At 41.8% G+C, this 115343-nt stretch carries 119 protein-coding genes (1 of these 119 running past the window's edge); 77 read left to right on the top strand and 42 right to left on the bottom strand.

Going from position 1 to position 115343, the window contains the following annotated elements:
• The 6 genes from BKH46_RS01965 to BKH46_RS01940 form a co-directional block, all read right to left on the bottom strand.
• Positions 1-571, bottom strand: the 5' end (the start) of a protein-coding gene (locus tag BKH46_RS01965; protein ID WP_172402534.1) for a glycosyltransferase. Its footprint begins 656 nt before the window's first position; only the first 571 of its 1227 coding nucleotides appear in the window; it begins with the start codon at positions 569-571; its stop codon lies off the left edge, out of view.
• Between the two features lie 11 nt (positions 572-582).
• On the bottom strand, positions 583-1680 hold the full coding sequence (locus tag BKH46_RS01960; RefSeq protein WP_095225153.1) for a glycosyltransferase family 2 protein: 1098 nt from the start codon (positions 1678-1680) through the stop codon (positions 583-585).
• The gene (locus tag BKH46_RS01955) at positions 1629-1847 is read right to left on the bottom strand and encodes a hypothetical protein (RefSeq protein WP_095225152.1); all 219 of its coding nucleotides are present in this window, start codon (positions 1845-1847) and stop codon (positions 1629-1631) included. The genes BKH46_RS01960 and BKH46_RS01955 overlap by 52 nt, the downstream gene beginning before the upstream one ends.
• Entirely contained in the window at positions 1840-2793 is a 954-nt protein-coding gene (locus BKH46_RS01950; RefSeq protein WP_095225151.1) for a glycosyltransferase, read from the bottom strand. The genes BKH46_RS01955 and BKH46_RS01950 overlap by 8 nt, the downstream gene beginning before the upstream one ends.
• A complete protein-coding gene (locus tag BKH46_RS01945) occupies positions 2790-3617 on the bottom strand; it encodes a glycosyltransferase family 2 protein (RefSeq protein WP_095225150.1) in 828 nt (275 codons plus the stop codon). The genes BKH46_RS01950 and BKH46_RS01945 overlap by 4 nt, the downstream gene beginning before the upstream one ends.
• 114 nt (positions 3618-3731) lie before the next feature.
• Positions 3732-4487, bottom strand: coding sequence for an SDR family NAD(P)-dependent oxidoreductase (locus BKH46_RS01940; protein WP_095225149.1), 756 nt, complete (start codon positions 4485-4487; stop codon positions 3732-3734).
• Positions 4488-4542: 55 nt separating this feature from the next.
• Here BKH46_RS01940 and BKH46_RS01935 point away from each other — a divergent pair, with 55 nt between their 5' ends.
• The gene (locus BKH46_RS01935; RefSeq protein WP_095225148.1) at positions 4543-5949 is read left to right on the top strand and encodes an FAD-dependent oxidoreductase; all 1407 of its coding nucleotides are present in this window, start codon (positions 4543-4545) and stop codon (positions 5947-5949) included.
• Between the two features lie 7 nt (positions 5950-5956).
• On the opposite strand, the gene BKH46_RS01930 is transcribed toward BKH46_RS01935, so the two are convergent.
• A complete protein-coding gene (locus tag BKH46_RS01930; protein ID WP_172402533.1) occupies positions 5957-6802 on the bottom strand; it encodes a S1-like domain-containing RNA-binding protein in 846 nt (281 codons plus the stop codon).
• Positions 6803-6884: 82 nt separating this feature from the next.
• Between BKH46_RS01930 and BKH46_RS01925 the strand changes: the two genes are divergently transcribed.
• Both BKH46_RS01925 and BKH46_RS01920 read left to right on the top strand, forming a co-directional pair.
• Positions 6885-8156 carry an EpsG family protein gene (locus BKH46_RS01925; protein ID WP_143428899.1) on the top strand — a complete coding sequence of 424 codons (1272 nt, stop codon included), beginning with the start codon at positions 6885-6887 and terminating at the stop codon, positions 8154-8156.
• 14 nt (positions 8157-8170) lie between these two features.
• A complete protein-coding gene (locus BKH46_RS01920) occupies positions 8171-8947 on the top strand; it encodes a hypothetical protein (RefSeq protein WP_095225145.1) in 777 nt (258 codons plus the stop codon).
• A 119-nt stretch (positions 8948-9066) separates the two neighbouring features.
• On the opposite strand, the gene BKH46_RS01915 is transcribed toward BKH46_RS01920, so the two are convergent.
• Positions 9067-10005 (bottom strand): D-2-hydroxyacid dehydrogenase, encoded by a 939-nt coding sequence (locus tag BKH46_RS01915; RefSeq protein WP_095225144.1) that lies wholly within the window; start codon positions 10003-10005, stop codon positions 9067-9069.
• A 70-nt stretch (positions 10006-10075) separates the two neighbouring features.
• On the opposite strand from BKH46_RS01915, the gene argB reads away from it, so the two are divergent.
• From argB to mnmA, 12 genes are all read left to right on the top strand, one after another.
• The gene (gene argB, locus BKH46_RS01910) at positions 10076-10924 is read left to right on the top strand and encodes an acetylglutamate kinase (protein ID WP_095225143.1); all 849 of its coding nucleotides are present in this window, start codon (positions 10076-10078) and stop codon (positions 10922-10924) included.
• Positions 10925-11392: a hypothetical protein gene (locus tag BKH46_RS01905; protein ID WP_095225142.1), complete on the top strand. Its 468-nt coding sequence runs from the start codon at positions 10925-10927 to the stop codon at positions 11390-11392.
• Positions 11393-11482: 90 nt separating this feature from the next.
• Positions 11483-11908: a 50S ribosomal protein L13 gene (rplM, locus tag BKH46_RS01900; protein ID WP_172402532.1), complete on the top strand. Its 426-nt coding sequence runs from the start codon at positions 11483-11485 to the stop codon at positions 11906-11908.
• Between the two features lie 10 nt (positions 11909-11918).
• Entirely contained in the window at positions 11919-12308 is a 390-nt protein-coding gene (gene rpsI / locus BKH46_RS01895; protein ID WP_095225141.1) for a 30S ribosomal protein S9, read from the top strand.
• A gap of 165 nt (positions 12309-12473) precedes the next feature.
• Entirely contained in the window at positions 12474-13859 is a 1386-nt protein-coding gene (locus BKH46_RS01890; protein WP_095225140.1) for an MATE family efflux transporter, read from the top strand.
• Entirely contained in the window at positions 13841-14491 is a 651-nt protein-coding gene (locus tag BKH46_RS01885) for an HAD family hydrolase (RefSeq protein WP_095225139.1), read from the top strand. Before BKH46_RS01890 ends, BKH46_RS01885 begins: the two co-directional genes overlap by 19 nt.
• Positions 14492-14713: 222 nt before the next feature.
• Positions 14714-15274, top strand: coding sequence for a pyruvate flavodoxin oxidoreductase subunit gamma (locus tag BKH46_RS01880; RefSeq protein WP_095225138.1), 561 nt, complete (start codon positions 14714-14716; stop codon positions 15272-15274).
• A gap of 10 nt (positions 15275-15284) precedes the next feature.
• A complete protein-coding gene (locus tag BKH46_RS01875) occupies positions 15285-15677 on the top strand; it encodes a 4Fe-4S dicluster domain-containing protein (protein WP_095225137.1) in 393 nt (130 codons plus the stop codon).
• Between the two features lie 14 nt (positions 15678-15691).
• The gene (locus tag BKH46_RS01870) at positions 15692-16915 is read left to right on the top strand and encodes a 2-oxoacid:ferredoxin oxidoreductase subunit alpha (RefSeq protein ID WP_095225136.1); all 1224 of its coding nucleotides are present in this window, start codon (positions 15692-15694) and stop codon (positions 16913-16915) included.
• 9 nt (positions 16916-16924) lie between these two features.
• Positions 16925-17869: a thiamine pyrophosphate-dependent enzyme gene (locus BKH46_RS01865; protein ID WP_095225135.1), complete on the top strand. Its 945-nt coding sequence runs from the start codon at positions 16925-16927 to the stop codon at positions 17867-17869.
• Between the two features lie 384 nt (positions 17870-18253).
• Positions 18254-19585: an adenylosuccinate lyase gene (gene purB / locus BKH46_RS01860; protein WP_095225134.1), complete on the top strand. Its 1332-nt coding sequence runs from the start codon at positions 18254-18256 to the stop codon at positions 19583-19585.
• 195 nt (positions 19586-19780) lie between these two features.
• Complete coding sequence (mnmA, locus tag BKH46_RS01855; protein WP_095225133.1) at positions 19781-20809, top strand: tRNA 2-thiouridine(34) synthase MnmA; 1029 nt, start codon at positions 19781-19783, stop codon at positions 20807-20809.
• Positions 20810-20974: 165 nt separating this feature from the next.
• On the opposite strand, the gene BKH46_RS01850 is transcribed toward mnmA, so the two are convergent.
• Together BKH46_RS01850 and BKH46_RS01845 are read right to left on the bottom strand one after the other, a co-directional pair.
• Positions 20975-21910: a transglutaminase domain-containing protein gene (locus tag BKH46_RS01850; protein WP_095225132.1), complete on the bottom strand. Its 936-nt coding sequence runs from the start codon at positions 21908-21910 to the stop codon at positions 20975-20977.
• 311 nt (positions 21911-22221) lie between these two features.
• A complete protein-coding gene (locus tag BKH46_RS01845; RefSeq protein WP_095225131.1) occupies positions 22222-23667 on the bottom strand; it encodes a catalase in 1446 nt (481 codons plus the stop codon).
• Between the two features lie 378 nt (positions 23668-24045).
• On the opposite strand from BKH46_RS01845, the gene BKH46_RS01840 reads away from it, so the two are divergent.
• The 4 genes from BKH46_RS01840 to crcB all read left to right on the top strand — a co-directional run bounded on the left by BKH46_RS01840 (position 24046) and on the right by crcB (position 27418).
• Entirely contained in the window at positions 24046-24789 is a 744-nt protein-coding gene (locus BKH46_RS01840) for a class I SAM-dependent methyltransferase (RefSeq protein WP_172402531.1), read from the top strand.
• Positions 24790-24877: 88 nt separating this feature from the next.
• Positions 24878-26311 carry an acetyl-CoA carboxylase subunit A gene (locus BKH46_RS01835; RefSeq protein ID WP_095225129.1) on the top strand — a complete coding sequence of 478 codons (1434 nt, stop codon included), beginning with the start codon at positions 24878-24880 and terminating at the stop codon, positions 26309-26311.
• 9 nt (positions 26312-26320) lie between these two features.
• On the top strand, positions 26321-27019 hold the full coding sequence (locus tag BKH46_RS01830; protein WP_095225128.1) for a uroporphyrinogen-III synthase: 699 nt from the start codon (positions 26321-26323) through the stop codon (positions 27017-27019).
• A gap of 9 nt (positions 27020-27028) precedes the next feature.
• The gene (crcB, locus tag BKH46_RS01825) at positions 27029-27418 is read left to right on the top strand and encodes a fluoride efflux transporter CrcB (protein WP_095225127.1); all 390 of its coding nucleotides are present in this window, start codon (positions 27029-27031) and stop codon (positions 27416-27418) included.
• On the opposite strand, the gene BKH46_RS01820 is transcribed toward crcB, so the two are convergent.
• Positions 27387-28073, bottom strand: coding sequence for an EI24 domain-containing protein (locus tag BKH46_RS01820; protein WP_253248271.1), 687 nt, complete (start codon positions 28071-28073; stop codon positions 27387-27389). The two genes, crcB and BKH46_RS01820, sit on opposite strands and share 32 nt — an antisense overlap.
• Positions 28074-28250: 177 nt before the next feature.
• On the opposite strand from BKH46_RS01820, the gene BKH46_RS01815 reads away from it, so the two are divergent.
• The 16 genes from BKH46_RS01815 to BKH46_RS01745 all read left to right on the top strand — a co-directional run bounded on the left by BKH46_RS01815 (position 28251) and on the right by BKH46_RS01745 (position 40286).
• On the top strand, positions 28251-29084 hold the full coding sequence (locus BKH46_RS01815) for a peptidylprolyl isomerase (protein ID WP_095225126.1): 834 nt from the start codon (positions 28251-28253) through the stop codon (positions 29082-29084).
• A gap of 9 nt (positions 29085-29093) precedes the next feature.
• Positions 29094-30017, top strand: a complete 924-nt coding sequence (locus BKH46_RS01810) for a class II fructose-bisphosphate aldolase (RefSeq protein WP_095225125.1) — start codon at positions 29094-29096, stop codon at positions 30015-30017.
• Positions 30018-30032: 15 nt separating this feature from the next.
• On the top strand, positions 30033-30596 hold the full coding sequence (gene efp, locus BKH46_RS01805) for an elongation factor P (protein WP_095225124.1): 564 nt from the start codon (positions 30033-30035) through the stop codon (positions 30594-30596).
• Between the two features lie 233 nt (positions 30597-30829).
• Entirely contained in the window at positions 30830-31810 is a 981-nt protein-coding gene (locus tag BKH46_RS01800; protein WP_095225123.1) for a phosphatidylglycerol lysyltransferase domain-containing protein, read from the top strand.
• Positions 31810-32241 (top strand): GNAT family N-acetyltransferase, encoded by a 432-nt coding sequence (locus BKH46_RS01795; protein ID WP_095225122.1) that lies wholly within the window; start codon positions 31810-31812, stop codon positions 32239-32241. Before BKH46_RS01800 ends, BKH46_RS01795 begins: the two co-directional genes overlap by 1 nt.
• A gap of 216 nt (positions 32242-32457) precedes the next feature.
• Complete coding sequence (locus tag BKH46_RS09435; protein WP_172402530.1) at positions 32458-32631, top strand: hypothetical protein; 174 nt, start codon at positions 32458-32460, stop codon at positions 32629-32631.
• A complete protein-coding gene (locus BKH46_RS01790) occupies positions 32628-33539 on the top strand; it encodes a hypothetical protein (RefSeq protein ID WP_095225121.1) in 912 nt (303 codons plus the stop codon). The genes BKH46_RS09435 and BKH46_RS01790 overlap by 4 nt, the downstream gene beginning before the upstream one ends.
• A 3-nt stretch (positions 33540-33542) precedes the next feature.
• Positions 33543-34355 (top strand): hypothetical protein, encoded by an 813-nt coding sequence (locus tag BKH46_RS01785; protein ID WP_095225120.1) that lies wholly within the window; start codon positions 33543-33545, stop codon positions 34353-34355.
• 9 nt (positions 34356-34364) lie between these two features.
• The gene (locus tag BKH46_RS01780; RefSeq protein ID WP_095225119.1) at positions 34365-35099 is read left to right on the top strand and encodes a hypothetical protein; all 735 of its coding nucleotides are present in this window, start codon (positions 34365-34367) and stop codon (positions 35097-35099) included.
• A gap of 105 nt (positions 35100-35204) precedes the next feature.
• Positions 35205-35576, top strand: coding sequence for a hypothetical protein (locus tag BKH46_RS01775; protein WP_095225118.1), 372 nt, complete (start codon positions 35205-35207; stop codon positions 35574-35576).
• A gap of 247 nt (positions 35577-35823) precedes the next feature.
• The gene (locus BKH46_RS01770; protein ID WP_172402529.1) at positions 35824-36330 is read left to right on the top strand and encodes a DUF302 domain-containing protein; all 507 of its coding nucleotides are present in this window, start codon (positions 35824-35826) and stop codon (positions 36328-36330) included.
• A gap of 254 nt (positions 36331-36584) precedes the next feature.
• Entirely contained in the window at positions 36585-37631 is a 1047-nt protein-coding gene (recA, locus tag BKH46_RS01765) for a recombinase RecA (protein WP_095225116.1), read from the top strand.
• A 12-nt stretch (positions 37632-37643) separates the two neighbouring features.
• Positions 37644-38927, top strand: a complete 1284-nt coding sequence (gene eno / locus BKH46_RS01760; RefSeq protein WP_095225115.1) for a phosphopyruvate hydratase — start codon at positions 37644-37646, stop codon at positions 38925-38927.
• Positions 38921-39205, top strand: a complete 285-nt coding sequence (locus tag BKH46_RS01755; protein ID WP_253248270.1) for a septum formation initiator family protein — start codon at positions 38921-38923, stop codon at positions 39203-39205. Before eno ends, BKH46_RS01755 begins: the two co-directional genes overlap by 7 nt.
• Positions 39202-39798, top strand: a complete 597-nt coding sequence (locus tag BKH46_RS01750) for an AMIN domain-containing protein (RefSeq protein ID WP_172402528.1) — start codon at positions 39202-39204, stop codon at positions 39796-39798. The genes BKH46_RS01755 and BKH46_RS01750 overlap by 4 nt, the downstream gene beginning before the upstream one ends.
• The gene (locus tag BKH46_RS01745; RefSeq protein WP_095225113.1) at positions 39798-40286 is read left to right on the top strand and encodes a shikimate kinase; all 489 of its coding nucleotides are present in this window, start codon (positions 39798-39800) and stop codon (positions 40284-40286) included. Before BKH46_RS01750 ends, BKH46_RS01745 begins: the two co-directional genes overlap by 1 nt.
• A gap of 167 nt (positions 40287-40453) precedes the next feature.
• Here the strand turns inward: BKH46_RS01745 and BKH46_RS01740 are convergent, their stop codons facing one another.
• Positions 40454-42313 (bottom strand): AAA domain-containing protein, encoded by a 1860-nt coding sequence (locus BKH46_RS01740; RefSeq protein ID WP_095225112.1) that lies wholly within the window; start codon positions 42311-42313, stop codon positions 40454-40456.
• A gap of 85 nt (positions 42314-42398) precedes the next feature.
• Between BKH46_RS01740 and BKH46_RS01735 the strand changes: the two genes are divergently transcribed.
• Positions 42399-43448: a bifunctional 3,4-dihydroxy-2-butanone 4-phosphate synthase/GTP cyclohydrolase II gene (locus BKH46_RS01735; RefSeq protein WP_095225111.1), complete on the top strand. Its 1050-nt coding sequence runs from the start codon at positions 42399-42401 to the stop codon at positions 43446-43448.
• A gap of 19 nt (positions 43449-43467) precedes the next feature.
• Here BKH46_RS01735 and cmoA read toward each other — a convergent pair whose 3' ends face one another.
• Both cmoA and BKH46_RS01725 read right to left on the bottom strand, forming a co-directional pair.
• The gene (cmoA, locus tag BKH46_RS01730) at positions 43468-44181 is read right to left on the bottom strand and encodes a carboxy-S-adenosyl-L-methionine synthase CmoA (protein ID WP_095225110.1); all 714 of its coding nucleotides are present in this window, start codon (positions 44179-44181) and stop codon (positions 43468-43470) included.
• 18 nt (positions 44182-44199) lie between these two features.
• Positions 44200-44982, bottom strand: coding sequence for a thiazole synthase (locus tag BKH46_RS01725; RefSeq protein WP_095225109.1), 783 nt, complete (start codon positions 44980-44982; stop codon positions 44200-44202).
• A gap of 343 nt (positions 44983-45325) precedes the next feature.
• On the opposite strand from BKH46_RS01725, the gene BKH46_RS01720 reads away from it, so the two are divergent.
• The 9 genes from BKH46_RS01720 (at position 45326) to BKH46_RS01680 (ending at position 55441) form a co-directional block, all read left to right on the top strand.
• Entirely contained in the window at positions 45326-47596 is a 2271-nt protein-coding gene (locus BKH46_RS01720) for a TonB-dependent receptor (RefSeq protein ID WP_172402527.1), read from the top strand.
• 305 nt (positions 47597-47901) lie between these two features.
• A complete protein-coding gene (locus BKH46_RS01715) occupies positions 47902-48894 on the top strand; it encodes an ABC transporter permease (protein WP_095225248.1) in 993 nt (330 codons plus the stop codon).
• On the top strand, positions 48869-50452 hold the full coding sequence (locus tag BKH46_RS01710; RefSeq protein WP_095225107.1) for a dipeptide ABC transporter ATP-binding protein: 1584 nt from the start codon (positions 48869-48871) through the stop codon (positions 50450-50452). Before BKH46_RS01715 ends, BKH46_RS01710 begins: the two co-directional genes overlap by 26 nt.
• A gap of 160 nt (positions 50453-50612) precedes the next feature.
• A complete protein-coding gene (gene rpmE / locus BKH46_RS01705; RefSeq protein ID WP_095225106.1) occupies positions 50613-50816 on the top strand; it encodes a 50S ribosomal protein L31 in 204 nt (67 codons plus the stop codon).
• Between the two features lie 4 nt (positions 50817-50820).
• The gene (rsmI, locus tag BKH46_RS01700; RefSeq protein ID WP_095225105.1) at positions 50821-51678 is read left to right on the top strand and encodes a 16S rRNA (cytidine(1402)-2'-O)-methyltransferase; all 858 of its coding nucleotides are present in this window, start codon (positions 50821-50823) and stop codon (positions 51676-51678) included.
• Positions 51675-52352, top strand: coding sequence for a 23S rRNA (guanosine(2251)-2'-O)-methyltransferase RlmB (gene rlmB / locus BKH46_RS01695; RefSeq protein WP_095225104.1), 678 nt, complete (start codon positions 51675-51677; stop codon positions 52350-52352). The genes rsmI and rlmB overlap by 4 nt, the downstream gene beginning before the upstream one ends.
• Before the next feature lies 1 nt (position 52353).
• A complete protein-coding gene (locus BKH46_RS01690) occupies positions 52354-53406 on the top strand; it encodes a hypothetical protein (protein WP_095225103.1) in 1053 nt (350 codons plus the stop codon).
• 34 nt (positions 53407-53440) lie between these two features.
• The gene (locus tag BKH46_RS01685) at positions 53441-54220 is read left to right on the top strand and encodes a hypothetical protein (protein ID WP_143428897.1); all 780 of its coding nucleotides are present in this window, start codon (positions 53441-53443) and stop codon (positions 54218-54220) included.
• A 12-nt stretch (positions 54221-54232) separates the two neighbouring features.
• On the top strand, positions 54233-55441 hold the full coding sequence (locus BKH46_RS01680; protein WP_095225101.1) for an LL-diaminopimelate aminotransferase: 1209 nt from the start codon (positions 54233-54235) through the stop codon (positions 55439-55441).
• Positions 55442-55443: 2 nt separating this feature from the next.
• Here the strand turns inward: BKH46_RS01680 and BKH46_RS09430 are convergent, their stop codons facing one another.
• The 4 genes from BKH46_RS09430 to BKH46_RS01665 all read right to left on the bottom strand — a co-directional run bounded on the left by BKH46_RS09430 (position 55444) and on the right by BKH46_RS01665 (position 59222).
• Positions 55444-55590, bottom strand: a complete 147-nt coding sequence (locus BKH46_RS09430) for a hypothetical protein (RefSeq protein ID WP_172402526.1) — start codon at positions 55588-55590, stop codon at positions 55444-55446.
• Positions 55591-55685: 95 nt separating this feature from the next.
• Entirely contained in the window at positions 55686-56432 is a 747-nt protein-coding gene (trpA, locus tag BKH46_RS01675; protein WP_095225100.1) for a tryptophan synthase subunit alpha, read from the bottom strand.
• On the bottom strand, positions 56433-57695 hold the full coding sequence (trpB, locus tag BKH46_RS01670; protein WP_095225099.1) for a tryptophan synthase subunit beta: 1263 nt from the start codon (positions 57693-57695) through the stop codon (positions 56433-56435).
• A 24-nt stretch (positions 57696-57719) separates the two neighbouring features.
• Positions 57720-59222, bottom strand: a complete 1503-nt coding sequence (locus BKH46_RS01665; protein ID WP_172402525.1) for a bifunctional indole-3-glycerol phosphate synthase/phosphoribosylanthranilate isomerase — start codon at positions 59220-59222, stop codon at positions 57720-57722.
• Between the two features lie 167 nt (positions 59223-59389).
• Here BKH46_RS01665 and fliQ point away from each other — a divergent pair, with 167 nt between their 5' ends.
• The 4 genes from fliQ to BKH46_RS01645 are packed head-to-tail and all read left to right on the top strand — an operon-like array spanning position 59390 to position 62485.
• Positions 59390-59656, top strand: a complete 267-nt coding sequence (gene fliQ, locus BKH46_RS01660) for a flagellar biosynthesis protein FliQ (RefSeq protein ID WP_095225097.1) — start codon at positions 59390-59392, stop codon at positions 59654-59656.
• Positions 59656-60426 carry a UDP-N-acetylmuramate dehydrogenase gene (locus tag BKH46_RS01655; protein WP_095225247.1) on the top strand — a complete coding sequence of 257 codons (771 nt, stop codon included), beginning with the start codon at positions 59656-59658 and terminating at the stop codon, positions 60424-60426. Before fliQ ends, BKH46_RS01655 begins: the two co-directional genes overlap by 1 nt.
• Before the next feature lie 9 nt (positions 60427-60435).
• Positions 60436-62268: a conjugal transfer protein TraF gene (gene traF / locus BKH46_RS01650; protein ID WP_095225096.1), complete on the top strand. Its 1833-nt coding sequence runs from the start codon at positions 60436-60438 to the stop codon at positions 62266-62268.
• Between the two features lie 10 nt (positions 62269-62278).
• Positions 62279-62485, top strand: a complete 207-nt coding sequence (locus BKH46_RS01645) for a tautomerase family protein (protein ID WP_095225095.1) — start codon at positions 62279-62281, stop codon at positions 62483-62485.
• A 3-nt stretch (positions 62486-62488) separates the two neighbouring features.
• Here the strand turns inward: BKH46_RS01645 and dapB are convergent, their stop codons facing one another.
• The 13 genes from dapB to BKH46_RS01580 form a co-directional block, all read right to left on the bottom strand.
• Positions 62489-63256, bottom strand: a complete 768-nt coding sequence (gene dapB / locus BKH46_RS01640) for a 4-hydroxy-tetrahydrodipicolinate reductase (protein ID WP_095225094.1) — start codon at positions 63254-63256, stop codon at positions 62489-62491.
• A 15-nt stretch (positions 63257-63271) separates the two neighbouring features.
• Positions 63272-64207 carry a thioredoxin-disulfide reductase gene (gene trxB / locus BKH46_RS01635; protein WP_095225093.1) on the bottom strand — a complete coding sequence of 312 codons (936 nt, stop codon included), beginning with the start codon at positions 64205-64207 and terminating at the stop codon, positions 63272-63274.
• A 105-nt stretch (positions 64208-64312) separates the two neighbouring features.
• Complete coding sequence (gene trxA / locus BKH46_RS01630) at positions 64313-64630, bottom strand: thioredoxin (protein WP_095225092.1); 318 nt, start codon at positions 64628-64630, stop codon at positions 64313-64315.
• A gap of 80 nt (positions 64631-64710) precedes the next feature.
• A complete protein-coding gene (locus BKH46_RS01625) occupies positions 64711-65037 on the bottom strand; it encodes a YraN family protein (protein WP_095225091.1) in 327 nt (108 codons plus the stop codon).
• Complete coding sequence (locus BKH46_RS01620; protein WP_095225090.1) at positions 65030-66307, bottom strand: homoserine dehydrogenase; 1278 nt, start codon at positions 66305-66307, stop codon at positions 65030-65032. Before BKH46_RS01620 ends, BKH46_RS01625 begins: the two co-directional genes overlap by 8 nt.
• Positions 66308-66341: 34 nt before the next feature.
• Positions 66342-68171 (bottom strand): excinuclease ABC subunit UvrC, encoded by a 1830-nt coding sequence (gene uvrC, locus BKH46_RS01615; RefSeq protein ID WP_095225089.1) that lies wholly within the window; start codon positions 68169-68171, stop codon positions 66342-66344.
• Positions 68168-68623 carry a hypothetical protein gene (locus tag BKH46_RS01610; RefSeq protein ID WP_095225088.1) on the bottom strand — a complete coding sequence of 152 codons (456 nt, stop codon included), beginning with the start codon at positions 68621-68623 and terminating at the stop codon, positions 68168-68170. Before BKH46_RS01610 ends, uvrC begins: the two co-directional genes overlap by 4 nt.
• Before the next feature lie 116 nt (positions 68624-68739).
• On the bottom strand, positions 68740-69600 hold the full coding sequence (locus BKH46_RS01605) for an LPP20 family lipoprotein (RefSeq protein WP_095225087.1): 861 nt from the start codon (positions 69598-69600) through the stop codon (positions 68740-68742).
• Positions 69601-69640: 40 nt separating this feature from the next.
• A complete protein-coding gene (lpoB, locus tag BKH46_RS01600; protein ID WP_095225086.1) occupies positions 69641-70255 on the bottom strand; it encodes a penicillin-binding protein activator LpoB in 615 nt (204 codons plus the stop codon).
• On the bottom strand, positions 70252-71688 hold the full coding sequence (locus BKH46_RS01595) for a hypothetical protein (RefSeq protein ID WP_095225085.1): 1437 nt from the start codon (positions 71686-71688) through the stop codon (positions 70252-70254). The genes lpoB and BKH46_RS01595 overlap by 4 nt, the downstream gene beginning before the upstream one ends.
• A 42-nt stretch (positions 71689-71730) precedes the next feature.
• A complete protein-coding gene (locus BKH46_RS01590; protein WP_095225084.1) occupies positions 71731-72381 on the bottom strand; it encodes a GntR family transcriptional regulator in 651 nt (216 codons plus the stop codon).
• 49 nt (positions 72382-72430) lie between these two features.
• Positions 72431-74110, bottom strand: a complete 1680-nt coding sequence (locus BKH46_RS01585; protein WP_095225083.1) for a phosphoethanolamine transferase — start codon at positions 74108-74110, stop codon at positions 72431-72433.
• A 192-nt stretch (positions 74111-74302) separates the two neighbouring features.
• Positions 74303-75967 carry a phosphoethanolamine transferase gene (locus BKH46_RS01580; RefSeq protein WP_172402524.1) on the bottom strand — a complete coding sequence of 555 codons (1665 nt, stop codon included), beginning with the start codon at positions 75965-75967 and terminating at the stop codon, positions 74303-74305.
• 245 nt (positions 75968-76212) lie between these two features.
• Between BKH46_RS01580 and BKH46_RS01575 the strand changes: the two genes are divergently transcribed.
• The gene (locus tag BKH46_RS01575) at positions 76213-78159 is read left to right on the top strand and encodes a 6-hydroxymethylpterin diphosphokinase MptE-like protein (protein WP_095225081.1); all 1947 of its coding nucleotides are present in this window, start codon (positions 76213-76215) and stop codon (positions 78157-78159) included.
• Positions 78160-78252: 93 nt separating this feature from the next.
• On the opposite strand, the gene BKH46_RS01570 is transcribed toward BKH46_RS01575, so the two are convergent.
• A complete protein-coding gene (locus BKH46_RS01570; protein WP_095225080.1) occupies positions 78253-79044 on the bottom strand; it encodes an ATP-binding protein in 792 nt (263 codons plus the stop codon).
• A 12-nt stretch (positions 79045-79056) separates the two neighbouring features.
• The gene (locus BKH46_RS01565; RefSeq protein ID WP_095225079.1) at positions 79057-80397 is read right to left on the bottom strand and encodes an MFS transporter; all 1341 of its coding nucleotides are present in this window, start codon (positions 80395-80397) and stop codon (positions 79057-79059) included.
• A 101-nt stretch (positions 80398-80498) separates the two neighbouring features.
• Between BKH46_RS01565 and BKH46_RS01560 the strand changes: the two genes are divergently transcribed.
• The gene (locus BKH46_RS01560; RefSeq protein WP_172402523.1) at positions 80499-81158 is read left to right on the top strand and encodes a non-canonical purine NTP pyrophosphatase; all 660 of its coding nucleotides are present in this window, start codon (positions 80499-80501) and stop codon (positions 81156-81158) included.
• 77 nt (positions 81159-81235) lie between these two features.
• Here BKH46_RS01560 and BKH46_RS01555 read toward each other — a convergent pair whose 3' ends face one another.
• Positions 81236-82648: a methyl-accepting chemotaxis protein gene (locus BKH46_RS01555; RefSeq protein WP_095225077.1), complete on the bottom strand. Its 1413-nt coding sequence runs from the start codon at positions 82646-82648 to the stop codon at positions 81236-81238.
• Positions 82649-82659: 11 nt separating this feature from the next.
• Entirely contained in the window at positions 82660-83199 is a 540-nt protein-coding gene (locus BKH46_RS01550) for a PAS domain-containing protein (RefSeq protein WP_095225076.1), read from the bottom strand.
• Between the two features lie 141 nt (positions 83200-83340).
• Here BKH46_RS01550 and truB point away from each other — a divergent pair, with 141 nt between their 5' ends.
• The 13 genes from truB to BKH46_RS01485 all read left to right on the top strand — a co-directional run bounded on the left by truB (position 83341) and on the right by BKH46_RS01485 (position 92236).
• Complete coding sequence (gene truB / locus BKH46_RS01545; RefSeq protein WP_253248269.1) at positions 83341-84189, top strand: tRNA pseudouridine(55) synthase TruB; 849 nt, start codon at positions 83341-83343, stop codon at positions 84187-84189.
• A complete protein-coding gene (locus BKH46_RS01540; protein WP_095225075.1) occupies positions 84164-84394 on the top strand; it encodes a carbon storage regulator in 231 nt (76 codons plus the stop codon). Before truB ends, BKH46_RS01540 begins: the two co-directional genes overlap by 26 nt.
• 10 nt (positions 84395-84404) lie before the next feature.
• Positions 84405-85193 (top strand): 4-(cytidine 5'-diphospho)-2-C-methyl-D-erythritol kinase, encoded by a 789-nt coding sequence (locus BKH46_RS01535; protein ID WP_095225074.1) that lies wholly within the window; start codon positions 84405-84407, stop codon positions 85191-85193.
• The gene (gene smpB / locus BKH46_RS01530; protein WP_095225073.1) at positions 85187-85651 is read left to right on the top strand and encodes an SsrA-binding protein SmpB; all 465 of its coding nucleotides are present in this window, start codon (positions 85187-85189) and stop codon (positions 85649-85651) included. Before BKH46_RS01535 ends, smpB begins: the two co-directional genes overlap by 7 nt.
• Positions 85648-86109 (top strand): TonB-system energizer ExbB, encoded by a 462-nt coding sequence (gene exbB, locus BKH46_RS01525; RefSeq protein ID WP_095225072.1) that lies wholly within the window; start codon positions 85648-85650, stop codon positions 86107-86109. Before smpB ends, exbB begins: the two co-directional genes overlap by 4 nt.
• A gap of 9 nt (positions 86110-86118) precedes the next feature.
• Positions 86119-86517, top strand: coding sequence for a biopolymer transporter ExbD (locus BKH46_RS01520; RefSeq protein ID WP_095225071.1), 399 nt, complete (start codon positions 86119-86121; stop codon positions 86515-86517).
• A 65-nt stretch (positions 86518-86582) separates the two neighbouring features.
• Positions 86583-86717: a 50S ribosomal protein L34 gene (gene rpmH / locus BKH46_RS01515; protein WP_095225070.1), complete on the top strand. Its 135-nt coding sequence runs from the start codon at positions 86583-86585 to the stop codon at positions 86715-86717.
• Positions 86718-86732: 15 nt separating this feature from the next.
• Entirely contained in the window at positions 86733-87089 is a 357-nt protein-coding gene (gene rnpA / locus BKH46_RS01510; RefSeq protein ID WP_095225069.1) for a ribonuclease P protein component, read from the top strand.
• Positions 87090-87141: 52 nt separating this feature from the next.
• Positions 87142-87492 carry a membrane protein insertion efficiency factor YidD gene (yidD, locus tag BKH46_RS01505; RefSeq protein WP_095225068.1) on the top strand — a complete coding sequence of 117 codons (351 nt, stop codon included), beginning with the start codon at positions 87142-87144 and terminating at the stop codon, positions 87490-87492.
• Positions 87493-87506: 14 nt separating this feature from the next.
• A complete protein-coding gene (gene yidC, locus BKH46_RS01500) occupies positions 87507-89171 on the top strand; it encodes a membrane protein insertase YidC (RefSeq protein ID WP_095225067.1) in 1665 nt (554 codons plus the stop codon).
• Positions 89168-89998 (top strand): Jag N-terminal domain-containing protein, encoded by an 831-nt coding sequence (locus BKH46_RS01495; RefSeq protein ID WP_095225066.1) that lies wholly within the window; start codon positions 89168-89170, stop codon positions 89996-89998. Before yidC ends, BKH46_RS01495 begins: the two co-directional genes overlap by 4 nt.
• A complete protein-coding gene (gene mnmE, locus BKH46_RS01490) occupies positions 89991-91361 on the top strand; it encodes a tRNA uridine-5-carboxymethylaminomethyl(34) synthesis GTPase MnmE (RefSeq protein WP_095225065.1) in 1371 nt (456 codons plus the stop codon). Before BKH46_RS01495 ends, mnmE begins: the two co-directional genes overlap by 8 nt.
• Entirely contained in the window at positions 91358-92236 is an 879-nt protein-coding gene (locus BKH46_RS01485) for a pyridoxal-phosphate dependent enzyme (protein ID WP_143428896.1), read from the top strand. Before mnmE ends, BKH46_RS01485 begins: the two co-directional genes overlap by 4 nt.
• 3 nt (positions 92237-92239) lie before the next feature.
• Here BKH46_RS01485 and BKH46_RS01480 read toward each other — a convergent pair whose 3' ends face one another.
• From BKH46_RS01480 to BKH46_RS01470, 3 genes are read right to left on the bottom strand one after another with little or no spacing between them, the layout of a single operon-like run.
• Positions 92240-92962, bottom strand: a complete 723-nt coding sequence (locus BKH46_RS01480) for a TerC family protein (RefSeq protein ID WP_095225063.1) — start codon at positions 92960-92962, stop codon at positions 92240-92242.
• Positions 92963-93925, bottom strand: coding sequence for a magnesium/cobalt transporter CorA (gene corA, locus BKH46_RS01475; RefSeq protein ID WP_095225062.1), 963 nt, complete (start codon positions 93923-93925; stop codon positions 92963-92965).
• Positions 93926-93954: 29 nt separating this feature from the next.
• Positions 93955-95184 carry a phosphoglycerate kinase gene (locus BKH46_RS01470; protein ID WP_095225061.1) on the bottom strand — a complete coding sequence of 410 codons (1230 nt, stop codon included), beginning with the start codon at positions 95182-95184 and terminating at the stop codon, positions 93955-93957.
• A 56-nt stretch (positions 95185-95240) separates the two neighbouring features.
• On the opposite strand from BKH46_RS01470, the gene BKH46_RS01465 reads away from it, so the two are divergent.
• Positions 95241-95453 (top strand): hypothetical protein, encoded by a 213-nt coding sequence (locus BKH46_RS01465; protein WP_095225060.1) that lies wholly within the window; start codon positions 95241-95243, stop codon positions 95451-95453.
• 111 nt (positions 95454-95564) lie between these two features.
• Here BKH46_RS01465 and BKH46_RS01460 read toward each other — a convergent pair whose 3' ends face one another.
• Both BKH46_RS01460 and BKH46_RS01455 read right to left on the bottom strand, forming a co-directional pair.
• Positions 95565-97163 (bottom strand): bifunctional anthranilate synthase component II/anthranilate phosphoribosyltransferase, encoded by a 1599-nt coding sequence (locus tag BKH46_RS01460; RefSeq protein ID WP_095225059.1) that lies wholly within the window; start codon positions 97161-97163, stop codon positions 95565-95567.
• A 9-nt stretch (positions 97164-97172) separates the two neighbouring features.
• The gene (locus tag BKH46_RS01455) at positions 97173-98615 is read right to left on the bottom strand and encodes a chorismate-binding protein (protein ID WP_095225058.1); all 1443 of its coding nucleotides are present in this window, start codon (positions 98613-98615) and stop codon (positions 97173-97175) included.
• A 205-nt stretch (positions 98616-98820) separates the two neighbouring features.
• On the opposite strand from BKH46_RS01455, the gene BKH46_RS01450 reads away from it, so the two are divergent.
• The 4 genes from BKH46_RS01450 to BKH46_RS01435 all read left to right on the top strand — a co-directional run bounded on the left by BKH46_RS01450 (position 98821) and on the right by BKH46_RS01435 (position 104712).
• Positions 98821-100179, top strand: coding sequence for a TolC family protein (locus tag BKH46_RS01450; RefSeq protein WP_095225057.1), 1359 nt, complete (start codon positions 98821-98823; stop codon positions 100177-100179).
• Positions 100180-100192: 13 nt separating this feature from the next.
• A complete protein-coding gene (locus BKH46_RS01445) occupies positions 100193-100894 on the top strand; it encodes an HlyD family efflux transporter periplasmic adaptor subunit (protein ID WP_095225056.1) in 702 nt (233 codons plus the stop codon).
• A complete protein-coding gene (locus BKH46_RS01440) occupies positions 100894-103965 on the top strand; it encodes an efflux RND transporter permease subunit (RefSeq protein ID WP_095225055.1) in 3072 nt (1023 codons plus the stop codon). The genes BKH46_RS01445 and BKH46_RS01440 overlap by 1 nt, the downstream gene beginning before the upstream one ends.
• 135 nt (positions 103966-104100) lie before the next feature.
• Positions 104101-104712 carry an outer membrane beta-barrel protein gene (locus BKH46_RS01435; RefSeq protein ID WP_095225054.1) on the top strand — a complete coding sequence of 204 codons (612 nt, stop codon included), beginning with the start codon at positions 104101-104103 and terminating at the stop codon, positions 104710-104712.
• On the opposite strand, the gene dapF is transcribed toward BKH46_RS01435, so the two are convergent.
• Positions 104694-105470, bottom strand: coding sequence for a diaminopimelate epimerase (gene dapF / locus BKH46_RS01430; protein ID WP_095225053.1), 777 nt, complete (start codon positions 105468-105470; stop codon positions 104694-104696). The two genes, BKH46_RS01435 and dapF, sit on opposite strands and share 19 nt — an antisense overlap.
• 195 nt (positions 105471-105665) lie before the next feature.
• Between dapF and BKH46_RS01425 the strand changes: the two genes are divergently transcribed.
• Both BKH46_RS01425 and BKH46_RS01420 read left to right on the top strand, forming a co-directional pair.
• Positions 105666-106703, top strand: a complete 1038-nt coding sequence (locus BKH46_RS01425) for an AI-2E family transporter (RefSeq protein WP_095225052.1) — start codon at positions 105666-105668, stop codon at positions 106701-106703.
• A gap of 91 nt (positions 106704-106794) precedes the next feature.
• On the top strand, positions 106795-107787 hold the full coding sequence (locus BKH46_RS01420) for an LLM class flavin-dependent oxidoreductase (protein ID WP_095225051.1): 993 nt from the start codon (positions 106795-106797) through the stop codon (positions 107785-107787).
• A gap of 255 nt (positions 107788-108042) precedes the next feature.
• On the opposite strand, the gene BKH46_RS01415 is transcribed toward BKH46_RS01420, so the two are convergent.
• The gene (locus tag BKH46_RS01415) at positions 108043-109686 is read right to left on the bottom strand and encodes a lactate permease LctP family transporter (RefSeq protein ID WP_095225050.1); all 1644 of its coding nucleotides are present in this window, start codon (positions 109684-109686) and stop codon (positions 108043-108045) included.
• Between the two features lie 229 nt (positions 109687-109915).
• Here BKH46_RS01415 and BKH46_RS01410 point away from each other — a divergent pair, with 229 nt between their 5' ends.
• From BKH46_RS01410 to BKH46_RS01385, 6 genes are all read left to right on the top strand, one after another.
• Entirely contained in the window at positions 109916-110653 is a 738-nt protein-coding gene (locus BKH46_RS01410) for a (Fe-S)-binding protein (protein WP_095225049.1), read from the top strand.
• Complete coding sequence (locus BKH46_RS01405; RefSeq protein WP_095225048.1) at positions 110653-112107, top strand: LutB/LldF family L-lactate oxidation iron-sulfur protein; 1455 nt, start codon at positions 110653-110655, stop codon at positions 112105-112107. The genes BKH46_RS01410 and BKH46_RS01405 overlap by 1 nt, the downstream gene beginning before the upstream one ends.
• On the top strand, positions 112100-112738 hold the full coding sequence (locus tag BKH46_RS01400) for a lactate utilization protein C (protein ID WP_095225047.1): 639 nt from the start codon (positions 112100-112102) through the stop codon (positions 112736-112738). The genes BKH46_RS01405 and BKH46_RS01400 overlap by 8 nt, the downstream gene beginning before the upstream one ends.
• A gap of 6 nt (positions 112739-112744) precedes the next feature.
• A complete protein-coding gene (locus BKH46_RS01395; protein ID WP_172402522.1) occupies positions 112745-113206 on the top strand; it encodes a peroxiredoxin in 462 nt (153 codons plus the stop codon).
• A 160-nt stretch (positions 113207-113366) separates the two neighbouring features.
• Positions 113367-114209, top strand: coding sequence for a biotin synthase (locus tag BKH46_RS01390; protein WP_095225045.1), 843 nt, complete (start codon positions 113367-113369; stop codon positions 114207-114209).
• A 163-nt stretch (positions 114210-114372) separates the two neighbouring features.
• Positions 114373-115191 (top strand): YihY family inner membrane protein, encoded by an 819-nt coding sequence (locus BKH46_RS01385; protein WP_095225044.1) that lies wholly within the window; start codon positions 114373-114375, stop codon positions 115189-115191.
• Positions 115192-115343: the final 152 nt, after the last annotated feature.

Raw genomic sequence — 115343 nt, 5'->3', positions numbered from 1 at the left:
GCAGGGCTTTTAAGACTTCAAGCCTGAAATTATACATACCAAAAGCTGTGTTGGAAACAAAGGCCAATGAGGGGGATTTGATAGGGGTTTGCGCGATTGCTACGTGGTAGATATTGATTGTGTGTTTGATGTCAAAATTTTTGACATATTGGAGGGCGTTTTGCCCCATTTGCTCTCTTTTTAAGGGCGAGAGGTTTAAAAAATATTCGATAGCCCTTTGGAGGGAGTGGGGATCTTTGGGTTGGCATAAGATACCATTATTTCCGATTGAAAGGTCTTGATAGTCTTTGTGGGCTTGGGGGTTGTCAATGAGATCTTTGCAGCCGATGGCGTTTGTTGTGATGATGGGCTTACCCATTGCCATGGCTTCTAGCAGCACTCTAGGAGCGCCCTCACGATAGCTAGGCAAGATGACACAAGCAGCACTCATGAGGCAATCTCTAATATCGCTTTTGCTACCTAAATAGGTGATGAGCCCCTCGGCTTCCCATTGTTGTATTTGCGAAAGGCTGATGGCTGCAGGGTTGCTTGCATCGGCTTTGCCAAGGAGCTGGAATTGTATGTTTTTCACTCTCAAATTGCCTAAATTTTTATTTTCCCCAAGCTGGCGATAAAGATAAAAATTCTAGCATAAGTTTGCCATTTATGATAATGCTTCAAAGAGCTAAAGCAAGCTTTCAAATAAGCAGGGATATATGTGGTTGTGTCATCATATCGGTGTTCGAGTTCGATGGCTGCATTGAGTATATTGCAGATTTTGTCATGGGCTTGGTGGAAATAGGGGTGGGAGCTTAGGTCTTTGTCTTCTTGGAGCGTTTGGAGATAATAGATGATTTTTTGGAGGTGGGCGATTTTAGTCGCGCGGGTTTTGGGATCGGACCTGCGGGTGATGGAGCTAGTATTTTCGCAGTAATAATACAGCTTGTCTGTGATCCCTGTGCTTGAGTGTGCGAGAGTGGCGATGACAAAGCTATGGAGGGCATCTTCGGCCATAATGAGTTTTTGAGTAATGTGTGCAAACTTATCATTGGCTTTTTGCAAAAAGTCTTTTTTATAGAGCTTAGCCCAGATATGCCAAGGGGGAGTGGAGGGGGCAAGAAAGGATTTTTTGAGTATTTGTGCGCCAAATGTGTCTTGTGTGATGGGTTTGGGGGCAAGTCTATTGCAGCTAGGAGGGAAAAAACTCGTGCCAAAATAAATGATATCAGGACTTACGCCTTGATGGTCTTTAGCAAAACAAGAGAGCTTTTCAGAGAGGAGCATAGCTGTATTAGGGTGGAGATAATCATCAGCATCAAGGAAGCAAATATAGGGACTATGGGCGTGTTTGATTCCTTGAATACGGGCGTGAAATGTGCCGATATTTTGGGGGTTGTGGATAATGCGGATACGGGGATCGTTGCGTGCATAGGTCTGTGCGATCGCAATACTATTATCTTGCCCCTTATCATCGATAATGAGGATTTCTATTGCAGTAAAACTTTGGGAAATGCAAGATTCTAGGCATTTTTTGATGGAGGATTGGGCGTTGAAAACAGGGATAACGATAGAGATTTTTGGTGTTTGGGGTGTGGCAGATGGAGTGGATAGAGTGGATACACAAGGGGAAAAAGGAGGTGGGGTTGGGCTTAGAACGTGTTTAAAATCTCCTCTTGGATCTGCCTTGTGATTATATCCCATTTTAATTCTTTGGCCCGCAAGGTGAGGTTATAGCTGAGGTGATTGAAGAGCGCTTGATTGGCGATGAGCTCTTTGAGTGCAGAAGCGATGGACGTGGCATTTGGTGGGGTGATGAGTGCGCCTGATGTGGCGTGCGGGAGGAATAGAGAGGTTTTTGCATCAAGCACATTGATATCTGCCCCCCCCCCCTCTAAAGCTTATAAACTGCTCTTTGAGCCCACCTACATCAGTGCAAATAGTGGGGATTGCATTGGCAATACCTATCGAAGCGACCCCACTTTGTGAAGCTTCTAAATAAGGCATGACTAAAATATGGGAGCGATTGAAAATCTCTGCGATACTCTCTTGGGACAAAAAGGTATCGTGGATTTCTAGCTTGTCTAAAAAGGCTTGCGGATAGCTTAGATCGTATGTGTAGGAGCTTTTGCCTGCGATAATGAGCTTCTCAAAGCTCTCAAGAGGCAAGGAGGCTAGCGCATTTAAGAGGAGATGGATACCTTTATAGGGGTTGATACGACCAAAAAATAAAATCGTAGGCTTTGTGGTGTAGGTCTTGGGCGTGGTGTGTAGATGTTTGAGCGCAAAAATCCCATGGGGGATAACAGCTGTGTGCTTGTGGGCTAAAAGCTTAGGAGAGAGGGAATTTTTGACAAAATGTGTGAGGAAAATGATGGTATCTGCGCGTTTGATGGAAGCATTGATGAGGGATTGCTCAAAGGGCATGCCATCATTGGTGTGGATAATACCATCGTGTTCAATGAGGATAACAGGCTTGCCTATGAGCTTGAATACACAGATAAAAGCAAGATTCCAAAAATGGAAATAAGGCAAAAATAATGCGCTGTATTTGTGGGAGTCTATGCATAGCTTGAGGGCAAGAAAGGGCAGGCGAAAAAGTGTGTTGCAAGCAAAGCTTAGCCGTGTGCGCCGATAGGTTTTGATAGATTTTGCACCTTTTGAGGGGGGCTCTTGTATGTAGGTGGTTTCATAGAGTGTGTAGGGCAGATTGAGATGTGCTAGGATATGCTGTGCATACTGCACACAACCCCCTTTACGGCCTAAGGACATGACAAGCAAGGGCTTGATTTGTGCGTGTGTGGGCTTTTGTGTCATTGGTATTTAGCTCCCCATTTACTACGTGCTAGGTTTTTGTATTTGGCAGGAATTAGCTTGCGGAGCAGAGTGCGGGGGATCACATAAAAGACATATTTGCTAGCAAGAAACAAAGGATAGAGCTTGTTGTATTGATACCCAATCTGGCAGTCTTCAGCAAACATTTGCCACGAGAGTGTGCTAGAAACTCCATTGAGATCAAAGGTGCAGATGATGGCATTGACTTTTTGGAATCGATAGCCTAGGTGGTAGATTTTGGTAAAAAAGTCCGTATCCCCAGCGATTTTAAATGCCGTGTTATAGGGGTAGGTCTTGAGGAGCTTGGTAGCAATGAAGCTAGATTGGTGCGTGAAGTGGTGGTGGTATTTGTGGTGGGTGTTTTGACTTGTGAGGATTTTGCTGTGTTGGGTATCAAAGACAATCTGTGTGTCCCCATACAAGACAGAGATTTCAGTGGGAGTGGTGGGGTATTGGGCGAATACTTCTTGGATACTTGTGGGGCTATAGAAGCGATCCCCGCTATTCATGAAGTTACACCAAGACCCATTAGCTAGGGCGACACCTTTATTCATCGCATCATAAATCCCTTTGTCTTTTTCGCTGATAAATTTTGTGATTGTATGCAAGGCTTTAGGGGGCGAGGTATCAATATAGCTTTGGATAATCCCTTGTGTGCCATCTGTGCTGCCACCATCAATGATGATATATTCGATATGAGGATAAGTCTGAGAGAGCACAGATTCAATGGTTTGTGCTATATGGGGGGCGTCATTATAAACAATGGTGATGACAGAAACTAATGGGTGGGCACTTGGTGGTATCATATTTTTTCTTTTGACTTGCTCTTTTGGCTTGATAATGGGTATTTGTGTGGAATTTTATCATAATCTCAAAAAATCTTATGAACTTTTAAGTATCAAGCAACTATCAAGTAGCCATCAAGCCTTTGGAGTTTTAGCGACATTGAGTGCAGCAGGGGCTTGTGTGGTTGGCATCATCTCAAGCCGATTGATATTGATATGACTGGGGAGATGGGCGATCCAATAGACAGCTTCTGCGATATCTTCAGGATAGAGAGGGTGTGTGTTTTCATAGACCTTTTGGGCTTTTATTTCATCACCCTTAAAGCGCACAAGTGAGAATTCACTCCCCCCGCAAAGCCCTGGTTCGATATTACTGACTCGGATATTTTTGTCATACAAATCAGCGCGTAGATTCAGGCTAAATTGCTTGATGAAAGCCTTGGTTGCTCCATAGACATTACCCCCTGGATAGGGATAAGTCCCTGCAATCGAACCAATGTTGATGATATGCCCTCTTTTGCGCTCTACCATCTGAGGGAGGAGGAGGTGCGTGAGCTTGATGAGGGCAGTGATATTTGTAGCGACCATTGCTTCCCAATCTTCTATATTTGCCTTTTCAGCACTTTCTAGCCCTAGGGCTAGCCCTGCGTTATTGACAAGCACATCAATGGTTCTGAAATTTTTGGGTAGATGATTCAAGCCCTCTGCAATCAGTGCTGTGTCATTGATATCTCCGATGATAAGGGCTATTGCTTCTCCGAGTTCGCTTTTGAGCTGCTCCAAACGCTCTTTGCGCCTTGCTATGGCAATGACATAATGCCCTTCTTTGACAAATCGCTTGGCTATAGCCCTACCAAATCCCGAAGACGCCCCACTGATACAGACTACCATTTGTTATCCTTTGAAAACTATAGTTGTAATTATTATATTACATAAGGAAAACAAGATGCAAATGTTTGATATTGTTGTGATTGGGTTTGGAAAAGCAGGCAAGACTCTAGCACTCAAAAGTGCGTCTATGGGGAAAAAAGTAGCACTGATTGAGCAGTCTAAGGATATGTATGGTGGGACTTGTATCAATATCGGCTGTATCCCGACAAAAGCACTAATCACGCAAGCCCATCAAGCCCAAGCTTGCGCAAGCCCTAAAGATACTAGCTATCAGCAAAGTATGGCTAAAAAGACTGCATTGGTGGAGTTTTTGCGTGCTAAAAACTATGAAATGTTAGCCCAAAATGAAAATATCACGATTTTTGATGGCAAGGCGTCGTTTTTAGACCAGAGGACAATTCAGATTGTAGGAGAAAAAACGCAATGCATACAAGGCAAAAAGATCTGTATCAACACAGGGGCACAAAGCGCTATGCTCTCCATACCGATAGAATCTCAGAGGGTCTATACGAGCACAACTTTGCTCTCTCTTACCACACGCCCTAAAGAGCTTGTCATCATTGGGGCAGGCTATATTGGCTTGGAGTTTGCGTGTATGTATGCAAACTTTGGGACAAAGGTGTCGATACTTGTGCGTGGGGATACTTGGATGCCAAAAGAAGATAGGGATATTGCAGAATTTGTCTTAGAATCTATGAAAAAATTGGGTATTGAGATCATTATGGGTGCGTGTGTGCAAGCGATACAAGATAAGGCTGATGATAGAGATGATAGAGATGATAAAAATAATGGCAGAGATGGTGGCACAAGCTATCGTGCTTGCGTTAGCTATGAGAGTGCAGGGGTCAAAAAAGAAATCTTTGCAGATGCTGTGTTGGTAGCTATTGGACGCAAGCCTTATACAGAAGGTCTGAACTTGCAAAAAGCAGGCGTGGGGGTTGATGGAAATGGAGCTGTGATTGTAGATAGATTTTTGCGTACACAAACAGAGGGCATTTATGCGCTAGGAGATGTCAAAGGTGCGCCATTTTTCACTTATGTGTCTTTAGATGATTTTAGAATTGTTTTTGATGGGTTTTATGGCAAAGGGGCGCGGAGTGTAGAAAATCGGAGTGTTGTCCCTGAAGTCTTGTTTTTATCTACTCCATTAGCCCACACAGGCTTGAGGGAAAAAGAAGCCATCAAACAGGGCTATGCTATCAAAATCGGCAAGCTCGCTACTGCAGCAATCCCTAGGGCTAGGATTTTAGGCGATACTACAGGTATGCTCAAGCTCATTGTGGATGCAAAGACAGATGTGATTTTGGGTGCAAGCCTTTTTTGTGTCGATGCTCCTGAGATTATTAATATTTTTTCTCTTGCTATCAATGCTAAACTCCCTTATCAAAGTCTTCAAAATATGATATTCACACACCCTTCAATGAGCGAAGCTATCAATGATTTATGCGGGACACTCTCTTGAATTTATCTCAAAGAGTGTGCGTTTTGAGGTTGGGATGGATGGATTTTTTTTGTGGGTCTTGATGGTGGGGGAGGATTTTGATTTTGCCCTCTTTGAGTAGGGCGTTGATGAGTGTTTTGAAGCTTTTTTTACTCATTTGACAGATGGTATAGATCTCTTGGGGTGCAGAAGAAAAGTCAAGCTCTAAGGGGGAGTGCTCTGTGATGAGCTGATAGAGGCGGTCTTTTTCTTGGACTTGATTTTCCCAAGATTTTAAAGAGAGGTCTAGCTTCCCATCAGAACGGACTTTTTGGATATAAGCAGTTGTGGGGACATTGAGAGGGGGGGGAGAGAAAATCTGGTTTTGATAGAGAAGACCATAATATTTTTTCTCTACGACACAGCCTATGCCTAGGGGCGTGTTTTCAAAAGGAAAGATAGTCACTGCTTTGTGCTTTAGAGTTTTTTTAAAGGGCAAAAGATGTTCTTTGATACCGAGTTTGGCTATGAGCCTATTTTGCTTATCTGTGGTGAGATAGATGGCTACTGATTGCCCGATTTTAAAGCGTTTGGGGTTTTTTGAGGGCATAAAAATATCTTTGTCAATGCCTAAATCCATAAAACAGCCATTATCTTGGATACTCACTACTTGAAGTGCTAGGATTTCTCCTTTTGTGCCTAAAGGTTTTTGTGTCGTTGCAACAGGGCGATCTAGGGAGTCTGTATAGACAAAAACCTCTATAGAATCTCCCACTTTAAAAGACTCTAGGACAAATTTATTGGGTAGTAAGATTTCTTCACCCTCTGATTGCAGATAAGCACCAAAGGGCGAAAAACGCGAGATTTTAAGGGTTTGTATCGTGCCTATTTGCATCATATCTCCATTGTGTTTGTGTGTTGTATGGGTAAAAAAGTGTATCATTATAGCAAGTATATCAATAAAGGGTTTAAAGTCTTTGCAGCACTCTTGTAATCAGAATTTTTCCTTCAATCAGGATTCCTCGTGCCTATCTCCTCGCTCCAATCCTTGTTTGACCCATCATCTCAAACGCCCATATTCTCGTGCCCATCGGAGTATCCTCTATTGTCTTGCTTTTTGTCCGTGGTTTATTTTGCCCTTTTCGCCTCTGATTGCATATTTTGTAGCGATGGTTTTTTTGCTGCTTTGTGCTGATTGTAACGACAAGCTCATGTTGAGTCTTTTGGGCTTGAATATCGCTGTATCAGGCAGCCTTATTTGGGCTTCTCGTGTTTATTTTGATAGCGATAGTGATGACTTTTTGCGTTATTATGATACTTATGAGTGCCTTATCAAAGGGCATTTTGACGCTCTTTTTACTTATGGTGGGGGGTTTGAGATTGGTTTGCCTTTGTTTTATGTGTTGCTTGATTGTGTATGGGGTGCGCTTAGACCTAGTGAAATTTTATTTTTTACGATTTTATTCCCTAGTGTGTTGGTGTTTGTTTGGGTGGTGCGGTATATGGGCGATTGGAGGGCGCAAGATCGGGCTTTGTGCTTGTTTTTTGTGTTTTTGTTTTTTAATTTCTATGCTCCCAGTCAGTGGAGTCGCCAGAGCTTTGCTTGTGCGTTTATTTTGTTTGCCCTCAAAGAGGAGAAGTTTTTTTGGAAATATTTATTTGTAGTTTGTGCGAGCCTTTTCCATCTCACTTCAATTCCGATATTTTTTATCCTAGAATCTCTCAAAAAATATCCCAAAATCACGCTAGCTTTTGTGGTTTTGGGTTCATTGAGTTTTGTGTTTGCTTTTGAATTTATCTTGATGGCTTATAAAGTCGGGTTTATCCCTCATCTGGGTATCTTGAATAAGTTGAATTACTACACACTCTATCAAGAACGGGGGATTTTTATGGATTTAGATTTTTCGTTCTTGTTTTTGCTTTTTTGTATGGGCGTGCTGTTTTGTTTCCCAACGCCCAAAGATTTTATCAAAAGAGAGCAGACCTATTTTTTTCTTGTTTTTGTTTGGCTTTATGTCGTGTTTTTGCCTTTTTCTTATGCGTCCAATCGCTTGACCTTGGTGTTTAATTCGTTTTTGTTGGGGTATATGTTTTTTGTCGCAATACGCAATTTTTCGATTGTGGCTTATGGAGTGGGCTTTTTGATTTTGCTAGCAAAGTTTGCTTATTATTTTTTTAGCCCATATTCAGGGTTATGGTATTCTTATCCTTTGATGGGAAAATTTTTGTATTATTTTGATTTGCATTGACTGAAAGGAGTTTGATGAAAGACACAGCACCTAAAGAGCTTGATTCTAGGGAGTTTTTGTATTTATTTGTGAGGCATTATAAGGTCATGTTAATTGTATTTATTATCCTGATGGGGCTAGGCATTGCTTTTATCCAATATCAAGACACACAAAATCAAAAATCCCACACCCAAAAGACCAAGCAAGCTGACCATTATCTCTTCTCGATCCAATCAAAAAGCTTGATGATCCCCTTAGGGGATACCAGAGCTCTCCTCTCCAATCGTGTCATCACGCAAAATCTCAACCTCCTCAAGCAAAATATCAAGCAAACTCAAGTCGATTCCCAAGCAATCCAATCGATTCAAAATATGGAAGTCACAATCCCGCCTTCTCCACAAACTCCAGATATTTTTTGGATCAATATCGAAGCAAAAGACAAAGCCCTTGCTCAAAAATATGCCGATATGATCACTTGGTATATCCAAAACTCTCCCCAATCAGCGAGTATCAAGGCATATCTGAAGGGAATTTATGATGCCTATAATCAAAAAACACCATCAAACAAACAAGCAGATTTTGCACTCTTAGAATCCCAAATCCAAGAGATTCTCAAAAATGGCGTCGTGATTGCAAGCGAACTTTCCAAAAAACAAGATGGCGATATTGAAGATATGGTGGTATGGACAAATGTGTCTTCACAGCTCACGCAGACAAAAATGTGGATTTTTTTGGTGATCTCTGCTGTAATGATTGCTATATTTGCTGCTTTTGTGGCTGACTTTTTTAGCCATTATTCCCGCAAACATTAATTTCCCATCAATCCTCTTATGGATTGATTCTATGCACAATACGCATTTGCCTTGATTTTTTGTGTTTTTGAGCTCTTGCCCCCCCTATTTTTTGGAAAAATGGGGGTGTTGGAAGAGGTTTAGGGATTTGTGTCTTCAATGAAGCTTTTGATATTGGCTATCACCATTTCGAGCAGTTTTTTGCGTGCGTTGCCATAAGCCCAAGCAATGTGTGGGGTCAAGATGATTTTGTCATGAATTTTAGGATTCAAAAAGGGGTGCCCAGCTTGCATTGGCTCGATTTCTAGCACATCAGTGCCAAAGAAAATATTTTTAGTTTCTAAAATCTTAGCCATATCTGCTTCATTGACAATCCCTCCACGCCCTACATTGATGAGTATCGTTCCATCTTTTAGACTCTGGAGTTCTTTGTGCGTGATGAGATTTTTGGTTTGGTCATTGAGGGGTGCGTGGATAGAGATGATATCGCTTTGTGTGAGGAGGTCATGGAGGGTTTTTTGGGGGTAGTGGGGGTGGATATTTTTACCACTTGTGGAAGTGTAGCTGATATTTGCTCCAAAGCCACAAGCTAGCTTTGCTACTCTCTCTCCGATCGCTCCAAGTCCGATAATCCCCCATTGTTTGCCATCTAGCTCGCAAAGCCCTCCATTGAGATGCATAAAAGTATCGCTTTGACACCACTGCGCATTTTTGCAATAGTAGTCATAATAATGGATTTTTGAAAGCAAGTTTAAGGCCAAAGTGAGGGTATGCTGGGCTACGCTTTGTGTTGAGTATCCTGCGACATTTTTTACCACAATCCCTAGTTCTTTAGCAGCTTGCATATCGATGATATTTGTCCCTGTGGCAGTCACACAGATGAGCTTGAGAGCCTTGAGCGCTTTGAGTGTGGGCGCATCTAAGATGACTTTATTGGTGAGGATAATCGCAGCGTCTTTGCATCGTGAGAGTATTTGCTCTTTTGTTGTTGTAGGATAAGTGATCAACTCACCTAAGCTCTCTATAGGGCTTAAATCAGCATCTCCGAGTGTTTTTGCATCTAAGAAAACTATTTTCATTGGGTGTCCTTAAATTTTTGACTAGTTTTTAATATAATAGCATACTTTAATTTTATCAAAAAGAGGCCCCATGGAATCAAGGATAAAAATTGCTGATATTTTGCTCGATTCATTGCCTTTTATCAAAGTGTTCCGCAATCAGATTGTTGTGATCAAATATGGTGGGTCAGCACAGGTCAATCCAAAGCTCAAAGAGCAGTTTGCCAAAGATGTTGTGATGATGTATATGCTAGGTATCAAGCCTATTATTGTCCATGGTGGGGGCAAGGATATCACGACTATGCTAGGGCGTTTGGGGATAGAGAGCGAATTTATCGAGGGCTATCGGGTGAGCACACAAGAGAGTATGCCTATCATCGAGATGGTCTTAAGCGGGAATATCAACAAAGAGCTCAGTGCGTTCTTGAACCATCAAGGTATCAAGGCTGTAGGCTTGAGTGGCAAAGATGGAGGGCTGTTTGAAGCCAGACCAAAAGATGGGGGCAAGCTGGGCTATACAGGCGAGATCACACAAGTAGATACGACACTGCTTGCAACGCTTTTAGAAAAGGGCTTTGTCCCCGTGATTGCTCCGATTGCAGGGGGTGAGGGGATCGGACATTTGGGCTATAATATCAACGCAGATATTGTCGCTTGTGAGATCGCTAAATCTTTGCAGGCTTTTAGAGTGGTCTTTCTCACAGACACTAAGGGCGTGCTGGATGCGCAAGGTCAGCTCATTCCCACACTCACCAAAGAGCAAATCCATACACTCAAAGCCAATGGAGTGATCATAGGGGGTATGCTCCCCAAGCTAGAGGCGAGCTTGCAGTGTATTGAAAATGGCGTGCAAAAAGTCCATATCATCGATGGACGGATTGAACATTCATTGCTTTTAGAGCTATTCACGAGCACAGGTATCGGGACGGAAATCATCTAAATGGCTGAGTTTTTATACCACAAATTCACACCAATCCAAAAGCTTTTGATTCTATGGCAAACCCGTTCTTTGGGGTCAAAAATCGATACCTTGATGTTGCTTTTTCCTGTGTTAGTGTATTTGGGGCGCCCTGATTTAGACGCGCAGCTCAAACGCGCTAAAGCCCTCATTGATAAGATGATAAAACCCAATAATTTAGCACTCAAAATTTTCAGTCGCGTGATGATGCGTGTGGGAGAGTATGCCAAAGATGAAAAAACCTATATGCAAGATAGAGATAGGGCTTTTGATGCTGTGGTGGGCGATATCCAGCTCTATGCTATCGTGCTCGATATGCTCGGAGATAAGGGGTATGAAACACAAAGGGATATTTTGCGCTCAGTGATCCAAAAGGCCTATGATGAAGCATACCATATCAGCAAAGAAAATAAACGGATTTTGGAGTATCAAGAGCAAGCTTTTAGATAAGAAATAGCTTAAGTTAAGCAAAATGTAAGTTTTATTCTATCATAATACGCGACGCAAAAAATTGTTAGAAATTATTTTAAAGGTAATGCAATGGATATTACAAAGACTGCTAAAGTCAATGAAATCAAACGCGATTGGGTTGTTTTGGATGCTAAAGACAAAGTATTTGGGCGCTTGATCACAGAGGTGGCGACACTTTTAAGAGGCAAGCACAAGCCTTGTTATACGCCAAATGTAGATTGTGGGGATTTTGTCGTGATTGTCAATGCCCCATTGGTGCAGTTTTCTGGTATGAAACTTGAAGACAAAGAGTATTTCACCCACTCAGGCTATTTTGGCAGCACCAAGAGCAAGACGCTCAAAGAAATGCTAGAAAAAAACCCTGAAAAGCTTTTTTATCTTGCTGTCCGTGGTATGCTCCCAAAAACTAAGCTCGGTCGAGCAATGATCAAAAAACTCAAAGTTTATAAAAGCAGCGAACACCCACATACTGCTCAAATCACAAAAAGTAAATAAAGGAATTTAGATGGCAAAAATTTATGCGACAGGGAAAAGAAAGACAGCGATAGCAAAAGTTTGGCTTGCAAGTGGTAGTGGCAAAATATCTGTGAATAATCAGAGTTTAGGGGAGTGGCTAGGTGGCCATGAAGCAATCAAAATGAAAGTCATGCAGCCTTTGATCCTCACTAAGCAAGACAAATCTGTAGATATTTGTGCTGTGACTTTAGGCGGGGGTTATTCTGCTCAGGCTGAAGCCTTAAGACACGGAATATCTAAGGCATTGAACGCTTATGATGTGTCTTTTCGAGCGATCTTGAAACCAAAAGGCCTGCTCACTAGGGACTCTAGGACGGTCGAAAGAAAGAAATATGGAAAGAAAAAGGCTCGAAGAAGCCCACAATTCTCAAAAAGATAATCTCCCCATACGCAGAGTTTTTCACACTTTGCGTGTCTGTTTGCGACTCCGATTTTTGGATATTTGGTTTTTTAATCTACATTTAATCTTTAGCATTTCTCTCTTGATGGATCTTACACTCTGTTATAGATTTGATGGCAGCAACAAGGCTGTTTAGGTGGTTTTATGTTTGATATTGATTTGAAAAATGATTCGATAAAAAAGCTATTTTTTTATTATTTTATCCCCTCTTTGTGTGCGATGATAGCACTCTCGACTTACTCGACTGTTGATGGGATTTTTGTGGGCAAAAAGCTAGGAGAAGAGGCCTTGGGGGCTATCAGTATTTGTTGGCCGGTGTTTCCTGTGCTGATTGCTTATGAGCTGTTATTTTCTTTGGGAGCTGCTTCTATAGTTTCTTATTTTTTAGGCAAAAATGAAGTGCATCGTGCGCGTTTGATTTTTAGCTCTGTGTTTTATTTTGTCATCATCAGCACTTTGATAATCGGAGTGTTTTTGTATATATTTGTTGATGAAATTGCCTTGCTGCTTGGGAGTAGCGAAGCATTGAAGCCTTTGGTGGTGGATTATTTGAGGGTGATTTTTTTTGGGTCAGTATTCATGGTGCTGCACCCATTGTGTGATGTCTTTGCCATCAATGACAAACGCCCCATTTTAGCGATGGGCGCGATGATTGTAGGTTCATTGGCAAATATTATTTTGAATTATTTGTTTTTGTTTGTCTTTGAGATGGGGATCCACGGGAGTGCTTTAGCCACGATTACAGGGCATGCGATAGGGTTTTTGGTGCTTTTGCAGCATTTTTTATTCAAACGAGGGAAGCTCTATTTTGTCAAAAGGTTTAGTCTGAGTGCTATCATCTCTTCGGCAAAAAGTGGTATCCCTCAATCTGTGTCTGAACTCAGTGCAGCTATTGTGATGTTGCTATTTAATACTATCATCATGGGTATTGCTGGGGAGAGGGGCGTATCGATGTATGGCATTATTATGTATAGTGGTATCATCTTTTTTACGGTCTTGCTCTCTATCGCCCAAGGGATCCAGCCTATTGCGAGCTTTAGCTATGGAGCAGGGAGCAAAGAGAGGGTGCGGGGGATTTTTCTTTTTAGTATCAGCGTGTCTGTGCTTGTTGGCGTGGGGATTTATTTGATTTTTTATGGTTTTGATGCGTATTTGGTGCGTTTATTTTTAAAATCAGATATTGCCAGCAGAGATCCCTACTTGCTAGGGGATACGGTGGAGGCGATGAATATCTATTATTTGGGTTATATCTTTTTGGGAGTGAATATCACTTGTGCTATATTTTTCCAATCTGTCCAAAGAACTAGGAGCTCTTTTATCATTACAATTTGTTATACATTGATATTTTTGGTGTTTTTGCTCCCCATTTTGAGTAAGGAATACGGACTCACTGGTGTGTGGCTGGCTTATCCTATATCGCAGTTTTTAGCCTTTTTGGTCGTGGTGGTTGTCGTGGCTTATGAAGTCAAATCGGGGATTTTTTCCAAACATTTCAGTAAGAAAGGCGTATCGTGGCAAAAGAAAAAATAATTTTATTTGACCTCGATGGCACTTTGATTGACTCATTAGAAGCGATTTATGAGAGCTTTTGTGTGGCTTGTGTGGGTAATGGTTTTCAAGTGCCAGATTTTGGTTGTGTCGCAGAGTTAGTGGGAGAAACTCTGGAGGATATGTTTTTGCATTTGGGTGTTTCAAAACAGGAAGTGCCTCAGTGTATAAGTGCTTACAGAAGCCATTACCAAGAGATTTACCTGCAAAAGACAAAAATGTTACCTAATGCAACACAATCGATTTTAGAAGCCAAGCAATTTGCACAACTTGGGGTGGTTACGACCAAAACAGCTAAGTTTTCTGAAAAACTCTTAGAATATTTTGGTGTGTTGGAGTATTTCCAAACAATCATAGGTATCGAAAATGTAGAATTCCCCAAGCCCCATAAAGAGCCTATTCTCAAGGCTATTGCCTCAATCAACCCCTCTATGCTGCCTCAAAATGTCTTTATGATTGGAGACACTATTTTAGATATCCAATCTGCCATCAATGCCCATATCAACCCCATAGGTGTTAAGACGGGTTATAAGAAGCTTGAGGGGGATTGTATGGACGGGGTGCGTGTTTTTGATGATTCTCTTGAGGCCATAAGAACAATCAAAAACCTTTAATTGTTACATTTATACACATATTTAAATATTATTTGAACTCCGTTTTTGGGGATATTTTGTCTATTGGGTTAAATCGAGTAAAATTCCATAGTAAAAAGTTTAGAAATGTATCGTTTATCAATGCATGAGATGTTGGCATTAGGTTTTGGGCTTTTGTTATCTTTGATTTGTGATGAGCGACTTTCTAAGGCGACAAACTAAACAACCAAAAGGAGAAAAGATATGCTACAAATCAGATGGCATTCACGGGCTGGCCAAGGAGCTATAACGGGTGCAAAAGGGTTGGCAGATGTCGTTGCAGGCACGGGCAAGGAAGTCCAAGCTTTTGCTCTATATGGTTCAGCAAAGCGTGGAGCAGCGATGACTGCTTATAACCGCATAGACTCTGAACCGATCTTAAATCACGAGAAATTTATGAGCCCTGATTATGTGCTAGTGATCGATCCGGGCTTGACTTTTATCACAAATATTTGTGCAGATGAAAAGCCCACCACTGCCTATATCATCACCACGCATTTGAGCAAAGAAGAGCTTTTGGATAAAAAGCCTGAACTCAAGGGCAAAAAAGTCTATACACTCGATTGTATCAAAATATCTATCGACACCTTAGGCAAGCCAATCCCCAATGCACCAATGTTGGGTGCTTTTATCAAAATTTCAGGTATCTTGGAACTAGAGTTTTTCAAAGAGGCGTTTAAAAAGGTCTTGGGTAAAAAACTCTCCCCTAAAATCATTGAAGCAAATATGCAAGCCATTGAGCGTGCGTATAATGAAGTCAAATAAGGAGCTAGCGATGAAGGGTTGGAATGAATTTGAAATCGGAGCGATTTTGTTTCCATTTGCAGAAAAAGGGCAAGAAGCATTAGAATCCCATAATGATGAACGCAATTACACACCTGAAAGCTCTTATCAAGCCAGTGTAGCCCATTGGCGAGTTGAAAAACCTGTGCATAATAGCGAGGTTTGTATCAATTGTTTCAATTGCTGGGTGTATTGCCCTGATGCAGCCATCATTGCTAGAAATGAAAAACTCAGTGGCGTGGATTATGTGCATTGCAAGGGCTGTGGGGTGTGTGTGGAGGTTTGCCCTACAAACCCTAAATCTCTATTGATGTTTAGTGATCACGAAGACAACCAAACTGCCTTGGCTCAATGGCCCAAAAAAGAAGAGAAAAAGAACAACTAACTAAAGGAGATATTATGGCAAGCAGTGTTGAATTGCAAGAAATTGAGGTATGGGACGGGAATATGGCTGCTTCCCACGCCTTGCGCCAAGCCCAGATTGATGTTGTGGCCGCTTATCCCATTACGCCCTCTACGCCCATTGTGCAGAATTATGGTAGTTTTGTGAGTAATGGCTATGTAGATGGGGAGTTTGTGATGGTAGAATCAGAGCACGCTGCAATGAGTGCGTGTGTCGGGGCTGCTGCTGCGGGAGGTCGGGTAGCCACAGCGACAAGCTCGCAAGGCTTTGCCTTGATGGTGGAGGTTTTATACCAAGCATCGGGCATGCGTCTGCCTATAGTGCTCAATCTAGTCAATAGAGCCCTTGCTTCACCACTCAATATCCACGGCGATCATTCTGATATGTATCTTGGGAGAGATGCTGGCTGGATCAATCTATGCACCTGTAACCCACAAGAAGCCTATGATTTTAATTTGATGGCATTTAAAATCGCAGAAAATATGCAAGTCAGAATCCCCACTATCGTCAATCAAGATGGCTTTTTGAGCTCGCATACTGCCCAAAATGTGCGTCCTTTGAGCGATGAGGTCGCTTATCAATTTATCGGAGATTATCAGAGCAAAAACCCGCTACTAGATTTCACAAAGCCCGCAACTTATGGGGCACAGGCCGAGGAGGATTGGCATTTTGAGCATAAAGCCCAACTCCATAGTGCTATGATGCACGCTACCCCTGTGATTGAAGAAGTTTTTGAAGCATTTGCCCAGCTCACAAAGAGGCGATACCATATCGTAGAAACCTATGGGATTGATGATGCAGAAGTGGCGATATTTGCACTAGGGACAACCGTGGAATCAGCAAGAGTGGCAGCTAAAAAGGCCAGAGAGCAAGGTATCAAAGCAGGTGTGGTTACAATACGCGTTTTCAGACCTTTCCCATATTTAGAACTCGGAGAAGCCCTCAAAAATCTCAAAGCGATTGCAATCATGGACAAAAGCTTGCCAGCTGGGGCAATGGGAGCACTATTCAATGAAGTGGCCGCAGCCCTCTATCAGGCTAAAGATTCCAAACACCCTGTGCTATCTAATTATATCTATGGCTTGGGTGAGCGCGATTTGACGCAAGTGGATCTCTCTTGTATCTTTGCTGAACTGCACGCAAATGCACAAGCAGGCAAACTGACCCACCCCACTCAACAATTCATAGGGCTCAGAGGCCCTAAGATGAGCTTTTGCTAAGGAGAAAAAATGGTAAAAGAAGTTAAAAATCTGAAACAATTCAGTAAGTCTGCAGAAAAATTTGAGGGCGCACATCTTTTATGCCCTGGGTGTGCTCATGGAATGATTGTGCGGGAGGTTTTGAACGCTGTGGAGGGGCCTATCGTGCTAGGGAACTCTACGGGCTGCTTGGAGGTTTCTACAGCTGTGTATCCCTACACTTCTTGGGATGTGCCTTGGATACATATTGGATTTGAAAATGGTTCGACTGCTGTAGCAGGCGCTGAAGCGATGTATAAAGCCTTGGCTAAAAAGGGCAAATACACAGGTCAAAGACCTAAATTTGTTGCCTTTGGTGGTGATGGCGCTACTTATGATATAGGGTTTCAGTGGATCAGTGGGTGCTTTGAGAGGGGGCATGATATGACTTATATTTGCCTAGATAATGAAGTCTATGCCAATACTGGAGGCCAGCGCAGTGGCTCTACGCCCATTGGTGCGAGCACTTCTACCACGCCTGCAGGCAGAGTGAGCTATGGCAAAAAAGAAAAGAAAAAAGATATTTTGTTTGTGATGGCAGCCCATGGTGCTCCTTATGTCGCGCAAGTTGCACCTAATAAATGGAAAGATATGAATAAAAAAATCAAGCAAGCCATTGACACGCAAGGTCCGACCTTTATCAATGCGATGAGTGCTTGCACGACTGAATGGCGTTTTGATTCTAATCAGACCGTTGAAGTGAGTGATTTGGCTGTGGATAGCTTGGTATTTCCGTTGTTTGAGATTATTGATGGCAGGGAAGTGCGTATCACCTATCGCCCCAAAAACATTATCCCCGTCAGAGATTATCTGGGCGCACAAGGGCGATTCAAGCACCTTTTTAAGCCTGAAAATGAACATATCATCGAGCAATTCCAAAAAGATGTGGATAATCGGTGGGAATATCTCCAGCGCAGAGAAGAAGCCAAGGTCTGAGATAAGGGCTTGCTATTTGGCAAGTGATGGCTATCATCTATCGTGTTTATCTGTCTTGTATCAAATATTTTGAGGGGATAATCTCCTATCCCCCCTCCCCTCTTTTTTTTTGGTTTGTATAAAATATGTCAAGTGGGGCTTAAATATCAAGCACACACAAGGCTAAAATCTAGTTTCACACTTTAAATTTTAGTTTTTAAGCCCTAACTCTTAGCTCTAATTTTTAAGCCCTGATTCTTAATTTTGCTTGGGTTTGAACTCCTCTCTTTTATTTTTATCAATGATTGGCTTTAGGTGCGAGTGTATGGAGAAATTTTAAGGCTTTTATGCTATTTTTTGACTCTATTTTTTATAATACTTAAAATCTTTTAAGGAGTGGTCTTTATGGTTGAACGTTATGCGCGAGAGCAAATGAAAAAGTTATGGAGTATGGATGCGAAATATACAGCTTGGCTTCAAGTAGAAAAGGCTGTTGTCAAGGCTTGGAATCAGCTTGGTTTGATACCTGATGCTGCTTGCCAAAAGATTTGTGAAAATGCGCGTTTTGATATCAAAAGGATCGAAGAGATAGAAAAAATCAGCAAGCACGATTTGATTGCTTTTACCACTTCAGTGAGCGAGAGCTTGGGCGATGAGTCGCGATTTGTGCATTATGGTATCACATCAAGTGATTGTATCGATACAGCGACTGCTTTGCAGATGAAAGATAGCTTGGAGTTGGTGATTGAAGATGTTTTGGGATTGCGTGCAGTAATCAAAAAACGGGCTTTGGAGCATAAAGATACTTTGATGGTCGGACGCAGTCACGGGATACACGGAGAGCCTATTACTTTTGGTCTGGTCTTAGCGATTTGGTATGATGAACTCAATAGGCATTTAGCAGCACTCAAGGCAACTTTAGGGGTGGTTGCTGTGGGGGCTATTAGTGGTGCGATGGGGAATATGGCACACACGCCTATGGAGCTTGAAGAATTGGTCTGCCAAGAGCTAGGGCTCACGCCTGCGCCTATCAGCAATCAAATTATCCAACGCGATCGATACGCAAGATTGATGAGTGATTTAGCACTGCTAGCTAGTAGCTGTGAGAAAATAGCTGTAGCCCTCAGGCACTACCAGCGCACAGAGGTTTATGAAACTGAAGAATATTTTGCTCCCGGTCAAAAGGGCAGCTCAGCAATGCCACACAAACGCAATCCTGTGCTGAGTGAAAATATCACAGGGCTTTGTAGAATGATCCGCAGCTATGCAATCCCAGCGATGGAAAATGTCGCACTTTGGCACGAACGCGATATTTCTCATAGTTCTGTAGAGAGATTTATCTTGCCTGATGCGCTGATTACTAGCGATTTTATGCTCGATCGACTCAAGGGTTTGATTGAAAATCTTGTGGTATATCCTGAAAATATGATGAAAAATCTCAATCTCACAGGTGGGCTGGTGTTTTCTCAGAGGGTGCTCTTAGAACTGCCTAAAAAGGGAGTGAGTCGTGAAGATAGCTATAAAATTGTTCAAAGAAATGCGATGAAGGTTTGGGAAGATCTCCAGAAAGGCAAGAGCGCTTTAAATGCGCAAGGAGAAAGTCTGTATTTGCAGTATTTGCTAGCTGATACAGAGCTTTGTGCGATTATGGACGCACAGAGTATTAAAGATTGCTTTGATTATAGCTACTATACCAAAAATGTTGATAAGATTTTTCAAAGGGTTTTTGGGCACTAAGAGGGGTCAAATCAGATCTTGGGTAAGTGCTAGCAAAGGATAAAATAGCAAAAATAAGTATAAATATAATGTATATAAATCTTTTCGTTCTATAATTCCTAAGACACAAATGGTATCAAAAATATTTGGGTCAGATCGTATTAATGATGGATAGAAAAGCATATAAATTATAAAGATTTGATATAAGGAAATAAGATGAAGGTAGCACTTTTGATGAGCGGGGGGGTGGATAGCTCGTATTCAGCATACTTATTAAAATCCCAAGGACACGAAGTTTTGGGGATATATCTCAAGCTCCACGACAGAGAAGAAAAACACCAAATGTTTTTGCGTAATTGCCAAAAGGTTTCTAGCAATCTGGATTTTGCCTTTGAAGTCATCGATGCAAAAGAACAATTCAAAAAGGCTGTTTATGATGAATTTATCGCATCTTATGAGCGAGGAGAAACGCCCAACCCCTGTGCTTCATGTAATCCATTGATGAAATTTGGACTTGCGCTAGATTTTGCCCTAGGGCTTGGTTGTGAAAAGATTGCCACAGGGCATTATGCGCGTATCGAAGAGATTGATGGGGTCAAGAGAATCAGAGAAGCAAAGGATAAGACCAAAGACCAGAGCTATTTTTTGTATGCGATTTCTCAAGAGGCTATCGATCGCTTGATTTTCCCGTTGGGCGATATGCTCAAAGAAGAGGTGAAGCCTAGGGCGTTTGAAGTCATGCCTTGGTTGGGGAGTCTGGAAACTTATAAAGAATCTCAAGAAATTTGCTTTGTTGAAACAGATTATATCGACATCTTAAAAAAGCATTTGCAAGTAGAAAAAGAGGGGGTAGTCAAGGACAAGGCAGGCAATATAGTCGGCAAGCATAAGGGCTATATGCAATACACGATCGGTAAGCGCAAGGGCTTTAGTGTCAAAGGTGCACATGAACCTCATTTTGTCTTAGGTATCAACGCCCCTAAAAATGAAATTATCGTAGGCAAAAAAGAAGATCTTGCTACCAATCGGGTTGAGGCTATCAATAAATCTTTGCTGCAGAGTTTTAATGGCGGGGAATATAAGGTCAAAATCCGTTATCGCTCCAGCCCCTCAGAAGCAAAAATTATCATTGATGGCGAAAAGATTATCGCTGAACTCAAAGAGCCTGTATATGGCGTGGCTAAGGGTCAGGCTTTGGTCGTGTATCAAGATGATAAGGTTTTAGGCGGGGGTGTGATTATCTAGCTGCTTGCATAGGGGGGGTAATCAGCCTAAAAGTTAGGCTCAAAAGTTGGGTTTGGGGCAAATTCAAGCCAATTTCAAGCCAAATTCAAGCTAAGCCCAAGATAAATTCAAGATAGGCAAGTATCAAAAAGCCCCACTCTTTGGGTAAGAGCAGGGCGTGGGCTTTTAGGCAAGTTGTTTATAAGAGATGTGTTTCATGAAGTGTCTGCCCTCATAATAGCTCAATTTATCGCCATCTACAAGCGCAAAAGCATTGTCAAAAGAACTCAAAACCGATTTTTCAATTTGCACATCGCGGCCATAGTTAAGCAAGACAAAGTTCCCTAGCCATTTTTGCTGGCCATTGAGAGTGGGGTTAGCGATGGGAGTGATGGTGTCATAAGGTGTCCAGCCTTTGTTTTTGAGATAGACTTCAGATTTACTCACAAAAGCAGTTTTCCCTCCTTGGAGTCCTAGACCAAAGGCCTCTCTAGCAGGCAGATTGCACGCCCTGCATAAGGATACAAATAAAGTATTTGCACTGATATTTTCACCACTAAAAGCAATTTTTCCATCTTTGCTTTGTATTTTTCTGATACCTTCTTTGTTTTGGGCGTTTTCATAATCGAGATTGTTATAGATCCACGCATAGATATTGTGGGCTGTCTGTGTGTCATTGTTTGCCTTTAGGTGCTTAGCAAGGTCTTGGATCACCCCATCTGTGCGAATATATCGTGTGGGTTGTAGATATGCTTTGAGGTCTTGGCTGGCTAAGAGATTTTTGGAGTTTCTAGGAGTGAGGGAAACATCGACTGAGATAGAAATGTGTTTTGGCTTGGGTGTTTGATAGTAAGAGGCATAGATGAGGGGTGTGCTATCTTGACTATAGGTTTTATAAGTGTGGTAATTGCCTTGTATTCTGATATTGGTAGGCTGCTGAAAGTCTGAAGCTATAGGCATTGGAATCCAAATCTTGACTTCTTTGGCTGAATCAAAATGGATCTGATAAGAAAGATCCAAAGAAACTTTTTTGGCTTGAGAGTTGCCTGCATAGAGTATGCTTGAACCCATCAAAATACCTGTCCCCAAAATGCTTGTTTTGATAAAATCTCTTCGTTCCATTATTATCCTTTTAATAAAAAATATTTATAAATATAATATATCAAATAAAATAATCAATTAATAAAAATTATTTTTTGTTAAAAGGAGGTGTTGTGAGTCGATGGGGGAGCATATCAAATGAGATAAAGATCAAATGGGATAAAGATTTGAAAAAAGTGGGATCTAAGGTCAAACATCAATCAAACATCATTTAATTTTGAGTCAAAAGAGATTGCATACAAATCAATTGAGCGATGATGGGGTGAAAATCACAGCCAGACACTCGTATCCAACGAGTATCTGGTGTGTATTGAAAGCATAGGGGGAAAATCTTAGAGCACAAGTTCTGCAACGCGTTTGCCCCACGCAGGATCAGCCTTAGTGAAATGCTCAATCTGACGTTTTTTGATATCTGTAGGCACGCCCTCCATTGCTGCTTTGATGTTTTGGCAGAGTCTTTCTTTTTCTGCTGGGGTCATCAAGCGATACAAGTCGCCAGGCTGTGTGTAATAATCTTTGTCATCATCTCTGAAATTATAGTCATAGGCTGCTGTTTCTTTTTCAAGCTTACTCAAATCAAGTTTAGGCTCTTTGGCATTGGGGTCTTCTTTGTATCCAGGGAAAGAGCTTGGAGTGTAGTTGATCATCGAGCCATAGACACCTGTTTGCATGAAACCATCTCTTTGGGTTGTATGGAACGGGCATTTAGGCATATTGACAGGCAGTTGTGTGTGGTTGACGCCCAAGCGATACCTTTGTGTATCTCCATAAGAGAAAAGCCTACCTTGAAGCACTTTATCAGGGCTGTATCCAATCCCTGGCACGATATTTGCGGGGTTGAACGCAGCTTGCTCGACTTCTGCAAAGTAGTTTTCAGGGTTTTTATTGAGCTCGACAATACCCACTTCAATCAAAGGATAGTCTTTTTGACTCCAAGTCTTTGTGAGATCAAAGGGGTGGAAGCGATAGGTTTTTGCATCAGCTTCAGGCATAATTTGCACGCACATACGCCATTTAGGGAAGTTGCCTTTTTCGATATTTTCAAACAAATCTCTTTGGTGGGATTCGCGATCATTAGCGATGATAGCAGCAGCTTCTTCGTTGGTAAGGTTTTCGATACCTTGCATTGTTTTGAGATGGAACTTGACCCAGAATCGCTCATTTTTAGCATTGATAAAACTGAAAGTATGGCTTCCAAATCCGTGCATATGGCGATAACTCTTAGGGATACCTCGATCGCTCATTGTGATAGTGACTTGATGGAGGGATTCAGGATTAAGACTCCAATAATCCCACGCTGCTGTAGCACTCCTTAGATTGGTCTTTGGATCGCGCTTTTGAGTATGGATAAAGTCAGGGAATTTGAGGGCATCCCGCACGAAAAATACAGGTGTATTGTTGCCTACAAGATCCCAGTTCCCCTCTTCTGTGTAATATTTCATCGCAAAGCCCCTAGGATCTCTCTCAGCATCAGCAGCGCCTCTTTCACCTGCGACGGTTGAGAATCTGAAGAAACAAGGGGTTTTTTTGCCCACTTTGTTGAAAAGCTTTGCTTTGGTGTATTTGGTGATGTCATTTGTCACAGTAAATGTTCCATAAGCCCCACTTCCTTTGGCGTGGACGACTCTTTCAGGGATACGTTCTCTGTCAAAATGTGCTAATTTCTCCAAAAACCAAGTGCTCTGAAGGAGCATAGGTCCCCTTGGACCTGCGGTGAAAGAATCTTGATCATTCCCGATAGGCGTTCCGGTTGCATTTGTAAGTGTTACATTTTTCATTGTATGTCCTTTTTGAATTTATATACACCAAGCAGTATAGTAAATGATTATAAACAAATAATAAAAATTATCAATTAAAATTTTGTTAAATTTATAAGGTGTCGCCCCATACAAAGCTAGATTCTCGCTCCAAGCTCGGTATTTTAGGATATACACAGCACATATAGACCAAAAATAGGGGCATGCAGTGTGTGTATAGAAATGACACTTTTGGTATCAATGTGTTTTGAATTCTGATAAATATCGGAGTGGTTGGGGGGTTTAGGTTGCTTTAAGTTGCTATCCCATACAATGTGCTGCGTTGTTGCTTTTATCAAAGCACAAGGATACAAAGAGCCTAAAATATGGGGCTTTGAGGGCGTGGCTAAAGGAGAGAAAATGCCAAATATTTGGGATCAAAAATCAAAAAATTTCCCCGGCTTTTGCCTTGAAGACACTGAAAGTATGCAGATATTGGATTATTTCAAGGAGCAAGGGATCTGCTGGAGAGGGAAAAATGTCTTAGATATTGGCTGTGGGAGCGGGCGCTATGCACTCAGATTTGCCCAAGAGGCCAAAAAAGTCTATGCCACGGATATTTCAGCAGGTATGATTGAGCGACTTTTGAGAGATGTCGATAGCTATGGTTATAGAAATATCATCGCTAGTTGTGAGCCTTGGGAGGAGTATGACCCCAAAAGCCCTATTGATATAGCCTTTGCTTCGATGACTCCAGCGTTATCGAATTTCAAAGCTTTTCAAAAGGCTTTCACACTTGCCAAAGAAGCCCTAGCATATGTGGGTTGGGGGCGCAAAAGAGAATCAGCTTTTTTGCAAAAAGTATTCAAAGCCCACCATATACAATTAGAGCTCCCCACAGGCGCACCAGATGTGATGCAGTTTTTAGCCCAAATGGGTAAGCACCCCAAAGTGAGCTATATCCAAAAGACAAAAATCTATCGCAATAGCTTAGATAATGCCATCAATGACATAGCTTGGCATATTAGTATCCATCAAGCAGTGCCCAATAAAGAGCTGATACATACCCTCATCAAAGAAGAAATCGCACGCACAAATCAAACTGATGATACATTTTCTTATAGCACGCAGATGGAAATTGGTCTGATTGCCCTCATCAAATAATCCCACTGCTATCAATAGCAAACTTTATCATTGAACGGGAGTGATAAGTTGTATAATAGCGATATATCGTATTCTCAAAGGGGGCTTGATGTTTACTAAAATCTTAATTGCCAATCGTGGAGAAATCGCTGTGCGTATTATCCGTGCGTGCAATGACTTGTGTGTCAAGAGCGTGGGGATCTATGCAGAGGCTGACAAGGATTGCTTGCATATCAAAATGGCCCAAGAAGCCTATAGCGTGGGCAAAGACCCAATCAAGGGTTATTTAGACCCTGAATTGATTATCAAAATTGCCAAAGAAAGTGGCGCACAAGCTATCCACCCTGGTTATGGGTTTTTGAGTGAAAATGCTGATTTTGCCAGAAAGGTCGCACAAGCCGGACTTGTTTTCATCGGCCCCTCAGCTGCAGTGATTGCAAAAATGGGAGATAAAAACCAAGCAAGAGATCTGATGCAAGCCAATGGTATCCCTATCGTGCCCGGCACTCAAGTCCTCAACCAAGCCACACACGCACAAATTAAAGATTTTGCCAATCAAATCGGCTATCCTGTCATACTCAAAGCCAGCGGGGGAGGGGGCGGGCGAGGGATACGCACTATCTATACAGAGAGCGAGCTTATTGATGGTTTTGAAGCTTGCAAACGCGAGGCCAAGGCGTTTTTCAACAATGATGATGTGTTTATGGAAAAATATATCCAAAATCCCAGACATATTGAATTCCAGATACTTGCAGACAATTATGGAAATGTGATCCATTTGCTCGAACGGGATTGCTCGATCCAGCGCCGCCATCAAAAGCTCATAGAAATTGCCCCAAGTCCTTTGCTAGGCGATGATTTGCGTTGCAGAATGGGTGCTGCTGCAGTGAGGGCAGCTAAAGTATCGGGCTATTCAAACGCAGGGACCGTGGAGTTTTTGCTCGATGAGGACAATCGATTTTATTTTATGGAGATGAATACGCGTATCCAAGTTGAACACGGTATCACAGAAGAAATCACAGGGCTAGATCTCATCGCTAGGCAAATTCGTATCGCTAGTGGGGAGCTTCTTGAGCTTTCACAAAGCGATATCAAACACCAAGGCTTTGCGATAGAAGCTAGAATCAATGCTGAAGACCCTTATAAAGATTTCACGCCAAATGGAGGGAAAATCACAGGCTATTACCCTGCGTTAGGGCCTTTTGTGCGTGTGGATAGCTGTATTTATAAAGATTACACACTCCCGCCCTTTTATGATTCTATGATAGCTAAAGTCATTGTGCGGGCAAGTAGCTATAATCTTGCTGTCAATAAAATGGTGCGTGCATTGGAGGAATTTAAGGTAGAGGGCATTGCAACAACCGTAGCGTTTTTGCTAGCAATCTGTAAAGAAAAGAATTTCAAACGCGGGGATTTTGATACTTCTTATCTGCAGACCCATAGCCCCCATCTGCTCCCACAAGAAGTGCCTGATGAGGTCTTTGAAGCTGTTGCTATGGCTTTGTGTGCTCGATATGGACAGGAGCAAAGAGAGAATCATTGAGGATAGAAAATGAGAGAAATTGTTTTAATCAATTCAAAACAAAACCCTAAAGTCAAAACTTTAATCGTGAATAAAATCGAGCTTTTGCCCATCAAAAAGGCTATTTTAGAGCTGCATATAGACCTCAATCAGATAAGAAAAAGTGTCGATGCTCTGATATTTACCTCAAAATATGCTTGCAAATCCTTGCTGACAAATATGCAAAAGCACCCTGAATTAGAGGCTTTCAGGCATATCCCTGCCTTTGTCATCGGAGAAAACACAGCCCAAAGCCTCAAAGAAGCACATTTCACGATAGAATACATAGGTTTAGACTCGCACGGAGCGGGATTTTCAAGCGAGATTATCCCTCTGCTTAAAAACAGAAAGCCCCTCTATTTTCGGGCAAAAAAGATAGTTTCTGGACTAGATACCAAGCTCTTAGAGGCCAAAATCAAACTCAAGCAAATTATTGCCTATGAAAACAAAACCAATACCATTGACAAAGCTTGCAAACCTCTACCCAAATCGATTTTGATTTTTACTGCACCAAGCCATTATCTGGCCTTCAAGCAGAATTTTGGTTGGGACGCTAGCTATAGTGCTGTAGCCATTGGTATGACAACTTTTGGTGTGTTTGATAGCGAAGTGGAGGGCTTTGTCAGTCCTGATCAAAACATAGACAGCTGTATAGAATTTGCCAAAGAATTGGCACTAAAACTCCCATAAAGGCATACAATGGATTTTATTTGGGTTGGAATCGGTGGGGCGATCGGCAGTGTGCTGCGCTTTGGCTTAGGCAAGCTTTTGCCTTTGAAACTATGGGTATGGAGCTTTCCTTTAGGGACTTGGAGTGTGAATCTTATCGGAAGTTTTTTGATCGGATTTGTGAGTCTTTTGCTTGCACACAAGCTATTGGGGAACGATTTTAGAGTGTTTTTTGTCATAGGGGTTTTGGGCGGCTTTACGACTTTTTCATCTTTTGGACTCGATACTTTTACTCTGCTGCTTCAAAAAGAATATTTCAAGGCAATATTTTATATCCTCAGCACCAATCTTTTAGGTCTTGTGCTTGTAGGAGTGGGCTGGGGAGTGGCTAAGGTTGTTTTGAAGCCCTATTTTGCTTGATTTCAAGGAAATACCTTGCGATAATGAGAGTCTGGAGCAAGGTCGCAAAGAGATTAAAAACAGGTATCAATGCAAACAAATAAGCAATGATACTGATTTGATAATGGCTGATTTTATGCGTTTTAAGGGTGTGATGGTAGTCAGATACTTCAAAGATAGAGCTACCCACATCAAAAAACATTGTGTTTTTGAAGAAAAAGAAATGCGGGATTAAAATCGCAAACACGCCTATAAGGGGGATAAAATAGAGTGGTATCAAGATGAGCGTGGAGAGGATAAAATACACTAAATACTTGATGTAATGCCCGATCACTTCTCCTATCCCCCCAAAAGAGGAGATTTGGAGGTTGGGGTAATATTTTTTATGGAGGTATTTGATAGCAAGTGGGGTATAAAAGATTGCGATAAATACATTGCCGATGAGGGCTAAAATGATGACAAAAAAGCCCAATAAAATATAAAGCAAAGCCGCAATCAACGCACTCCCAATGCCCGCTAGAATCCCTTGAGAAGCTAAGATTTTCTGCCAGCTAAGAGGCAAGAGATGTTCTAGGACCCCAAGTAAATCACTGCTAAAATAAAACAACACCACCCCCCAAAACAGCACGCCAATGAGTATGGGTAAGATATTGAGTGCGAGCATTTGAGGACTCAAAAAGTCCCCCAGCTTTTCTTGATGATACCTATCATTATTCTATTCTTTTTGATAATCTAGTGCTTTTCGGCGATGAGAATTTATCTTTTATTGACTTTATTTAAGTTTAAAAGGTAAGATTTCAAAATGTGTCGCTGCTTAGAGGCGATAAATTTAAAATAATTGGAGATTGATAGAATGAAAAAGAATATTGTGAGTATTATCCTTGCAGGTGCGTTGTTTGTTGGATTTGCAGGAGCAAAAACTCTTGCAACAGTCGATGGCGTAGCGATCACAGAAAAAGACTTTGATGTCATCAAGCAAAGAGTGCCTAACTTTAACTTCGATAGCCTCAAAGATGACCAAAAAAAGGCTCTTTTAGATCAAGCTATCAATAATATCCTCATCGAAAAACAAGCCAAGAAAGACAAAATTGAAGATTCTGAGGAGTTCAAAAACGCTCTGACAGCTTTCAAAAAGCAACTTTTAGTTGAAGTTTGGGCTAAGAAACAAGCTGAAGCTATCAATAAAACTAAAATCCCAGAAGCTAAACTCAAAAAATATTATGATGACAACAAGCAGCAATTTGTCCAGCAAGAAGCCCACGCTCGTCATATACTTGTCAAAACTGAAGATGAAGCTAAAAAAATAATCTCAGAACTCAACAAAACCCCCAAAGCAAAAGTTGAATCCAAATTCATTGAGCTTGCCAATAAAGATTCGATTGATCCCAATACAAAAAATACTCAAAATGGTGGGGATTTAGGAACTTTCCAAAAAAACCAAATGGTACCAGAGTTTGCTAAAGCTGCCCTTGAACTCAAGCCAGGGACTTATACCAAAACACCTGTAAAAACAGAGTTTGGCTATCACATTATCTATCTTATCAGCAAAAAAGACCCCAAAACTTATAGCTTTGATGAAGCCAAACAAACAATCGAAGCAATGCTTAAAGAGCGAAAATTCCAAGAAGAGATGAAAGATAAAATCGATAATTTGAGGAAAAAAGCTAAGATTGATATTTCTAAGTAAAGGGTTTTTATGTTGGTCGTTGGCAATGAGATTTTGCAGCAAGCACACAAAGAGGGCTATGGAGTCGGGGCGTTCAATTTTGTGAATTTTGAAATGCTCAATGCAATTTTTATGGCCGCCCATCAAGCCTCTTCCCCACTGATTATCCAAGCAAGTGAGGGGGCTATCAAGTATATGGGTATTGATATGGTCGTGAATATGGCACAAACGATGGCAGCGCGTTATCCCCATATCCCTGTAGCACTCCATCTCGACCACGGCACGACCTTTGAAAGCTGTCAGAGAGCTATTGCAGCAGGTTTTACTTCTGTGATGATCGATGCCTCCCACCACCCCTTTGAAGAAAACCTAGCCCTCACCACTCAAGTAGTCAAGGAAGCACACAAGCACGGCGTGAGCGTAGAAGCCGAGCTAGGTAGGTTGATGGGGATTGAAGATAATATCTCTGTTGATGAAAAGGACGCTGTGTTAGTCAATCCCAAAGAAGCAGAGATTTTTGTTCGTGAATCTAAAGTGGATTATCTAGCCCCAGCTATTGGCACAAGTCACGGGGCTTTTAAATTCAAAGGAGAGCCCAAGCTTGATTTTGAGCGTTTGCAAGAAGTCAAGAGATTGACAGATATTCCTTTGGTGCTCCACGGTGCGAGTGCGATCCCTGATGGCGTGCGGGAAGCGTTTTTGCAGACAGGGGGTGATCTCAAAGGGAGCAAGGGCGTGCCTTTTGAGTTTTTGCAAGAAGCAGTCCGTGGGGGTATCAATAAAGTCAATACGGATACAGATTTGCGTATTGCTTTTATGGCTGAAGTCAGGCGCATAGCTAATACAGAGAATACACAATTTGACCTCAGGAAGTTTTTTACCCCAGCGATGGAAGCTATCCAAAAGGTCATTGTAGAGCGTATGCATTTACTAGGCAGTGCGAATAAAATATAAACAAGAGGAGCGTGTATGGCAATTGGAATGGGTGAATTGAAAAAAGGTTTGAAAATTGAAATGGAGGGCGTGCCTTATCGGATTGTCGAATACCAACATGTCAAACCCGGCAAGGGAGCGGCCTTTGTGCGTGCTAAAATCAAATCCTTTTTAGATGGCAGAGTGATCGAAAAGACTTTCCACGCAGGGGATAAATGCGAAGAACCCAATTTAGTTGAAAAGTCAATGCAATATCTCTATCACGATGGCGATACCTATCAGTTTATGGATACAGAAACTTATGAGCAGATAGCACTCAATGATTCTCAAGTCGGCGAAGTGTCTAAGTGGATGCTAGATGGTATGGGCGTGCAAGTTTTATTCCACAATGATAAGGCGATTTCTGTAGATGTGCCCCAAATTGTAGAGCTCAAGATCACACAAACAGCCCCCAATTTCAAGGGCGACACTTCCAGTGCGAGCAAGAAACCTGCTACTTTAGAGACAGGTGCTATCGTGCAGATTCCTTTTCATGTCCTAGAGGGCGAGGTCATTAGAGTCAATACTGAAACAGCAGAATATGTAGAAAAGGTCAAGTAAGCCTGCCTTTTCTCTTCTGTTGTGCCTTTTATGATTCTTCTATTTGTTTTACTTCTTTTGTATCACTTTAAATTCTCTCAAATCTTTTCACACATAGCTATATTCTTTTATTTTTAAGGTATTTTTAAAATCCCCCCTAAGGTCTTAAACGCGGGGGAAAAATCATCAAAAATTGTGGATAAATCTTAAGATTTGTAGGTATAATTCCCGCCAAATTTTATAAAGGCTAAAAAGTGGCAACCATCAATATTTTAGAGTATAAACTCAAGCCTTTTGTCATCGAGACAAAAGAAATTATGGAAAGTTATTTGCGTAAGACACAAGTAGAAGTCAGCGACTATTCGTTTGCAGCTAATTATATTTGGCTCTCAAGGACGAGTGGTTTTTATGAGATTATCGATGATACATTTTGTCTGTTTGTGATGACAGGGGGGGAGCTCTCAATGCTTTTACCCCCATTGGGCAAGCCCAGCCAATGTTATAGCGCGATCCCTAAATGCTTTGATATCATGAACGAAAACAATTCATCTAATTATTATTCAAAAATAGAATATGTGTGTGATGAATTTTTGGAGGGTTTTATCACTTCAAGCAATGAGGGCGAGGTGATTTTCTCATCTTTGGAAAATTATGTTATCGAAAAAAAGCTTGTTGATTATATCTACAAAACCAATGATCTCATCGAACTCAAAGGCAATGCTTACCACGCCAAACGCAACGAAATCAATAAATTCAAAAAAGCATATCCTGATTTCAGTATACAGACCCTAGACCCCGAGAATCACGCAATCCCTATCAATCATCTGTTTAATAAATGGGTGAGTGATCGTATGAAATATATGCCCAAAGAAGAGATCGATGTTTTTATGGATGGTATCTATCAAGAGCGGCTTGCTGTCAAACGCGTGTTGCAAGATTATTGTGCGTTGGGCTTGGTGGGGCTGGTGATTTATATTGGCGATGAACTCAAAGGCTTTACTGTCGGTGAGCAAGTCAGAGAAGACACAGCAAGTGTGTTGATAGAAAAGACAGATTTTGAAGTGCTCGGCTGTGCGCAGTTTATTTTCAGAGAATTTTGTAAGGTCTTAAAAGAACGTTACAACACTGAATATATCAATGTTGGCGATGATATGGGCTTTGAAAATCTCAAAAAAGTAAAAATGTCCTATCGCCCCGAGAAGCTAGTCCCCAAATACACAATCTATCAAAAATAATGCTCCAACCAACTACTATAGATGATATCAAGACACTTTGTGCGATAGAAAATAGTCTATTCACCCCCCAAGAGGGGCGTTTCTCAAGACGCATTTTCCTTTACCATCTCCGCTTTTCTAATAGACTTTTTACATTTTTTTACAAAGGCCAGATAGCGGGCTATTTGCTCTTGTTAGAACATACAAATTCCTTGCGTATCTATTCTTTAGGCGTTGCTTTAGCCTTTCAAGGGCAGGGATTGGGCAAGTCTTTATGCCTTGAAGCAATCAAGCAAGCAAAAGAGCGTCAAAAATCTCGCATCTATCTAGAAGTCCGCTGCAGCAATCATAGGGCTATTGCTCTGTATGAAAAGCTAGGCTTTGTCCCCAAAAAAGTCTTACCATCTTATTATGCTTGCGAAGATGGGCTGAAGATGGAAAAAACTCTTTAAAACCCACAATTTCTATTCTCTTATTTCAGACTGATTTTGCACCAATGCTGCAAGGCTTTGGGATTGATGTCCCCAAAGATACTTTGAGATTATCTAATGAAAAAATATTTTAAATAAATCGAGTAAAAGCTATTTTTATCCAATGATAGATATTGCTGCAATCTTGAGATAAAATAAATTGCAATATAAAATTGCAATATAAACAGGAGTAATGAAATGATTGAAAGAGAAATAGAAAGAAAAATAGAAGATGTCGTCCGCAAAGAATCAGACAAGATTACAAGGGCAATCAATGAAAATGACAAAAAACTCCGCAGAGATATGGAAGCTTTGATAAAAAAGAGTAAAGATGAGCTCATGAGAGAGATTGAGAGAAAGATAAAAAAATGACTGAAAGATATACACTCAAAGAGGGGATTATAAAGGTTTTGGAGCAAGCTTCAGAGCCATTATCTCGAGGGAGAGTTCATAACAAACTTCAGGAACTAGGATCGCACAACTTGACTGATTGCCAAAAATCAAAGGTTTGGGATAAAACAGGTGAGATTCTTAAAAGTGATACAGAAACTTTTATCCTTTATGGGGTGGGAGTCAAAAAATATTGGCTTAAAAGCAGAGGAGAGTATCAAAAAGCCCCTGATAAAGATATTTCCAATACTGCAACAGATGGATTCCACGAGAGAGCGCTCCACCCCCTTTTGGTGAAATTTATCAACGAAGACCCTTATTTCAAAGCCTATTGCAAGACAATCTTTCACGAAGAAAGCAAAAATGGCAAAAAAGGCGAAAATCAATGGCTTTATCCTGATGTGATTGCTGTGCAGTTTGCAAAGGATAAATACAAAAATATTGACCCTGATTTGATGCCATTTTTTGATATCCCCCGCTGCAGTATTTTTTCTTTTGAAATCAAAAAAGAGCTGAATACTTGCAACTTTACAGCCTGTCTTTCTCAAGCACTTAATAATTCTTTATGGGCAAATGAGGGCTATCTGGTCGCTTTAAAAATTGAGCCAGAGTTGCTAGAACAAATCAAAACCCGAAGAGATATTCCTATTGGCATTATCGAGCTCAAGGCAAGCGATATTTCAAAAAGCATTACCCATCAATACAGCCAAAGGCGCGCATTAGATATTCGCTATATCGATACATTGTTCGGTCAGCACGATAAATTTAAGAAATTTTTCAAAGATGTGCAAGACACTATCAAGGGCGGAAAGGTCGATCCTGATGATTATGATACAGTTTTCAAAGATGGCGAAGTGAAAAAGTATATCAGAAATCATAAAATAGGTTGAGAGATGAAAAAGGTGAAAAAATGGTTGATTTTATGGGTTTTTCTAAGTGGTGTTGTTTTTGGAGAAGATTTTCCAAAACTTGATATTGAAAGGATGTATAAGGAATTAAAACATATTGAACCTTATAAAACCAAAGCAGACACCATAGCTGAAATATGGGAAGAAGACAGTTATACAAAGAAATCTTTGAGAAAAGACAAGGGGTTGGGATTTTTTATTGGTTTGCAATACTTGATTGGGTCTCAAGATGATTATACTACTGATACGGGAATGATTGGTGATTTATATGGTCAATTCGGGCGCCTTTTTGAAAATAAAAGAATTTTTCAGTCCGTCAATGTAAAGGCGGGCTATATGATTCCATTGTTTTACCCTGAGAAGCGGAAACCAATTGATGAATCTTTTGATGATGATTATTCGGCCGATGACCATTTGGATACATCGCTTCTATATGCGTCTCCATCGGTAAGTTTGGGCTATGATTTTAAAAATATCAACCTTACTTTGGGAAGTGATTTAGGCTACTTGTCTCCAAAGAACTGGTCGTTTTTTGTAGGAGTTTATTATGTTTATCAGTCAAACTATACGAATTTAAAGCCTGATTATATATTCTTCAGTGGGGGCAAACGGCAAACTAAACAGGTGCCTACAACTTTTACCAATAACGCAGTTGCCTTTGATGCTGGGATTGGGCGTTTATTTTCTAAGCATATGCGCTTTGAGATTAGGTATCGACTTCAAGCCAATTTGACTAAAGAACATTATTTTAATTCGTATTTGAATGCTTTGATATTGGGTCTGAATTATAATTTTTAAGGATAAAAAATGAAATTTATTTTAGTGTTTGTCTTTTGGGGTCTTTTTCTTTTTAGTGCCCCGTCTTTGGAAAAATGTCAAAGCAATTTTGATGAGTGTTTGGTCGGAATGCAATATTATACTGACGCTTATGATCCAGACAAAGCAAGAGAATTTAAAAATATCATTGATAAAAAGTATCTTGAAGCTTCAGATCATATTGAGTCTGCAAAACAAAGTGTTTTCGAATATTATTTGAGCAAAATTCCTATTCCCAATATTTCTGAAACACCTCTTAAAAAACCCAAAATTCCTTATGAGATTGTCAAATGTTTTGGTAAGAATAAAAAAGAAATCATTCATTCAGAGTCTGAATTAAAGATATTTCAAGTTCTTAAAGATGGATTTTTGGTTTATTCTCCACGCTGTATAGATGTTCAACAAGTGATTTTTATTGAGAAGTCAGGTTTTGGAAATGACTATGCCGATGGGGATTATCTTGATTCTGAATATTACATATATGACGGGACATATTCATACACGACAAAAGACTTTATTGATAAAACGGTAAGAAAGTATAAAAATGCGACAAATATGAAAGAAATCAAACCATTATTAGATTTTGAACAAGAAAAGGTAAAGATATATGAAAAAAGAAAACAAGATGAACTAATGAGACAGACACTGATTGAAAAAGCAGAACAGAAAGCACAGGAGCAAACCCAAAAATATTTTGAGAAATATGACAAGGGTCTTGAAAAATAAAATCAGTAGTCGGTGTTTTGGGTTGCAACCTAAGTGCTCATCTTGTGACCAATCAGGCATTCGGCTTTTAAAATATTTGAAAATCAAAATACGAAAGGATAAGTAGTGGAAGCATTAGTAGCTTTTCCTATGGTCTTTAGTTACATCTTTGAAGAAGTTGTTCCAAACGCCTTTGCATTTCTTCCCCTTGTAATCTTGTTTTTATTAATACTATTCTGTCTCGTTTTTTTCGGTCAAATGAGATCTTCTGCTTGTGAGAAATGCAAAATGACTTGGGCGTTTAGTCGGCAAAATATACAAGAATTATCTCGAGTGCGTTGTGAGACCAAAAAACGGGTAGGCAGCGACAGCAAAAAAATTAAAGTCAGAGATTTCTATAAAGTGCAACGAAGTGTGGATTATGTCTGTAAAAATTGTGGCATTACAATCACTAACATCGAAAAATATGAAGAAACTATCCATGAATACACTTTTTAGATACTTGTTGATAGGTCGCTTCAATTTTTGCAATAAGCAAACTAACCAAGAAACGAAGAAATAAAAATTATCTAGCAATGTAGAATAATTGACTATAAATAAATGATTAAAATAGATACTCAAAAATTAAAAGACTTGGTGGGCAAAAAATGATAAAAAATGAGTGCAAGATATATGCTTTGAATCATTTCTCTTTTGTTTGTTAGGCAAAATCAACTATAATGATGGCATTTCCAAGGAGTAAATGATGAAAAAGATTTTAGCAAGCATTATTTTATTAGCAAGTTTTAGTATCGCCCATCAAATCCAAGAGGTATATCAAATGAAAAACTTCACCCCTAATCCTGCGAGTATCTCTAAATACGATCCCAAATATTTGAACCTCAAAGTCAGCAATTATGACTTTGCTACCACGCTCAATCGTGCTAAAGACCTCATCTCACAGCAGAAATTAAAACTTTTTGCTATTTTAGACCATTCCCAAGCAGCCACAGAATTTGACCAGAGCTTGCCTCCTACGAGTGTGGTGGTCTTTGGTAACCCAGCTGTTGGCACTGCCAAGATGGCACAATACCCCAATTTAGCTATCGAACTGCCTATGAAGGTCTTGATTTATGAAAGGGATAATAAAGTTTTTGTGGGCTTTGTCAATCCAAGCTTTTTTGCTAAAGCTATAGGACTTGATGCTAAAGACCCCTTTATCCAGAACACTCAAAAGGCTTATGAAAATTTCACAAACCATATCGTCCATTGAGCCAAGCCTATCATCTTTTGCCCTCTGTGCTCTTGAGTGATAAGACCAAAGAGAGCAGAGGAGTGGTGGAAAGGGATTTGAGGGCTTGATGTGATTTGGGCTGTGTGGGGAGCGTGTGTTTTATCGCGTTTTATTGTATTTTACTTATGTTTTGTTATATTTTTGGACTGCGTGTAAGCTCATTTTAGTCAAGACTTCGGTAAAATGCGTATCATTTGAGGATAAAAGCAAAAGAATACAACGAAAGGAACATAATGGCAATTGATGAAAAAAAGCAAAAGGCTATTGATCTTGCGCTCAAGCAGATCGACAAGGCTTTTGGTAAAGGTGCGCTCGTGCGATTGGGCGATAAGCAGATAGAAAAAATCGACTCTATTTCGACAGGCTCACTGGGTTTGGATATGGCATTGGGTATTGGTGGTATCCCTAAGGGCAGGATTATTGAAATCTATGGCCCTGAATCAAGTGGTAAGACCACTTTGAGCTTGCATATTGTCGCAGAGTGCCAAAGGAGCGGTGGGATTTGTGCTTTTATCGATGCAGAGCACGCATTAGATGTGTATTATGCTAAGCGTTTGGGTGTGGATACTGAAAACCTCCTTGTATCTCAGCCTGACACAGGGGAGCAAGCACTTGAGATACTTGAAACTCTCACACGGAGTGGTGCTGTGGATTTGATTGTCATTGACTCTGTAGCAGCCCTCACGCCTAAGGCTGAGATAGAGGGCGATATGGGGGATCAGCACGTGGGCTTGCAAGCAAGATTGATGAGCCATGCCCTCCGTAAAATCACAGGGGTTTTGCATAAGATGAACGCGACATTGATTTTCATCAATCAAATTCGCATGAAAATCGGCACAATGGGCTATGGGAGCCCAGAAACAACCACAGGGGGCAACGCACTGAAATTTTATGCGAGTGTTCGGATCGATATCCGACGCATTGCTACCTTGAAGCAAAATGAACAACAAATTGGCAATCGTGCAAAAGTCAAAGTTGTCAAAAACAAAGTCGCCCCGCCTTTTAGGGAAGCAGAGTTTGATATTATGTTTGGTGAGGGTATCAGTCAAGAGGGTGAGATCATCGATTATGGTATCAAGCTTGATATTATTGATAAAAGTGGTGCGTGGCTGAGCTATGGGGACAAAAAGCTAGGGCAGGGGCGCGAAAACGCTAAAGTCTTACTCAAAGAAGATAAAGCCCTAGCCCAAGAAATCACAAATAAAATCAAAGAACAAATTGGTGCGACAGAAGAGATTTTACCTCTGCCTGATGAGCCACTTGATGAGATGAGCGAATAAGGAGCGTATGCGATGATTTATATAGAAAATATCTATTCTCAAGAGGTGCTCGATAGCAGGGGCAATCCCACGATAAAGGCAAATGTCATACTCAGCGATGGGACAAGGGCATCAGCGATAGTCCCTAGTGGGGCTAGCACAGGCAAACGGGAAGCTCTTGAATTGCGTGATGGGGACAAGGGGCGATTTTTAGGCAAGGGGGTCTTGAAGGCTTGCGAAAATATCGATACAACCATAGCAGATGCCCTCATTGGGGCGACTCCCTTTGATCAGAGCCATATTGATGCCTTGCTCAAAAGTCTTGATGGCACAGACAACTACTCCAACCTCGGGGCAAATGCGACTTTGGGCGTTTCAATGGCAATCGCTCGCGCAGCAGCTGATTCATTAGATATACCACTCTATCGCTATCTTGGTGGGGCTAATGCACTCATACTCCCCACTCCAATGCTCAATATCATCAATGGTGGCTCGCACGCTGATAACACCGTGGATTTTCAAGAATATATGATTGTGCCATTGGGTTTTGATACTTTTAAAGACGCTCTAAGGGCTAGCACAGAGATCTACCACCATTTAAGAGATATACTCAAAAGCTCAGGGCATATTACAAGTATCGGCGATGAAGGGGGCTTTGCGCCCAATCTAAAGAGCAACGTTGAACCCATTGAGATGATTTTAAGAGCGATCGAAAAGGCAGGCTATAAACCTCAAAGCCAGATTGCCTTAGCACTTGATGTGGCTAGTAGCGAGCTTTCAGAGGCAAATGGTATCTATCATTTGGCTTCAGAGAACAGGAAGCTTGATGCAGCTGAATTGGTGGGGTATTATGAGATGTTGGTGGCAAAATATCCCATTGTTTCTATCGAAGATGGCTTGAGTGAAGATGATTGGGAGGGGTGGAAGCTCCTCACAGAGCGCCTTGGCGATAAAGTCCAGCTTGTGGGTGATGATTTGTTTGTAACCAACAAGGCCATCTTAAAGCACGGCATTGACCAAAATATCGCTAATGCTATCCTCATCAAGCCCAATCAAATTGGCACCGTGAGTGAAACCATGCAGACAGTGCGCCTAGCTCAAAGACATAACTATCGATGTGTGATGAGCCATCGGAGCGGGGAGAGTGAAGACGCTTTCATCGCTGATTTTGGTGTCGCGCTCAATACTGCACAGATCAAGACAGGTTCGACAGCTAGAAGCGAACGCATTGCTAAATACAACCGCTTGCTCCAAATAGAGAGCGAAGTAGCCCACACAGAATACATAGGCAAGGAGCTTTTCAAATCTCAATGCTAGAAGATATGCACGATCATACCACCAAGCCCTCTTTTTATGGGGTTATCAGGCGATGGATACGCGTGATTTATGTCCATCGTGTGATGGTGGTGAGCTTTTTGGTGTTGATGTGTATCGGGGCTTATATGGGATATTTGCTCTTTGGAGTGAATTCTTTGGAAGTGCTCATTGATGTCAAGAATAAACGCACTGCTTTAGAAGCAAGCGTCCAAACACTGCAGTATGAAAACGCTAAGTTGCAAAAACAGCTTTTTGAGCTGAAAGGATTAGAACCTTGAAAAAATTATGTATATTTTTGTTTTTGTTGGGTGTTTTGTTTGCTAGGGATAATCCCTTTGAGCCATTGCTGACCCCCAAAGACACTACGCACAATAGCCAAGATAGGGACTCTAGCACATATTTTGAAAGCTTTGATTTCAAGCTCCCCACCACAGCGCGCATACTCAAAAGTGTTGCGATCACTTATGAAAATATCGATGGCTCCACAGACACTAAAGTCCTTGATATCAATCAAAGCATTGATTGGCACTATCCATTAAATCTAAGCCAGATCAATGCCCTTGTCACTGAAAAGACCCATTATTATTCGATCCCACCTTTTGAGTTCTTCACCAAGCAAAACAAGCTCTATCTACACGCCCCTTATGCGATCCAAAGGAGTTTTGTCCTCCCCTCGCCTTATCGCATTGTCATTGACTTTGACAGACAAGAGCCCACGATCCATCAAAGCATTTCTATCAACAAAAAATACTTCACCAAAATCACTGCAGGCACACACGATAAATTCTATCGCATTGTTTTGGAGCTTGATGGGCAGTATCAATACCAGATACAAAAAGATGGCAATTCTTATATCATAAGTCTTGAGTGATGCAAAATATCGTTCTCATAGGCTTTATGGGTAGTGGCAAGACCACCATAGGGGCGTATTTAGCAAAATGTATGGGGCATTATTTTATTGATACAGATGTTTTGATTGCTATGCAGAGTGCTTTGAGTGTGAAAGAGATTTTTGAGTGCTATGGGGAGGAGTATTTCCGCAAGCAAGAAGCGTGTTTTATCCAATGGGCGAGCTCTCATCTCTCTCACGCAGTTATTGCTACAGGTGGTGGAATGCCTATTTTTAATTCCATCAAAGCCCTTGGCAAGGTGTTTTATCTCAAGTTAGATTTTCAGACCATACAAACGCGTCTTTCTTTAAAAGAGCGCACCTCTCGCCCCCTCTTTGCCCACCCTCAAAAGGCCTATGAACTCTACCAATCCCGCATAGCAGCCTATGCACAATGTGCTGATTATACCATCGAAGCTGATAGGAGCATTGAAGAGATTGCCACAGAGATTTTAAAACACTCAAGCTAAGACAGGGCTATCTACTATCTTTTATTTCCTAGCTTTTTATTTGCTATCTTTTTATTTTTTATCCCCCCTCCATTTTTATTTCCCAGCTTCAGTCTTTAAAGTGGGGCAAGGGGATAATAGGGGGGCAAATAAGGGGATAGATTAAAGGCAGATAAGGGCAAGTATCGTTATATGGGCACTATTTTGCTGCCCTCAAAAGGTCTGCAAGCTTCTAATATGCTTGTGATAAACTGCCCCTTTTGGGCTTGCCAATACTGATAATCACATACAATAATGAGTCTTTTGCGTATGCGGCTTACAGCGACATTGAGTGCGTGCAGCGCGCGTATATTCCTTGAGTTGGTTAGATGATAGTGCAAGCACACAGGTGAGAATATCACCGTATCGCACTCTTGCCCTTGGGAGCTATGGATTGTCCAGACTCGGTCTTTGTGTATCCCTAGCTTGATGAGCTCTAAGCGCTGTTTGACAAATGGCGTGATCACTGCGTATTGACTATCCCAGAGCATTTGTGAAACTTTTTGCACGCCCTTTGCTTCTTGTGTATTGACTAGCCCTCTCACCTCGCCATTTTTGATATCAAAATAATACAGCTCTGTCTGTGCCCCCAGCCCGCTCAGGCCATTGCGATAGATATGTTTGTCAAGTATTTGAGCGAGATTATCTCCATAGCGATGGGTTTGTGTGAGCTTGATGATTGGTGCGAGTTTAGCAGGCGCATAGACGTCTTTTTGGTAGATGGGCTCGCTCAGTGCTAGACTTGGGCTCTCCAAGAGTTCTTGTATATGCAGAGCACTCAAAGCCCAGAGATTTGCATAGCCATTTTCGCCCTTTGATATTTCATCTTGACCCATCTCACAGATAGGCGCTAATTGCTTGTGATCGCCCAAGAAGCTCACTCCCACTCCCGTAGCCCATAGCGCACAAGCCTTGATGAGTGGAGTGAAAGCGCATTCATCTAAGAATATATGCGCTATCTCTACGCCCAGCCCTTGATATTTGCGGATAAAGCCGTCCATTGTCATACCTAGCACCAACGCCTCTTTGAAACGTTCTGCTTGCCCTAGAGTGTTTTCTTTTTCTTCTTTTTTGAGTATATGGGGTTCACAGACTTCAGGATAGCTCTCTAAAAAGCTGCTTGTAGGCATACCCAAGCGCAAGATTTTCTCCCGTCCAAGCCCTAAGGCGTCAAATTGCCCGATGAGTGTTTTGAGGACTTGTTCGAGGGCGTTATTAGTCGGGGCAATCACGCACGCACGTTGTTTGGATACAACCAAGGCCAGCAAGCACTCAAACAGCACCACTTGCGTTTTCCCACTCCCTGCAGGCCCCCAGATATAGCAGAAGCGATGTGTGAATACACTTTTTATCGCTTGTTTCTGCTCTGCGTTGATATGGGCTCTTTGCTCTAGGTGCGAAGTTACTATAGGCAGAACCTTTGCCATATTTGCACGGCTCTTGCCTCCTAGCTTGCTGCAAGCACTCGAGGGGTCATCACCATCGTTATTGCTTGTAGTTGGCTGTATATCACAGATCTGTAAATCCTCTAATCCCTTACCATCAAAGCCCTTGAAATATTCCTCGACTTGTGTGATTAAAAATTTTAAATCACTATAGAGCGTGATATCTTTTGCTTGTGCTGCAACGAGTTTGGTATATAGCTTTCCACTGATACCCAAAGACAGCACGCCCCTTTTTTCATCAAGGCTTTTTTGCTCCAGCTCCCCCTCTCCTATGGGGTATTTTTCATCTTTGATGACAAGTATCAAACTCTCTGTATTATAGATCCGACTCCCTAGGTTGATGATGAGTTCTTCTGGGGTCAATTGCAAGCTTAGGATTTTGATTGTTTCTAATCCCAACTCATTTTGAGCTAAATACTGATAATACACCTTACAAGAGCGTATCAGAGCCTCTTGAAGCCCTACTTTTTTTGGGGCAATCACCTTGAGCCTTTGAGTGATTTTTCTGCCATTTGGCGACCTTTTGGTATAGTTTTGTTGTTGCATTTTAGCTATTTTTGGCATTATTTCCAAAATCTAGCACAAAAGGCTTTCTATAATCTTTGGGATTGATGTTATAATTGGGCTATACATTGATTTAAGGAATTTTATGCATTTGCAGCGCGTAAGAGAAGCCATTAAGGCTATAAAAAATGGCGAAATGATTATTATTATGGATGATGAAGATAGGGAAAATGAGGGCGATTTGGTGATGGCGGGGATTTTTTCAACGCCTGAGAAAATCAACTTCATGGCTCAAGAAGCTAGAGGGCTGATTTGTGTATCCATCACAAAAGAAATTGCTCAAAAATTTGACCTCCCCCCGATGGTGAGTAACAACAACTCCAACCACGAAACAGCATTTACCGTATCTATCGACGCCAAAGAAGCCAAGACAGGTATTTCTGCCTTTGAGCGCCACCGCACGATTGAATTGATGTGTGATACAAATACCACGCCCCAAGACTTTGTGCGCCCAGGGCATATATTCCCTCTGATAGCAAAAGATGGTGGCGTGCTTGTGCGCACAGGGCATACAGAAGCGAGTGTAGATATTTGCAAGCTCGCAGGTCTTAAGCCTGTGAGCGTGATTTGTGAAATCATGAAAGCAGATGGTTCGATGGCAAGGCGTGGGGATAAATTCTTGATTGAGTTTGCTCAAAAACACCATCTCAAGATTCTCTATGTTTCTGATCTCATCTCGTATCGACTCCAAAATGAAACGCTCCTTGAAATCTTGAGTGAAACTCCTAGCGAGTTTTTAGCCACCTCGTGTGTCAAAATCACTTTTGCAGATCACCTCCAAAGAGAGCATTTTGCCTTTGGTTTTGGCCGCTCAACCACTCCATTGATCCGTTTCCATACCATCAAGAGTGATTATCAGCTCCTCAGCGAGCAGCAAAACTATGAATTTTTAATGCGCTCTATTGCTAAAATCAAGCAAGAGGGTGGATATTTGATATTTATCAATGACCACTCTAGCAACCACGCAAATAGCCCCTCTAGCAGTGGCGAACTCATCAAAAGCTTTGGTATTGGCGCACAAATCCTCAAGCTTCTCCAAGTTAAAGATTTTAGGCTCATCACTTCAAGCAATGTCCGTGAATACAACGCACTCAGTGGCTTTGGGCTTCAAATGATAGAGAGCATACAAGTTTAGCCCTTTTAGCCCCTTGTGCTTAGCTTTTTCTGGCAATCAATGTGCCAAAATTCACCCATTTAAACAGCACCTCCACACTATCAAACCCCGCATTATGGAGCATTTGAAAGTTTTCTTGCAGACTATAGGGGATTAGCACATTTTCTAGTGCTTCACGCTTAGAAGTGATTTCATTTTGCGTGTAGCCTTGAGTTTGTTTATAGCGATGGTAGCGTTCGATCATTTGTTTATCTAGCCTTTTATCCGCGCTTGTCATCTTCTCGCTCATGAGAAATATACCGCCTGATTTTAGGGCTTGATAGATTTTATCAAGGAGTATAGCCCTTTGGATAGGGCGGACAAACTGCATTGTGTAGTGGGCTACAATCACGCACGCCCCACTCAAATCAATCTCTAAAAAATCCCCACAGATAAATGCAATCTTTTTGCCATAAGCGCTTGCCTTCAAGCTCGCTCGCTCAATCATTGCCTCTGAGTTATCCACACCCACCAACTCCACTTGCGTGCAGTCTATCTGTGAGGCCAACTCTAGCAAGAAATTCCCCGTTGAACAGCCCAAATCATAGACCTTCCCGCCTAGTGCGAGTGCTTGGAGGGCAAAGTCTACACAAAGTTGGAGTGTTTCTGTGTAGTGGGGGATCGATCGTATTGCCATATCATCAAAAACACTCGCCACCCCCTCATCAAACTCAAATTGCTTTCCTAATGGGGTCAAAAATATCTCATCTTTCATTAGAGTTAGCCGATCCCCTTAAAGCTTAGCCATACCAAATACTGGCGAGCTCGCACTCGCAAAGCTTTTCTTTTCCATTCTGCCAGCTAAAAAGCTCTGTCTGCCTGCTATCACAGCGTGTTTCATCGCCTCAGCCATCATCACAGGGTCTTTGGCCGCTGCAATCGCTGTATTACTCAAGAGTGCATCAGCCCCCAATTCCATAGCAATCGCCCCATCTGAAGCACAGCCCACGCCCGCATCAACGATAACAGGCACACGCACAGCATCTTTGATAAAAGCGATATTATAACGATTTTGTATGCCTAGCCCACTGCCAATAGGCGCTGCTAGGGGCATGACAGCCGCAGCCCCTGCATCTTCGAGTCTTTTAGCTATGATGGGATCATCATTAGAATATGCTAGCACGCAAAAGCCCTCTTTAGCCAAGACTTCTGTGGCCTTGATTGTTTCTATCACATCAGGATAGAGCGTCTTTTGCGTATCGCCGATAATCTCAAGCTTGATAAAATCAATCCCCACAGCCTCTCGCACAAGCGAAAAAAGCGTGATTGCCTCTTGCGCATTGACGCAGCCTGCTGAATTGGGTAAAAATTCAATCGAAGTATCTTTGAAATAATCGAGGAGATTTTCTTCATTGGGGTTTGTGATATTGACGCGCCTGACAGCAACCGTAATCATCTGAGCCCCCGAAGCTAGCGCTGCTTGCTTGGTTGTAGCGAAGTCTTTATATTTCCCACTGCCTATAATGAGCCGAGAACTGAAGGTCTTTGAGCCAATTTGCAATAAATCTTTTTGCATATTTTTTACCTTATTTTTATAAAATTGAGTCTGATTATAACAAAACTTTCATACCAATCCCCCTTGACTGATTCATTTCAAGGTATTTTTGCTCTTTTCTGATCCCTCCTCCTTTTTTGGGCTTTTTGAGCTCTTGAGCTGATGGATTCCTTTAATAGCTTGATTTGATAGTAATCTTTTACTTAGAGCACAAAATCATATGATTCTAGCCCCACTAAGATAAACTATAAAATCAATTTGGCTTGATTTTTAGAAAAAATAAAAAATAAATCGCATTTTATAAAGAATTAATAATAATTATTATAACCTTACTTGTAATAAAAATTATCAATGAAAGGTTATGATGAAAAAAATCAAACAATATATTTGCTTGAGTTCAGTGCTTTTATGTCCTTTGCTTGTCTGGGGGAATGATACCCCACCTCAAGAAGAAAAGACCTATGAACTGCAAAAATCCGTTGTTTCAGCCTCGGGCTTTGCCCAAGATATCAAAGATGCGCCCGCATCGATTTCTGTCATCTCTGAAAAGAGCCTCCAAGAGGTTGATTATCACGATTTGGCTGAGGCGATCTTTAATGTGCCCGGTGTTGATATCGGGACAACACAGGGCAAAACAGGCGGGTATGAAATCTCTATTCGGGGACTTTCAGCGTCTTATACACTCTATCTTGTCGATGGCTTGCGTCAAAATGTCGCCGGCGATGTTGGCACGCGCAATTGGGGCTGGTCGCACGCACTCAATGTATTCATGCCCACGCGATTAGCGATCGAACGCATTGAAGTGATCCGAGGGCCAATGAGCACACTTTATGGGAGTGATGCGCTAGGTGGGGTGGTCAATATCATTGTCAAAAAGCCTAATATGCGCAAATGGGATAATGCGATCGAATTCCAGACCACGGTCAATGAACGCAGTCAATTTGGTAATTACTATGGCGTGAATTTCTATACTTCAGGTCCTATCATCAAAGACAAACTAGCTTTGGAGCTGCGCGGGAACTATACTTATCGCAATGCTTCTGATATTAGATTTAGCTATACAGATACAAGCGGAGTCAAAAAGACTGCTGAACCTGGCTTTGTGGGGAACCCCACAGAGGGGAATATCTATAACATAGGCTTGCGGCTTGCTTATGCGATGGATATGGCCAATTATTTTTACTTTGATGTCGCAAATGGTTATCAGAATTATGACAATAGTAAAGAGCAGTTGGGTAATTTCACCTCCTCACCCAAGCAATATGTCATTTATCGCACCAACTATGTCCTCGCCCATTTGGGGACTTATGACTGGGGGCAGACCAAAACAACCTTGCAATACAACAACACAACAAACCTTGGGCGTGTCGTGCCCTATCAGCGATCGCTCACAGATACCTCGCACGAAAATCGAGATATCAAGGGCAATGATATGATTTTACAAAGTCAAGCTGCTATCCCTGTATATACAAGCAAATATTTTGCTGATACAATCACTTTTGGGGCGCAGTATTGGCTGCAGACTTTCCACGATGCCCCCTATGGGACTAATCCCTATCCTTGGAGTCATGATTCAACTAAAGCAGGCTGTAATAAAGACCATACATTAGTCAATACCAACTATATCCCTTATGCTAATTCCAAAGGTATCAATAGCCTCAAAAATCAAGCGGCCATTTATGTAGAAAATGAAAGCACGATTGTAGATGATGTGATTGTGACTTTAGGGGCGAGATATACCTATGACCAGCAGTTTGGTAACAACCTATCTCCCAAGGCGTATTTGGTCTATAATGCCCTAGAGTGGCTGCAGTTCCGTGGTGGCGTGGCTACGGGGTATCGCCAGCCATATTTGAGCGAAACAGTTACGGGGGCTTTTGGCTTTGGAGCACAAGGGGGTGCGCCTTTTTTGGGGAATCCTGATTTGAAGCCTGAAACTTCTGTGAGCTATGAGGGGGGCGTGATGTTGGATTTTTCATATTTGAGCTTGGGGGCGACTTATTTTCGTAATGACTATCAAGGCAAAATCGATCGCAAAAATCTTGCCTTTGGAGCGCCAAACTGCCAGAACCCCTATGTAGTCGGTCATGACAAAACGAGCAATGGCTGTAGTGTTTATGTCAATGTCGGTAAAGCTTATACACAAGGTGCAGAAGTGGTATTTGCCCTCAAGCCCATCTATGGCTTTAGTCTAAATGCTAACTACACTTATACCCATAGCGAACAACTCACCAATGAAAGCAAAAACAAAGGCAACCCCGTAGGAAACACCCCTGCCCATCAAGTCAATCTCGGTGTCAATTATGATTTATTGGGTAAGGCTGATATTTATCTGCAAGGTGTTTATAAATCAGAGAGATGGCGTAATGCGGGCAAAAATCAAAAAGAAATCGCTAAGGTCTTAGGGGAGTATCTATCGCAATGGTATAAGCCATATTATGTGTTTAATTTGGGAGTGAATTATCGTATCAATAAAAATTTTCGTGTGAGTTTGGGGATTCAAAATATTTTGAATACAAATTTTATTGATTATTATGCCTATGGCAAAAAGGGCGATTCAGACAATCTTGTCAATCTTTGGAACTCTAGCTATGAGGGCAGAAAATATTTCATCACATTGGGTGCAAGGTTTTAAGAGATGTGCTTAAAAATATAAGCTATCCCCATTAGCTCTCTATATTTTGCCCTCTCATCTTTTCTCATCTTTTGCCCTAACTTTTTTACCTCTAGCTTTTTGCCCCCCCCCCTTTTTTCTAGGGGGGGTGTATCTTTGTTTGCAGTGGGTGTAATTTAGACTTTTGGGGTAAAATCCTCAAGAAAAACAAGGAGTCGATATTGCAATCCCCCTCCAAGCCACACTCCACGCCCTCTACACACAAACTCCCCATACCCAAACCTCCCATACACAAGCCTCCCACCTCAAAACCATCTTTGGCTACGATGAGATGGAGGGCGTTTTGTGCCAATAAGAGGGCGTTTTATTCGCTATGGATTTTTACCTTGCTTTTTGTGCTGTCTTTGGGGGCTGAGTTTATCGCTAATGACAAGCCATTATTTATCTATAAAGATCACAAGGCTTATTTTCCTATATTTGTAAGCTACCCTGAAACGACCTTTGGAGGGGATTTTGCCACAGAAGCAAACTACAATGATCCTTATGTCAAGGGGCTTTTGAAAAACGCCTTTGTGGTTCCTGCTTTGATCCCTTATAGCTATGATACGATCATTATGGACCTATCATCCCCAGCGCCCACTAGCCCAGACAAAAGGCATTGGCTAGGCACAGACGACCAAGCCAGAGATGTGAGTGCGCGCTTGATTTATGGGTATCGGATATCGATACTTTTTGGTCTATTTTTGAGCGCTTTTAGCGTGGTGATTGGAGTGAGTGCAGGGGCTTTGCAGGGGTATTATGGAGGGTTGGCTGATCTTTTGGGACAGCGCTTGATAGAGATTTGGAGTGGGATACCGATACTTTTTTTGTTGATTGTGATTTCGAGTTTTCTCACGCCTAGTTTTTGGTGGATATTGACTTTAGTGCTGCTTTTTAGTTGGATGGGGCTAGCAGGGGTGGTGCGCACGGAGTTTTTGCGGGGGAGGAATATGGATTATGTCAAAGCCTCGCGCGCACTTGGAGCAGGGGATTTGCGGGTTATATTTTGTCATATTTTGCCTAATGCCCTTGTAGCCACGATCACTTATATACCTTTTATAATGGCAGGGAGTATCGGGACATTGGTGAGTTTGGATTTCTTGGGGTTTGGTATGCCTGTAGGCAGTGCTTCTTTGGGCGAGCTTTTGAATCAAGGCAAAAACAATCTTTCTAGCCCCCATCTAGCGATTGTGGGCTTTTTGGCTGTGAGTTTGCTGCTTGCAGTGTTGGTATTTATCGGAGAGGGGGTGCGCGATGCCTTTGATGTCCAGACCCGATAAATCGCCCCTTTTACGCATTGAATCTTTGCATTGTGGCTTTGAGGGGGGCTTTGGTGTCAAGAATATCACATTTGATATTGCTTCAGGTGAGCGAGTTGGGCTAGTGGGGGAGTCAGGAAGTGGCAAAAGTTTCATTGCGCAGATGATTTTAAGGCTTTTGCCCTCTGTGCGTATTGATGGAGGGAAGATTTGGTTTATGGGAGAGGATTTACTCACTCTTGGGGCTAAAAAAATCCAAAATATCCGTGGAAAAGATATCAGCTATATCGCCCAAGAGCCCCTATCAAGCCTCAACCCCCTCCAGCAAGTAGGCAAGCAGGTTTTAGAGTCATTGATTTTACATCGCACCAAAGATAGCAAGAAGGCAATGTATCAAAAACTCGATGCAGTCTTTACTCAAGTGGGCTTGCCTATAGCTCTCCAAAAATCCTATCCTTTTGAGCTCAGTGGTGGCCAGCGCCAACGCGTGGCTATCGCTATGGGTATCATCAATCGCCCCAAGCTTTTGATTTGCGATGAGCCTACAACAGCCTTAGACGCGAGTATTCAAAAGCAGATTTTAGAGTTGCTCTATACTTTGAGTGAGCAAAATCAAATGGCTATCTTGCTGATTAGCCATGATCTAGGAGCAGTGAGAGGCTTTGCCCATAAGGTTTGTGTGCTTAAATCTGGCTTAGTGTGTGAGAGTGGTGAGGTTTCTAGGGTCTTGAGCCGGCCTAAAAATAGCTATACCAAGATACTTTTAGAAGCTTTACACTTGCCTAAAAAGACCATAATGCCAACGCCCCAAAAACTCCTTGCAGTGAGAGATTTTGGTATTATCTATCAGCACAAAAAGTCCTTATTCAAGACAGAACAAAAGCTCGCTTTGAGTGGGGTGGATTTTGTTTTACATACTCAAGAAACTTTAGGGATTATCGGGGAATCAGGGAGTGGCAAAAGCAGCCTTGCAATGGGGATTTTGCGACTCATAGCTTCTCAAGGGAGTATGGAGCTTTTGGGTCAATGTGTGGATACTTGGAGTGAGAGGGAGTTCAGGCCTTATCGCAAAGATCTTCAAATTGTCTTCCAAGACCCCTATGCCTCGCTCAACCCTAGAATGCGTGTGCGGGATATTATCTTTGAAGCCCTAAGACTTTTAGCCCATTTTCAAAAGCACTCCAAGCAAGACGCCCAGATTGAAGCAATTTTAGATTCTGTGCGGCTTGAGAGGGCTCTTGTTGATGCGTATCCTTTTGAGCTCAGTGGTGGCCAGCGCCAACGCGTGGCTATCGCTAGGGCTATTGCACTCAAGCCCAAAATCATCATTTTAGATGAACCCACTTCAGCTTTGGATAAAAGTATGCAAAAGACTATCATTGAACTGCTATTGAGCCTTCAAGAGCAGTTGGGCTTGAGCTATTTGTTTATTAGTCATGACCTTGATGTGATTGAGGCTGTGTGTGATCGTGTGCTAGTGCTTTGCGCAGGCAAGGTGGTCGAGCAAGGCAGAGTGGGCGATGTGTTTACTTCACCTCAAAATCCCTATACGCAAAAGCTCCTAGACGCCAGACTTTAATGAAAGAGTCGAGTAAATTTGCTCTTATCTTGGCTGTTTTAATAAAAACTAAGCAATTTTTAGCTAAAATCGCAAGTTTAATTTATGCGCTTGCAATATTACAAAATTACAAATGGCGTGGGCGTTCAAAATATAGGAATCAAACCAAAAGGAATCAAAAATGAAAAAAGGTATCCACCCACAATATATCCCTTGCAAGGTAACTTGCGTGACTAGCGGGAAAGAAATCGAGGTTTTAAGCACAAAAAGTGAGCTCAGGATTGATATATCTAGCTTTTGCCACCCATTTTATACCGGTAGTGATAAAATCGCTGATGCTGCAGGTAGAGTAGAGAAATTTAAGCAAAAATACAACCTCAAATAATGCCGTGCTGACTTTGCTGCCCACTCCTATGGGGAATCTTGATGACATCACTCTCCGAAGTCTTAGAGCCTTGGAGCAAGCAGATGTTTTATTATGCGAAGATGTCAGAGTGAGCAAAAAACTCCTTGCTTTGCTCGCTAAAAACCCCATGATCCACCAGCATTTCCCCAAGATTTCTCAGACAAAAGAAATGGTATCTTTCCATTCACACAATCAAGCAAAATATATTTCTAATCTTTCTGCAGAGCTATTTGAACGCAATGTTGTTTATATGAGCGACGCGGGAATGCCTTGTGTGAGCGATCCGGGGGCTGCTTTGGTCGCTTATGCGATCCAAAACAATATCGCTTATGATATTTTGCCCGGTGGGAGTGCGTGCGTGGGGGCGTATTGTGCGAGCGGGTTTGAATCAGATGGATTTTTGTTTGCAGGGTTTTTGCCCCATAAGCAAAAAGAAAAAATCACGCGTCTTTCTAATCTCCTCACAAGCGCTGCCTTTTTGGATCAAAAAATCCCTATTATCGTGTATGAAAGCCCCCATCGCATTATAGATACCTTAGAAAATATTGCCAAGCTAGCAGGTGATATGCAGATTTTTGCTATCAAAGAAATGACTAAAATGCACCAAAAATATTTTATCGGCAGTGCCAAAGAAGTCTATACACAGATCCAATCAAGCAACACAAACGGAGAGTGGGTATTAGTGCTTTTAGGCACCCAAAAGCCTGAACGCACACTCTCAGCCACCCAAATCACACAGATGGATCTCCCGCCCAAAATCAAAGCCAAGCTCCTCTCCAAACTCCAAGATATTCCCACTAAAAATCTCTATGAGCAAATCTCTAAAAAAGAGCTTTTATGATAGTCTATGGGAAGCAAGTTGTGCTACATCTTTTAGCCAGACACCCCCAATATCTCCAAACTATCTATTTGGCTAAAGAAATTGACCCTAAAGTATTTGCCAGTATCGCTAGGAGTCGTGTGCAGATTTTACGCACAGATACCAAAAAGGCACAAGCCATGGCAAGAGGAGGGAACCATCAAGGCTTTTTAGCCCAAATCACTCCCCCACTCCCTTTGAGTATCAACGATATCAAAAAACACCATAAAATCTTAGTGCTTTGTGGGATCACAGATGTGGGGAATATTGGTGCGATTTTTAGGAGTGCGTATTGTTTGGGTGTGGAAGCTATTGTGTTGGCAATGAGTGAAAATCCCCCTCTTGAGGGGATTGTGCGTGCGAGTGTGGGGGCTGTGTTTGATATGCCATTTTGTGTTGGTAAAAATATCTTAGATATAATCAACGAATTGAAAAATGAGGGAATTTTCTGCTATGGTGCTGATAGCTCGGGTGGAGATGTCTGCGGGATAGGACAAAAGGATAAATGGGCTTTGTTTTTGGGTAATGAGGGCTTGGGCTTGAGTAAGAAAATCTTATCAAGACTTGATACAATAGTCGCTATCAAAATGAAAAAAGATTTCAATTCTTTAAATGTGAGCGTGGCAGCAGGTATTTTAATCAACAGGATGTGTTAATATGGAATCAGCATTAGAGATACTCAAAAAAATTGGTGTCAAAGAGATCAGCAAAGCCACCAAGATTTCTGCAGTCAAGATCGAAGATATTCTTGAAAAAAGATTTTCAAACCTCCAGAGAGTCCGTGTGGTCGGATTTTTGAGTATCATTGAGAGGGAGTATAAGGTTGATTTGAGTGGGTGGCTTGAAGAATATGATAAAGAAACCCTAAGCCAAGTTCACCCACTAGCTACCCCCAATCTTGCTAGTGAATACCCGATCAATAATCTTGATTTAGACACGCAAGGGCACAGGGATACATTTGCAGCGCTGAGGAAAAAGCAATCCATATCCAAAAAACGTTTTTATGTTTCTGTGGTGGTGGTATTAGTGCTTTTGGGCGTGTATTTTATCTATAAAAGTATTTTTGTCAGCACGCAGTCCCCTAGTGCTCCAAGCCCTCAAGAAGCCCTTGATAATCCCACTCAAATCTCGCCCTCTACGCCCCCAGATTCTCAAAACTCTCAAAGCCCTCAAAGCCCGCAAGATTCTAAAAATCCGCAAGCCCCAGAGCCCCAAGCTCCCAAAGCACCCACTACGCAGACAGAGGTCACACAAAAGCCCCAAGAACCTCAAGCCTCAGAGTCTATTGCTTCTAGCTTGCCTAAAGAATCGCCCACTCATATCAAAAATACACAAAATCAATACAATGCAGAAGAAATCCGAGTGATCCCCCATCAGAGCCTTTGGATTGAAATCATTGACCTTGATGATAAGAGCAAAATCCAGACTATTGTCGATTCAGAATATTCTATCGAAGCAAAAGACCATCGTTTGTTGATTTCTTTTGGACACGGCGAGCTCTCATTGCAGACTGATGGGGGGATCAAAGAATACCACAAGTCCTATCCCATGCGATTTCTCTATACGCCCAAAGATGGCTTGAAACAAATCCGATATGCCCAATACCTCAAGCTCAGCGGTCAAGACAACGAGCCAAGCCCCACTCAAGAGGGCACTCAAAATCCCCCTTTAGACAACGATTCTAACAGCAGTCAAGATAATGATCTTTAGAATAATCATTTTTTCTTGCCTTTTTTGGATCGCTTTGTTTGCAGATGCATTAGATGAAAAGATACAAAATCTCATCGGTATCAATGCTTATCAGCTCAATAAAAATTTTATCGAACGCATTTTCAAAGACAAGGAGAGTTTTTATACAGATGGCAGGATTGATATCCAAAAGCTTGTCACCACGCTCAAAGACAATGGATTACTCACGCTCAAGTTTGATGAACCCAGCGAACTAGCTATCACTTTTGTATCCCAGACCACGCCGATTTTTCTGACGCGCAGTATCAATAGTGCACTCTCTTCAATGGGGTATTCTTATTTTGTCGTTTCGCGTGCGCAATATGCTGACAATATCGCAAAGATTACTTTTAGCTTTGCAACAGAACACGCCCTAGACCCTGGTATTATTATCAGCGAACTAGCCAAACGCGGGTATTTATTCACTGATATCAAGAGAAATTCTTTGTTTGATTGGGAATATGATATCGAACTCACAGAGCCCAAACTCGCTAATGCCAGAGAGATCGCCCCATCTACAGAGCCCATAGAAGTCACAGAGGTGAGTGGTGAGTATTGGTTTGGCATTACAGGGAGTGGGAATATCACCATCACGGCCAAAACACCTTATTGGCGCCCTAGAATCGTGCTGTATGACAAAAATCTCCAGATCATCAATCTCATCTCTCAAAACACACCAAGCAGCAAAATTACTTTCAGTATTTTAAATGGGATACGATTTATTATGGTGAGTGATATTAGGAATCCTGCTATAATAAAAAATGGTATCCAAGTAGAGTTTCAAGAATTTGAATAATAAGGTTGTGTGATGTTTGATGAGATTGAATTTGAAAAAATCAAGCGTTTGCCCAAGTATGTTTTTGCCCTTATCAATGAAATCAAGCTAGATATGAGGCAACGCAATGAAGATGTGATTGATTTGAGTATGGGGAATCCTGATGGTCCCACTCCCGAGCATATCATCAAAAAGCTTTGTGAAAGTGTGCAAAAGCCAAAAAATCACGGCTATTCTGCGAGCAAGGGGATTTACAAGCTGCGCTTAGGGATTTGCCATTGGTATCAGAGAAAATACAATGTCAGCTTAGACCCCAATACAGAAGTGTGCGTGAGTATGGGGAGTAAGGAGGGTTATGTCCATCTAGTGCAAGCTATCACAAACCCTGGGGATAATGCAGTTGTCCCTGAGCCAGCTTATCCTATCCATTATTATGCTTTTATCCTCAATGGTGCTAATGTTTCTCGCTTTGGTATCCGATGGAATCAGCATTTAGAGCTTGATGAAGACCATTTTTTTCAAAATCTCTCGCGCATACTCAAAGAGGCAATGCCTAAGCCAAAATTTGTGGTTGTCAATTTCCCCCATAACCCCACAACCACGATTGTTTATAAAAGCTTTTATGAGCGATTGGTAGCCCTAGCAAGACAAGAGAGATTTTATATCATCAGTGATATTGCTTATGCAGATTTGTGTTTTGATGGCTATAAGGCTCCAAGTATCCTAGAGATCGAGGGGGCAAAAGATGTTGCTGTCGAAACCTACACACTCTCTAAGAGCTATAATATGGCAGGCTGGCGGATAGGCTTTGTCGTGGGGAATCAAAAAATGATCGCAGCCCTCCAGAAGATCAAAAGTTGGATTGATTATGGGATCTATACTCCAATGCAAATAGCTGCAACTATCGCGCTTGATGGCCCTCAAGAGTGTGTTGAGGCTATCAGGGACAAATATGAAAAGCGTATGGAAGTCTTGATAAAAAGTTTCAAAGCTGCTGGTTGGGAAATGCAAAAGCCTCAAGCAAGTATGTTTATCTGGGCGAAAATCCCCCCTTGCGTGGAGCATTTGGGGAGTTTGGAATTTTCTAAACGATTGCTAGAAGAAGCCAAAATTGCCCTAAGCCCTGGGGTAGGCTTTGGCGAGCACGGTGAGGGGTATGTGCGGATTGCTTTGATTGAAAACGAAAAACGTATCCGTCAAGCGGCCAGAAATCTGAAGGCATTTTTAAAAAACTTTTCTTAAAATCATGAGCCTTTGATTTTGAGTATCAGGGCTTGCAAGGATTGGGGCAATCGGTGTTTGTGTGTATCAATCTTACTTGCAATCTTGTTTGTCGTTTGATTTTGCCTAGAAATCAAGCTTGTGTTGGGCGATAAAAGCAAAAGGGGCAAAAGACATCAAAGAGCAAAAAAGACATCAAAAGGGCGATAAAGGGCAAATCTCAAGCCTACAATCACTAGTGAGTCAAGCTCATAGGGGTATCAAACTAAGCAAAAAGCTCTAGGACGCAATTTTTGAGTGATTGACGCAATGAGGTATGAGGAGGGGTGGCTGTGATTGTTTCTACAAAATAGCTCCCGATCACTAAAATATCTGCCTTGTCTTTTAGGGCTTGTATTTGTGCGTGAGAACGGATACCAAAGCCTAGGGCGAGCTTTTTTTGCGTATGGTGTCTGACAAAATCAATCCACTCAAACAAGGGAGCTTGAATTTGCGTTTCACTCCCTGTTGTGCCACTTCTAGCGACAACATAGAGCAGATCACTTGGGGTGCTTGAGAGCTTTTTGATACGCTCAGCTTGCATATGGGGGGTGATGAGCTCGATGATATAGAGCCCATAAGATTTTGCAAACGCACGCAACCCCTCATCACTCTCAAAAGGCAAATCCGGAACAATCAGCCCATAAACGCCGCACGCCTTGGCTTTTTGGATAAATTTTTCTACTCCATAGGTAAAGATAATGTTTGCATAGGTGACAATGATGATTTTCGTATCTGTTTTTGCAGCAAGTGTGGCAGTGATTTCAAAGCCATCAGTTGGTATGAAGCCATTTTGCAAGGCAATATTACAGGCATTTTCGATAATCGGACCATCGGCATTGGGGTCAGAAAACGGGAATTGTACTTCCAAAAAGCTGGCCCCTCCATCACAGATCCCAAGCCCTGCTTCTATGCTCGATATTTTGCTGGGATAGCCTGCGATAATATGCCCCATGAGTGGTATTTTTTTCATTTAGACTCCTTTGATGCGCTCAATTTCTTCTTCTAAGAAAAGCCTCCACTCTGTGGGTTTGAGCGCCTTTGCTGTGATGAAAATATCTTTGTCCCCGCGCCCTGAAACATTGGCAATGATTTTTTTATTTTTGACTTTTTCACAGATTTTGATGACCCCAGCAAGAGCGTGAGAAGACTCCAAAGCAGGGATAATCCCCTCGTTTTTAGCAAAAAATTGCAAGGCATAGAGGGCTTCTTTGTCTTGAGCGCTTAAAAATTGGATACGCCCTATCGTGCCTAAAAATGCGAGTTGAGGGCCTATGCCTGCGTAATCAAGCCCTGCGCTGATGGAGTGCGTGGGGGATAGCTGCCCGTGGGTATCTTGCAAAAAAATGCTTTTATAACCTTGGGCAATGCCTACACTTGAGGTGCTTTTTTTATCCATTCTCGCAGCATTTTCTCCCATTGCCTCTCCAATCCCGCCTGCTTCAACACCAATGAGTTTGACACTCTCTTCTTGGATAAAATCCCTAAAAAATCCTATGGCATTGCTCCCTCCACCCACGCAAGCGACAAGATAATCAGGAAGCCCTTGAAAATATTCTTTGCACTGCCTTTTAACCTCCCTGCCAATCACGCTTTGGAGATCTCTGACTAAGTCAGGATAAGGATAAGGACCCAACGCACTCCCTAGGACATAAAAGGTATCTTGACTGCGTTTGCTCCATACGCGCAAGGTTTCATTGACAGCGTCTTTGAGTGTCTGAGAGCCTGAGGATACGCTGATGAGCTTGGCTCCAAAAAGCTCTATGTTGAATACATTGGGGCGTTGGCGATTGGCATCGATAGCGCCCATATAGATTTCACACGCTAGACCGAGCTTTGCGCAACAAGCTGCTACGGCTAGTCCGTGCTGTCCTGCGCCTGTTTCTGCGATGATATGCTTTTTACCCATTTTTTTAGCTAGCAAGACTTGACCTAGGGCGTTATTGATCTTGTGTGCGCCTGTGTTTGCTAGGCCTTCAAATTTCAGATAAATCTCATTGCCTAAGATTTTTGAAACATTTTGGGCGTATATGAGGGGCGTGGGGCGAGAGATGAAGTGTTTGGATAGCTCTTGAAGCTCTTTTTGATAGGGCTTGGAGGGGAAAATATGTTTATAGGCCTCTTCTAGCTCTAAGAGTGCAGGGCGCAGAATTTCAGGTATGTATTGACCTCCAAAATAGCCCGTTGTCCTATCACCAAAAAATTGATGGTGGGATTTGAGTGGTATTTTTTTCATAATGATCTCCTTGAGATAAGCCCTTTAGCGAGGGGTTTTGATTGTTTTGATGATTGTTTGGAGTTTGATTTTATCCTTTTTGCCGACACTGAGCTCTATTTTTGAATTGATATCAAGCATTTTAGGCTTGAGCCCAAGGAGTGTATCAAGATTATCTAGCCCCACACCTCCTGCGATAAAAAGATCCTTCCCCATTGCCTTGAGCTCAAGGAGAGCAGATATTGCAATACTTTTGCCACTCCCTCCTTGTGCGCTTGATTTAGAGTCTAAGAGCACAAAAGGAGAGGGGCTATGGGTGGGGTAGTCTTTGGGCGAGTCAAAATTCACACAAGCATAGAAATTAAAATCAGCCTCTTTGAGGTCATAAGATGCGTAAAAATTCGGAGTAGTGGGGTTATAAGAGTGGAGCTGGATACAATCAATCATGCCCTCTTTGAAAAGCTCTCTTGCTAAGATAAATTCATCTTTTGATTCTGTGATCACGCCTACTTTGAGGATATGGGGGTAGATTCTTGTAATTGCTTTGCTCATCAGCTTGACATTTGAAGTTGCACAATACCTAGGGCTCTGCTTTGTGAGGATAAAGCCCAGCATATCTGCCCCTGCTTCTGCGGCATTGAACGCGTCATCAAGATCGGTGATACCACATATTTTTACCAAGGGGACAGGGCTTGTGTAGATAGAGTCAAAGACTTTTTGGTAGAAGGGATTTTGGAGTTGCTTGCCCTTGGTATAGGCTTTGATGAGATGTGCGAGATTGTCTTTTGTATCTTGGGATTTGACTAAATAGCTCCCACATAGCATTCCATCAAAGCCAAATGTCCCTGCAAGATAGCCATCAAAGCTCGATTGGATCCCTGATTCAAAGATTGTTTTGACAGAAGCAGGGATTTTGCTTTTTAGATACAAGGCCTTATTTTTATCGATCGTAAAATCGTGTAAATTTCTAGAATTTATCCCTAAAATTTCGGGGTTAAAAGCAAGGGCAAATTGAATTTCTTGCTCATTATGGATTTCAATGAGGGGCGTGAGTGCGTATTTTTTGCACTCTGATAAGATAGCAGCAAAATCAGCTTCTTTTTTTCTATCACCCAAAAACATAGCCACAATCAATAGCACAAGATCAGCCCCTGCTCGGTAAGAAATCTCGATTTCTTCGGGGTGCTGGATAAAGTCTTTGCGCAAAACACTGATGTTTGGAAAAGTATTTTTGATAGCCATCAAATCTGAAAGACTGCCCTTGAAATGGTCTTCTTCAGTGAGAACTGAAATCACATTTGCCCCTTGCGCGATGTATTTTCTAGCTAGCTCGCAGACATCAGGGATTGTATCAATCAGCCCTGCTGAGGGTGAGGCGCGTTTGACTTCAGCAATCATTAAAGGCGAGTGTGGGGCGTGATGGGGGGGAATCAGGGGTGTTTGTCTTTGGGTAGGCAGGGGGTGATTGAAGCTAAAGCCTAGTTTGGCAATTTTTTCATTTCTTTTTTGGGCTATTGTTTCAAGCACCTCTGCTGTTGTTCTTCCCATCATATTCCTTAATTCTAAAGATGTGCTAAATACTTGCTCTGGGCTCTTTTAGATAGAGATATAGAGCCCAAGTTTGCTCCTATAAAATGATACACATAAAAGCTTAAAATAAAAGTTTTTTGCCTTAAAATGCGATATAATCCGAGTAATTTTTAGGAGGCAAGCTGATGGAATCGCAGTTGATGGGATTGGCGATAGAAACTTATAAAATCACTTTGATTATTTCTTTACCGATACTTTTAGCTGGACTGATTGTGGGGCTTTTGGTGAGTATTTTTCAGGCCACAACCCAAATCAATGAAATGACTCTATCGTTTGTCCCTAAGATTTTGGCTGTGATTGGTGTGGTTATCTTGACAATGCCTTGGATGCTCAATATGCTTTTGGACTACACAACAATGCTCATCAATCTCATACCAAAGTTTGTGCTGTGATCCAAACAATTGATTTTGCTAAATATTCAAGTATTAGAGTCGGTGCAGAGGTGCCTGTGAGAGTGATTAGTGATGTAAGCAGTGCTTTGGGGATACAAGTCATTGGCCATGCGAATAATCTTTTGGTCGCTCCGACTGCTCGCAATATTGGTGTTTTGGATACAAAATATGATTATATCCAAGATTTAGGAGAGCTCATCGAAGTGGGGGGACAAGTGAGCGCTCAAAAGCTTTATCGGTATTTTAGAGATACCAATCTTTGGGGGTTGGAGTTTTTGCGTGCTTTGCCTGGGAGCTTGGGAGGGCTTGTGAAAATGAACGCGGGTATGAAGGAATATGAGATAAAAAATGTCTTAGATTCTGTGTGCGTTGATGGCGTGTGGGAGAGGGCAGAGGACTTGGGTATGGGGTATCGCAGTAGTGCGATCAAAGGGGTGATTTTTGCTGCACGATTCAAAAAGATTGTAGGTTTTAGATATAATCTATTAGAAATTTTTGACTCCATGCGCTCAAGCCACCCTAAAAGACCAAGTTGCGGGAGTTGCTTCAAAAATCCTATAGGGGATTTTGCAGGGAGGTTACTTGAGGGCGTGGGGTTAAGGGGCTATCGCATAGGAGGGATAGGATTTGCCCAAGAGCACGCAAATTTTTTGGTTAATCTAGGTAAAGGGAGCTTTGAAGACGCCATATCTTTGATAAATCTAGGCAAACAACGCGTGTTAGAGGCTTATGGAGTCGCTCTTGAAGAAGAAGTTATCATCATCGCATAAGGAATCGCTATGAAAAGAATCTCTCAAGCTGTCTTGATCGGATCGCTACTCAGCAGTGGTCTTGAAGCCTTAGAGTTTGGTGGAATGGGGAATATTTCAGCAAGTATGGGTGGTGCAGGCGTGGCCTTGAGGAATTCTCAATGGGCGCTATACTACAACCCAGCGTTGTTGGGTATGGATAAAAAATCAAGAGTTGCTTATAGTTTTGGGGCTAGTATCAGAGAAAAAAATCTTTTGTCCCTAGCAAGCGTGGATTATAATAATTTGCAAAATATGCCCCATAAAATTTCTACATCTTTTACAGATAAGGGTAGTTTTTCGGGGCTCTCGATCACGGGAGCGTCCATAGTGGGAACATCAATAGTGGGAACATCGATCACGGGGGCGTCGATGGTAGGGGCAGTCGCTGCGAGCAGCCTTGATATGAGCGGGGTGTTTGGTGATGTGCTTAAAAATATCCATTTTGGGAGTGTTTCTGGTCTGAATACCACGACAGATATCCAAAACTATATGAAGGAAGTGCTTGTTGCTAGTGGTGGGACTTTAGAGCAGGTCAATGCTGTGGAGAGTGCTTCAAGCCTTGAGGAGGCAAGCAAGGCTTTCAAAGGGGCATTGATAACAGGTGATAGCCTAAATGCTCAAGGGCAAAAGGCCTTTGAAAATATCAAAACTAGCACACTAGAAGCTGTGGATAAGACAGGCGGAGATGTGGGGATATTCAAAAATATTATTCAAAATTTAGAGCCCAGCCAGCTCAGTGGGATTGCTGATTTGTTGGTAAAGACGAGTGATTCTTCTTTTGGATTGGGAGATTTTTTGAAATTGATTGGTGGGGTCAGTCTTTCTAAGGGCGATGACCCTCAAATCAATCGCTTCATACAAGATGTCTATACTATCCAAAACACAATGCAGACAAATAATCTGGATATAAACACGCAAAATGGATTGGTGTTTCAGATTGGCGGGAATGGTCCTGATGGGCGTGGGGCGATAGCGTTTGGTGTGTTTGGTAGTGCGTTTGCTTCAGCGAGCGCGACCTTTGATCGCACGCACAACCAAATTATTTTTGATGCTGATGGCAATTATGTGGGCGTGAGTATCAGTGATAACTCCATCACACTGAGTGGCTCTGATAAAGACAGCTATGAAAATCTCTCGATATTTAGTGATAGTGCTAAACATCAAATACACGGGACAGGTATCGTGATCGGTGAAGTGCCTGTGGGCTATGGGCAGGCGTTTTCGACCCCTATAGGGAATTTCAGTATCGGATTGGGTGCTAAATATATCTTTGCTATGGGCTATAAGGTCGATAAATCGGGCTCTTTCAATGAAATTTCTAATGCTTTTGGGGGTATGGATCTCCAAAACACCCCCAAACAGCAGACTTTTGGCATTGATTTTGGTTTTTTGTATAATTATCAAGGCTTCTCTCTTGGAATCGTAGGCAAGGACATCAATGAACCCATCTTAAAGGTCAATGATAACCAAAAGATTACTCTCAACTCTCAAATACGTGCGGGGCTTTCTTATGAATGGAAGGTGCTTTCTTTTGCGCTAGATGCTGATCTCAAGCCCAATCACACGCTCTCATATCTCTCCCCGCAAAATCAAATGATTGGTGGGGGCGTGATGGTTGATTTGAAATATTTTGATATACGACTTGGTTCGATGTATGATCTTAAAAGTCTTGTTGGGGAGGGGGTTATATTCACAGGTGGGATCAATATTTTAGGCTTTTTGGATATTGCTGTCCAATCAAATACAAAATTAGTCGCTATGGGCGATTATAAAGTCCCAAGTTATCTGAGTGTCAAACTCGGTGGGGGATTTAGCTGGTAAAGGAGTGTCAATGCCATATGTAGATGTGAAAGTTGGGGGCAAGCTGACTGCAGAGCAGAAACGAGAGATTGCTAAAGATATTTCAGATTCTCTCTGGAGAGTGGCTTCTAAGCCTCAAGCGAGTGTTTATATTAGTTTTACGGAGTTTGAGAGGGATAGCTTTGCAAAGGGTGAAAATCTTTTGAGTGATTTGGATAAAAAAGCCCAAGAAAAATAGACTTTAGAGATCTTTAAACATATCATTGATACTATAAAGCCCATTTTTTTGTCCCATGAGCCATCGAGCAGCTTCTAGGGCACCTTTGGCAAAGGTAAGGCGTGAGGTTGCGTTGTGTGTGAATTCTAGGTATTCACCATCGAGATAAAATCCGATCGTGTGTCTGCCTGCGACATCTCCCCCACGAAGACTCATGATAGCGATTTCATCGTGTGTCCTTTGTCCGATATTTCCATCTCTGCTTGATACTCTCACTTGATTGAGATCGAGTCCTCTAGCCTCTGCACAAGTCTTGCCTAAAGAGAGCGCTGTCCCACTGGGGGCGTCCTTTTTGTATCGGTGGTGGATTTCTGATATTTCAATATCAGCATCTTTGAGTCCTTTTGCGACCAAAGAGATGACTTTATCTAGCATGGCCACGCCTTTAGACATATTGGTTGCATACAAGATAGGGGCTTTTTCTGATAGTTTTTTTAAGAGCTCAAAAGTCGCCCCATCTAATCCTGTCGTTCCACAAACAAGGGCAACGGGCGTTTTCATAGCAGCTTTTAAGAGGGTATGGGTCGCTTGGGGGAGAGAAAAGTCGATGACAAGCTCGCAATTTTGCAAGAAACTTTGCAAATCATTAGTAACACAAGTCCCATCAGGGGGCAAAAAGTCAAGCTCCTTGCGGACAAAGATACTCCCGAGTGTGTATTCTTGACTTTTGGATATTTCTTCAATCACCAGCCTACCGATACGGCCACTAGCTCCAAAAACTCCTATTTTCAAATCCGATCCCTCCAATCAATGTGAGTCTAAATAAGCAATCGCTTCTAAAGCCGCACTCGCACCATCACCTGCAGCACAAACGACTTGCTTGGGGGCTTTGATACGAATATCGCCCGCAGCAAAAAATCCCTCTACATTGGTTTTCATCGAGAGATCTACAATCACAGAGCCAAACTCATCGCACGCACACAGCATACTACCATCATTTTGCTTGATAATGCCATTATTGACATCATAGCCCACAAAGATAAAAATCCCTGGCACAACTAGCTCTCTTTTTTGGTCAGTTTGCGTGTTTTTGACCGCAAGGGAAGTGACCCCGCTTTGATCCCCTTTGATTTCTTCGATCACATAGGGGGTAAGGAATTCGATTTTTTCGTTTTCTTTGGCGTGTTTGAGCGTGATGGGTGCGGCTCTGAATTCATTTCTCCTATGGATCAGATAGACTTTTTTACACATTTTTGTCAGATAAATCGCCTCTTCAATCGCAGTATCCCCGCCTCCAAGCACAGCGACTTCTTTATTTTTATAGAAAAAGCCATCGCAAGTAGCGCAAGTGCTCACGCCTTTTCCCCAAAATTCGCTCTCGCCTTTGATGCCTGTCCTTTTGGGGCGGCCACCTGTAGCTAAGATAACGCTTCTAGCTTGCATTGCTTTGCCATCGTTGGTATGGATCGTGAAGATTTTTCCTTCTTTAGTGACTTGACTCACTTCGCTCATCTCGTGCTTGAGCCCAAAGCGAAAACACTGCTCTTGCCAAGGCTGCATAAAATCTAGCCCACTCAAGACTTCTTTGACCCCAGGGTAGTTTTCGATTTCACTACTCCCTGTTATCTGCCCACCGGGCATTCCTTTTTCAAACAATACAACATCTTTAATACCACCTCTTGTTGCATAAAGTCCTGCTGATAGCCCGGCTGGCCCACCACCAATAATTGCTAAATCGATCATAATAGCCTCCAATAATTTTTTTTATTTGATAAATATGATAATATGAGTTGATAAATAGAGAGTATATCAAGCCCCGAGCGATTGTGGCTAGGGGCAAGAGGGGCATTAAGAGATGGAATCGATTTTTTCTTTGAGTGCTTGCTTAGAGGTCGCACCGACGACTTGATCGACAACCTCGCCATTTTTCATGAATAAAATAGTGGGGATACTGCGGATACCAAATTGAGCAGAGAGTTCATCTTGCTCATCGGTATTGACCTTACAAATAGCGACCTTGCCCTCATAATCTTGAGCGAGTTCATCGATCACAGGCGCTAGCATTCTGCAAGGCCCACACCAAGGCGCCCAAAAATCAACAACAGCAACACCTTGCTTGGTAGTCGCATCAAAATTTTCTTTAGTGAGTTCGATATATTTACCCATAGCATAATTCTCCTGATTAAAATGTAGGGGGATTATACAATAAAATTTATAAACTTCAATCCAATGGCTTGAATAATGTTTTAGTAGGTGATGTTTTCTATCAGCTCGATTTGGTTATCTTTGATGATGAGCGCATCGATACAGTATGTGGTCATGGGGTCGTATCGGAGCAGATAAAAATCGATAGTTTTTATGATTTTAGCTATTTTGCTAGGCGTGATGGCATAGATGGGCTCAAAGCCCTTGCCACTTTTGACTTCTATGAAATGTAAGATTTTATTTTTGAGTGCGATGATATCAATCTCGCCATATTTGCAGAAAAAATTTCTTTCAATGATTTCAAAATGCTGGGCTTGCAAGTAGGCACAAGCCTTGCTCTCGGCTTCAAAACCCTTTTGCCTACTCATCTTCAATCCGAATCAGATAAGGTTCGGACAAAATAGAATCAAGCTTTTTGAGGTCATCGATAGCGTTTTTGATGGCGTATTCAGTCGTTGTGTGGGTAGAAAAAAGTATCTTAGCAGTGTTTTTTTGCTTGATTTCTTTTTGCAAAAATGTGCTGATTGAAATGGCGTTTTGCGTGAGTATGGAGGCAATTTGGGCTAAAACTCCTGATTTGTCATCGACAGCAAGTCGGATATAGTAGCGACTACAGATATTTGCTTTGGGCTTGAGATTGATTTGGGGTGAGCGCTCAAAGCCCAACATCAAGGAGCTTTTGCCCCGAGCTATCTCTATGAGATCACTGATGACAGCGCTTGCAGTGGCTTCCCCGCCAGCCCCTGCTCCATAATAAAGCGTTTCCCCGACCCGATCACCAATCACGCTGATACCGTTCATCACGCCCTCGATTTTAGCTATCATCTTGTCTTTGGCGATCATGGTGGGATGGACTCGCAGTTCGATTTCATTATTTTGCTTTTTGGCAATACCTAGAAGTTTGATGGCATATCCAAATTCATTGGCAAATTCAATATCATCAGTGCTGATCGATTCAATGCCCTCAATGAGAATATCTTGAGGTTTTGCATCGATACCATAGGCCAAAGAAGCTAGAATCAAAAGCTTATGCCCTGCATCTCCTCCATTGATATCCAAGCTAGGATCGGCCTCTGCATAGCCTAGTTGCTGTGCTTTTAGCAGGGCAGTGTGGAAGTCTTGATTGTTTTGGATCATTTGTGTGAGGATATAGTTGCTTGTGCCATTGAGAATACCTTTAAGACCAAGGATATGATTAGCGCTCAAGCCATCTTTGAGCGCTTTGATGATAGGAATCCCCCCACACACACTTGCTTCAAAACCTATCGGTGTAGCGCCTGCAATTTCTTGGAGTTCATAGCGATGGTAGGCTAGCATTGCTTTGTTGGCTGTGACTAGGGATTTTTTGTGCTCTAGGGTCTTTTTTGCTACGATATAAGCTGTATCGACCCCACCCATGAGCTCGACTACGACATCAATTTGTGGATCATAGATAATATCATCAATATCTGTGCTTAGGGGGATATTGACCCCTCTGGGCTTGTTGGGGTTCTTGACTACGCCTTTTTTGACTACAAGATTGACCCCTGCTCTTGCGCGGATAATTTCTCTATTTTCTTCTAGGATTTTGACCACGCTCTCACCGACCGTCCCTACGCCAATGATACCGATATTGAGATTTTTGATCTTATGGGTCATATGCAAGCCTTTGGGAAAAATTGAGTTTGTTATTTTAGCCAGAAGTGCTTAAATGCGCCTTGATTTGGGCAGCTCTTTTGCCTAGAATCTGCGTGAGCTCTTCAGATGAAGCATTTTGTATGGCTTCAAAACTTCCAAAATAATCCAAAAGTTTCTTGACACTGGCCTTGCCAATGCCTTTTTGTTCGAGCAGAGAAACTTTTTGCATTTCTTTTTGCTTTTTTTGCCTGTGATAGGTGATGGCATAGCGATGGACTTCATCGCGGAGTTTTTGGAGGAATTGCAGTCTTTTGTCGGTGGGCTTGAGTGCGATGGAGGTTTTGGGTGTGTATAAAATATCTTTTGCGCTGCCTTTGGCGCGGTGGGCTTTTGCGTCGATTTTTTCTTTGGCAATGCCGATAACTTCGACCTCAGCACCTTGACTTTCTAGGATTTCTTGGGCGAGTTTGACCTGCGCTTTTCCACCATCGATGACCCAAAGATGTGGCGGCGGGGCTATGCTAAAATCTTGGGCTCTGCGTGTGAGCATTTCACGCATTTGAGAATATTCATCACTCCCGCTGAGGGCATAGTGCCGATAGGCGTCTTTGATGAAATGCATATTTTCATACACAACCATTCCTCCGACATTATTTGTCCCACTATGGTGGCTGGTATCAAAAACTTCAATGCGAAAGGGGATAGAATTAAGCTCTAGCAAGTCTTTGAGCGCAGCAAGCAAGACATCTTCAGCATAGCTGCGATTGCTTTGGAGTCTGAGTATTTCATTGGCATTTTTGATAGCAAGTCCGATGAGGTCTTTTTTGTCCCCTTTGAGGGGGATAGAGATTTGGATTTTTTTGTGGCAATTTTTATAGAGATAAGTTTCTAGCTCTGAGATATGTTCTGTATCTAGAGATGGGAGGAGTATCTGATCGGGAGGGAGGGGGATTTCTTCTTTGTAGTAATTGATGATGGCTTGTTTGTAGATGGAGTTTTCATCAAAGTCATATTCTGATTTGATATGTTCAAAACTCGAAGATATGATTTTACCCCCACGCATAAAAAGTCGGATCAAAATAGCATTTTTGCCTTCAAAAGAAAGGGCAAAAATATCAAAATCATAGAGCTTGGTTGAATCGATCACAGAGAAATTTTTGATAGCAGTGAGTTTGTTGATCCGATCTCGATAGGTGGCAGCTTCTTCAAAACGCATCATTTCAGAGAGGGCGTGCATTTTGGAGTTTAGGAGGGCGATGAGCTTGTTTTTGTTTTGGATCAGCTTGAAGGCTTCTTGGATAGTGGTATGGTATTGGGCTTGGGTGATCTTGCCCTCACAAGGGGCAGGGCAGCGATGGATCTGATAAAATAAGCAGGCTTTTTTCCCTTGGAGGCAGCTTTTTTTTTGCACCAAAGGGAGGAGTTCATAAAGGCTCTCTAATATCTCTCTAGCCCCATTGGGATAAGGACCAAAATATTTGATGGACTTTTTTTTGATGATTTTTCTTGTGATGGCTGGTGTGGGGAAATCTTCGGACATATCGATATAGATATAAGGATAGGTTTTATCATCACGCAATAAAATATTGTATTTGGGCTTGAGCTGCTTGATGAGAGAGTTTTCAAGGATAAGGGCTTCTTGCTCGTTGGAGAGGAGTATGGTTTGGATCAGGGCAATTTGGGAAACCATGATTTGGATACGTTGACTTATGGCGGGGTTGGGGATAATTGTTTGGTCGGTGATTTTGAAATAGCTTTTGATACGATTTTTGAGATTTTTGGCCTTTCCGATGTAGAGGAGCTTGTTTTTTGCATCATAATATTGATAGACACCACTGCTAGTAGGGAGGTTGGAGAGTCTTTCAAGGAGATAGGTGCTATTCATTGCTCTTGGAGGGTTTTGATGATGATGGCGCGAATGGATTCAAAGCGGTGTTTTAGGCTATCTGTTTTGGCAAGGTTTTTGAACTCTCCTTTTGCGTGTTCAGTGTAGCTGGAGTCATCTATGGGTCGGTTGGAGTCATTGAAATGGGCGAGGATATTTCTTGGGACAAAAGCACGGATTTGTATCTCATGGTCTATTTGGGGGAATAGGTCTGCATAGGTCTTTAAACTTTGCTTTATGAGTGTATGATTATAATGATTGAATTCATTGGCGTAGCTAGGGTGGCTGAAGGCAAAGAGCAGTTGGTTGTTTTTGCAAGTGATGTATAAGAGGGCTTTGCGCATTTCAAGGGGCAGAAAAAGCTTGAGTCTATCGAGCCTATCAAGTGTTTTGAGTTTCTTGAAATAGGGTTTATTTTTGATAATGGAGATGATATCTTGAGAACTTTTCATATCGTGATATTAGCATATTTGTTGTTTAATTTATCTGGGTGTGGCTATAAAGCAGCCCCTTTTTATAAAAGCGCTACAGCACAGGGCGCGGGGGTTTGTAGCACTTGTATGCTTGGCTAGGGGTCTTGGGAGTAGGCTAAGAGCTGCTTATAGAGCTGGGCTTTGAGGCGAGTGAGCGTGTCGGCTTTGTTGTTTAAGGAGGCAGTGATTTGTGCGTGGAAGATGGCATTGCCTAAGCAATCATACATCGTGACTTGCAAGGAAATCTCGGTATTTTCTTTGTGCGTGCGTGTGGTGATGTGGTTTTTGATGATGGGGGCGTCTTGTGATGGGGTGTTTTGGATAAATTTTGCATATTCTGCGCGCAAGATATTGATAGTTTCTGTATCGCCATTGCCCGAAAAAACTAGCCTTGCCTTGGGTAGGGGGGTGTTTTTGATGAGGAGATTTTCATAGGGTGAGAGATGGGGTAGTGGGATGTTGGGAGTGAGCGTGTCGATGGTGTGTTTGAGTGCTTGGAGTTCTTTGAGATCTCTTTGTAAGGTGGCTTTTTCTTTGATAGAGAGGAAGGGGCAGTGCGTGTCTTTGAGCGGGCTTAAATGGGTATAAAGGGTGTGGTATTTGCTCTGAAGACTCTGTGAGAGAGGGGCTTTAGCGATTTTTACTTGGGTGTAATAAAGAGAATTTTTGTAATCACTATGGGTGAGTGTGATATTTTGAAGCTCTGTAGTGTCTAAAGAGAGCCAGATATTTTGAGAGAGTTCAGAGCTTTGGGTCTTGTCGGTTTGGGTTTGGGTGAGCGTGGTGTCAGAATAGATGGTGACTTGGATACTAGAGGCTAGGTCATTGATGGCGTTTTGTTTGGAAATTTCTAGTGTCCCTCCGATACCATTACCATACAAAGAGGTCGTGTCTTTGGGGATAGAGAGAAACCACTCAGGGGGCGCAGAGGGCGTGAGCATACACCCAGAGAGCATACAACACCACAAAACTAAGAGTATTTTAGCACTCAAAGCATTACCAAGCTACAGATTTGTTGCTACCAAGTTTGATGATATTGATGGCATCGTCCCAGACAACAAGCCCTGTTTTGATATCTGTAAGAGTCAAAAGGAAGAAATAATCCACGCGCTGCTTGGAGCCTATTTTTGTGTTGCGTTGGACGATTTTGCCTGATAAGGAAAGTTCAGGGGCTACCAAGTTTCCCTTTTCTTGCACGCTATATTGATTGAATTCGGCATCATTTCGAGCTTCTCGAGCTTCTTTGATCATTTTATCTGTGCTCCCACCACTCCCAGCCATCGCCATCGTAAGGACAAATTTCCCACTATTGCGCATATCTCTTGTGATTTTTCTTGTGAGCTCTTCGGTGCTAAAATTTTGCATTGTATCGTTGATGACATCAGAGATAGCTAGGACTTTGGGGTTTTTTTGTGTGGCAAGATTTTTGACATAGTTGCTTTGTAGAAGAGATTGGATACTTTTATTAGCGGCATTTTCGATATCGTGGTAGTCTAGTCCAATGCTTGTATAGTCTTTAGATGTGCTAGGATCGATATATTTGACCTCAGAGCTACAAGCAGCTAAGAGCAACACGCCCATAAAAGTGAAGCTTAAAATTTTAGAATTCATAGTTTTTCTCCAATAAGTAATTTAGGTATTATATTATTTTTTGTCGTTCTTACATAGAGGACATTGTTGGTGTTTTTGCAGATTTTGAAGCCATCTTTTGTGGCTATAGGTTGTGAGGGGTCTTGGGGAGATGATAGGGGGGTGGTGTCTTGTGGGCATGTGATGAGTTCAAAGGAAAAAATATCCCTGCCATCGCCCCTTAAGGTGATGTTTTTTGTATCATTGCTGATTTTGGCTAGCCAAGCTTTGTGCGGGAATACGCTAGTGATCCGTGTGTCTGCAGAAGTGGTGATAGCAGAAAAGACAACTCCAAGCAACCCCCCGATATTCCCTGCAGTCTGATAGAGTAGGCTTTGCATATAAGCTTTATAGCTTGCTGAGAGTATGGCTCTTGTGAGGATATAGGGGAGCTGTTTGGAGAATTCATTGGCGATGACTCCATCAAATACAGATATTTCTTCAAAATTTTGAGTGCTTTTGCCCTCTAGCTGGAAGTTTGTATAAAAGCTTTTGCCATCTTTGAGCTGGGGGAGGGCGAGCATAAAAAAGTAACTCTCTCCATTGAGTAAAATCAAGGGGAGTTGCAGGGTCAATTCTTCTTTGAGGGGGGATTGACCATCTTCGATGATGATCCAAGTGTGGGGTTTGTTTTTGTTTGGATTGCCTTGAAAAGAGAGTATGTCTGTGCCGATAATGCTTGAGTGGTTGATTCCATAAGATTCTTTGAGTAAGTCAATCCCTTTAGGGTCGCCTTGGAGGGAGAAAAACAATCCAGAAACATAGGACACTAAGGGATTGATGAAGTCTGTGTAGGACTGGAAATTCTTGAGATTGGAGTATTGTTTATCGAGGATGTTATTGATCTTTTTTTCTGAAGCATTGGTGTCTGTGTTGTTTGAGAGCATTTCTTGCTTATCTTTGTTGGCATTGAGGTCTGCTTGGATAGCTTTTTGGATTTCTTTTTGATAATACTCTTTAGCACGCCTTTGTCTGTCATTGGCCCGATTGAACTCCACCCTAGCCCTTGATAAATCATCACAGAGCAAGGCGTCAAGGGCTTTGTAATAGTTGATAAGAATACCTTCATAGATATTGCCGTGGTAGCTTTTGATATTGTCATTAAACAAGGTCGCGCCTGTGTTGTCTAGGGAGCTAGCAAAGATACCTTGCGCTTGGTTTTTGTCTAAAGTATTTTCTGCGCTATCAAGAGTCTGGAGGGATTGCTGATAATCCCCGCTCATAAAACCACTCACGCCGTTTTGAATCCCCCATAACAAGCTATTGTTGGCAAATTTTTGGGAAAATTTATAGGCTTTGGCGGGGTCTTGGTTGTAATAGAGTGTATCAAAGTGTTGGAGGTCTTTTTGATAGTTCGCACAGCCTGAAATCAGCAAAAAAACCAACAAACATAAAAGAGAGGGTAAAAATTTCATTTTTCTTCTTTGTTGTGATGTGTCATTTAAACTCAAAGCAGCTTAAAGTCTAATTTTCCCGAACAAAAACCTATCGAGTCGGATTTGATAGGCTTGTCTGATATGGGCTTTGGCCGCTTCTTGGGCTTGGTGGCAATCTCTGTTTTTGAGTGCTTGGAGGATTGTAAGGTGTTCTTGATAGGATTGTTGGCCTCTCTTGGGGTCTTTTAATGTCGTGCTCCCTAGCAAAAGCAAGGAATTTTCAAGCTCTTGGACAGATTTGAGGAGAAATTTGTTATGGGAGCATTGATAGAGCGTGGTGTGAAAAATTCGATTATTCTGGATAATGTCTTCGAGGGTCTTTGCTTGGGCGTGGTGTTGGACGATTTTTTCTAAGATACTGATTTCTACATCTGAGGCGTGTTGCGCTGCTAATTTCGCGGCTGCTCCCTCTAGGACTTCACGCATTTCATAGATTTGGGCGATCATATTTTGATCAAGCTCAGTGATGATAAGCCCGCGTTTTTGGTCGTTGGTGATCATTCCCTCGTTGAGTAGCAAGCTGATGGCTTCTCTGATGGGCGTGCGGCTAAAGCCCGTGGTCTTGACAAGGTCATTTTCTTTGATACGATCTCCAGGGGCTAGGGTGGCGTTTTTGATGGCGTTGATGATGGATTGATAGACTTGTTCGCCAGAATTCATTTTTTTTGGCATAAGACCCCTTGAGTGATGGCTTGACTTTGATGGGTATTATACAAGAATATTACTTGTGCCCTGTGTTTGGATACTTCAGTGCATCATAATCCCTCTCTTTGCAATAAATGCGTTTGCGATGGGTATCAAAATGGGGACTAAAAATATTTTTAGAGCTGATATTATCTTGAGTTGTGATACCAATGAGTGGAAGAAGGGATTGGATAAAATCATCAGTCATAAAAGGTTTATTCAAAGCTGATTGTATGGCTTGAACCTTTTGTGGGTGGAGTTTTTTAAATGTATCACTCACAAAAATCATGAACGGAATATCAACCCCATAATTACTGCAACGATGTCCAATGCTCCCATCGGTTTCAAAAATATCTTGTGCGTGATCACTGAGATAAAAAACAATGCTATCACTATCATTGAATAGATGAAAAATCTCATCAAGCACAGCGTCTGTATAAGTAATCGAATTGATGTAATCAGCGACTTTTTGGAGGTCACTATTTTTGGTGGTGTGGAGGTTTTGTGTGGGGATATTATCGGCATAGAATTTCTTGAAGCCAAGGGGGTATCTGCTTTTATAGTCAAAATGCGAGCCCTCTAGGTGGAATACAATTAGATTTTTCTTGCCTAAATTTTTCTTGTGTTTTTCAAATAAATCGAGCAATTTCCCATCATACATATCTGTTGTGCTGTTTTTGAGCTGTGTCCAATAGGCCAGATCTGCCCTTGCAGCAAGGGCGCTGTGTTTATTGCCCCATACGCTGATTTTTTCTTGATTGGAAAACCAAAGAGTTTTATAGCCTGCCATTTTCATAGTATCAATGAGATTCATTTGCTGATACCACGGAATTTGTCTGTTTTCATAATCGCTAAAATTCAGTAATGTCGTAAAGACAGATTCTGTGCGGGCTTCTGGGGCGATGACATCTCTGAAGACAAAGAGATTGCCATTTTTCTGGGCTTGGTCTAGGTGGGGGGTGGTAGAGAGTGGATAGCCATAGATATGCATAAAGTTTTTAGACGCACTCTCGCCAATGACAATGATAATGTTGGGAATATCGGCGTGATTTTGGGTGATATAGGCGTGGGAGTTTTTGAGGTTGCTTTCTATGTTTTTTCTGTAATCTTCGTATTCTTTTAGGGCTGTTTTTGTGTGCTGCATACTTGTGAGTGCGGTGTAGATGGTGTTGGGGATATTGATAAGTGAAGCGAGCTTTTCTAATGTGTGGAAGCTATCATCTCTGAAATAATCTTTAATACCAAGTGTCGCAAAAACAATGCACGCAAGGGCTAGGAAAATCCCTGCAAATTTTTTATTGATTGTTAGAATAAAGTCTTTTTTGATGGTAAAAAATAGCACGCAAAGCAGCACATAAACGATGAATAAAACGATATTATCCTCCATTGTCATATAAAAAGTCATAAAATTTTTACTTTCTTGGAGTTGGGTGGCTAGAAGTGCGTCCAATACGCCTGTTTCAATCTGTGTGTTGAAATTGAATATACAAAACAATTCTATCAAGCCAAGGAGCATACAAATGATGGTGATGGCAGTTTTGATGATGGATTGGACTTTTGTGGATCGGATAAAATCAAGCAAAAAATAAACTGCCAAAATAAATATGAAGCTATAAAGCCCAGCGCGTGTGTAGTTGCTTATCTTGCTAAAGGGTGCAAAGAGAGGCACTAATATGTTGATGAGGATAAAAATATAAAATCTTTTGTCTAAATTCATTACAATCCTTAAAAAATCAAATTAAAATAAAAATCAAAAAGTTATATTTTATAATAAATTATATATATTTGAGTGCAAAGATTATCCCTTAATGCTAAAATATTTTAATAAATATTGTAATCAATATAATTAATATATCTTTTTGAGCTTTATGGATAAAATTTTTAAATAAACTAGGCAAGGGGCGAGGGGTTATGGATACTTCAGTGCATCATAATCCCTCTCCTTGCAATAAATGCGTTTGCGGTGGGTATCAAAATGGGGACTAAAAATATTTTTAGAGCTGATATTATCTTGAGTTGTGATACCAATGAGTGGAAGAAAGGATTGGATAAAATCATCAGTCATGAAAGGCTTATTCAAAGCTGATTGTATGGCTTGAACCTTTTGTGGGTGGAGTTTTTTAAATGTATCACTCACAAAAATCATAAACGGAATATCAACCCCATAATTGCTGCAACGATGTCCAATACTCCCATCGGTTTCAAAAATATCTTGTGCGTGATCACTGAGATAAAAAACAATGCTATCACTATCATTGAATAGATGAAAAATCTCATCAAGCACAGCGTCTGTATAAGTAATCGAATTGATGTAATCAGCGACTTTTTGGCGACTATCTTTGAAGGAAGTATGCAAGCCTTGGGTATTGATGTCTTGAGGGGTGAATTTTTGATAATCAGAGGGGAATCTGTCTTTGTAATCGGGGTGTGAGCCTTGCAAGTGGAATATAATCAGATTTTTCTTGCCTAAATCTTGCTTGTGCTTTTGAAATAAATCTACTAGCTCTCCATCAGGCATAGCAGACACAACGGCCTTGATTTGTGTCCAAAACGCTCCATCAGCGCGTGTAGAGAGGGCAGAGGGGACATTACCATACACGCTGATTTTTTCTTGATTGGAAAACCAAAAGGTCTTATAACCTGCCATTTTCATAGTATCGATGAGATTCATTTGCCGATACCACGGAATTTGCCTATTCTCATAATCGCTGAAATTTAGCAGCGTTTGGAAAACAGCACTGGTGCTTGATTCTGGGGCGATGACATCTCTGAAGACAAAGAGATTGCCATTTTTCTGGGCTTGGTCTAGGTGGGGAGTGGTAGAGAGTGGATAGCCATAGATATGCATGAAGTTTTTAGACGCGCTCTCGCCAATGACAATGATAATGTTGGGAATATCGGCGTGATTTTGGGTGATATAATCAGCGCTTTTGAGATGATTTGCCATATAAGCTCTGTAGTTTTCATATTCTTTTAAATAGCCCCTTGTGTGGGAGATTCCTGCTCCGATTGAATAGAAAAAGTTGAGCATATTCACAGCTTGTAATGAGCGTTTGAGTGTGTGGAATTTGTTGTCTTGGATATGGTCTTTGATGGTAAATACCACTAAGGCTAGGACACATAGGGCTAAAAATATCTGCCCCCATCGCTTGCTGATAGGATAGACCCAGTCTTTTTTGATAGCAAAAAACAATATACAAAACACAGCATAAGCAATGAGTAAGATGATATTTGGGGGCATTGTGAAATAGAATTTTAAGAAGCTATAAGTTTCTATTTTTTGCGTGCTTAAAATCACATCGATAAAAGCGGGATTGAAAGGGATTTTGAAATTCAAAAAACAAAAAAACTCTACAAAGCCCACGATGATAGTGATCCAAACAATGACATTTTTAGCGATATGGGATATTTTCTTTGGGATACCCAGTCCATCTAAGATATAATAGATCCCTGTGATAAAGATAAAACCACAAGCAATCGCTGCAATAATATGGAAAAGTTTTGAGGTGGGGTCAAAAATTTGCGTTACAATATTGATAATCATAAAAAAATAAAACCTTTTGTCTATAGCCATCAAAACTCCTGTAATTTTCAGATACATAATTATATATTCAAAATGATAGATTTTGTTGCTATTTGAATTATTTTTCTAACAAATCAAAATTTATTTTTTATTTTTGATATCGAGTGGACGTGGAGTTGTGGTTGGGTGATTGTGGGGTATAGTTGAATTTTGACTTTTTTGCTTGATTTGGGTAAAGTCAGCCCCATAAACAAAGATAGCAAAAAAGTAAAAATCAGTAGTGTTTGGGGGTCAAGATGACATTTTTAGAGATTTTAAAAAGCAATAACCACGCAACAATTGAACTTGAAATTTCAAAGCGATTTGCCAAAAATATGGAATATTTCCACCAGACCTCACCCCGCCTTTTTGACGCACTCAAAGAGCCTCCCAGCCAATACAACCTGCTTTTTGATACCCAAGGACTCAATATCATCAATATCAAAAACCAGCAGCTCACTTTCCCTTGCACGCACGAGGGACATCAGATGGTAGCTATTTGTGAAGACATCGCCCAATCCCCGATTTCTAATCCCCGATGGAAAATCCATACCAATCATATTTATTTAGACAAGATGGACACAGCCAAGCTCCCTATCACGGGGGCTGCTTGCAATCAATTTATCGACTTGCTCTATCAGCACGGGGGGATCAAAGAATATTATTTGAGCCGTTCATTTCTGCCATCAACGACTATTTTTGGGTTGTTGGGTGGGTTGTTTTTGGAGTTTATCCGTGAGCGCGGTGTGTTTTTCCACTCATTGCTGCTTTTTGAAGAAGATATTGATATGTTTCGTATCAGCTGCTATTTTGTCGATTATGAAGAGCTTTTTGCGAGCACTTCCCCTAAAAGTTGCTATATTTTTGTTAAAGATTTGGTGGATAGGTTTTTTATACGCAACTTTTTTGCACAAAAAAAGATCACAAATAATTTTTTGCGCCTTGAGCTTAAATTATATGCAGGGAAGAAAATCGATAGAGCGCAACAAGTCATTGCAGAAGAGTATGCGAGCAATTCTAGGGGGTGGGGGAGCTTTGAAGATGAGATGATCGGGGTAAAAAATACCTTCAAAAATATCCTTTCTACCCCTATCAAATACCCCATACTCAACCTCCCTAAAAGAGTCAATGTGCCCATTTGTGTCATCGGCAATGGGGCGAGCTTAGATGGTTTATTGCCCTTTATCAAAAGCAATCAAGATAAAATGATTCTTTTTAGCTGCGGGACGGCTTTAGGGCCCTTGAGGGCTTATGGTATTCGTCCTGATTTTCAGATAGAGATTGAGCGCATTGATTATCTTGTTGATGTGCTCAAAAATGCTCCTTTGGGCGATGTAACGCTGATTGGGGGTAATATGATCCACCCTGAGGCCCTATCTTTAGCCAAAGAGGCATATGTTTTTATGCGCGGGGGGTCGGCGAGCAGTTATTTGTATAGTCCCAAAAGTGTGATTGAATACAGCGCGCCTTTTGTGGGTAATGCAGGTTTTGCGTTGGCTTGCCAGCTAGGGAGCGAGGTGTTGATATGCGGCTTGGATTGTGGTTATATTGAGGGGTTGGGTAAGCACGCAAGTGAGTCATTTTATGGCAAAGAGAGCTTTAAATTGCCCTCAGATGCGGTGTTGGTGCGGGGTAATTTTGATAAAGTTGTCTATAGTGATTCTATCTTTTTGCTCTCAAGCCAACAAATCACGCAAGCCATCAAGACTTTTGAACCTAAAATGGTGCTAAATCTGAGTGAGGGGGCGTATATACAAGGGGCTAGACCTACGCACACTGCGGAGTTTGAATTTGTTAAAATCAATAAAAAAAAGGCCATCAAGCAAATCAAGAGTTATTTCACCAAAAACCCTAAAGAAATTTTTAAAGACACAAGCCCTGATTTATATACAAGCGAACTCTCTGCGTTTAAAGATGAGCTGATAGGGCTTTTCATGACAACAATCAAGACAAAAAAAGAGCTTTTTGCCTTGATTGATAAGGTCAATACACTCTGTGCTAAAAAGAGCTTTGCTCTGCCATTTGTGGGGATTTTATTGGAGGGGTCTTTGGCGCATATTTCCCAGAGCCTTATGATTGCGTCTTTGCATTTGCCTAATGACACAATCGGGGCGTTTTATAAAGACGCAAAGCTTGTGGTTTGGGAGGCTTTGGATAAGATGATGTTTCAATATCGTTTGCAGGCCTTGTTAGAGCCAGCTTGAAATATCAGCTGTCTATAGGGCTTGGAGGGGTCTGCTTGGAGAGGTTTGTTTGGAGGGGTTTGATGGGGCTAATGGGGGTGGTAAAATCTAGCTTTAGTGTTCAAAGTATTGTTTATCGCTGAAAGTCTGTGCGTGCAAGTTGCAAAAGGCGTTTTTGAGAGATTTGAAAAACTCAGGATTGGTCGCTTCCATTTGTGTGAGAAGATTTTTTGTCGCTCCTCTAGCGATAGGGGGTTTGTCTGAATCGGGCTGTTTGGCAGGGCAGTTGCAATCAGGTGCTGTCAGTATGTTTTGTGATGTAACAAAATCAATGCTCTGTCGTTCGCGTATGTGTATGAGGGGTCTGATGACTTCTATGCCGTTTTCGGCTCGATAAATAGGGGGCATGCTCCTCAAAGCACCATTATAAGTAAGGTTCATAAAAAAGCTCTCAGCAGCATCATCGAGATGATGGGCGATAGCGACTTTGTTATAGCCCATTTCAAGTGCCTTGCTATAGAGAGATCCACGGCGCATACGAGAGCAAAAACTGCAATAAGAACTCCCCTCGCGCCGTTTTTCTTTGATTGTATCTGCGATAGAGGTATAGCAGATTTCATGGGGGATACCTTGGAGTGTGCATAATTCAGAGAGCCACTCAAAGTTTTCGCCCAGACCATAATGGATCGTGACTGCTTTGAATTCAAAATGAAAAGGGGCGTGCCGATACATTCTCTCTAGCACACAAGCCAAAAGGATCGAGTCTTTCCCTCCGCTCAAGCCCAACAATACCTTATCGCCCTCTTGGATCAGACCATATTCTGCGTTGGTTCTGCCGACGATATTGAGGATTTTTTTGCTGATTTCATATTTTTTGGGTTTGGTGTTTGCAGTTGTTTGCTCCATTGGGGTGTGTCCTTATTTTTTAAATGGTTGGCATAGTTGTAAGATTTGGTTTTCTGTGTATTTTTGGGCATCGTATTTTACAATGATTATTTTTTCACTCTCATTGATATACCACTCAATGATTCCCTCAAGCCCACTGATAGCTTTGAATTTGTCTGGATAGTAGTCTTGAGTGGGGAGGTAGATGTTTTTTTGTTTGGCAGGGTTGTGTAAAAATAAAAGTGTGATGATCCAAAAGACACACAAACACACGACCACCAAGGCAAGTATCTCTATCCCCCATAGATGATACAATACGCCCCCTGCTGTCCCTCCGATAAAAGAGCCGATATAGCCATAAGTAGTGAAAATCCCTAGAGCAGCCCCTCTTTGATGGGCTTTAGCGTATTTGCTCGCTAGGGATTGCATGATGGGTTCTAAGGTCGCAAAACCGATAAAAAATATCATAATCCCTGTGATAAAAAGCCAGATTTTAGGCTCAGAGGGGTGGGTATCTGAAAAGGCAATGCAGGCATAAGCGATTAAGAACAATAGCACACCATAAGACATCACAAATTTAGCTTTTCCGTATTTTTCAGCAATGATACTTGCAGGCGCCATCGCTAGGATTCCTAATATTGCCCCTGGGGTGTAGATTTTCCATAATCCCTCTTCTGTGAAGCCAAAGTCTTGGACGATGACTAGGGGAATGATGACAAAGATGAGGGTCATTAGCATTTTTTCTAGCAAAGAGCTGCAGTTGATGATCCAGAGGTTTTTGTCTTTTAAAGCGCCTTTCCATTGGGGTTTGCCCTCAAATGAATAGGTGATTTTAGGTGTGTTGGGGACTTTTGTATAGAGCAAGACCATCGAACATAGTGTCAAAAACGCTGTGATACCAAAAAGCCAATTTGCTCCAAAGCTCGCTCCGATGATAGGACCAATTAGCATTGCAAGAGTAAAGCTTGCAAAAATCCCTCCACCCATAATCGCCATTGCCTTTGTGCGCTGCTCTTCTTTAACCAAGTCGCTAATTTGCGCACTCACCACCCCGCCTACAGCGCCTGCTCCTTGAATCAGCCTGCCGATGACAAGCAGCTCGATATTGTGCGCAAAAGCACAGATGACAGAGCCTATCATAAAAACAAAAAGCCCGAGCATTACGATGGTTTTACGATTGTATAAATCACTAGCAATGCCAATGGGGGTCTGGAAGATGACTTGCGTGAGATAAGCACCCCCTACAGCAAGTCCTAGCATGAGCGGAGAGGCATTGAAGCTAGTGGCATACAATGAGATGACAGGCAAAACGATGAAGAGTCCTAAAAATCTGAGTGCAGCAATCCCTGTAAGAGGGAGGGTAGTTTTTATCATTATCAAACCTTTTTAAAATAGAATATAGATTGTTTTGCTATGATTATAGCTAAAAAAGATTGATAGATTTTGAGAAAAGACCCTATAAAAAAGGCAAGAATTTGCAAGAAAAGATAAAAATATGGATTGGGAGTTCTAATGCAGGCAAGACCCAAGAAATCCAACAGATTTTTAGTGGGTTTGATACCATTGCTAACTTTGAGGGCTTTAGGGGGCTTGAAGTGGAGGAAAATGGAGAAAGCTTTGAGGAAAATGCACTGATAAAGGCCAGGGCATTTTATCGCGCTTTAGGCGAGGGGAGGGGCGATGGGTTTGTGCTAGCTGATGATAGTGGGCTGTGTGTTGGAGCGCTAGCAGGGAGGCCGGGTATTTATAGCGCACGGTATGCGTATCTAAGCCCTGCAAATATTTCTAAAGATAGCCCAAAGCCCATACAAAATGCTAGCGATAAAGAAAATATCGCTTGTGTCATCAAAGAATTGCATCAAAAATCCATCCACTCTTCAGCAGCGACTTTTGTGGCTGCGATTGCTCTTGTGGGGTGTGTCAAAGGAAAATATATAGAAAAACTCACACGGGGCGAGCTAGAGGGCTTGGTGGTGGATACTCCAAGGGGGCAAAATGGCTTTGGCTATGATGGGATATTTGTCCCTTTGGGTTTTGAGCGCACATTAGGGGAGATGGAGGCTTTTGAAAAAAATCAAATTTCTCACAGACGCAAGGCCTTGCAAGAAGCCAAGCTATTTTTGCAATCTCTTTAAGGCTATGCTAGCTAGTGTTTGGGGGTTTTGTAATCTTGTCTTTATCTCTATTTTTATAATTCTATTTTTGTTTATTTTTATGTCGATGCGTGATGGACTTCTAATCGAGCAAACAGCTGCTTGCTTAAGGCTTCGAGTGCTTGGATATTTGCAATGATGGTTGTGGCAATATCGGTTGTGATCATCTCTGCAGTGGCGTTGAGTGCGTCTTGAGAGTGTTTGGAGATTTGTTCTTCAAAGCGCTCTAATTCTTCTTGCGTGCATAGTTTTGTTAGGATTTCTTTGCTTTCTTGGTTGTCTAATAGCGGGGAGATGGGGTTTTTGTCTGGGATTTCTTTTGAGGCTTGGTGGTTGAGATGGAGATAGATGTCTGATTTGTATGCGATATGGTCAAGCTTTGTGATAGAGAGCGTGAGGTATTGGGAGAGGTGTATGAAGACTTCAGAGAGCTGGTTGCTATTTTGCTCCATATCTTCAAACACAGCATTGAATTGGGTGACCTTATCTTGAGAGGTGCTAGCGATTTTATAGATTGCTTCAGAGCTTGTTTGGATACTATCGACTTCTTGCTGCATGGTTTGGATAGCGATGGAAATTTCGTTGGTGGCTTTATGGGTCTTTTCAGCGAGCTTTCTGATTTCATTAGCAACGACTGCAAAGCCTTTGCCGTGCTCTCCTGCTCTTGCAGCTTCTATGCTGGCATTGAGGGCTAGGAGATTGGTTTGTGTGGCAATATCAATAATGAGTTCGATAACATTGCCGATGTCTTGGGATTTTTGGGCAAAGCCACTGATTGCTGCATTGCTTTGGTGCATTAAGTCTATGAGATTGTTGATAGATTCTGTCACAGAAATCACTTCATTTTTGCTCGTGTTTGAGAGGGCTTTGATGGTTTGGATTTGCTTATCGATACTATGCATGAGCTCAATATCTGCCCCGAGTTCGTTAGAGATTTTTGAGAGATGGTTGTTCTGGTTTTCTAAGTTAGTATCCATCAAGGATTTAGAGAGGGCGTTTTTGGTATTTTGCTGGTAGTTTTTCTTGATATTTTCTAAGATTTGATTGATATTATGGATATTTTGATAAAAAGTCCCTTTGAGCCCTAGGGCAATCCCCTCACGCCAGAATTCATTTTTGCCCGATGCTTCAATAGTGGCCTTGATTTCACGCAAAAATGCTTCTAAATGATCGAGTGTGTCATTGAGATTATGGGCGATTGTAGTGAGATTTTGACTCCCTTGTATGCGCGTGATCCGTCCTTCAAAGTTCCCTTGTATGAGCTGGGAGGATAGGTGTGCAATCTTTTGTATGATAGCTGTGTCTTTTTTGTTTTTGATGATTTGGAGTGCTTGTGAGAGGATAATGATGATAAAAATACCGCCAATCCATATCCCACTCCATATCCCATTTGCTGCTGGGCAGAAAAAAATACTGCCAATCAATCCCATGAGGGAGAGGGCGATGGTGATAGCAGAGAGTTTTGTTTGCATAAAAATCCTTTTTAATCTGCTTGAATTGGCTCAGATTGCATTGGCTCAAGACCCCCACAAGCCATTTGCATTTCAAGAATTATCTGATTGTAGGGCTTTGCTGCTTTTTGAGTGAGTTGTTGGAGCCATTGCATGCCACCTGTGATATTTTCAGTCTTTTCAATGCCCTTTAGCTGGGTATAGATTGCAGCTATATCTGTGAGCGCAGTGGGATTTGGCTTGCGCCGCACAGAGTAATACCCGATAATATTGCCTTGTGTGTCAAAGCTAGGAGTGATATTGGCAAAAACCCAATAAAATTCCCCGTATTTGTTTTTGTTTTTGACAAAGGCAAAAATCTCTTGGCCTTTTTGGATATAGTCCCATAGGAGCTTGAATACACTTTTTGGCATATCAGGGTGTCTGATGATATTATGGGGCTTGCCAAGGAGCTCGCTTTCTTGGTATTTGGAATATTGCAGAAAATCTTTATTGCAATAGGTGATATGGCCTTTGAGGTCAGTTTTTGAGGTGATGAGGGTATCAGGGGCTAAGATTAATTCTTGATCCATCAATAGCTTCTCCTTTTTGTTTCTTATTATGCCCTATTATTTTGCAAAGGGAAACAAGAAAATCAAGAGAATTGTGAGTAAGAATTATAGATAGTGGATTCAATTTAAAGCTTGAATAATGGAAATGAAAGGAGTCAATATTTGGACGCATTGATGGGAGCATACAAACCAGCACAAATTTCTTGCAATCGTTTTTTGTGCCATCTCAAAAGGCTCTATGGAGTCAAAAAGGCCGGCTATTCAGGCACATTAGATCCCTTTGCTAGAGGTAATGTGATTGTGGGGTTTGGGAGCTATACAAGACTTTTCCCCTTCATCACCAAAACACCCAAGGTCTATGAGGCGACTTTGTGGTTGGGGGCAGAGAGCTTGAGCTTGGATACAGAAAATATTGTTTCTGTGTCTGTGCTAAATGCGTTTTCTCAAAGTCAGATTCTTGAAGTTTTAGCTTCTTTGCGTGGCGAGATCACTTACACCCCGCCAATTTATAGTGCTAAAAAAATACAAGGCAAAAGAGCTTATGCATTAGCTAGGGCAGGGGCAGAGGTCAAGCTCAAACAAGTTAAAATGCAAGTGTTTGATTTGGAGCTTTTGTGTTATAACCACCCTTACATTAGCTTCCGTATTTGCGTGTCTGAGGGGGCGTATGTGCGGAGTGTGGGAGCGATGATCGCAGAGAGATTGGGGGCTTGTGGTGTGTTGAGCTCTTTGGAGCGCTTGAGCGAGGGTAGGGTGAGTTCTAAGAGTGGGGAACATCGATTCATTGACCCCTTAGAGGTCTTGGACTATCCTATTCTCACAGATACTACAGCTTTGATACGAGAAAATCTTTGGTTGGGGAGAAAATTTGTGATAGAAAATCAAAAAGCAGGTGTGTATATAGCCAATTTTGAGGATTTTTTTTCTATAATTGAGATTTTAGAAGAGGGAAGCGTGAAGTATTTATTAAACAGGATGCATAAAAATGTTAATTTTATCAAGAAAAGCTGATGAGGGCATTGTGATCGGAGAAAATATCCATATTAAGGTCATTTCTATCGACAGGGGGAGCGTGAAATTGGGCTTTGATGCGCCACCCCATACATTGATTTTAAGATCTGAACTCAAAGAGGCCATCACTTCTGAAAACAAAAAGGCTTCCAACGACATTGCTAAAGATGCCCTAACATCTATAGGCAAGGCAATCAAACACTAAAGAGGCAGCATTGATATTTGAAGTATTCCCAAAATTAAATATTTTTTTAAAAATTGTAGGCTTTCGTGGGTCTTATCACAAGATATTTTCGCGTTTTGTGCTTGCGCAAGGGGAGGTCAAAGATTATATTGCAATCAAAAGTGGGAGTGGATTTTCTCTAAAAGGGGATTTTGGCTGCGAGCAAGCTCAAAACTTGATTTACAGGGCTATTTTAGCACTCAAGGGGTTTTTAGACGCTAGAGGGAAAGATACGCATTTATTGGATACTCTGCATATTGAAGTCCAAAAGGGCATTCCCAAAGGTGCTGGGCTTGGTGGGGGGAGTGCTGATGCGGGGGTGTGTCTTCAGAAAATCAATGAAATGTTTGCTCTGGGGCTCTCTGCTGATGCATTGCGCCTGATTGGCTCTAAGGTTGGGGCAGATGTGGCGTTTTTTACCAGTGGGTTTGAGAGCGCAAATGTATTTGGTATTGGCGAGATTTTAGAGAAATTCGATGAAAAGAGCGCTGCATTTGAGATTTTTGTCCCGGATATTTTTTGTGATACACGCGTTGTGTATGCACAATATGATATGATGTTTGGCAAAAAGCCCTTGCCTTCTGCTGACTTTTTGCAGCAAAAAAACAAGCCCAGTATAGAATTTTTATCGGCTTATCAAAGAGAGGAGCTCAATGATTTGTTTTGCGCAGCTCTAATGGCATATCCTGCACTCAAAGAAATCCATCAAGACCTAGGCTCAGAGTGGTTTTTCAGCGGGAGTGGGAGTAGTTTTTTTCGCTTAAAGGAGCAGGGTTGTTAGCTATTGCTCAAAACAAAAAGGCTTGGTTTGATTATGAGGTGTTAGAAACACTTGAAGCAGGGATTGTCTTGCTAGGCTCAGAAGTCAAGGCCTTGCGCAAGGCTCGCGTGAATCTCAAGGATAATTTTGTCAAAATCATACGCAATGAAGCGTTTTTGTTTGGCGTGCATATTTCTTATTTGGATACGACCCACCCACATTACAGACCTGATGAAAGACGCGAGCGCAAGCTACTTTTACATCGCAAGCAGATCGATAGACTCTTTGGAAAAGTGGGAATGGAGGGGCTGAGTATTGTGGCTTTGAAGCTGTATTTTAACCAAAAAAATAAAGCAAAGGTGCAAATAGCCCTTGTGAAAGGCAAAAATCTACACGATAAACGCGAGAGTATCAAAAAACGGATACTTGATAGGGAAGCACAAGCAAGTGTAAAAAATTTTTATAAGGGTGAGCGATGAAGGAATGGCTAGATTATGGGATTTTGATTTTTCTGGGATTTTTGTCTATTGTGGTGGTGGCTATTGGTATTGAGAGAGTATGGTTTTATGCGGTGGTGCGAGTAGATGATTATGCAGATAAAAGGGAGTTAGAGCTTGATTTACACAAGCGATTGACACTGATTGCTACGATTGGGTCTAATGCCCCTTATGTGGGGCTTTTAGGCACCGTGGCAGGGATCATGATTACTTTTATAGACATTGGCTCTCACTCTTTTGTCGATACCAAAGCCATTATGGTAGGGCTGGCCTTAGCGCTCAAGGCTACGGGTATGGGGCTGATTGTGGCTATACCTTCGATTGTTATTTATAATATGTTAGTCAGAAAAAGTGAGATCATCATCACTAAATGGGATATTTATCACAACCCACCCACTCAAGTCAAAGACGCGCCCAAACGCCTAGACAAGAATTCCTAAAGGCATATAATGAAAAAAATGGATTCAATGAATCTCGTTCCTTTTATTGATATTGTGTTGGTGCTTTTAGTGATTGTGCTGACTACAGCGTCTTTTGTTTCGACTTCCAAGCTCCCTATCAATATCCCAAAAGTCGATCAAAACTCCTCACGCACCCAAGAAGAGCTTGATAAAAAACAAGTCAATATCGCCATCACCAATGGAGGTAAATATTATTTAGACAACAAGGCTGTGAGTTTTGATGCATTAAAAAATGCCATCACCTCCTTTCCCAAAGACACGCCCATTATCTTGCAAGGCGATAAAGATAGCAATTTAGATAGCTTCATCAAGGTAGTTGATTTGCTCCAAACACACAACCTCAAAGAGCTCTATATCCTTGTTGAAGATAAGGACAAAACCCAATAATTTCAAAGTATATTTAAGTAAAAATCACTATAATATAAGCTTGATTTTAACCAAAAGGCATAGCAATGAAACGAACATACCAACCACACAACACACCAAAGAAAAGAACGCACGGATTTCGCACGCGTATGAAAACTAAAAATGGTAGAAAAATTATCAATGCCAGAAGGGGCAGGGGCAGAAGAAGACTCGCAGTCTGATGGGGTCTAGGCTGCGTGGATTCTCTCAAAAGTAAAAAAGAATTTGATATTGTCTATAAACGGGGCTCCAAGAGATACACCAAGCATTTCACTCTCTATCTCCTCAGGCTTGATGACAAGGGCTTATTATCAGCACGCAAGACTCTTATGAGTGATGATTTTTTGCTAGGTCTGAGCGTTTCTAGGAAAATTGGCAAGGCTGTTAAGCGGAATTTTATTAAGAGAAGAATAAGATTTATGTGTAACAAACATCTTGAAAAACTGAAAGATTACGCGTTGATTTTTGTCGCTAAAGAGGGGGTGGCAAATATCTCTTATGCGGGGTTGGAGCTGGATTTTTTGAGATGTTTGAGGGGGTATTTGAGATTTTGAATTCTTTTGATATTTTGAGAAATATTTGGCGTAGTGCTCTTGGAAATTTTAAATGAGAAGAAATTTTTTTTATTTTTGGGTCTGTTTGGGTGCTCAAAAGCTCGTGATTTTGTATCAGAAATTGATTTCTCCTTTTCTCCCAAGTAGCTGTAGGTATTATCCAAGCTGTTCAGAATACGCACTTTGGAGTCTGCAGTTCAATCAGCCTTTGAGGGCTTTTTATCAGATTTTTTCAAGAATCTTGCGGTGCAATCAGTTTTTCAAGGGGGGGATTGATTACCCCATAGGTCATAGAGTGTTAGAAAAAAACTTTTCTACACCTAAAAAAATCACATTTTGGCTGATTCCATTGGCAGCTTGCCAGTGTCCAAAGACAAAATTTTATATCATCAAATCATTATAGGATAGGTAATTTTAGTGAAAGACAACAATTCAAATCTCAGGATTATTTTAGCTGTGGCCATTTCGTTTTTGTTTATCGTCGTGTATAGCTATTGGCAAAAGCCTGCCACAGCCCCTTTGAGCCCAGAAACTAGCGCGCAATCCCAAAGCACACAAAACGCCCCCGCCCCCTCACTCACCCCCAAATCCACTGCCCCCATATCTACTGATAGTGCCTCTAGTGGAGTGATAGCTACGATTACTTCTAAAGATTTTCAGATAGATATTGATTCGCTTGGCAGAATCGCTCAAGTCTATCTCAAAGACAAGAAATTCACTGCTCCTAGCCAAGAGGGATTTTTTGCCCATATCAAAAGACTTTTTGGCTTTGCTTCCACCCCGCAAGTCCCCCTCAGCAAGCTCCCACTTCTAGGGGCTGATACGCTCAAGCCCTTAGAAGTGCGCTTTGGAGATGTCGCTATCAATAATGAAGCTTTTAGTGTGCCTTATGAAGCTTCAACAAATCAAATTGAACTGGATACAACGCCCCAGACTTTAGTCCTCACCCAAAAGCTCAAAGCCCTCACTATCAAAAAAATCATCACTTTTTACCCCAATCTCAAATATGATATTAAAATCGAGCTCGATCACAGCAACCTCCCTTATGTCATCACAAGTGGTCAAAGGCCTGTCGCTGATGCTGATGGGTATGCCTTTCATGGTGTTTTGCTAGAAACAAGTGAAGACAAGATAGAAAAATTTGAAGACAAAGATGTCAAGAAGCTTGAACAATTCAATGGCACAAAGTTCATTGCCAGTGCAGATCGTTATTATACTTCATTGTTTTTCACACGCGCTCCTAGCGGCTTTGATGCTATCGTTGATGCAGAGGCAGGGAGCAAGAATCCTTTGCCTTTTGTGTCTTTAAAGGGAAATGCGAGCATTGAGGGCTACATAGGTCCTAAAGATTACATAGCCTTAAAACAGATTTATCCGATCCTTACTGATGTTGTCGAGTATGGTATGATTACATTTTTTGCCAAGCCTGTGTTTTTGCTTCTGAATTTTTTGCACACTTACATAGGGAATTGGGGTTGGTCGATTATCCTTTTGACTTTGATTGTGCGTATTATCTTGTATCCTTTGAGTTATAAGGGTATGGTGAGTATGCAACGACTCAAAGAGCTCGCTCCGAAGATGAAGGAAATCCAAGAAAAATACAAAGGCGACCCCCAAAAACTCCAATCAAGTATGATGCAGCTTTATAAAAAGCACGGGGCCAATCCCATGGGTGGGTGCTTGCCTTTGATACTCCAGATACCTGTGTTTTTTGCCATTTATCGCGTGCTGTATAATGCTGTTGAGCTCAAAAGTGCTGGCTGGATTTTGTGGATCCATGATTTATCGGTGATGGATCCATATTTTGTATTGCCTCTTTTGATGGGGATTTCGATGTATATCCATCAAGTTCTCACGCCCAATACCATTGCTGACCCAATGCAAGCGAGGATTTTCAAGCTCTTGCCTGTGGTATTTACACTCTTTTTGATTACTTTCCCTGCTGGATTAGTGCTTTATTGGACTGTGAATAATATATTTTCAATTATCCAACAGCTCTTGATCAATAAAATGCTTGAAAGAAAAAAGGCACTTGAGATCCAAGAACACCACGAACACCACCATCATAGTGAGAAAAAATGAAAAAGATCCGTGCAAGAACCTTGCAAGAAGCTATCACACAAGCATCTATAGAGCTAGGTTGCTCTGTTACAGAGCTTGATTATGAAGTGATACAAATCCCATCTAAGGGCTTTTTGGGTATGGGTAAAAGGGACGCTATCATCATCGCAGCACCCCTCAAGACCTCCACTCCCCTCACCCCAATCACCCCGATCCCCTCACCCTCTCAACCCTCCTCTGCTCCCACGCCCACGCCCCATCTCAAGCAGCCCATATCTATAACTCCAAAGCCCAGCTCCAATCAGCCAAGCCCAGAGGCCAAAAACTCTAGCGAGGTCAAAAACTCCAGCATTGAAGAAGCATTTTTTAAAGATACGACTGATACACAAAGTATCACACAAGAAATCCAAGCCGAGCTCAAAAGACTTTTTACCTTTATGCCCTATAAAATCGATCGCATTGAAGTCGCACTCTATGACGCTCAGACACTTTCTATCACGCTCAATGGCGAGGATTCAGCGTTGATGATTGGCGAGAAGGGCTATCGGTATAAAGCGCTCTCTTATTTACTTTTCAATTGGATACACCCCAAATATGGCTACAATATTCGCTTAGAAATCGCACAATTTTTGAAAAATCAAGAAGAAGCGATGGATATTTATCTCCAAAATATCATCACAACCGTATATGAGCTTGGCAAAGCCCAGACTAAGCCACTTGATGGCGTGCTCGCTTATATTGCCTTAAAAAAACTCCGTGAAACTTTTCCCAACAAATATGTTTCTTTTCGCACCAATTCTTTAGATGAGCGTTATATTATCGTCAATGACTTTATCCGCAATGAATAATCACGATACAATCGTAGCTATCTCTACCCCCCAAGGAATCGGGGCTATGGCGATTATCAGAATGAGCGGGTCAAGGGCTTTAGAGATTGTTTGTGCTTTGAGTCAAAAAAGCAGTTTTTCCCCTCGTTATGCGACTTTATCGGCTATCTATGATGGAGTGGGCGATTTGGTCGATGAGGTGATTGTGATTTATTTCAAAGCCCCACATAGCTATACGCGAGAAGATGTGTGCGAGATCCAATGTCATGGCGGGCTTGTGAGTGCGCAGATGATTTTGCAGCTTTGTTTGCAAGCAGGTGCACGCCTTGCGTATGCGGGTGAGTTCAGCAAAAGAGCTTTTTTGAGTGGTCGGATAGATTTTTCACAAGTCAATGCCATAGCACGATTGATCCAATCTAAAAGCGAGCACATGACTAAAGTTTTAGCTCGCCAGCTCAAAGGCGAGTTGGGAGAGTTTGTAGAAGAAGTGCGGGAGGGGCTTTTGGGCTTGCTTGCGCATAGTGAAGTGATGATTGATTATAGCGAGGAAGATATTCCTACTGATATAGCTGCAAATATCACTTTGCAGCTTGATGGACTTAAAAATCGCTTGCAACGCGTGTATGACTTTTCAAGTATGCGCCAAGGCTTGGTGGAGGGGTATCGGCTTTGTATCATCGGTAAGCCCAATGTCGGTAAAAGCTCTGTTTTGAACGCTATTTTGCTCTATGACCGCGCTATCATCAGTCCGATTGCTGGGACAACAAGGGATACAATCGAGGAGAGTATCCAAGTGAGTGGGCATTGTATCAGGCTCATTGATACAGCAGGTATCAGAGAAACGCAAGATACTATCGAGTCTTTGGGGATACAAAAGAGTCTTCAAGCTGCTAAGGAAAGCGATATTATTTTGGCTGTTTTTGATACTTCTAGGGAGTTTGAAGCTGAAGATAAAGAAATTTTAGCGCTGCTTGAAGCGAGCAAAAATCAGCATTGTATTATTGTGTTGAATAAAAATGACTTGCCACAAAAGATGGATACAAAAGCCTTTAGCCACTCTTGTAACTTCCCATATCAAGCCATTTCTATCAATGCCAAAGATACCCAAGATTGTGCCTATCAAATCAAGGAGATTTTGAGTGCTATCTTGCAAGAAGACCAAGCAGGGAGTGAGGTGCTTTTGACTTCTTTGGGTCAAATGCAAGCACTCAAAGCCACGATTGAGAGTCTTCAAGAAGCTTTGAGAGTGTGGGAAACTTTGGAGCTTGAGCTGTTTTCTTATCATATCACAGATGCAATCCAAGCCATTTCGAGTATCACCCACCCATATGAGATCTCTGAAATGTTTGATAAAATGTTTGGAGAGTTTTGCTTGGGAAAATGAGAGAAGATATATCGCTGCGATTTCCCTCGCCCCTAGAATCCTATGTTTGGCGGGGTAAAAAGGTCTATATCAAGCGCGATGATTTGCTCCACCCTCTTTTTAATGGCAATAAAGCACGCAAATTTGAATCCCTCTTATACCAGCCCTTAGAGGGCAGGACATTAGTGAGCTATGGGGGCAATCAATCCAATGCGATGTTTGCACTCTCTTATATCGCTAAGCACAAACGTTGTCAGTTTGTGTATTTTACGCCACCATTGAGTGGGTATCTGCAAGCAAATATACAGGGCAATCTCTTGTATGCTTTGCAAAATGGGGTTCGTTTGGAGTTTGTCCATGGCAATTTAGAAGCTCTCAAACACCAAGCACTTGATTTTTGCACAGCCCAAGGTGGGGTGTTTATCCCCCAAGGTGGGTCTCATGCAATCGCTCATATGGGTATTGAAAGGCTTGCGTGTGAACTGCAGAGAGATGTGGTGGGGCTAAAAGATTTGGCTATTTTGTATGTGTCTGGAAGTGGTGTGAGTGCAGGGATTTTGGCGCATTTTTTCCCGTGTGTTGTTAGCGTGGGAGCAGCAGGGGGTGCTTTGTATTTGGCTCAAATGCTCCAAGAAGCGCAAGCAGGCACTCTGGAAGCAATCCTTGCTCCTAGAGCAAAAATCCCCTTTGGTAAGCCCAATGCAGAGCTTTATGCGATTTATTCAGAGTGGTTGGAATTAGGCGTGGAGTTTGATTTGATTTATGATTGTTTGGGGTGGTTGTGCTTGTATGAGCATATGGAGAGATTTGCCCATAGAGATATTGTGTTTATCCACTCAGGGGGCTTGCTGGGTAATCACACCCAGAAGCAACGATATTTGCGATTGCAATCTTAGGCTTTAAGAGGATTGTTTATTTTTCTTGCTCGCATAGATATTGATACACTCCACCCCCAAAGAAAAGCCCATAGCAAAATAAATATAGCCCTTAGGGATATGGAAGTCTAATCCATCAGCAACAAGGGCGATCCCCACCATCAGCAAAAACGACAATGCCAAGGTCTTGATTGTGGGATTTGCCTCGACAAAAATAGAAATGCTCTTAGAAGCTGCCATCATCACCAAAACAGCCAAAATAATAGCAATCACCATTACAGGCAGATGATCAGCCATACCCACAGCTGTGATGACAGAATCTAGTGAAAAAATAATATCTAAAATCGCAATTTGAAGCAGTATAGAAAAAAAGCCTGAAGCTCCCTTTGTGTGGGATATATGCGATTCTTTGGGATTGAGCTGGGCGTGGATTTCGTGTGTGCTTTTATAGATCAAAAACAGCCCGCCTAAAATCAAAATCAAATCCCTGCCAGAGATGGCGTTTCCTTTGATTTCAAAAAGTGGGCTTGTGAGTTTCATGATCCAAAAAAGCGAAGCAAGCAAGGCAATACGCGTCAGCATTGCTAGGCTTAAGCCCAGCACTCTAGCCTTATCTCTTTGACGCTCGGGTAGTTTGCCTACTAAAATTGCAATGAATATGATATTATCAATCCCTAAGACAATCTCAAGGAGTGTGAGTGTTGCTAAAGCGATCCATGCGCTAGGGTCTGTGAGCCACTCTAACATTTATAGCCACCCTTTTTTCTTGAAATAAATCACAGGCAAGATGGTAGAAATAATCATCACGACAATTGCAAGTGGATAGCCAAACTCCCAATCAAGCTCAGGCATATATTTGAAGTTCATGCCATAAATTGTGCCAATGAGTGTGGGGGGCATCATTGCCATTGTGGCTACGGTGAAGACCTTGATGATTTTGTTTTGTTCGACATTGATTTGACTTGTGAAAAGGCTTTGGATATTGTCTAAAACATTCATATTAACGGTGGTAAATTCTACAAGTGAGTTGATGTCTTTGAGGACGATGGTTAAGTTTTTTTTGACATCAATATCGATTTTATCGCTTTTGAGTAATGCAGTGATCGCACGCCTTTTGTCAAAAAGCGAATCCCTAAGTCCCATATTGAGCTCTTGGAGGCTAGAGAGCTTGGCTAAGATATCATCGTGGTCAAGGTTTTTTTCATTGAATACGACATTTTTTCTCAAATCGCTTGTTTCTCGCCCAGCGCTCTCAAGCAAATCAGCGTCTTTTTCAATGCGCACTTCAAAAATCTTAGCAATCAGATCAAAGCCATCTTCAAAGTTTTTAGGACTGGCTAAAACGCGTTGTTGGATCTCATCAAAGACCTTGAATTCATTGTAACGAATCGTGAATAAAATGCCTTTATAGAGGATAAAAGTCACGGTTTGATTGTGGAGCTCTAGCCCTGCATTTCTCATCAGAAAATAAGTATTGATCGTGATACTTGTGCTATCTTCCCAATATCTCGCACTCTGTTCGATCTCTTCGCGCTCTTCTTTAGTGGGGATATCTAGCATATAGGTTTTTGCAATATAAGACACTTCTGCACTCGTGGGGTGTAAAAGGTCGATCCAAAGTATCATACCCCCCTCCAAACAAATATTTTCAGTGCTTTGGAAACTTTCTCTGGTAACGAGGGCTTGTTTTTTTATAAATACATTCATCATATTGCGACCTTTTAAGTGGGCTTGCTGACCTAGGGCTGGATAAAATCTGCTTTTTTATCTAGGACTTCAAATGCAGGCAAGATTTTGCCCTCAAGTAATTCAAGTGATGCGCCCCCTCCTGTAGAAATAAAGCTCATATTATCCCGTTCGCCTGCTTTTTCAATCGCATCGGCTGTATCCCCCCCACCGATGAGAGAAAACGCATAGGTATCAGCGATAGAATGCGCGATATTGAAAGTCCCGCGTGAGAATTGTGAGATTTCATACACGCCCAAAGGGCCATTCCATATGATTGTCTGGCTAGAATGGACAACTTGTGCAAAGAGCTTAGTGCTTGCAGGGCCAATATCAACAGCCATATGGCCTGAGGGAATATCTTGCGCAGGAGTGATTTTGATATGGGTATGGTTTTTGATATCATCAGTGCTGACAACATCAACAGGCAAATAGATCTTGACCCCTTTAGTCTTAGCAAGGGCTAAAATCTTAGTCGCATCAGCGAGCAGAGCGTCTTCAGTGAGCGAGGCTTGCATATCATAGCCGAGTGCTTTTAAAAATGTGTTACTCATTGCCCCACCGATGATGATTTTATCGACAACATCTAAGATATTGATGAGTAATTCAAGCTTGGAGCTGACCTTGCTCCCACCTACGATGAGTAAGACAGGTTTGAGTGGATTGGCAAGGGCTTTAGCAAAAGAATCGATTTCTTTTTTGAGTAAAAGCCCAGCGACTTTTTCTTTAGCAAAGCTAGCGATCCCATAAGTGCTTGAATGCGCGCGGTGGCTTGTCCCAAAGGCATCATTGATATAGACATCACACAAGCTCGCAAGGCTTTGGCTCAATTCAGGGGAGTTCTGCTCTTCGCCCTCATAAAAGCGAATATTTTCTAGCAAAATCACTCCACCTTTAGGCAGTGTGTCTTGGAGAGTTTGTGCAGACTTGATACTATCAGCAAACGCGACATTTTTATCCAAAAGCCGCTCTAGGCGCTTGAGTATATGCTTGAGTGAAAACTCTTGACTCTTGCCCTTAGGGCGCCCTAAGTGGCTGACTAGCACGATGGAATGGGGATTGTTGTCAATGCAGTAGTTGATAGTGGGGATCGCTTCTCGGATACGCGTATCATCAGAGATATTGAAATCTTTATCCATAGGGACATTGAAATCTACACGAATAAGTATTTTTTTGTTATTGATTTGGATATCGCGGATACTTTTTGTTTGTTGCATCAAGGTGATGCTGGCTACTTGTAACATGATCAAACTCCTTAAAATAGCTAAAAATAAATATATGATTTACATCTATGAACCTGATGGGCTTTGAGCCCTCATTGGGCTTGGCAAAACAATCAATGCGCTATCTTTACTCAAAGTATCCCCACTCAGCAGAGTGCCTTTCTCTAGGAGAACTTCAATCAAGAATACGCACCAACCATAGCAAGCAAAATCAAGTTCTTGATTCTATCAAAACCAAGCTTGCAAACAGCCAAAATATCTTGAAGTTTTTGGCGATTGTGCCCACATAGCACAAACTAAGCCAATCTAGTGAGGGGGGGGGTGCGAACTCAAAGCACCAAGCCGAGCCAAATCAAGCCAACTAGACCAAGCCATATGCAAGCAGGGGGATAGGGGAGGGGTTAGAGTGTTTGGTGGCTGAGTTGCTTGAAGGCTTGGAGTGTATCAAGGACTTTTTTGCTTTTTAGGATTTCTTTTGCTTGAAAATACCCCTCTTTTAAAGAAGAGGCAAGTCCGTATAAATAGAGTCCTGCCCCAGTGTTTAGGCATACTAGATCGTTTTTTGCTGAGGGGATATTGTTGAAAATATCCATAGTGATTTCTTGATTGGTCGCGCTATCCCCACCCACTAGCATTGAATGGGGGACAAAATCAAGCCCCACTTCAATGGGCGTGAAATCATAGCTCCAGATTTTGCCGTTTTGGAGTTCTGTGATTTTTGTCGGGGCAGTGAGTGAAATCTCATCATATGCATCAAAGCCGCTCACAACCAAAGCGTGTTTGATACCCAAAATATTTAGTGCTTCAGCGATGACTTCTGTGTAATCTTTGTTGAAAACACCGATGAATTGGTGTGTGACTGCAGCAGGATTTGCCAAAGGGCCAATGAGATTGAAGGCAGTTTTAAAGCCCAATGATTTTCTTGCTTGACTTGCAAAGCGCAGCGCGGAGTGGAATTTGAGTGCGTATAAAAAGGTAATGCCTAGCTGTTTGTAGCAGTGGATACAAGTTTCTACACTCATTTGGACATTGACACCCAAGCGCGCAAGCAAGTCTGCAGAGCCTGATTGGCTTGTGACTGCGCCATTGCCGTGTTTGATGATTTTGACCCCTGCAGTGGCTAAGAGGAGCGATGTAGTGGTTGAAACATTGAAAGTTTTATTGGGACTCCCGCCTGTCCCTACGATATCCATACGCTTTTCATCTCCTAAGGGCAAGGGGAAAGATACGGCCTTTTTTTTGAGGACAGAAGCAAAGCCAGCGAGCTCTTCTGCTTGCACCCCTTTGATTTCTAGGGCTGTGAGTAGTGAGCCGATTTGCGCATCGCTCATATTGCCCTCTGTGAGTTCGTCCATCATATCATAGGCTTCTTGGAAGGTGAGATTGCAAAGAGTGAGGGTCTTTTTGAGATAAGTTTTGATCGGGATACTCTCTCTGCGATAGTGCAGAAAGTTTAAGATCATCTTTTCGCCCTCCTCTGTGCCGATAGACTCAGGATGGAACTGCAAGCCTATGAGTTGGAAATATTTATGCTCAACAGCCATCACCTCCCCATCGGGGGTTTTTGCTGTGATTTCTAAGAAATCAGGAATATCAACCTCTCGCCCTGCTAGAGAGTGGTAGCGGACAATGGGCGTGTTGGGAGAGATATTACGGAATATGCCCCGTGCGTTGTGTTCTAGGGGTTCGATTTTGCCGTGCACAATGCGTTTGGCTGATACGATAGGCACATTAAAGGCCGCTAAGATCGCTTGATGACCCAAGCATATGCCTAAAATAGGGTAGATACCTTTGAATTCTTGGACAATTTGTATGGAAATACCCGCTTCTTGAGGGGTCTTAGGACCAGGGCCTATGATGATGTATTTGGGGTTGATGTTTTTGATGTCTTCGATAGTGATTTTATCGCTTCTAACGACCTTTATGGGGTGGTTGAACTTAGAGAATACTTGATAGAGATTATAGGTGAATGAATCATAATTATCAATCAATAAAATCATAGATTTTCCTTAAGAGTATTGTTGTGTGATGGCTTCAATGAGCGCGAGCATTTTATTTTGAGTTTCGATGTATTCACTCTGTGGGTCTGAATCATAGACAATCCCTCCACCTGCTTGGAGATAATAAACCCCTGCTTGATAGATTGCTGTTCTGATGGTGATTGCACTATCGAGGTTGCCATTTTTGTCAAAATAGCCAATCAGTCCTGCATAAATACCGCGTTTGTGCGGCTCAAGGGCATGGATTGTCTTGATGGCTTGGATTTTGGGTGCGCCGCTGACTGTGCCTGCGGGGAAAGTCGCATAAATCGCGTCTTTAGAGCTGTAACGCTGTGTATCTAGCTTGCTTTTGATTTCAGAAACAATATGCATGACTTTGGAGTATTTTTCGATGGTTTTAAATTCTGTGAGTGCCACGCTACCAGCTACACTGACCTTGCCTAGGTCGTTTCTGCCTAAATCAACGAGCATTAGATGTTCGGCATTTTCTTTTGGATCATTTAAAAGCTCTTTTTGGATACTGAGATCTTTAGCAGGTGTTTGGCCTCTAGGGCGTGTGCCTGCGATGGGTCTGAGCGTGAGCTGGGCGTCTTGGGATTTGACCATCACTTCAGGGGAAGCACCTAAGATTTTGAAGCGATCAAAGTCGAAATAAAACATATAAGGGCTGGGGTTTTTGTGCCTTAGGTTGCGATAAGCCTCTAGTGGGGGCAGGGCAGTTTGGATTTGCATACTTTGTGATGGCACGCATTGCAAGAGATTGCCCCGATAGATTTCATCTTGGATTGTTTGGACTGCTTGTGTGTAGTAGTCTTGTTTGCTAGGAGAGATGATTTGTGTGGGGTAAGACTTTTCTGTGTAGGGCGAGGGCTTGAGGGCGTGTAGGGCGTCTTCTATGTGCTTGATATTTTCAGAGATGGGCGCAGGGCAGGTTTCTTTGGCGTAGTTTGTGCTGATGATATAGGCTTCATCATAGAGATGATCAAAGATCAAAAAATCCCGCCCAAAGATAAACGCACAATCATAAGTGTCAATGAGTTTGGGTTTATCCAAGCAAATATCTTCGATTTCTTCAAAAAATTCATAACCCAAATAGCCCATACCACCTAAGGGAATAGGGATATTTTGGAGTTCTTGAGGTTTAGAGGGGGCAAGCTCTCTGAAAAATTCTAGCCAATCTAAAAATTTCTTGCTGCTATCTTTAGCGCTTAGGTCAATGGTGGATTTTTGTGTATCTTGTGCGTGCAGATAATATCTGCCTTGGTCTTTGATGACCCAAAAAGCACTTTTGAGCATCATCAAAGAAAATCGCTCCTTGCCTGTTTCTTGATAAGCAGATTCTAAAAGCACCCGTGCGGGGATATTTTCGAGCACAGCCAAAGGCGTGAAGCTATCGGCAATTATTTTTTTGAAATGGATTTGCGCGCAAGACTTGGAGGTAAAATCAAACATCAGAGCAATCTCCCGTTGTGTGTTTTTGTGTGTTTTATTTTTAGATTATACATTAAATATTGTTATAGAAACTCCTTAGAAAGGATAAAATTAACCAATAGTTGCATATGCAACTATTAAAATTTTTGTGCTATACTTCACCCTTACTTCACGCTTAAGGTATAAGATAATGAGCAAGATTTTAGCCCAAGGATTAGGAGAATAAATGAGATATTTGGTTTTGGCTATGCTGGCAATACTGCCTATATGGGGGGTAGGCACTGATGGTTTAAGGACACAAGAAGACAAGCAAGCAGCGATGGATTTTCATATCAAAGACAAGCAAGATGTAAGCAATACGACTCTAAGCTATCCGAACCCACCTCAAAACACGCAAGTTATCTTAGGATTGTCAGAGCTTTTAAAGGCGGCCAATTCAAACTATTCACTCCAATCGAAAGTCTTGAGTGTGCAGCAAGCAAAGAAAAATCACACCATCGCGCAAGCGACCTTTTTGCCCACGCTCAACCTTGACTATACATTTCAAAACAACAACCGCGATACGCAGCAATACAAAAACTACAACACGCAAGTAGCCAATGCAAAATTTAATTTAGATGTATTCAATGGCTTCAATACAATCAATTCTATCAGAGAAAAAAACGCGACCTATCGTTCTAGTATCGCTGATATGGAATACACAAGGCAAAATATCTATCTGCAAGTGATCCAGCAGTATTATCAGTATTTTGACAACAACTCCCAGCTGATTTCTTTACAAAGAAAGCTTGACCAAATCAATGCTGATATTCAAAGAGTCACCAAGCTCTATAACCAAGGGCTTGCTACTATTGATGATCTTGAATCTTTGAAGGCACAAGGCTCTTTGAGCGAGTATCAAATCTCTGATGCCAAGCTCTCTATTGAGCAGAATAAACTGATGTTGGAATATCTCACAAATCTCTCTTTTGATACCCTCAAAAGAAACAAGATCGCAGACCCTACCTACGGGATCCAAGAGCGTCAAGACCTCACAGCCCTCAAAGAACAAATCAATGCACAGATTTATCAAAACAAACAGCTCAATTTCTACCCCACGATTTCAGTCTTTGATACTTGGAGTTACAATATCCAAAAGCCCGCTTATGCACTCTCAGGCTTTGGCGCACTCTATCCGACTGCGCAAAATGTGTTGGGCGTGACTGTGACCTTGAAGCTTTTTGATGATATTGGATTAGGGCTCCAAAAGCAGTATCTGAAGTTGGGCCAGATGGCAAATGAAAAAAACCTCTTATACAAAGAGCTCGAGCAAAAAAAAGATGAAAAGCTCTATCGCAAGTCTTTAGAGATTGCTAAAGCTAAAATCGCCTCTTCAGAGGCAAGCTTGAAATCTGCTACGATTTCTTTTCAAAATATCAAGAAAAAATATGACGCCCAATTGATTAATTTCACAGATTATTTACAGGCTTTGAGCACGAAATTTGATGCAGAAGCTACCTATAATCAGAGTTTGAATAATTATGAACTACAAAAGGCTAATTATATTTTTTATAGCGGCCAAAAAATACAAGATTACATCAAGTAAGGAGAGAATAGAAATGAAGATAAAATTTTTGATAGCCGCTCTTTTGAGTGCGTCTTTGCTGTGGGGGGAAGATGTTTATGCGATTTTTAATATCCAAGCAGTCCAAGATTCTAATTTGACCCTAGATAGCTCAGGGATTGTCGCTGAGATGTATGTAGATGTTGATAGCGTGGTCAAAAAGGGCGATAAACTCCTTGCCCTATCCAATAAAGACAAACTCGCACAAGCAGAGTCGATTGAGCAGCAATATTTATTTGCCAAAAAACAATATGAGCGCTATAGCAAAACAGGTGGAGCTGTGGATAAAAATACATTAGATAAATACTATTCTGATTATAAAAAACTCCAAGCTGATTATACTTATTACACAGCTTTGCTGGATAAAAGCATTTTGAGGGCACCCTTTGATGGGGTCATAGCCAGTAGGAATATTGATTTGGGTGATGGGGTCACAGCCAATAGCACGACATTGTTTCGGCTTGTGAGCCATATCAAAAAAATTGTTTTGGAGTTTGATTCTAAATACATAGGTCAAGTAAAAGTTGGTGATGAATATGCTTATAGCATTGATGGGAGCGGGGGAGAAAAGACAGCCAAGATTACAAAAATCTATCCAGTTGTTGATGATAGCACAAGAAAGGTCAGTGCTGAAGCCATTGCTCCTGATGATATGGCACCGGGTATCTTTGGTGATGGCTATATAAGGATCAAATAATGTATAAAATCGCTATAACTCGCCCTATCACAACTTTGATGTTTGCCTTAGCGATTGTCTTTTTTGGTGTAATGGCGCTCAAGAAAATCCCTACAGCGCTTTTCCCTGATATTGACTTCCCTATCATTATGGTCAGCACAAGCTACCCAGGGGCAAGTGCAGATGTGATTGAAAGCAAGGTGACTGACAAGATCGAAGAAGCTGTGATGGGGATTGATGGGATCAAAAAAGTCACCTCAAATAGTGCGAGAAATATCAGTATTGTTATCATCGAATTCCAGCTAGAAAAGCCTATCGATGAAGCGATGAGCGATGTGATCAATAAAGTTTCTTCTGTGAGTTTTGATGACCCTAATATCAACCAGCCCTCAATGGATAAGTTTGATACCAATGGGCAAGCAATCATTTCATTGTTTTTAAGCAGCGATAAAGTCCCTATCCCAACACTCATGCGCCACTCTGAAGACATCATCAAGCCCATGCTCCAAAAAATCTATGGCGTAGGGGGCGTGCAGCTCAATGGCTATAGAGAGCGTCAAATCCGTATTTATGCTGATCCGACTTTGATGAATAAATACAATATCACTTATACAGATCTCTGGAATACCCTTGCTTCAGAGAATCTTGAAGTTGATGGGGGGCGTATTGTCAATGACAAAAAAGATTTTTCTATCCTCACAGATGCTAATAGCTATAAAATCAGTGAGGTTGCCAATATCCGAGTTGCTGATAATGTCAAGCTCAGTGATATTGCTGTGATTGAAGATGGGATCGAAGAGGATACGACTTATGCAGCCTTTGGAGATAAACCAGGGGTGATTTTTGAAGTCCAAAAAATATCAGGTGCTAATGAAGTTGATATTGCTGATGGTGTTTATGCTGAGCTTCCAGCAATTAAGGCTGTTAGCCCTGGCTATGAAGTCAGACCCTTTTTGGATACAACAGAATATATCCGTTCTTCCATCAAAGACATTGAATTTGACTTGATACTTGGGGGTATTTTGGCTGTTTCTGTGGTGTTTTTGTTCTTGCGTAATCTCACAATCACGCTTGTTTCAGCGATCAGTATCCCTGTTTCTGTGATGGGGACTTTTGCTTTGGTGCAGATGATGGGCTTTTCGCTCAATATGCTCACGATGGTAGCGCTCACACTTTCGATTGGGATTATCATCGATGATGCGATTGTTGTGATCGAAAATATCCATAAAAAGCTTGAAGCAGGTATGAGTAGGCGTGAAGCAGCCTATGAAGGGGTGCGCGAGATTGGGTTTGCTATCATTGCGATTTCTGCGATGTTGCTTTCTGTGTTTATCCCTGTGGGGAATATGACAGGGATTGTTGGGCGATTTTTCCAGAGCTTTGGGGTGACTGTGGCATTAGCGATTGTGATTTCATATGTCGTGGTGGTTACGATTATCCCGATGGTGAGTTCTTTGATCGTCAATCCCAAGCAGTCGCGTTTTTATTATTGGAGTGAGCCATTTTTTAGGGGTATGGAAAATACCTATGTCCGCATACTCAAGCTTGTTTTGAATAACAAAATCATCACGATTGTCCTCATAGCTGCTGTGTTTGCAGGCTCTTTGGTGGTCGCAGGGCGTTTGGGGTCTGATTTTATGCTCAAAGAAGACAGAGGGCAGTTTTATGTATGGATACAAACTAAACCAGGGATTAGTATCTATGATATGCAGCGTCGGACGATAGATTTTCAAAAAGAGATTGAAAAGCGCCCTGATGTTGAATTTACAACCGTTCAAGTGGGTTATGGAAAGATCCAGAGTGTGTTTAAGTCCAAGATTTATGTCAAGCTCAAGCCCGAAAAAGAAAGAAAAGGGCAGTTTGAAATCATGAAAGAGGTGCGCAATACTTTGATGGCAATGCCAGAAGCGAAGATTATGACAGCGATTATCCCCTCTGAAGTCCCGCTCATTGGGGGAGGGGATAGCTCTTCGTTCCAAGCTTATGTATTTGCCCCTACGCAGTCTTTGGTGGATAAAAGTGTCGCTAATCTGCATAAACTTTTGATGGAAAGCCCTGAACTCAAAGGCAAGTTTGAAAACTACCATACAAGCACTTCAGATATGCAGCCTCAATTTGAACTCAAGGTCTTGCGACAAAATGCCAATAAATATGGCGTGAGCGCACAAGCGATTGGAAAGCTTGTCAATGCGGCTTTTTCTGGAGAAAATCAAGCGGCTTATTTCAAACAAAATGGTAAAGAATATTACATCACGATCCGTGTCCCTGATAATAAAAGAGTGACAATGGACGATATCAAGCGCCTCCAGATTAAAAACAAAGATGGGAAGTTGATGTTTTTAGATGGTTTGGTGAGTATTTCAGAGAATATCACGCCCTCTAATATCACGCGCTATGATAGACAACGGAGCGTGACCGTGTTTGGGCAGCCTGTGAAGGATTCGGGCGTGAGTTTGGGGGATTTAGTCAAGCTTGTCCAAGACAAGTCTTCTGAGTGGCTAGCCCCTGGGGCGAGTGTGGCTTTTGGGGGAGATGCTGATAATCTCGCTGAAACAGGGCAGGCTTTTGGCGTGGCAGTAGCAACGGCTTTTGTGTTGATTTATCTGATTCTAGCAGCCCTTTATGAATCGCTCCTAGAGCCTTTGATTATTATGATTACAATGCCTTTGAGCTTTTCGGGTGCGTTTTTTGCCCTAGGAATTGTCGGGCAGCCTTTGAGTATGTTTTCGATGATGGGACTGATATTACTCATAGGTATGGTGGGTAAAAATGCGACCTTGCTGATTGATATTGCCAATGATCGGCGCAGAGAGGGGCATAGTATTTTTGATGCAATTATTCTTGCAGGGGAGTCCAGACTCCGACCGATCTTGATGACAACTATAGCAATGGTTTGTGGTATGCTCCCACTTGCTATTGCCACAGGTGATGGCTCTGCGATGAAATCTCCTATCGGTATTGCTATGAGTGGGGGATTGTTGGTATCGATGGTTTTGAGTTTGCTGATTGTCCCTGTTTTTTATCGCTTATTAGCCCCTATCGATGACTATATTAAGAAGTTTTATAAACCCAAAGAGGGCGATAAGTTTTAGAGGGCGATAAAATTTAAGCCCCATTTTTAAAACACCCCTTTTGCTAGCTTTTGTAAGAGTGGGAGAGGGGTGTTTTGGTTTTGGGCTAGATGCGATATAATGGCAGAAATTATTGAATAGGGAAATGGGCAAATAATGAAAAAACTTATCTTGCTGTGTTTGATACTCAAAGGTCTGATGGCACTAGACTCTGAGGGGTCATCAGAAGCTTTGGGGAGCCAAATATTTGTTGGGGCTTCTGTGGGTGGGGCAGATATTGTAAAAAAAATCAACCATATCAAAGACACTTCAAACTCTTATCAAGCACTGACTTGGGGGCTTAGAGGTGGATACCAGCTCACATTTTATAAGTTTTTTGCCCTAAGGGCTTATTTGGATTATGTAATGGGGATCAAACCTAGCGGGCTTGATACAATCACAACTTCTATGCTTAGCTTGAACGCAGATTTATTACTCAATGTACTTTTTATCGGTGAAAATGTTTTTGGAGTGTATGGTGGGCTTGGATTTGGATATTTCCAACACGCTAATGTTGTCAAAACAACCCCTGAAGATGGAGCATTTGTATATGGCTATGTGGGAGTTTTGAATTTTGGTGTGGGCTGGACTTTGCAAAATACACATCGGGTCGAGCTTGGTATGAAAATCCCTTTCAACAAAGCCCAATCGACCCTTGACCCTAGCACACAACCCCGTGCAACTTATGAAGATATGTATGTGAGTGCTTCTTATTCGTATTTGTTTTGATCACTCAAGCAGACACCGATATATTTGACCTTGCCTCCATAGAGGATTTTACCATCTGAAAGACTCAATGAAAGCTTCTCTTGGCTTGGGGGAATGAGTGTGGCTTGTGCGGGGATATTGTAGTAAAGATGTGCACAAGCAAAGACAGCAGCCATACCTGTCCCGCAAGCTAGAGTGATATCTTCCACCCCTTTTTCATAGGTGCAAACAGCGATAGTGCCATCTGCTTGGATATGGGCGATGTTGATATTAGCATTATAGGTATGGCGCAGCTCTGAGAGCACGGGATTTTTGGAGCTTGGGAGCTTGGAAAATGTATCGACAAAATGCACCATATGTGCCACGCCTGTATCAAGCAAATACCATTGCCCCGAATAATCTTGCATAGACAAATCCATTTGCTTGAGCATTCGATAGTCCCCTAGGTTGCTTATGACACTATCGCCCTTGACACTGACTTCAATCACGCCTGCAGCACTCAAAAAGCTATGTTTAGCAGGAGCAAGTCCCATCATATAGGCATAATGGGCGACACAGCGGCTCGCATTCCCACACATTTTAGCCCCTGAGCCATCGGAGTTGTAGAATTCCCATTGATAGGCGTATTGAGAGTGGGGGAGGAGGACAACAAGCCCATCAGCTCCGATACCAAAATGCCGATCACAGAGGGCTTTTGCTAGCGCAGATCGGTCTTGATGGGTGAAGCTATGGTATATGAGAAAATCGTTCCCACTCCCTGAATATTTGTGCAAAACCATCATTTTCCTTTGTTTGTGGATTGATTTGTTATTTTATCCTAGAAGCGAGGAAAAAGAATTGATTTTGCCCCAAATACAGAGGAGTTCTGTTATAATCAAATCTATTTTGAAGTCCTTAGATATGGGGTGTGATTCTAGCGTGTGTTATGGCTATGATGACCTATATTTGGGTGTTAGGAGTGTTTGGTTTCGTTCATGCGTCCTATTTATTTTTTCTGGATTGTTTTTGCTGTTAGTGTGTATTGGTTGGGGTATTTGTATCAAGATTTTTTGATGGATCTTTTGATAGCAGGGCTTTTGTGTGTGGCGACCTTTTGGCTCAAGGAGTTTTTAGATCGCTATGTGCGATCGGGTATTTTGAGCTCATTGCTGTGTGTTGGGGTGTTGTTGGGTTTTTTGATTTTGCCGCTTTATTTTGTGGGACATCAAAGTGTCCGATTGATTTTGGGAATGGATACAGAAACGGTTTCAGTGTTTATCGAGCAGAGCAAGGCACTTGTTATGCGAGTATTTGGGCGTTTCCCAGAGCTGAGTGGTCCAATCAATGGATTTTTGGCTAATATTTCTGTGCATTCGATTGTGTCTTATGTGATTAAATTGAGTAGCTACATCGGTAAATACAGCTTGAATTTTGTCTTAGACACGGGCTTTATCGTGATTTTTTTATTTTTCTTTTTTTATTATGGACAGAGGATTTATGAGTATGTATTGAGCTTGCTGCCTTTCACGCCCCAAGAGAGCAGGGCGATTTTTGGGGAGATCAATGGGGTTTTGCGTGTGGTGTTTTTGACCTCTATCATCAATATCCTTTTGCAGGGCTTTGCCTTTGGTGTGGCGATTGTGTGGTTTGGTTATGATGGTTTTTTGCTCGGTGTGCTCTATGGGCTGGCGTCTTTGGTGCCGATTGTAGGGGGTGCGCTGATATGGCTACCGATTGTAGGCTATGAGATTTATGCAGGGGATATTATTGGGGCAGTGTTTATTGGGGTTTATGCATTGGTATTTATTGGATTTGTTATCGATAATCTCATCAAGCCATTTTTGATTGCCCTTATCAAAAAAAGGATTCTAAAAACACCTCTGGCTATCAATGAAATTTTAATCTTTTTTTCTATTTTGGCTGGGCTTGGGACATTTGGCTTTTGGGGGATTGTGGTTGGGCCTACGATCACAGCATTTTTTATTGCCTTATTGCGGCTTTATCAGAATAATTTCTCTCCGCATACCCCTTAAGGGAAGCCTATCGCATTGATTTTGTATGCTTATCTGATAATCCTTGCAAGCCTTGAAAAATTTTATGACTATTTATGACTAAAGGACAAAAATGACTTTACAAAATATCCCTTTTTCTTTTTTAGATCTTGTAACAATCCGTGCAAATGATGGAATCACCACAGCTTTTCAAAACTCTCTATCCATAGCAAAAAAGGCTCAAGAGCTAGGATTTTTGCGATTTTGGTTTGCTGAACATCATAATATGGACGGCATTGCCTCTTCAGCCACAGCAATACTGATCGCACACATCGCAGCCCATACTCAAAAGATTCGGGTCGGATCTGGTGGGGTGATGCTCCCTAACCATACGCCATTGGTTGTAGCTGAGCAGTTTGGGACTTTGCAAAGCCTCTATGGAGATCGCATTGACTTGGGCGTGGGACGTGCAAGGGGTGGGGATTATGAAAGTGCGTTAGCTGTGCGTAAAGAACGTATCCATAGCGATGAGAATTTTTTCGCAGAGCTCGAAGAGTTGGAGGATTTTTTGGGTGATGGGACTAGGAGCAAGGTCAGGGCAGTGCCTGGCTGGGGGACGCGTGTGCCTATTTATTTGTTAGGCTCTAGTCTTTATAGTGCTCAAGTTGCAGCACGCAAGGGGCTGCCTTATGCGTTTGCTTCACACTTTGCTCCAAAAGATCTCTTAGAGGTCCTGCGTTTGTATCGGGAGCATTTCACTCCCTCGCTTGCTTGTCCCAAGCCTTATGCGATTGTTGCTTTGCCTTGTGTGCTTGCAGACACAAAAGAGGAGGCTTTATTCCTTTCAAGCAGTGCTTATCAAAGGGGATTAGCCCTTTTAAGAGGGGAAAGCTTGAAGCTCAAAACGCCGATACCCTTTTTGGATATTTCGTGGAATCAGAGAGAAAAGGCAGCTGTGATGGGTATGCAATCGATGATGGTTTTAGGCAATGCAGAAGATGCAAAAAAACAACTGATAACAATTCTTCAAGACACGCAAGCTGATGAATTGATATTTACTTGCGATATTTATGACCAAACAAAACGGATACGATCTTTGGAGATTTTGGATTCTTTGAGGCATTGAAATTTGTGCTTAGGTCTTAAGACAGCAAGGCTAGCTTTGGTTGGTGGGGTAAGAATTGAAGATAAGCCATTGGGATAGAAAAAAGAGAGCTAGAGAAGCGAGAGTTAGAAAAAAAGAGAAGTTTTTTTGGGGAGGGGATTGATAAGTTGGGGGGGGGGGCTATATTTTTAGAGGGCTTGCCCCCCCTTTTTTTTGTTTCTATAATTTTCTATAATTTATAGAATTTTTATTTGGGAGAGGGGCGCTCAAAGACCTTTAGGGGATCACTTGAGGGAATACATAAGCAAACAAGGTAGTGATAAGCCCGATAGCGATCACAAAGAGAATCGAATATTTGATTGTGAATCGGAATAGCTCAGACTCTCGCCCCACCAAGCCCACAGCCGCACAAGCTACAGCGATACTCTGAGGGCTAATCATCTTGCCTACAACCCCGCCTACAGAGTTAGCAGCCAAAAAGAGAACTTCAGGGATACCGAGTTGCCTTGCAGTGAGCTGCTGCAAAGAGCCAAACAATAGGTTAGAGCTCGTATCACTTCCGGTCAAAAATACTCCAATCCAGCCAATGATCGGAGAGAAAAAGGTAAAGGCATGGCCGGTGCTGGCTAAGGCTAGGGCTAGAGTCGCAGAGATACCGCTATAATTAGAGATATAAGCAAAGGCCAAGACCAAACCGATAGTGAGAATAGGGAGTTTCATTTCATTGAGTGTTTCACCAAAGACACTCAATGCATCTTTAGTGCGCACACGCAAGATAAAAATACTCAAAATCGCAGCAGCAAGGATAGAAGTCCCTGTTGTCCCAATCAATGGGAGAGAGAAAATGACCTTATCTGCAGGAGATTTCCCCTCAAGGGCAATGGGCGCAGTTTTGATGATCTTTTCACTGATGGAGCTAAATTCAAAGCTAAAGCTTGAAAAAGCCAATGCTCCCCCAGCCTTAAAGAGGTCTTTGAACCAAGGCTGTGTCCAGATCACAATTGTCCCAATCAAGATAACAAAAGGTGCCCAAGCCACTAGCACCTTGCAAATATGGTACTTGGAGTGCTGCGTGGTGGAGTGGTTGCCATCAGTGCGAAAAATCCTCTTTGGCTGCCAAAACTTCAAGAAAATTGTCGTAGCGATGATAGACACAACAGCTGAGATAATATCAGGGAGCTCAGGCCCTAGATGGTTGGAGCTATAAAACTGCACGATAGCAAAAGAGAGGGCTGCGACTAAGACAACAGGAAAAGTTTCTTTGACCCCTCGCCAGCCGTCCATCAAAAACACGATAAAAAATGGCACAAAAAGTGTCAAAGGAGGGAGCATTCTGCCTGTCATCGCTGAGATTTCAAGCGCAGGGACATTGACCACACCAGCCATTGCGATGATAGGGATACCCACAGCGCCAAATGCCACAGGTGCAGTGTTGGCTATCATACAAAGCCCAGCTGCATATAAAGGACGCAAGCCCAAGCCCACAAGAATAGCAGCTGTGATAGCTACAGGCCCCCCAAAGCCAATCGCTCCTTCTAAAAATGCTCCAAAACAAAAACCAATCAAAATAACTAAAATACGATGGTCGGGCGTGATGGATAGAATACTCTCTCTTAAGATATCAAAATACCCCGATTTGACAGAGAGTTTGTAGAGAAAGATGGCTGCTACAATGATCCAAGCAATCGGCCATAATCCATACAAAAAGCCATATCCAAAGCTTGAAGCGACCATTTCAATGGGCATACCATATACCCATACAGAAATCACAGCCGCAAGAAGCACGGTGAGTAGTCCTGCCATATAGCCTTTGAGCTTGAATACAATCAATGAAGCAAAAAATAGCAATATCGGTAATAAAGCCACAAAAGCACTCAGCCAAATATTATTCAGTGGATCATAGGTCTGATAGTATTCCATATTTTGTTCCTTGTGTTGGTTTGTATTGGTTATTGCACTTATGCAAAGTCTAGTATAGCCAAAAGATTTTGTGAGTCTTTGTTTTATAAGAGAGAAAAATTATTTCTTATAATTAAATGTGTAAATAAGTATCAAAAATAATATTCAAAATCTCAATCATCAACTTTGATTCTTATTTTTTATGCCTTTTTAGGGTATATTTAATGGATCGATTTCAAGGAGATAATCAATGAAGGTTTATTTTTATTCAACTTGCTTGGGTGGGGTTGCCTATAGCGATACTTGCGTAAATGCCATCAAACTTTTGCAAAAAGAGGGGGTTGAGGTCATATTCAAAAAAGACCAAACTTGCTGTGGGCAGCCAAGCTATAATTCAGGCTATTATGAGGAGAGCAAAAAAATAGCCTTGTATAATGTCAATCTCTTTGAAGAAGATTATCCCATCATCGCACCAAGTGGGTCTTGTGTGGGAATGATGCGTCATGATTATTTGGAGTTGTTTGAGGGGAGCGCTGAATATAGTCGTGTGTATGACTTTTCTTTGCGCATATTTGAGCTCAGCGAATTTTTAGACAAGCGCTTAGGTGTGAGGTATCAAGACCAAGGCACGCCCGTTAAAATCACTTGGCACTCGAATTGCCACGCTTTGCGGGTAGCTAAGATTATTGATTCTTCTAAGGCACTTTTGAGGAGCTTGAAAAATGTCGAGCTCATCGAGCTAGAGAGAGAGGAGGAGTGCTGTGGTTTTGGGGGGACTTTCAGTATCAAAGAGCCAGAGATTTCTCAAGCAATGGTGAGTGATAAAATCGATGATATCCAATCTAGAAATGTCGAATATCTCATATCAGGGGACGCAGGCTGCTTGCTTAATATCAGTGGGGCGATGAAAAAAATGGGCGTGAAGGTCAAGCCAATGCATCTTTATGACTTTCTTGCCCAGCGCACTGGGGTCATGGGAGGGGTGTGATGAGCGAGAGTATTTTATTCCATTCAACGCAAGAATATGAAGACACCATTGCAGCCAAACTCTCAGACACACAGCTGCGGAAAAACCTCAAATCGGTCATGCGCACCCTCAAGACCAATCGCAAAAATCTCATAGCAGGGCGTTATACAGATTGGGAGGGCTTGCGTGAGCTGGGTAAAGAAGTCAAGATCAAAGCACTTGCCAAGCTTGATGTGTTGTTGGAGCGATTTGAGCAAAATGCTATCAAAAACGGCTTCAAGGTGCATTGGGCTTCAGACGCACAAGCTGCTAATGCGATCATCTATGAACTCGCTTTAAAAAATCAAGTGACACAGATTCTCAAAGGCAAGTCCATGGCAAGCGAGGAGATCCATCTCAATGCGTATTTAAAACAAAAGGGCGTTATGGCGACAGAAACAGATTTAGGAGAGCTCATCATACAGCTTATCGATGAGCCACCTGTGCATATCGTAGCCCCTGCGATCCATAAAAATCGCTATCAGATTGGAGAGATTTTTTCTCAAAAGCTCCACGCCCCCCTAGAGAGCGAGCCTGAAAAACTCAATGCGATTGCTAGAAAGCACTTGCGTAAGGAGTTTGAAGATTTTAAGATGGGATTATCGGGGGTGAATTTTGCCATTGCTGATGAGGGGGCAATTTGGTTGGTAGAAAATGAAGGCAATGGGCGTATGAGCACAACAGCTTGTGATATTCATGTGGCAATTTGCGGGATAGAAAAGGTGATTGAGAGCTTTGAAGATGCCTCGATACTCGATACTTTGCTTGTGCCTAGTGCTGTTGGGGCTGCGATCACTTGCTATAACAATATCATCACAGGGCCAAGAAAAGCAGGCGATTTAGATGGCCCTAAAGAAGTCCATATTATTATGTTGGATAACAATCGCTCACATATTTTGGCTGACTCTCATTATTATCGCTCTTTGAGTTGTATCCGTTGCGGGACTTGTCTGAACCACTGCCCTGTGTATGATAAAATCGGCGGACACGCCTATCTCTCTACCTATCCAGGGCCTATTGGGGAGGTCATCTCACCGCAATTATTTGGTTTGGATAATTGTGGTTATATGGTCAATCTCTGTTCGCTTTGTGGGCGTTGTTCAGAGGTTTGCCCTGTCAAAATCCCCCTTGCAGAGCTTATCAGAGATCTCAGAAGCGAAAAGGTTGGCTCAGGCAGGGGCAATGTAGTTGGGTATGCTAATACGCATAAAAATAAAAGTGAAAAAGCAGCGATGAGGGCGTTTGCTTCTTTGGCGACTAGTGGGGCAAAATGGCGTTTGTTGTTGCGCGTGGTGGGGTTGTTTGCTCCATTGGGTAAAAAGATGGCTTCTATGCTACCGGGGCTTAAAAATTGGGTGCGTTGTCGTGAATTTCCCCATATTGATACAGCCTTGCACGCCAAAGTCAAGAAAATTCAAGGAGTGGTCTATGAGTAAAACAGATATTTTGGATCGCGTGCGTTTTGCCCTAGATCAAAACCCGCTCCCAAGCTTTGCACCCCATTATAAAAATATCCTCAAACCCCAATGTGCTGATATTGTCGATGAATACAAGCATTTCCAGAGTCTCAATCGTGCTCAAGTGATCGAGTCTTGCCCCTCAGATCTTCTAAAAGATGTATCGAGTGTGCTTGCAGATATGGGAGCGCTCAAAGTTTTGCATACTTTGGATATTCCTTTTGATGTGTCTTTACTCACTGATGGCTCAAGCAAAATCGCTTATGACAGAGATGTCAAAGAAATGCGCTCAGAGCTTTTTGGTATCGATACTTCTATTGTCAAAGGTGTGTGTGGCGTGGCAAATTTAGGCATTACAGGTATCGTTTCTTCTCCATTGAGCCCTAGACTTGCTTCTTTGATTACACTCAATTGTGTGATTTTGCTCGATAAAACAAAGATTGTCCCTGATCTTTTTGCAGGGATTAGCGCACTCAAAGCACAAAGCAAAGCAGGAGTTTTGCCCACAAATTTGCTTTTTATCGCAGGTCCCTCTAGGACTGCAGATATTGAACTCCAGACCGTATTTGGCGTGCACGGCCCTCAAAATGTTGCAGTGATTTTATACTAAGGATTTATGATGGAATTAAAAATAGGCGATAAAGCCCCTAGTTTTAGGCTCAAAAACCAAGATGATTTAGAGATTAGCTCTCAAGACTTTGGCTCTAAGACAATCGTGCTGTATTTCTACCCCAAAGACAATACTTCAGGGTGCTCAATAGAGGCCATTGATTTTACGAGCTTATTAGGGGAGTTTGCCTCAAAAGGTGCTGTGGTGATAGGTATTAGCCCAGATAGCCCCAAAAGTCATAAAAAATTTATCGCAGATAAAGCCCTCAAGCATATTCTTTTGAGTGACCCCGATAAGAGTGTGGCGAGCGCTTATGGTGCTTATGGCAAAAAAATGATGTATGGCAAGGAGGTGTTTGGGATTATCCGATCTACTTTTGTCATCAGTCCTGATGGGTATATACGCAATGCTTTTTATAATGTCAGGGCAAAAGGGCATGCAAGCAAGGTTTTAGAGAGTTTATCCTAAGCAATCTATAGCAGCCTATAGCAATCCATCGGCGATTGATGGTCTTTTAATGTCTCGCGTATGGAGAGGGCACTAGATTCTTATTGGTGGGTTGCGGGCAGAGTTTATGCGTGGTTGGTAGATATGTTATAATCCCTTTTTACTTATAAAGGAAGTTATAATGGATGATGGAATATTTTTATGTTCGATTTCAAATGTAAGCAGTGGGAATTGCAGCGAAGACTGCAGCTATTGCACCCAGAGTTCTCATTATCACGCCGATATTGAAAAATACAAATTTAAAGACCCTCAAGTAGTCTTGCACGAAGCAAGGGCTTTGAAGCAGTATGGGGCTTTGGGCTTTTGCTTGGTGACTGCTGGGCGGGGGCTTGATGACAAAAAATGTGAATACATTGCCAAAACAGCCAAGATGATTAAAGATGATGGGCTAGACTTGCATATTATCGCTTGTTGTGGCAGGGCTGATACTTCTTCTTTAGTGTTTTTGAAACAAAATGGGGTCGATAGCTACAACCACAACCTCGAAACCTCCAAAGAATTTTTCCCCAAAATCTGCACCACCCACCCGTGGAAAGAGCGTTTTGAAACTTGTGAAAATGCCTTGAGTGCGGGGCTTGGTCTATGCAGTGGGGGGATATTTGGGCTTGGTGAGAGCTGGGGGGATCGCCTAGAATTACTCAAAGCCCTCCAGACGCTCTCTCCCCACTCTGTGCCTGTTAATTTCTTTATCCAAAATCCTGCCTTGCCTATCTCACAGCCCACATTAGAGCCTGAAGAGGCATTGGAGTGCGTGGTGATGGCGCGGGAGTTTTTGCCTAAGTCGCGTTTGATGATTGCAGGGGGCAGGCAAGTGGTGTTTGGGCAAGATCAGAGGGCGTTGTTTGAGTGTGGTATCAATGCAGTGGTGCTAGGGGATTATCTCACGACAAAAGGTGATGCCCCTCAAAAAGATGTTGCGATGATTGAATCTTATGGACTAAAAATCGCTACAACCTGCCATTAAAGCTTTTAGGGCTTGATATGGTTTTATACATTTCCATATATTTCAATGCAGCTAAATATTATAAGCAAGTAAAGGGATTCTAGCAATGCAAAGTGCCATCAGAACTATCCAATATCGCCAATATCACAAATCAATAGCCCTTAGCTTGGAGTTAGACTAAGAGATGATAAAAGAACTTTGCCAAAAAATCACTTCCAAGCTTAAAGAAGTCTATGATTTTCTCACGCACGAACAAGAGATGTTTTATTATGCCTCATCGCTGAGTTTTTATACGATTTTTGCTCTGATACCTTTGCTGCTGATACTTTTTTCTGTAATGCTTAATTTCCCCCATTTCAGAGAAAAAATCAATGAAATCAAGACCTTTATACTCGCAGATATCCTCCCCACACACACAGAAATCATCGGTTCTTTTTTAGACACTTTCATGCAAAATAGCTCAAAGCTCGGCGTGATGGGACTGATTTATATTATTTTTACTTCTTTGATGTTTTTTAGAAACTATGAATACATCACTTCAAAGATGTTTGATTCCAAACCTCGCAAGTTTTTTGAATCCTTGATGGTGTATTGGACGATGGTGACTTTATTCCCCGCGGCTTTTTTTGTGATGATGTATTTTAGCAATGAAGTGCAAGGTATGCTTAAAGACAAAATCAATGGGCTATTTTTCCCTGATATTTTAGCTTGGCTTGGGACTTGCATATTGTTTTTGATTTTGTTTCGACTTTCTGCAAACAAGGTTTTAGGCAAGAGGGTGTTGGTGTTTACTTCATTTGCGAGTGCTAGTATTTGGTATCTTTTCAAATGGGGTTTTGTGTATTATGTCGCTTATAATAAGACCTATCCCACGCTTTATGGGTCTGTTTCGGTGCTGTTGATTTTAATGCTTTGGATTTATATTTCGTGGTTGATTTTGCTTTTTGGTATGCGGACTTGTGAAGCGCTCATCTCTGGTCTGGGAAAAAGCAAGACTCTTTAACTTTTTGCGTGTGTTTTGCCTCACGCATCTCCTCACCTCACCCTACTCCTTTGATAATGTCTCCTAGTGGCTTCAAACTCTCTATTCTTACTCACAGGGCTAGCCTTTTGTATCTGGCTTTCTTGCATTGATTGTCTAGGGCTTGTCCGATT

Origin of the sequence: Helicobacter sp. 12S02634-8 (assembly GCF_002272865.1) — a bacterium.
In the GTDB taxonomy this organism is placed as follows: Bacteria; Campylobacterota; Campylobacteria; order Campylobacterales; family Helicobacteraceae; genus Helicobacter_J.
The sequence above is the reverse complement of the archived record's forward strand: the minus strand, read 5'-3'. Positions and strand labels throughout refer to the sequence as shown.

Coding starts and splice junctions, on each gene's coding strand:
- BKH46_RS01960 (WP_095225153.1), bottom strand. CDS start 1,680: ATGGGATATAATCACAAGGCAGATCCAAGAGGAGATTTTAAACACGTT.
- BKH46_RS01950 (WP_095225151.1), bottom strand. CDS start 2,793: ATGACACAAAAGCCCACACACGCACAAATCAAGCCCTTGCTTGTCATG.
- BKH46_RS01945 (WP_095225150.1), bottom strand. CDS start 3,617: ATGATACCACCAAGTGCCCACCCATTAGTTTCTGTCATCACCATTGTT.
- BKH46_RS01940 (WP_095225149.1), bottom strand. CDS start 4,487: ATGGTAGTCTGTATCAGTGGGGCGTCTTCGGGATTTGGTAGGGCTATA.
- BKH46_RS01935 (WP_095225148.1), top strand. CDS start 4,543: ATGCAAATGTTTGATATTGTTGTGATTGGGTTTGGAAAAGCAGGCAAG.
- BKH46_RS01930 (WP_172402533.1), bottom strand. CDS start 6,802: ATGCAAATAGGCACGATACAAACCCTTAAAATCTCGCGTTTTTCGCCC.
- BKH46_RS01920 (WP_095225145.1), top strand. CDS start 8,171: ATGAAAGACACAGCACCTAAAGAGCTTGATTCTAGGGAGTTTTTGTAT.
- BKH46_RS01915 (WP_095225144.1), bottom strand. CDS start 10,005: ATGAAAATAGTTTTCTTAGATGCAAAAACACTCGGAGATGCTGATTTA.
- argB (WP_095225143.1), top strand. CDS start 10,076: ATGGAATCAAGGATAAAAATTGCTGATATTTTGCTCGATTCATTGCCT.
- BKH46_RS01905 (WP_095225142.1), top strand. CDS start 10,925: ATGGCTGAGTTTTTATACCACAAATTCACACCAATCCAAAAGCTTTTG.
- rplM (WP_172402532.1), top strand. CDS start 11,483: ATGGATATTACAAAGACTGCTAAAGTCAATGAAATCAAACGCGATTGG.
- rpsI (WP_095225141.1), top strand. CDS start 11,919: ATGGCAAAAATTTATGCGACAGGGAAAAGAAAGACAGCGATAGCAAAA.
- BKH46_RS01890 (WP_095225140.1), top strand. CDS start 12,474: ATGTTTGATATTGATTTGAAAAATGATTCGATAAAAAAGCTATTTTTT.
- BKH46_RS01880 (WP_095225138.1), top strand. CDS start 14,714: ATGCTACAAATCAGATGGCATTCACGGGCTGGCCAAGGAGCTATAACG.
- BKH46_RS01875 (WP_095225137.1), top strand. CDS start 15,285: ATGAAGGGTTGGAATGAATTTGAAATCGGAGCGATTTTGTTTCCATTT.
- BKH46_RS01870 (WP_095225136.1), top strand. CDS start 15,692: ATGGCAAGCAGTGTTGAATTGCAAGAAATTGAGGTATGGGACGGGAAT.
- BKH46_RS01865 (WP_095225135.1), top strand. CDS start 16,925: ATGGTAAAAGAAGTTAAAAATCTGAAACAATTCAGTAAGTCTGCAGAA.
- purB (WP_095225134.1), top strand. CDS start 18,254: ATGGTTGAACGTTATGCGCGAGAGCAAATGAAAAAGTTATGGAGTATG.
- mnmA (WP_095225133.1), top strand. CDS start 19,781: ATGAAGGTAGCACTTTTGATGAGCGGGGGGGTGGATAGCTCGTATTCA.
- BKH46_RS01850 (WP_095225132.1), bottom strand. CDS start 21,910: ATGGAACGAAGAGATTTTATCAAAACAAGCATTTTGGGGACAGGTATT.
- BKH46_RS01845 (WP_095225131.1), bottom strand. CDS start 23,667: ATGAAAAATGTAACACTTACAAATGCAACCGGAACGCCTATCGGGAAT.
- BKH46_RS01840 (WP_172402531.1), top strand. CDS start 24,046: ATGCCAAATATTTGGGATCAAAAATCAAAAAATTTCCCCGGCTTTTGC.
- BKH46_RS01835 (WP_095225129.1), top strand. CDS start 24,878: ATGTTTACTAAAATCTTAATTGCCAATCGTGGAGAAATCGCTGTGCGT.
- BKH46_RS01830 (WP_095225128.1), top strand. CDS start 26,321: ATGAGAGAAATTGTTTTAATCAATTCAAAACAAAACCCTAAAGTCAAA.
- crcB (WP_095225127.1), top strand. CDS start 27,029: ATGGATTTTATTTGGGTTGGAATCGGTGGGGCGATCGGCAGTGTGCTG.
- BKH46_RS01815 (WP_095225126.1), top strand. CDS start 28,251: ATGAAAAAGAATATTGTGAGTATTATCCTTGCAGGTGCGTTGTTTGTT.
- BKH46_RS01810 (WP_095225125.1), top strand. CDS start 29,094: ATGTTGGTCGTTGGCAATGAGATTTTGCAGCAAGCACACAAAGAGGGC.
- efp (WP_095225124.1), top strand. CDS start 30,033: ATGGCAATTGGAATGGGTGAATTGAAAAAAGGTTTGAAAATTGAAATG.
- BKH46_RS01795 (WP_095225122.1), top strand. CDS start 31,810: ATGCTCCAACCAACTACTATAGATGATATCAAGACACTTTGTGCGATA.
- BKH46_RS09435 (WP_172402530.1), top strand. CDS start 32,458: ATGATTGAAAGAGAAATAGAAAGAAAAATAGAAGATGTCGTCCGCAAA.
- BKH46_RS01790 (WP_095225121.1), top strand. CDS start 32,628: ATGACTGAAAGATATACACTCAAAGAGGGGATTATAAAGGTTTTGGAG.
- BKH46_RS01785 (WP_095225120.1), top strand. CDS start 33,543: ATGAAAAAGGTGAAAAAATGGTTGATTTTATGGGTTTTTCTAAGTGGT.
- BKH46_RS01780 (WP_095225119.1), top strand. CDS start 34,365: ATGAAATTTATTTTAGTGTTTGTCTTTTGGGGTCTTTTTCTTTTTAGT.
- BKH46_RS01770 (WP_172402529.1), top strand. CDS start 35,824: ATGAAAAAGATTTTAGCAAGCATTATTTTATTAGCAAGTTTTAGTATC.
- recA (WP_095225116.1), top strand. CDS start 36,585: ATGGCAATTGATGAAAAAAAGCAAAAGGCTATTGATCTTGCGCTCAAG.
- eno (WP_095225115.1), top strand. CDS start 37,644: ATGATTTATATAGAAAATATCTATTCTCAAGAGGTGCTCGATAGCAGG.
- BKH46_RS01755 (WP_253248270.1), top strand. CDS start 38,921: ATGCTAGAAGATATGCACGATCATACCACCAAGCCCTCTTTTTATGGG.
- BKH46_RS01745 (WP_095225113.1), top strand. CDS start 39,798: ATGCAAAATATCGTTCTCATAGGCTTTATGGGTAGTGGCAAGACCACC.
- BKH46_RS01740 (WP_095225112.1), bottom strand. CDS start 42,313: ATGCCAAAAATAGCTAAAATGCAACAACAAAACTATACCAAAAGGTCG.
- BKH46_RS01735 (WP_095225111.1), top strand. CDS start 42,399: ATGCATTTGCAGCGCGTAAGAGAAGCCATTAAGGCTATAAAAAATGGC.
- cmoA (WP_095225110.1), bottom strand. CDS start 44,181: ATGAAAGATGAGATATTTTTGACCCCATTAGGAAAGCAATTTGAGTTT.
- BKH46_RS01725 (WP_095225109.1), bottom strand. CDS start 44,982: ATGCAAAAAGATTTATTGCAAATTGGCTCAAAGACCTTCAGTTCTCGG.
- BKH46_RS01720 (WP_172402527.1), top strand. CDS start 45,326: ATGAAAAAAATCAAACAATATATTTGCTTGAGTTCAGTGCTTTTATGT.
- BKH46_RS01715 (WP_095225248.1), top strand. CDS start 47,902: ATGAGATGGAGGGCGTTTTGTGCCAATAAGAGGGCGTTTTATTCGCTA.
- BKH46_RS01710 (WP_095225107.1), top strand. CDS start 48,869: ATGCCTTTGATGTCCAGACCCGATAAATCGCCCCTTTTACGCATTGAA.
- rpmE (WP_095225106.1), top strand. CDS start 50,613: ATGAAAAAAGGTATCCACCCACAATATATCCCTTGCAAGGTAACTTGC.
- rlmB (WP_095225104.1), top strand. CDS start 51,675: ATGATAGTCTATGGGAAGCAAGTTGTGCTACATCTTTTAGCCAGACAC.
- BKH46_RS01690 (WP_095225103.1), top strand. CDS start 52,354: ATGGAATCAGCATTAGAGATACTCAAAAAAATTGGTGTCAAAGAGATC.
- BKH46_RS01680 (WP_095225101.1), top strand. CDS start 54,233: ATGTTTGATGAGATTGAATTTGAAAAAATCAAGCGTTTGCCCAAGTAT.
- trpA (WP_095225100.1), bottom strand. CDS start 56,432: ATGAAAAAAATACCACTCATGGGGCATATTATCGCAGGCTATCCCAGC.
- trpB (WP_095225099.1), bottom strand. CDS start 57,695: ATGAAAAAAATACCACTCAAATCCCACCATCAATTTTTTGGTGATAGG.
- BKH46_RS01665 (WP_172402525.1), bottom strand. CDS start 59,222: ATGGGAAGAACAACAGCAGAGGTGCTTGAAACAATAGCCCAAAAAAGA.
- fliQ (WP_095225097.1), top strand. CDS start 59,390: ATGGAATCGCAGTTGATGGGATTGGCGATAGAAACTTATAAAATCACT.
- traF (WP_095225096.1), top strand. CDS start 60,436: ATGAAAAGAATCTCTCAAGCTGTCTTGATCGGATCGCTACTCAGCAGT.
- BKH46_RS01645 (WP_095225095.1), top strand. CDS start 62,279: ATGCCATATGTAGATGTGAAAGTTGGGGGCAAGCTGACTGCAGAGCAG.
- trxB (WP_095225093.1), bottom strand. CDS start 64,207: ATGATCGATTTAGCAATTATTGGTGGTGGGCCAGCCGGGCTATCAGCA.
- trxA (WP_095225092.1), bottom strand. CDS start 64,630: ATGGGTAAATATATCGAACTCACTAAAGAAAATTTTGATGCGACTACC.
- BKH46_RS01625 (WP_095225091.1), bottom strand. CDS start 65,037: ATGAGTAGGCAAAAGGGTTTTGAAGCCGAGAGCAAGGCTTGTGCCTAC.
- BKH46_RS01620 (WP_095225090.1), bottom strand. CDS start 66,307: ATGACCCATAAGATCAAAAATCTCAATATCGGTATCATTGGCGTAGGG.
- uvrC (WP_095225089.1), bottom strand. CDS start 68,171: ATGAATAGCACCTATCTCCTTGAAAGACTCTCCAACCTCCCTACTAGC.
- BKH46_RS01610 (WP_095225088.1), bottom strand. CDS start 68,623: ATGAAAAGTTCTCAAGATATCATCTCCATTATCAAAAATAAACCCTAT.
- BKH46_RS01605 (WP_095225087.1), bottom strand. CDS start 69,600: ATGCTCTCTGGGTGTATGCTCACGCCCTCTGCGCCCCCTGAGTGGTTT.
- lpoB (WP_095225086.1), bottom strand. CDS start 70,255: ATGAATTCTAAAATTTTAAGCTTCACTTTTATGGGCGTGTTGCTCTTA.
- BKH46_RS01595 (WP_095225085.1), bottom strand. CDS start 71,688: ATGAAATTTTTACCCTCTCTTTTATGTTTGTTGGTTTTTTTGCTGATT.
- BKH46_RS01590 (WP_095225084.1), bottom strand. CDS start 72,381: ATGCCAAAAAAAATGAATTCTGGCGAACAAGTCTATCAATCCATCATC.
- BKH46_RS01585 (WP_095225083.1), bottom strand. CDS start 74,110: ATGAATTTAGACAAAAGATTTTATATTTTTATCCTCATCAACATATTA.
- BKH46_RS01580 (WP_172402524.1), bottom strand. CDS start 75,967: ATGGCTATAGACAAAAGGTTTTATTTTTTTATGATTATCAATATTGTA.
- BKH46_RS01575 (WP_095225081.1), top strand. CDS start 76,213: ATGACATTTTTAGAGATTTTAAAAAGCAATAACCACGCAACAATTGAA.
- BKH46_RS01570 (WP_095225080.1), bottom strand. CDS start 79,044: ATGGAGCAAACAACTGCAAACACCAAACCCAAAAAATATGAAATCAGC.
- BKH46_RS01565 (WP_095225079.1), bottom strand. CDS start 80,397: ATGATAAAAACTACCCTCCCTCTTACAGGGATTGCTGCACTCAGATTT.
- BKH46_RS01555 (WP_095225077.1), bottom strand. CDS start 82,648: ATGCAAACAAAACTCTCTGCTATCACCATCGCCCTCTCCCTCATGGGA.
- BKH46_RS01550 (WP_095225076.1), bottom strand. CDS start 83,199: ATGGATCAAGAATTAATCTTAGCCCCTGATACCCTCATCACCTCAAAA.
- BKH46_RS01540 (WP_095225075.1), top strand. CDS start 84,164: ATGTTAATTTTATCAAGAAAAGCTGATGAGGGCATTGTGATCGGAGAA.
- exbB (WP_095225072.1), top strand. CDS start 85,648: ATGAAGGAATGGCTAGATTATGGGATTTTGATTTTTCTGGGATTTTTG.
- BKH46_RS01520 (WP_095225071.1), top strand. CDS start 86,119: ATGAAAAAAATGGATTCAATGAATCTCGTTCCTTTTATTGATATTGTG.
- rpmH (WP_095225070.1), top strand. CDS start 86,583: ATGAAACGAACATACCAACCACACAACACACCAAAGAAAAGAACGCAC.
- yidD (WP_095225068.1), top strand. CDS start 87,142: ATGAGAAGAAATTTTTTTTATTTTTGGGTCTGTTTGGGTGCTCAAAAG.
- BKH46_RS01495 (WP_095225066.1), top strand. CDS start 89,168: ATGAAAAAGATCCGTGCAAGAACCTTGCAAGAAGCTATCACACAAGCA.
- mnmE (WP_095225065.1), top strand. CDS start 89,991: ATGAATAATCACGATACAATCGTAGCTATCTCTACCCCCCAAGGAATC.
- BKH46_RS01485 (WP_143428896.1), top strand. CDS start 91,358: ATGAGAGAAGATATATCGCTGCGATTTCCCTCGCCCCTAGAATCCTAT.
- BKH46_RS01480 (WP_095225063.1), bottom strand. CDS start 92,962: ATGTTAGAGTGGCTCACAGACCCTAGCGCATGGATCGCTTTAGCAACA.
- corA (WP_095225062.1), bottom strand. CDS start 93,925: ATGATGAATGTATTTATAAAAAAACAAGCCCTCGTTACCAGAGAAAGT.
- BKH46_RS01470 (WP_095225061.1), bottom strand. CDS start 95,184: ATGTTACAAGTAGCCAGCATCACCTTGATGCAACAAACAAAAAGTATC.
- BKH46_RS01465 (WP_095225060.1), top strand. CDS start 95,241: ATGGGCTTTGAGCCCTCATTGGGCTTGGCAAAACAATCAATGCGCTAT.
- BKH46_RS01460 (WP_095225059.1), bottom strand. CDS start 97,163: ATGATTTTATTGATTGATAATTATGATTCATTCACCTATAATCTCTAT.
- BKH46_RS01455 (WP_095225058.1), bottom strand. CDS start 98,615: ATGTTTGATTTTACCTCCAAGTCTTGCGCGCAAATCCATTTCAAAAAA.
- BKH46_RS01450 (WP_095225057.1), top strand. CDS start 98,821: ATGAGATATTTGGTTTTGGCTATGCTGGCAATACTGCCTATATGGGGG.
- BKH46_RS01445 (WP_095225056.1), top strand. CDS start 100,193: ATGAAGATAAAATTTTTGATAGCCGCTCTTTTGAGTGCGTCTTTGCTG.
- BKH46_RS01440 (WP_095225055.1), top strand. CDS start 100,894: ATGTATAAAATCGCTATAACTCGCCCTATCACAACTTTGATGTTTGCC.
- BKH46_RS01435 (WP_095225054.1), top strand. CDS start 104,101: ATGAAAAAACTTATCTTGCTGTGTTTGATACTCAAAGGTCTGATGGCA.
- dapF (WP_095225053.1), bottom strand. CDS start 105,470: ATGGTTTTGCACAAATATTCAGGGAGTGGGAACGATTTTCTCATATAC.
- BKH46_RS01425 (WP_095225052.1), top strand. CDS start 105,666: ATGCGTCCTATTTATTTTTTCTGGATTGTTTTTGCTGTTAGTGTGTAT.
- BKH46_RS01420 (WP_095225051.1), top strand. CDS start 106,795: ATGACTTTACAAAATATCCCTTTTTCTTTTTTAGATCTTGTAACAATC.
- BKH46_RS01415 (WP_095225050.1), bottom strand. CDS start 109,686: ATGGAATACTATCAGACCTATGATCCACTGAATAATATTTGGCTGAGT.
- BKH46_RS01410 (WP_095225049.1), top strand. CDS start 109,916: ATGAAGGTTTATTTTTATTCAACTTGCTTGGGTGGGGTTGCCTATAGC.
- BKH46_RS01405 (WP_095225048.1), top strand. CDS start 110,653: ATGAGCGAGAGTATTTTATTCCATTCAACGCAAGAATATGAAGACACC.
- BKH46_RS01400 (WP_095225047.1), top strand. CDS start 112,100: ATGAGTAAAACAGATATTTTGGATCGCGTGCGTTTTGCCCTAGATCAA.
- BKH46_RS01395 (WP_172402522.1), top strand. CDS start 112,745: ATGATGGAATTAAAAATAGGCGATAAAGCCCCTAGTTTTAGGCTCAAA.
- BKH46_RS01390 (WP_095225045.1), top strand. CDS start 113,367: ATGGATGATGGAATATTTTTATGTTCGATTTCAAATGTAAGCAGTGGG.
- BKH46_RS01385 (WP_095225044.1), top strand. CDS start 114,373: ATGATAAAAGAACTTTGCCAAAAAATCACTTCCAAGCTTAAAGAAGTC.